106 protein-coding genes, 12 pseudogenes and 1 riboswitch (1 of these 119 cut by a window edge) are annotated in these 106,408 nt (G+C 60.1%); of the genes and pseudogenes, 55 read left to right on the forward strand and 63 right to left on the reverse strand.

The features are described from left to right. The 6 genes from EN845_RS06615 to EN845_RS06640 form a co-directional block, all read left to right on the forward strand. Positions 1-852: the 3' portion of an FMN-binding glutamate synthase family protein gene (locus EN845_RS06615; RefSeq protein WP_135880812.1), read on the forward strand. 477 nt of this gene lie to the left of the window's left edge; 852 of the gene's 1,329 nt are visible here — the last part of the coding sequence; its start codon lies beyond the left edge, outside the window; the stop codon is at positions 850-852. A 26-nt stretch (positions 853-878) separates the two neighbouring features. Continuing rightward, the gene (glnT, locus tag EN845_RS06620) at positions 879-2,222 is read left to right on the forward strand and encodes a type III glutamate--ammonia ligase (protein ID WP_135906906.1); all 1,344 of its coding nucleotides are present in this window, start codon (positions 879-881) and stop codon (positions 2,220-2,222) included. Between the two features lie 112 nt (positions 2,223-2,334). Further along, the gene (locus tag EN845_RS06625; RefSeq protein WP_135880810.1) at positions 2,335-3,588 is read left to right on the forward strand and encodes a sarcosine oxidase subunit beta family protein; all 1,254 of its coding nucleotides are present in this window, start codon (positions 2,335-2,337) and stop codon (positions 3,586-3,588) included. Positions 3,589-3,612: 24 nt separating this feature from the next. After that, a complete protein-coding gene (locus tag EN845_RS06630; RefSeq protein ID WP_135880809.1) occupies positions 3,613-3,936 on the forward strand; it encodes a sarcosine oxidase subunit delta in 324 nt (107 codons plus the stop codon). Continuing rightward, positions 3,933-6,986 (forward strand): sarcosine oxidase subunit alpha family protein, encoded by a 3,054-nt coding sequence (locus EN845_RS06635; protein ID WP_135906908.1) that lies wholly within the window; start codon positions 3,933-3,935, stop codon positions 6,984-6,986. The genes EN845_RS06630 and EN845_RS06635 overlap by 4 nt, the downstream gene beginning before the upstream one ends. Beyond that, entirely contained in the window at positions 6,979-7,611 is a 633-nt protein-coding gene (locus tag EN845_RS06640) for a sarcosine oxidase subunit gamma family protein (protein WP_245511649.1), read from the forward strand. Before EN845_RS06635 ends, EN845_RS06640 begins: the two co-directional genes overlap by 8 nt. Positions 7,612-7,919: 308 nt before the next feature. Here EN845_RS06640 and folK read toward each other — a convergent pair whose 3' ends face one another. From folK to EN845_RS06665, 6 genes are all read right to left on the reverse strand, one after another. Then, complete coding sequence (gene folK / locus EN845_RS06645) at positions 7,920-8,852, reverse strand: 2-amino-4-hydroxy-6-hydroxymethyldihydropteridine diphosphokinase (protein WP_167531268.1); 933 nt, start codon at positions 8,850-8,852, stop codon at positions 7,920-7,922. Next, complete coding sequence (locus tag EN845_RS35360) at positions 8,849-9,073, reverse strand: hypothetical protein (protein ID WP_167531269.1); 225 nt, start codon at positions 9,071-9,073, stop codon at positions 8,849-8,851. Before EN845_RS35360 ends, folK begins: the two co-directional genes overlap by 4 nt. Before the next feature lies 1 nt (position 9,074). Further along, on the reverse strand, positions 9,075-10,754 hold the full coding sequence (locus EN845_RS06650; RefSeq protein ID WP_135906914.1) for a formate--tetrahydrofolate ligase: 1,680 nt from the start codon (positions 10,752-10,754) through the stop codon (positions 9,075-9,077). A gap of 43 nt (positions 10,755-10,797) precedes the next feature. Then, positions 10,798-11,709 (reverse strand): bifunctional methylenetetrahydrofolate dehydrogenase/methenyltetrahydrofolate cyclohydrolase FolD, encoded by a 912-nt coding sequence (folD, locus tag EN845_RS06655; protein WP_135906917.1) that lies wholly within the window; start codon positions 11,707-11,709, stop codon positions 10,798-10,800. Between the two features lie 280 nt (positions 11,710-11,989). Continuing rightward, the gene (locus EN845_RS06660; RefSeq protein ID WP_135906919.1) at positions 11,990-13,699 is read right to left on the reverse strand and encodes an APC family permease; all 1,710 of its coding nucleotides are present in this window, start codon (positions 13,697-13,699) and stop codon (positions 11,990-11,992) included. A gap of 1,139 nt (positions 13,700-14,838) precedes the next feature. Beyond that, entirely contained in the window at positions 14,839-16,056 is a 1,218-nt protein-coding gene (locus tag EN845_RS06665; RefSeq protein WP_135906921.1) for an ROK family transcriptional regulator, read from the reverse strand. A 256-nt stretch (positions 16,057-16,312) separates the two neighbouring features. Between EN845_RS06665 and EN845_RS06670 the strand changes: the two genes are divergently transcribed. From EN845_RS06670 to xylA, 6 genes and pseudogenes are all read left to right on the forward strand, one after another. Further along, entirely contained in the window at positions 16,313-17,605 is a 1,293-nt protein-coding gene (locus tag EN845_RS06670) for a glycoside hydrolase family 30 beta sandwich domain-containing protein (protein ID WP_135880802.1), read from the forward strand. A gap of 46 nt (positions 17,606-17,651) precedes the next feature. Beyond that, on the forward strand, positions 17,652-18,920 hold the full coding sequence (locus EN845_RS06675; RefSeq protein ID WP_245511650.1) for an ABC transporter substrate-binding protein: 1,269 nt from the start codon (positions 17,652-17,654) through the stop codon (positions 18,918-18,920). A gap of 60 nt (positions 18,921-18,980) precedes the next feature. Continuing rightward, positions 18,981-19,901: a sugar ABC transporter permease gene (locus EN845_RS06680; RefSeq protein WP_135906923.1), complete on the forward strand. Its 921-nt coding sequence runs from the start codon at positions 18,981-18,983 to the stop codon at positions 19,899-19,901. Continuing rightward, positions 19,898-20,728: a carbohydrate ABC transporter permease gene (locus EN845_RS06685; protein WP_027030997.1), complete on the forward strand. Its 831-nt coding sequence runs from the start codon at positions 19,898-19,900 to the stop codon at positions 20,726-20,728. The genes EN845_RS06680 and EN845_RS06685 overlap by 4 nt, the downstream gene beginning before the upstream one ends. Positions 20,729-20,768: 40 nt before the next feature. Next, entirely contained in the window at positions 20,769-21,773 is a 1,005-nt protein-coding gene (locus EN845_RS06690; protein ID WP_135906924.1) for an ATP-binding cassette domain-containing protein, read from the forward strand. A 109-nt stretch (positions 21,774-21,882) separates the two neighbouring features. Continuing rightward, positions 21,883-23,204, forward strand: a pseudogene (xylA, locus tag EN845_RS06695) (xylose isomerase). 360 nt (positions 23,205-23,564) lie between these two features. Here the strand turns inward: xylA and EN845_RS06700 are convergent. The 20 genes and pseudogenes from EN845_RS06700 to EN845_RS06795 all read right to left on the reverse strand — a co-directional run bounded on the left by EN845_RS06700 (position 23,565) and on the right by EN845_RS06795 (position 43,420). Next, complete coding sequence (locus EN845_RS06700; protein ID WP_135906926.1) at positions 23,565-24,272, reverse strand: ABC transporter ATP-binding protein; 708 nt, start codon at positions 24,270-24,272, stop codon at positions 23,565-23,567. After that, positions 24,269-24,985 carry an ATP-binding cassette domain-containing protein gene (locus EN845_RS06705; protein ID WP_135906928.1) on the reverse strand — a complete coding sequence of 239 codons (717 nt, stop codon included), beginning with the start codon at positions 24,983-24,985 and terminating at the stop codon, positions 24,269-24,271. Before EN845_RS06705 ends, EN845_RS06700 begins: the two co-directional genes overlap by 4 nt. Next, entirely contained in the window at positions 24,982-25,965 is a 984-nt protein-coding gene (locus tag EN845_RS06710) for a branched-chain amino acid ABC transporter permease (RefSeq protein ID WP_135906930.1), read from the reverse strand. Before EN845_RS06710 ends, EN845_RS06705 begins: the two co-directional genes overlap by 4 nt. 52 nt (positions 25,966-26,017) lie before the next feature. Further along, positions 26,018-26,890: a branched-chain amino acid ABC transporter permease gene (locus EN845_RS06715; protein WP_135880797.1), complete on the reverse strand. Its 873-nt coding sequence runs from the start codon at positions 26,888-26,890 to the stop codon at positions 26,018-26,020. Positions 26,891-26,901: 11 nt separating this feature from the next. Continuing rightward, positions 26,902-28,155, reverse strand: a complete 1,254-nt coding sequence (locus tag EN845_RS06720; RefSeq protein WP_135906932.1) for an ABC transporter substrate-binding protein — start codon at positions 28,153-28,155, stop codon at positions 26,902-26,904. A gap of 56 nt (positions 28,156-28,211) precedes the next feature. Then, positions 28,212-29,807, reverse strand: a complete 1,596-nt coding sequence (locus EN845_RS06725) for a GMC family oxidoreductase N-terminal domain-containing protein (RefSeq protein ID WP_135906934.1) — start codon at positions 29,805-29,807, stop codon at positions 28,212-28,214. 46 nt (positions 29,808-29,853) lie between these two features. Further along, positions 29,854-31,260, reverse strand: coding sequence for an aldehyde dehydrogenase family protein (locus EN845_RS06730; protein WP_135906936.1), 1,407 nt, complete (start codon positions 31,258-31,260; stop codon positions 29,854-29,856). Positions 31,261-31,364: 104 nt separating this feature from the next. Then, a complete protein-coding gene (locus tag EN845_RS06735) occupies positions 31,365-32,294 on the reverse strand; it encodes a helix-turn-helix domain-containing protein (protein WP_135881135.1) in 930 nt (309 codons plus the stop codon). A gap of 442 nt (positions 32,295-32,736) precedes the next feature. Further along, positions 32,737-33,498: a hydroxymethylpyrimidine/phosphomethylpyrimidine kinase gene (locus tag EN845_RS06740; protein ID WP_135880793.1), complete on the reverse strand. Its 762-nt coding sequence runs from the start codon at positions 33,496-33,498 to the stop codon at positions 32,737-32,739. Further along, positions 33,489-34,094, reverse strand: coding sequence for a thiamine phosphate synthase (locus EN845_RS06745; protein WP_135906938.1), 606 nt, complete (start codon positions 34,092-34,094; stop codon positions 33,489-33,491). The genes EN845_RS06740 and EN845_RS06745 overlap by 10 nt, the downstream gene beginning before the upstream one ends. After that, the gene (locus tag EN845_RS06750; protein ID WP_135906940.1) at positions 34,091-34,864 is read right to left on the reverse strand and encodes a thiazole synthase; all 774 of its coding nucleotides are present in this window, start codon (positions 34,862-34,864) and stop codon (positions 34,091-34,093) included. Before EN845_RS06750 ends, EN845_RS06745 begins: the two co-directional genes overlap by 4 nt. A 1-nt stretch (position 34,865) precedes the next feature. Further along, positions 34,866-35,066 (reverse strand): sulfur carrier protein ThiS, encoded by a 201-nt coding sequence (gene thiS, locus EN845_RS06755; RefSeq protein ID WP_135880790.1) that lies wholly within the window; start codon positions 35,064-35,066, stop codon positions 34,866-34,868. Next, positions 35,035-36,036, reverse strand: coding sequence for a glycine oxidase ThiO (gene thiO, locus EN845_RS06760; protein ID WP_135906942.1), 1,002 nt, complete (start codon positions 36,034-36,036; stop codon positions 35,035-35,037). Before thiO ends, thiS begins: the two co-directional genes overlap by 32 nt. After that, positions 36,033-37,868, reverse strand: a complete 1,836-nt coding sequence (thiC, locus tag EN845_RS06765) for a phosphomethylpyrimidine synthase ThiC (RefSeq protein WP_135906944.1) — start codon at positions 37,866-37,868, stop codon at positions 36,033-36,035. Before thiC ends, thiO begins: the two co-directional genes overlap by 4 nt. 105 nt (positions 37,869-37,973) lie before the next feature. Continuing rightward, a riboswitch (TPP riboswitch) is annotated at positions 37,974-38,090 on the reverse strand. Between the two features lie 108 nt (positions 38,091-38,198). After that, positions 38,199-38,651 carry an aspartate 1-decarboxylase gene (panD, locus tag EN845_RS06770; RefSeq protein ID WP_135880787.1) on the reverse strand — a complete coding sequence of 151 codons (453 nt, stop codon included), beginning with the start codon at positions 38,649-38,651 and terminating at the stop codon, positions 38,199-38,201. Between the two features lie 115 nt (positions 38,652-38,766). Beyond that, positions 38,767-38,868, reverse strand: a pseudogene (locus EN845_RS36015) (biotin synthase); the annotation flags it as partial. 148 nt (positions 38,869-39,016) lie between these two features. Next, the gene (gene nadC / locus EN845_RS06780) at positions 39,017-39,883 is read right to left on the reverse strand and encodes a carboxylating nicotinate-nucleotide diphosphorylase (RefSeq protein ID WP_135906946.1); all 867 of its coding nucleotides are present in this window, start codon (positions 39,881-39,883) and stop codon (positions 39,017-39,019) included. After that, positions 39,883-41,424: an L-aspartate oxidase gene (locus EN845_RS06785; RefSeq protein WP_135906948.1), complete on the reverse strand. Its 1,542-nt coding sequence runs from the start codon at positions 41,422-41,424 to the stop codon at positions 39,883-39,885. The genes nadC and EN845_RS06785 overlap by 1 nt, the downstream gene beginning before the upstream one ends. Next, positions 41,421-42,395, reverse strand: a complete 975-nt coding sequence (nadA, locus tag EN845_RS06790) for a quinolinate synthase NadA (protein ID WP_135906950.1) — start codon at positions 42,393-42,395, stop codon at positions 41,421-41,423. The genes EN845_RS06785 and nadA overlap by 4 nt, the downstream gene beginning before the upstream one ends. Before the next feature lie 59 nt (positions 42,396-42,454). Then, positions 42,455-43,420, reverse strand: a complete 966-nt coding sequence (locus EN845_RS06795) for a hypothetical protein (RefSeq protein WP_135906952.1) — start codon at positions 43,418-43,420, stop codon at positions 42,455-42,457. Between the two features lie 207 nt (positions 43,421-43,627). On the opposite strand from EN845_RS06795, the gene EN845_RS06800 reads away from it, so the two are divergent. Continuing rightward, positions 43,628-44,353, forward strand: coding sequence for a toll/interleukin-1 receptor domain-containing protein (locus tag EN845_RS06800; protein WP_135880782.1), 726 nt, complete (start codon positions 43,628-43,630; stop codon positions 44,351-44,353). Beyond that, the gene (locus tag EN845_RS06805) at positions 44,350-45,210 is read left to right on the forward strand and encodes a zincin-like metallopeptidase domain-containing protein (RefSeq protein WP_135906954.1); all 861 of its coding nucleotides are present in this window, start codon (positions 44,350-44,352) and stop codon (positions 45,208-45,210) included. The genes EN845_RS06800 and EN845_RS06805 overlap by 4 nt, the downstream gene beginning before the upstream one ends. A 285-nt stretch (positions 45,211-45,495) precedes the next feature. On the opposite strand, the gene EN845_RS06810 is transcribed toward EN845_RS06805, so the two are convergent. The 7 genes and pseudogenes from EN845_RS06810 to EN845_RS06840 form a co-directional block, all read right to left on the reverse strand. Next, the gene (locus tag EN845_RS06810) at positions 45,496-45,726 is read right to left on the reverse strand and encodes a hypothetical protein (RefSeq protein ID WP_335930848.1); all 231 of its coding nucleotides are present in this window, start codon (positions 45,724-45,726) and stop codon (positions 45,496-45,498) included. A gap of 270 nt (positions 45,727-45,996) precedes the next feature. Next, the gene (locus EN845_RS06815) at positions 45,997-46,461 is read right to left on the reverse strand and encodes a hypothetical protein (protein ID WP_135906955.1); all 465 of its coding nucleotides are present in this window, start codon (positions 46,459-46,461) and stop codon (positions 45,997-45,999) included. 770 nt (positions 46,462-47,231) lie between these two features. After that, the gene (locus tag EN845_RS06820) at positions 47,232-48,404 is read right to left on the reverse strand and encodes a PHB depolymerase family esterase (protein WP_135906957.1); all 1,173 of its coding nucleotides are present in this window, start codon (positions 48,402-48,404) and stop codon (positions 47,232-47,234) included. 295 nt (positions 48,405-48,699) lie between these two features. Then, a complete protein-coding gene (locus EN845_RS06825; protein WP_135906959.1) occupies positions 48,700-49,590 on the reverse strand; it encodes an NAD(P)/FAD-dependent oxidoreductase in 891 nt (296 codons plus the stop codon). 62 nt (positions 49,591-49,652) lie between these two features. Beyond that, positions 49,653-50,314 (reverse strand): annotated as a pseudogene (locus EN845_RS06830) (SDR family NAD(P)-dependent oxidoreductase). 15 nt (positions 50,315-50,329) lie between these two features. Then, positions 50,330-51,505, reverse strand: coding sequence for a zinc-dependent alcohol dehydrogenase (locus EN845_RS06835; RefSeq protein ID WP_135880775.1), 1,176 nt, complete (start codon positions 51,503-51,505; stop codon positions 50,330-50,332). Between the two features lie 387 nt (positions 51,506-51,892). After that, positions 51,893-52,261: a hypothetical protein gene (locus tag EN845_RS06840; RefSeq protein ID WP_135880774.1), complete on the reverse strand. Its 369-nt coding sequence runs from the start codon at positions 52,259-52,261 to the stop codon at positions 51,893-51,895. A 445-nt stretch (positions 52,262-52,706) separates the two neighbouring features. Here EN845_RS06840 and EN845_RS06845 point away from each other — a divergent pair, with 445 nt between their 5' ends. The 5 genes from EN845_RS06845 (at position 52,707) to EN845_RS35365 (ending at position 55,922) form a co-directional block, all read left to right on the forward strand. Next, positions 52,707-52,925: a hypothetical protein gene (locus tag EN845_RS06845; protein WP_245511653.1), complete on the forward strand. Its 219-nt coding sequence runs from the start codon at positions 52,707-52,709 to the stop codon at positions 52,923-52,925. 670 nt (positions 52,926-53,595) lie between these two features. After that, the gene (locus EN845_RS06855; protein ID WP_135880771.1) at positions 53,596-53,778 is read left to right on the forward strand and encodes a hypothetical protein; all 183 of its coding nucleotides are present in this window, start codon (positions 53,596-53,598) and stop codon (positions 53,776-53,778) included. Then, positions 53,775-53,987 (forward strand): DUF768 domain-containing protein, encoded by a 213-nt coding sequence (locus EN845_RS06860; RefSeq protein WP_135879692.1) that lies wholly within the window; start codon positions 53,775-53,777, stop codon positions 53,985-53,987. The genes EN845_RS06855 and EN845_RS06860 overlap by 4 nt, the downstream gene beginning before the upstream one ends. A 1,198-nt stretch (positions 53,988-55,185) precedes the next feature. Continuing rightward, a complete protein-coding gene (locus EN845_RS06870) occupies positions 55,186-55,398 on the forward strand; it encodes a hypothetical protein (protein ID WP_135906960.1) in 213 nt (70 codons plus the stop codon). 206 nt (positions 55,399-55,604) lie between these two features. Further along, positions 55,605-55,922: a hypothetical protein gene (locus EN845_RS35365; protein WP_135906962.1), complete on the forward strand. Its 318-nt coding sequence runs from the start codon at positions 55,605-55,607 to the stop codon at positions 55,920-55,922. Between the two features lie 297 nt (positions 55,923-56,219). Here the strand turns inward: EN845_RS35365 and xth are convergent, their stop codons facing one another. Next, positions 56,220-56,996: an exodeoxyribonuclease III gene (gene xth / locus EN845_RS06880; RefSeq protein ID WP_135880769.1), complete on the reverse strand. Its 777-nt coding sequence runs from the start codon at positions 56,994-56,996 to the stop codon at positions 56,220-56,222. Positions 56,997-57,011: 15 nt separating this feature from the next. Beyond that, positions 57,012-57,192, reverse strand: a pseudogene (locus tag EN845_RS06885) (DUF3606 domain-containing protein). A 129-nt stretch (positions 57,193-57,321) separates the two neighbouring features. Here EN845_RS06885 and ligD point away from each other — a divergent pair. Then, a pseudogene (ligD, locus tag EN845_RS36745) lies at positions 57,322-59,250 on the forward strand (DNA ligase D). Between the two features lie 12 nt (positions 59,251-59,262). Here the strand turns inward: ligD and EN845_RS06895 are convergent. After that, positions 59,263-59,991, reverse strand: a pseudogene (locus tag EN845_RS06895) (IS5 family transposase). 140 nt (positions 59,992-60,131) lie between these two features. Here EN845_RS06895 and EN845_RS06900 point away from each other — a divergent pair. Further along, positions 60,132-60,449: a hypothetical protein gene (locus tag EN845_RS06900; protein WP_135880767.1), complete on the forward strand. Its 318-nt coding sequence runs from the start codon at positions 60,132-60,134 to the stop codon at positions 60,447-60,449. Between the two features lie 788 nt (positions 60,450-61,237). Here the strand turns inward: EN845_RS06900 and EN845_RS06905 are convergent. The 3 genes from EN845_RS06905 to EN845_RS06915 all read right to left on the reverse strand — a co-directional run bounded on the left by EN845_RS06905 (position 61,238) and on the right by EN845_RS06915 (position 64,904). Further along, positions 61,238-62,362, reverse strand: coding sequence for an FAD-binding oxidoreductase (locus EN845_RS06905; protein WP_135906964.1), 1,125 nt, complete (start codon positions 62,360-62,362; stop codon positions 61,238-61,240). A gap of 64 nt (positions 62,363-62,426) precedes the next feature. Next, positions 62,427-63,968 carry an amino acid ABC transporter permease/ATP-binding protein gene (locus EN845_RS36615; protein WP_135906966.1) on the reverse strand — a complete coding sequence of 514 codons (1,542 nt, stop codon included), beginning with the start codon at positions 63,966-63,968 and terminating at the stop codon, positions 62,427-62,429. A 93-nt stretch (positions 63,969-64,061) separates the two neighbouring features. After that, positions 64,062-64,904: an ABC transporter substrate-binding protein gene (locus EN845_RS06915; RefSeq protein WP_135906968.1), complete on the reverse strand. Its 843-nt coding sequence runs from the start codon at positions 64,902-64,904 to the stop codon at positions 64,062-64,064. Positions 64,905-65,122: 218 nt separating this feature from the next. Here EN845_RS06915 and EN845_RS06920 point away from each other — a divergent pair, with 218 nt between their 5' ends. Further along, positions 65,123-66,190 (forward strand): LacI family DNA-binding transcriptional regulator, encoded by a 1,068-nt coding sequence (locus tag EN845_RS06920; RefSeq protein WP_135907083.1) that lies wholly within the window; start codon positions 65,123-65,125, stop codon positions 66,188-66,190. Positions 66,191-66,257: 67 nt separating this feature from the next. Here EN845_RS06920 and EN845_RS06925 read toward each other — a convergent pair. Both EN845_RS06925 and EN845_RS36750 read right to left on the reverse strand, forming a co-directional pair. Continuing rightward, positions 66,258-66,499 (reverse strand): annotated as a pseudogene (locus EN845_RS06925) (TOBE domain-containing protein); the annotation flags it as partial. Positions 66,500-66,612: 113 nt separating this feature from the next. Further along, positions 66,613-67,055, reverse strand: a pseudogene (locus tag EN845_RS36750) (ATP-dependent DNA ligase); the annotation flags it as partial. Between the two features lie 89 nt (positions 67,056-67,144). Between EN845_RS36750 and EN845_RS06935 the strand changes: the two are divergent. Together EN845_RS06935 and EN845_RS06940 are read left to right on the forward strand one after the other, a co-directional pair. Next, positions 67,145-67,351 carry a DUF3606 domain-containing protein gene (locus EN845_RS06935; protein WP_135906970.1) on the forward strand — a complete coding sequence of 69 codons (207 nt, stop codon included), beginning with the start codon at positions 67,145-67,147 and terminating at the stop codon, positions 67,349-67,351. After that, positions 67,348-67,836, forward strand: a complete 489-nt coding sequence (locus EN845_RS06940) for a hypothetical protein (RefSeq protein ID WP_245511655.1) — start codon at positions 67,348-67,350, stop codon at positions 67,834-67,836. Before EN845_RS06935 ends, EN845_RS06940 begins: the two co-directional genes overlap by 4 nt. A 330-nt stretch (positions 67,837-68,166) precedes the next feature. Here the strand turns inward: EN845_RS06940 and EN845_RS06945 are convergent, their stop codons facing one another. Further along, positions 68,167-68,394 (reverse strand): hypothetical protein, encoded by a 228-nt coding sequence (locus EN845_RS06945; RefSeq protein ID WP_135880761.1) that lies wholly within the window; start codon positions 68,392-68,394, stop codon positions 68,167-68,169. A 402-nt stretch (positions 68,395-68,796) separates the two neighbouring features. Between EN845_RS06945 and EN845_RS06950 the strand changes: the two genes are divergently transcribed. Continuing rightward, positions 68,797-69,096, forward strand: coding sequence for a DUF1236 domain-containing protein (locus EN845_RS06950; RefSeq protein WP_135880760.1), 300 nt, complete (start codon positions 68,797-68,799; stop codon positions 69,094-69,096). 122 nt (positions 69,097-69,218) lie between these two features. Here the strand turns inward: EN845_RS06950 and EN845_RS36755 are convergent, their stop codons facing one another. Beyond that, a complete protein-coding gene (locus tag EN845_RS36755) occupies positions 69,219-69,872 on the reverse strand; it encodes a hypothetical protein (RefSeq protein WP_167531273.1) in 654 nt (217 codons plus the stop codon). A 264-nt stretch (positions 69,873-70,136) separates the two neighbouring features. Continuing rightward, the gene (locus EN845_RS35385; RefSeq protein WP_167531274.1) at positions 70,137-70,553 is read right to left on the reverse strand and encodes a hypothetical protein; all 417 of its coding nucleotides are present in this window, start codon (positions 70,551-70,553) and stop codon (positions 70,137-70,139) included. A gap of 876 nt (positions 70,554-71,429) precedes the next feature. Between EN845_RS35385 and EN845_RS06970 the strand changes: the two genes are divergently transcribed. From EN845_RS06970 to EN845_RS06990, 4 genes are all read left to right on the forward strand, one after another. Continuing rightward, complete coding sequence (locus tag EN845_RS06970; RefSeq protein WP_135880757.1) at positions 71,430-71,639, forward strand: hypothetical protein; 210 nt, start codon at positions 71,430-71,432, stop codon at positions 71,637-71,639. Between the two features lie 35 nt (positions 71,640-71,674). After that, a complete protein-coding gene (locus EN845_RS06975) occupies positions 71,675-71,896 on the forward strand; it encodes a DUF768 domain-containing protein (protein WP_135906974.1) in 222 nt (73 codons plus the stop codon). Between the two features lie 43 nt (positions 71,897-71,939). After that, positions 71,940-72,104, forward strand: coding sequence for a DUF768 domain-containing protein (locus EN845_RS06980; protein WP_167531275.1), 165 nt, complete (start codon positions 71,940-71,942; stop codon positions 72,102-72,104). 266 nt (positions 72,105-72,370) lie between these two features. Further along, positions 72,371-72,574, forward strand: a complete 204-nt coding sequence (locus EN845_RS06990) for a CsbD family protein (protein ID WP_091586081.1) — start codon at positions 72,371-72,373, stop codon at positions 72,572-72,574. A gap of 862 nt (positions 72,575-73,436) precedes the next feature. Here the strand turns inward: EN845_RS06990 and EN845_RS06995 are convergent. Beyond that, positions 73,437-73,790, reverse strand: coding sequence for an NAD(P)H-binding protein (locus tag EN845_RS06995; RefSeq protein ID WP_348630730.1), 354 nt, complete (start codon positions 73,788-73,790; stop codon positions 73,437-73,439). 160 nt (positions 73,791-73,950) lie between these two features. Further along, entirely contained in the window at positions 73,951-75,294 is a 1,344-nt protein-coding gene (locus EN845_RS07000) for a phospholipase D-like domain-containing protein (protein WP_245511656.1), read from the reverse strand. A 180-nt stretch (positions 75,295-75,474) separates the two neighbouring features. Between EN845_RS07000 and EN845_RS07005 the strand changes: the two genes are divergently transcribed. Further along, positions 75,475-75,984 carry a pyridoxamine 5'-phosphate oxidase family protein gene (locus tag EN845_RS07005; RefSeq protein WP_135906978.1) on the forward strand — a complete coding sequence of 170 codons (510 nt, stop codon included), beginning with the start codon at positions 75,475-75,477 and terminating at the stop codon, positions 75,982-75,984. A gap of 215 nt (positions 75,985-76,199) precedes the next feature. Here the strand turns inward: EN845_RS07005 and EN845_RS07010 are convergent, their stop codons facing one another. The 3 genes from EN845_RS07010 to EN845_RS07015 all read right to left on the reverse strand — a co-directional run bounded on the left by EN845_RS07010 (position 76,200) and on the right by EN845_RS07015 (position 77,494). Continuing rightward, on the reverse strand, positions 76,200-77,030 hold the full coding sequence (locus EN845_RS07010) for a Ku protein (RefSeq protein WP_135906980.1): 831 nt from the start codon (positions 77,028-77,030) through the stop codon (positions 76,200-76,202). A gap of 87 nt (positions 77,031-77,117) precedes the next feature. Next, positions 77,118-77,285 carry a hypothetical protein gene (locus EN845_RS35390; protein ID WP_167531276.1) on the reverse strand — a complete coding sequence of 56 codons (168 nt, stop codon included), beginning with the start codon at positions 77,283-77,285 and terminating at the stop codon, positions 77,118-77,120. A 14-nt stretch (positions 77,286-77,299) separates the two neighbouring features. Beyond that, the gene (locus EN845_RS07015; protein ID WP_135906982.1) at positions 77,300-77,494 is read right to left on the reverse strand and encodes a hypothetical protein; all 195 of its coding nucleotides are present in this window, start codon (positions 77,492-77,494) and stop codon (positions 77,300-77,302) included. A gap of 156 nt (positions 77,495-77,650) precedes the next feature. Between EN845_RS07015 and EN845_RS07020 the strand changes: the two genes are divergently transcribed. Together EN845_RS07020 and EN845_RS07025 are read left to right on the forward strand one after the other, a co-directional pair. Beyond that, positions 77,651-77,917 (forward strand): hypothetical protein, encoded by a 267-nt coding sequence (locus EN845_RS07020; RefSeq protein ID WP_135880750.1) that lies wholly within the window; start codon positions 77,651-77,653, stop codon positions 77,915-77,917. Then, positions 77,914-78,117, forward strand: a complete 204-nt coding sequence (locus EN845_RS07025) for a hypothetical protein (protein ID WP_135880749.1) — start codon at positions 77,914-77,916, stop codon at positions 78,115-78,117. Before EN845_RS07020 ends, EN845_RS07025 begins: the two co-directional genes overlap by 4 nt. A gap of 118 nt (positions 78,118-78,235) precedes the next feature. Here EN845_RS07025 and EN845_RS07030 read toward each other — a convergent pair whose 3' ends face one another. The 3 genes from EN845_RS07030 to EN845_RS07040 form a co-directional block, all read right to left on the reverse strand. Next, on the reverse strand, positions 78,236-78,391 hold the full coding sequence (locus EN845_RS07030; protein WP_135907085.1) for a DUF982 domain-containing protein: 156 nt from the start codon (positions 78,389-78,391) through the stop codon (positions 78,236-78,238). 75 nt (positions 78,392-78,466) lie between these two features. Beyond that, positions 78,467-79,153 carry a hypothetical protein gene (locus tag EN845_RS07035; RefSeq protein WP_135906984.1) on the reverse strand — a complete coding sequence of 229 codons (687 nt, stop codon included), beginning with the start codon at positions 79,151-79,153 and terminating at the stop codon, positions 78,467-78,469. A 90-nt stretch (positions 79,154-79,243) separates the two neighbouring features. Beyond that, the gene (locus EN845_RS07040; RefSeq protein ID WP_135906986.1) at positions 79,244-79,804 is read right to left on the reverse strand and encodes a M20/M25/M40 family metallo-hydrolase; all 561 of its coding nucleotides are present in this window, start codon (positions 79,802-79,804) and stop codon (positions 79,244-79,246) included. A 277-nt stretch (positions 79,805-80,081) separates the two neighbouring features. Here EN845_RS07040 and EN845_RS35395 point away from each other — a divergent pair. After that, positions 80,082-80,228: pseudogene (locus tag EN845_RS35395) on the forward strand (sorbosone dehydrogenase family protein); the annotation flags it as partial. A gap of 118 nt (positions 80,229-80,346) precedes the next feature. Continuing rightward, positions 80,347-80,979 carry a methyltransferase domain-containing protein gene (locus EN845_RS07050; protein WP_135880744.1) on the forward strand — a complete coding sequence of 211 codons (633 nt, stop codon included), beginning with the start codon at positions 80,347-80,349 and terminating at the stop codon, positions 80,977-80,979. On the opposite strand, the gene EN845_RS07055 is transcribed toward EN845_RS07050, so the two are convergent. Further along, positions 80,973-81,293, reverse strand: a complete 321-nt coding sequence (locus EN845_RS07055) for a YMGG-like glycine zipper-containing protein (protein WP_135881133.1) — start codon at positions 81,291-81,293, stop codon at positions 80,973-80,975. The two genes, EN845_RS07050 and EN845_RS07055, sit on opposite strands and share 7 nt — an antisense overlap. Before the next feature lie 317 nt (positions 81,294-81,610). On the opposite strand from EN845_RS07055, the gene EN845_RS07060 reads away from it, so the two are divergent. Both EN845_RS07060 and EN845_RS07065 read left to right on the forward strand, forming a co-directional pair. Next, positions 81,611-83,170 carry a recombinase family protein gene (locus tag EN845_RS07060; protein WP_135880743.1) on the forward strand — a complete coding sequence of 520 codons (1,560 nt, stop codon included), beginning with the start codon at positions 81,611-81,613 and terminating at the stop codon, positions 83,168-83,170. An 80-nt stretch (positions 83,171-83,250) separates the two neighbouring features. Next, on the forward strand, positions 83,251-84,126 hold the full coding sequence (locus tag EN845_RS07065) for a plasmid partitioning protein RepB C-terminal domain-containing protein (protein WP_245511659.1): 876 nt from the start codon (positions 83,251-83,253) through the stop codon (positions 84,124-84,126). Here EN845_RS07065 and EN845_RS07070 read toward each other — a convergent pair. Both EN845_RS07070 and EN845_RS07075 read right to left on the reverse strand, forming a co-directional pair. Then, complete coding sequence (locus EN845_RS07070) at positions 84,034-84,495, reverse strand: hypothetical protein (protein ID WP_135880742.1); 462 nt, start codon at positions 84,493-84,495, stop codon at positions 84,034-84,036. The two genes, EN845_RS07065 and EN845_RS07070, sit on opposite strands and share 93 nt — an antisense overlap. Then, entirely contained in the window at positions 84,496-84,705 is a 210-nt protein-coding gene (locus tag EN845_RS07075) for a hypothetical protein (RefSeq protein WP_135880741.1), read from the reverse strand. A gap of 145 nt (positions 84,706-84,850) precedes the next feature. On the opposite strand from EN845_RS07075, the gene EN845_RS07080 reads away from it, so the two are divergent. Continuing rightward, a complete protein-coding gene (locus EN845_RS07080) occupies positions 84,851-85,543 on the forward strand; it encodes an SOS response-associated peptidase (RefSeq protein WP_135906990.1) in 693 nt (230 codons plus the stop codon). 188 nt (positions 85,544-85,731) lie between these two features. Here the strand turns inward: EN845_RS07080 and EN845_RS07085 are convergent, their stop codons facing one another. After that, positions 85,732-85,956 carry a DUF768 domain-containing protein gene (locus EN845_RS07085; protein ID WP_135880739.1) on the reverse strand — a complete coding sequence of 75 codons (225 nt, stop codon included), beginning with the start codon at positions 85,954-85,956 and terminating at the stop codon, positions 85,732-85,734. 98 nt (positions 85,957-86,054) lie between these two features. Here EN845_RS07085 and EN845_RS07090 point away from each other — a divergent pair, with 98 nt between their 5' ends. Then, on the forward strand, positions 86,055-86,360 hold the full coding sequence (locus tag EN845_RS07090) for a hypothetical protein (protein WP_135906992.1): 306 nt from the start codon (positions 86,055-86,057) through the stop codon (positions 86,358-86,360). Positions 86,361-86,855: 495 nt separating this feature from the next. Here EN845_RS07090 and EN845_RS07095 read toward each other — a convergent pair whose 3' ends face one another. Further along, positions 86,856-87,716 carry an ATP-dependent DNA ligase gene (locus tag EN845_RS07095; protein ID WP_135880737.1) on the reverse strand — a complete coding sequence of 287 codons (861 nt, stop codon included), beginning with the start codon at positions 87,714-87,716 and terminating at the stop codon, positions 86,856-86,858. A 150-nt stretch (positions 87,717-87,866) separates the two neighbouring features. Here EN845_RS07095 and EN845_RS36035 point away from each other — a divergent pair, with 150 nt between their 5' ends. Next, positions 87,867-88,283, forward strand: coding sequence for a hypothetical protein (locus tag EN845_RS36035; RefSeq protein ID WP_245511660.1), 417 nt, complete (start codon positions 87,867-87,869; stop codon positions 88,281-88,283). A 525-nt stretch (positions 88,284-88,808) separates the two neighbouring features. Here the strand turns inward: EN845_RS36035 and EN845_RS07110 are convergent. Further along, positions 88,809-89,009 (reverse strand): annotated as a pseudogene (locus EN845_RS07110) (ATP-dependent DNA ligase); the annotation flags it as partial. Positions 89,010-89,436: 427 nt separating this feature from the next. Here EN845_RS07110 and EN845_RS07115 point away from each other — a divergent pair. The 4 genes from EN845_RS07115 (at position 89,437) to EN845_RS07130 (ending at position 92,121) form a co-directional block, all read left to right on the forward strand. Next, entirely contained in the window at positions 89,437-90,186 is a 750-nt protein-coding gene (locus EN845_RS07115) for an outer membrane beta-barrel protein (RefSeq protein WP_245511661.1), read from the forward strand. Between the two features lie 122 nt (positions 90,187-90,308). Continuing rightward, positions 90,309-90,596: a hypothetical protein gene (locus EN845_RS36760; RefSeq protein WP_167531277.1), complete on the forward strand. Its 288-nt coding sequence runs from the start codon at positions 90,309-90,311 to the stop codon at positions 90,594-90,596. A gap of 672 nt (positions 90,597-91,268) precedes the next feature. Further along, on the forward strand, positions 91,269-91,484 hold the full coding sequence (locus EN845_RS07125; RefSeq protein ID WP_135906996.1) for a CsbD family protein: 216 nt from the start codon (positions 91,269-91,271) through the stop codon (positions 91,482-91,484). A gap of 268 nt (positions 91,485-91,752) precedes the next feature. Next, positions 91,753-92,121, forward strand: a complete 369-nt coding sequence (locus EN845_RS07130; protein ID WP_135906998.1) for a hypothetical protein — start codon at positions 91,753-91,755, stop codon at positions 92,119-92,121. A gap of 16 nt (positions 92,122-92,137) precedes the next feature. Here the strand turns inward: EN845_RS07130 and EN845_RS07135 are convergent, their stop codons facing one another. Beyond that, positions 92,138-92,596, reverse strand: coding sequence for a TRCF domain-containing protein (locus EN845_RS07135; protein WP_167531278.1), 459 nt, complete (start codon positions 92,594-92,596; stop codon positions 92,138-92,140). On the opposite strand from EN845_RS07135, the gene EN845_RS36045 reads away from it, so the two are divergent. After that, the gene (locus tag EN845_RS36045) at positions 92,597-92,914 is read left to right on the forward strand and encodes a hypothetical protein (RefSeq protein WP_245511662.1); all 318 of its coding nucleotides are present in this window, start codon (positions 92,597-92,599) and stop codon (positions 92,912-92,914) included. Positions 92,915-93,323: 409 nt separating this feature from the next. Here the strand turns inward: EN845_RS36045 and EN845_RS07145 are convergent, their stop codons facing one another. Further along, complete coding sequence (locus EN845_RS07145; protein ID WP_135907002.1) at positions 93,324-93,650, reverse strand: hypothetical protein; 327 nt, start codon at positions 93,648-93,650, stop codon at positions 93,324-93,326. A 219-nt stretch (positions 93,651-93,869) separates the two neighbouring features. Between EN845_RS07145 and EN845_RS07150 the strand changes: the two genes are divergently transcribed. The 3 genes from EN845_RS07150 (at position 93,870) to EN845_RS07160 (ending at position 95,195) form a co-directional block, all read left to right on the forward strand. Next, positions 93,870-94,220, forward strand: coding sequence for a hypothetical protein (locus EN845_RS07150; protein ID WP_135907004.1), 351 nt, complete (start codon positions 93,870-93,872; stop codon positions 94,218-94,220). Positions 94,221-94,539: 319 nt separating this feature from the next. Next, positions 94,540-94,749: a cold-shock protein gene (locus EN845_RS07155; RefSeq protein ID WP_027145347.1), complete on the forward strand. Its 210-nt coding sequence runs from the start codon at positions 94,540-94,542 to the stop codon at positions 94,747-94,749. A gap of 170 nt (positions 94,750-94,919) precedes the next feature. Next, on the forward strand, positions 94,920-95,195 hold the full coding sequence (locus EN845_RS07160; RefSeq protein WP_135907006.1) for a hypothetical protein: 276 nt from the start codon (positions 94,920-94,922) through the stop codon (positions 95,193-95,195). Between the two features lie 144 nt (positions 95,196-95,339). Here EN845_RS07160 and EN845_RS07165 read toward each other — a convergent pair. Further along, positions 95,340-96,069, reverse strand: a pseudogene (locus EN845_RS07165) (IS5 family transposase). A gap of 589 nt (positions 96,070-96,658) precedes the next feature. Here EN845_RS07165 and EN845_RS36620 point away from each other — a divergent pair. From EN845_RS36620 to EN845_RS07205, 8 genes are all read left to right on the forward strand, one after another. After that, positions 96,659-97,276, forward strand: coding sequence for a cold shock domain-containing protein (locus tag EN845_RS36620; RefSeq protein WP_135907008.1), 618 nt, complete (start codon positions 96,659-96,661; stop codon positions 97,274-97,276). A gap of 120 nt (positions 97,277-97,396) precedes the next feature. Next, positions 97,397-97,642, forward strand: a complete 246-nt coding sequence (locus tag EN845_RS07175) for a hypothetical protein (protein ID WP_135880728.1) — start codon at positions 97,397-97,399, stop codon at positions 97,640-97,642. Between the two features lie 580 nt (positions 97,643-98,222). Further along, positions 98,223-98,525 carry a hypothetical protein gene (locus tag EN845_RS07180; RefSeq protein WP_135880727.1) on the forward strand — a complete coding sequence of 101 codons (303 nt, stop codon included), beginning with the start codon at positions 98,223-98,225 and terminating at the stop codon, positions 98,523-98,525. Between the two features lie 142 nt (positions 98,526-98,667). Next, the gene (locus EN845_RS07185) at positions 98,668-100,593 is read left to right on the forward strand and encodes a PAS domain-containing sensor histidine kinase (RefSeq protein WP_135907010.1); all 1,926 of its coding nucleotides are present in this window, start codon (positions 98,668-98,670) and stop codon (positions 100,591-100,593) included. Between the two features lie 85 nt (positions 100,594-100,678). Then, a complete protein-coding gene (locus EN845_RS07190; RefSeq protein WP_135881131.1) occupies positions 100,679-101,677 on the forward strand; it encodes a sensor histidine kinase in 999 nt (332 codons plus the stop codon). Between the two features lie 267 nt (positions 101,678-101,944). Then, positions 101,945-103,522: an HD domain-containing phosphohydrolase gene (locus EN845_RS07195; protein WP_135907012.1), complete on the forward strand. Its 1,578-nt coding sequence runs from the start codon at positions 101,945-101,947 to the stop codon at positions 103,520-103,522. 90 nt (positions 103,523-103,612) lie between these two features. Then, positions 103,613-103,885 (forward strand): hypothetical protein, encoded by a 273-nt coding sequence (locus EN845_RS07200; protein WP_135907014.1) that lies wholly within the window; start codon positions 103,613-103,615, stop codon positions 103,883-103,885. Between the two features lie 71 nt (positions 103,886-103,956). Then, positions 103,957-105,090, forward strand: a complete 1,134-nt coding sequence (locus EN845_RS07205) for a substrate-binding protein (RefSeq protein ID WP_135907016.1) — start codon at positions 103,957-103,959, stop codon at positions 105,088-105,090. Positions 105,091-105,499: 409 nt separating this feature from the next. Here EN845_RS07205 and EN845_RS07210 read toward each other — a convergent pair whose 3' ends face one another. Both EN845_RS07210 and EN845_RS07215 read right to left on the reverse strand, forming a co-directional pair. Then, positions 105,500-105,700, reverse strand: coding sequence for a plasmid partitioning protein RepB C-terminal domain-containing protein (locus EN845_RS07210; protein WP_135907018.1), 201 nt, complete (start codon positions 105,698-105,700; stop codon positions 105,500-105,502). Between the two features lie 341 nt (positions 105,701-106,041). After that, positions 106,042-106,408: pseudogene (locus EN845_RS07215) on the reverse strand (hypothetical protein); the annotation flags it as partial.

The raw sequence follows: 106,408 nt of genomic DNA on the forward strand, positions 1-106,408 counted from the left end.
GAGATCGTTGTAGGCCAGGGCGCTAAGCCCGGCGGCGGCGGCATGCTGCTTGGCCAGAAGATCTCTGACCGTGTTGCCGAAATGCGCACGTTGCCCAAGGGGATCGACCAGCGTTCGGCTTGCCGGCATCCTGACTGGACAGGACCTGACGATCTTGAGATCAAGATTCTCGAGATCCGTGAGATCACCGATTGGGAAAAGCCTATCTACGTCAAGGTCGGTGGCGCACGTCCTTATTATGACACCGCGCTTGCGGTGAAGGCGGGTGCCGACGTGGTCGTGCTTGATGGAATGCAGGGCGGCACCGCCGCAACCCAGGAAGTGTTTATTGAAAACGTGGGCCAGCCTATACTTGCCTGCATTCGGCCCGCCGTCCAGGCGTTGCAAGATCTCGGCATGCACCGAAAGGTGCAACTCATCGTCTCTGGAGGCATCCGCAACGGCGCCGATGTCGCCAAGGCGTTGGCGCTGGGGGCCGATGCCGTGTCGATCGGAACGGCGGCGCTTATTGCTCTAGGCGACAACGATCCGCGTTGGGAGTCCGAGTACCAGAAACTTGGAACCACTGCTGGCGCATATGACGACTGGCACGAAGGCAAGGATCCGGCCGGTATCACCACGCAGGACCCCGAGCTGATGAAGCGGGTCGATCCGATCGCGGCGGGGCGACGGTTGGCCAACTACCTGAAGGTGATGACGCTGGAAGCGCAGACGATCGCGCGTGCGTGCGGGAAGAATCATCTGCACAATCTGGAGCCGGAGGACCTTTGTGCCCTGACGCTTGAGTCAGCAGCCATGGCCGGCGTGCCTTTGGCTGGCACGAACTGGGTACCGGGCAAAAACACCTTCTGATTCAGCAAAGCTGGGAGAGACAAGCTATGGGAACGGCTTTCGAGAGCAAACTGGAGCCTAAGGCGGCAACCGATCTGGGTGAATTCGCCAAGGCGCGGAGCATCAAGTATTTCATGATCTCCTATACCGACCTTTTTGGTGGGCAGCGCGCCAAGCTGGTTCCCGCTCAAGCAATCGCCGACATGCAGAAGGATGGTGCCGGTTTTGCCGGCTTCGCCACCTGGCTCGACCTGACGCCGGCACATCCCGACATGCTGGCGGTTCCGGATGCCTCCTCCGTCATCCAACTGCCGTGGAAGCGGGATGTAGCCTGGGTCGCCTCAGACTGCGTGATGGAAGGCAAAGGCGTCGAACAGGCGCCACGCAACACACTCAAGCGTCTGGTGGCGGACGCGGCCGAATTGGGCATGCGCGTCAAGACCGGTGTCGAGCCGGAGTTCTTCCTGACGACGCCGGGGGGAGAAAAAATCTCCGACGAGTACGATACCGCGGCGAAGTCCTGCTACGACCAGCAGGCCGTCATGCGTCGCTACGATGTCATCGCCGAGATCTGTGACGCCATGCTGGAGCTTGGCTGGAACCCCTATCAGAATGACCATGAGGACGCGAACGGCCAGTTCGAGATGAACTGGCAGTATGACGACGTGCTGCCGACCGCGGACAAGCACTCGTTCTTCAAGTTCATGGTCAAGTCGATCGCAGAAAAGAACGGCTTGCGCGCCACCTTCATGCCGAAGCCATTCCAGGGTCTGACCGGAAATGGCTGCCACGCCCACATCTCGGTATGGGACCTTGCCGGCAAAACCAATGCGTTCGCAGACAAGAGCATGGAGCTGGGCCTTTCCCAACAGGGCCGGCATTTCCTCGGCGGGATCATGAAGCATGCCTCGGCACTTGCCGCGATCACCAATCCCACGGTCAATTCCTACAAGCGCATCAATGCCCCACGCACGATCTCCGGCGCGACATGGGCTCCCAACACGGTGACCTGGACCGGCAACAACCGAACCCACATGGTGCGCGTGCCTGGCCCTGGCCGCTTCGAACTCCGCCTGCCCGATGGCGCCGCCAACCCTTATCTCATGCAGGCCGTCATTCTCGCTGCTGGTCTTTCCGGAATTCGCACGAAAGCCGATCCGGGCGAACGCTCCGACATCGACATGTACAAGGACGGCCACAGCGTAACCAACGGTCCGAAGCTACCGCTAAACCTGCTCGACGCGCTGCGCCAATACGACAAGGACATCGAACTCAAGGCCGCGATGGGCGAGGAGTTTTCGACGGCGTTTCTCAAGCTGAAGCATCAGGAATGGAACTCCTATGCCTCCCATTTCACGCAATGGGAACGCGATCACACACTGGACGTCTAAATCCAAAGAGTCCGCGTGGAAAACGGCTCCGTTGCCGCCTCCGCTACCTCCCAGGGCCCGGCGGAGCCGTTTTCGAACATTTTGGAAGTGCAACTTTCGCAGAATTGACCCGATGAAATACTCCATCTTCTCCCTGGCGCGTGCGGCATTGTCCGGGCACAAAAACTGGTCCCGTACCTGGCGTGACCCGGCGCCTAAAAGTCGTTATGACGTCGTGATCATCGGCGGCGGCGGCCACGGGCTGGCCACTGCCTATTTCCTGGCCCACAAATACGGCATCAGGAATGTCGCCGTACTGGAAAAGGGCTGGATCGGCTCCGGCAATGCCGGCCGCAACACCACCATCATCCGCTCCAACTACATGCTGCCCGGCAATACCGGCTTCTACGAGCTGTCGATGAAGCTGTGGGAGCGGATGGAACAGGACCTCAACTACAACACGATGGTCAGCCAGCGCGGCATCATCAACCTCTACCATTCCGACGCCCAGCGCGACGCCTTCGCGCGGCGCGGCAACGTCATGCGCATCAACGGCATCGACGCCGATCTGCTCGACGCCACGCAGATCCGCAAGATGCTGCCGTTCCTCAACTACGACAATGCACGCTTCCCGATCCAGGGCGGACTGCTGCAACGCCGCGCGGGCACGGCGCGCCACGACGCCGTCGTGTGGGGCTATGCCCACGCGGCTGACAAGCTTGGCGTCGATGTCATCCAGAACTGCGAAGTGACCGGCTTCATCCGCGACCAGAACGGCGCGATCACCGGTGTCGAGACGTCGCGTGGCAGGATCGGCGCCGGCAAGGTCGGCATGGCGGTCGCTGGCAGCTCCTCGAAGGTGGCGGCGATGGCCGGCCTGCGCCTGCCGATCGAAAGCCACGTGCTGCAGGCCTTCGTGTCGGAAGCGATCAAGCCACTCATTCCCGGCGTCATCACCTTTGGCGCCGGCCATTTCTACGTCAGCCAGTCCGACAAGGGCGGCCTGGTCTTCGGCGGTGATCTCGACGGCTACAATTCCTATGCCCAGCGCGGCAACATGCCGGTCATGGAGGATGTCTGCGAAGGCGGCATGGCGCTGATGCCGATGATCGGCCGGGTGCGCATGCTGCGCCAGTGGGGCGGCATCATGGACATGTCCATGGACGGCACGCCGATCATCGATCGCTCGCCGGTCGACGGCCTCTACATCAATGCCGGCTGGTGCTACGGCGGTTTCAAGGCGACACCTGCCTCAGGCCTGACCTTCGCGCATCTGCTCGCCCGCGACGAACCGCATGAGGAAGCCAAACGCTTCCGCCTCGACCGCTTCCAGCGCGGCTTTATGATCGACGAAAAGGGGCAGGGGCCCCAGCCTAACCTTCACTGAAGACCAGAACAGGACTATCGGGAAATGCGCATAGCATGTCCATTTTGTGGAACGCGCGAAGTTGGCGAGTTCACCTATCTCGGTGACGCCAAGCCGAAGCGCCCAGCCATGGTGGCACTCGACGTTGCCGGCGGTGCCGTCGGCGAGGCGGAGGCGTTCTACGATTACGTCTATCTGCGCGACAACGTCTCCGGAGAGATGAACGAATACTGGTACCACGGCGGTGGTTGCCGCTCCTGGCTCCGCGTTACCCGCAACACCGCCACGCATGAAATCACATCGGTCGAGGCGGCGCCCGGCGCAGGCGCCAGCTCTTCGCCGGCTCCAACCGCAGGCGTTAGATCATGACCGGCTCGCTGACGCTCACCTCCGCGCAAGGCAAGCCCGCGGCAGGTGCCAAGGTTCCCACGGCGGCTTCCGGCAGCGCCCAATCCAACCGCCTCGTCACCGGCGGCCTGATCGACCGCGCCGCACCGCTGAACTTCGCCTTCGACGGCAAGACGATGACTGGCTTTGCTGGTGACACGCTTGCCTCCGCGCTCGTCGCCAACGGCGTCAGGCTGGTTGGCCGCTCGTTCAAATACCATCGCCCGCGCGGCATCCTGACGGCGGGGTCGGAAGAGCCGAACGCGCTGGTCGAATTGCGCAGCGGCGCCCGTCGCGAAGCCAACACCAAGGCGACCACCACCGAGCTTTATGACGGCCTCGACGCGCTGAGCCAGAACCGCTGGCCATCTCTGCGCCACGACGTGATGGCGGTCAACCAGCTCCTGTCGCCGATCTTCGTCGCTGGCTTCTACTACAAGACCTTCATGTGGCCGGCGAAGTTCTGGGAGATGATCTATGAGCCCGCCATCCGTCGCGCCGCCGGCCTTGGCCGATCGAGCGGCCTGGCTGATCCGGATCACTACGACAAGGCCTGGGCGCATTGTGACGTGCTGGTGGCGGGCAGTGGCCCGGCCGGCATCTCCGCCGCACTCGCCGCCGGCCGCGCCGGCGCCCGCGTCATTCTCGCCGAGGAAGACAGCCGCGTCGGCGGCAGGCTCTTGTCCGATCACGCTGAGATCGACGGGCTGTTTTCGCGCGAATGGCTGACCAATGCGCTTGCCGAGCTCTCGTCCTTGCCCAACGTTCGCATCATGACCCGCACGGCGGTGTTCGGCGTCTACGACGGTGGAACCTATGGCGCCCTCGAACGCGTCAACGACCATGTGGCGACGCCCGCCAAGCATCGGGTCCGCCAGCGGCTCTGGCGCATCGTCGCCAAGCGTTGCGTGGTGGCGGCCGGCGCCATCGAGCGCCCGATCGTGTTTTCGGGTAATGATCGCCCAGGGGTGATGATGGCTTCGGCGGTCCGCACCTATATCGACCGTTTCGCCGCGACGCCGGGCAAGCGCATCGCGCTGTTCACCAACAATAATGACGGCTGGCAAACCGTCGAAGCAGCGCTGCGTGCCGGCATCGAGATATCCGGCGTCATCGATTCACGCCCGCACATTCCCGACCAGTTCCGGGCGGTTGCCGAGGCTTCCGGCTTCCGCGTCTTCAACGGCGTCGTCAGTGACGCCAGCGGCGGCGTGTCGGGAATAAGCAGGATCAGCATCGCCCAAGCCAGTGGCGGGACAGCGGAGATCGCCGCCGACACGCTGGCCATGTCCGGTGGCTGGAACCCGTCGGTCGGCCTGTCCTCGCATCAGCGCGGCCGACCCACCTGGCGCGACGACATTGCCGCCTTCGTGCCGGGCGATTGTCCGCCTGGAATGACTGTTTCTGGTGCGGCCAACGGTGACTTTTCGCTCAGCGCCTGCTTGCGTGGCGGTCATGCCTCGGGCATCGAGGCCGCCGCCGAATGCGGCCACAAGCAAAAGGCCGGCGCCGCGTCCGCGGCCGTCGCGGAGGTATTCTCGATCGCGCCGCTGTGGCATGTCGAGGGCAAGCACAAGGCATTCGTCGACTTCCAGCATGACGTCACGGCGTCGGACATTGCGCTCGCCCAGCGCGAAGGCTTTGAATCGGTCGAGCATCTGAAGCGGTACACGACGCTTGGCATGGCGACGGACCAGGGCCGCAACTCCAACGTCACCGGTCTTGCCATCATGGCCGAAGTCAGCGGGCGCACGATCCCGCAGACCGGCACCACCATCTACCGGCCGCCGCAGGTTCCGGTTGCCATCGGTGCCCTTGCCGGCCACCATCGCGATGAAAAATTCCATTCGACTCGGTTGACGCCCTCGCACCGCTGGGCCGCCGAGCGCGGCGCCGTATTCGTCGACACCGGCCTGTGGAAGCGCGCGCAATGGTATCCGCTGCCCGGCGAAAAGGACTGGCTGACGTCGGTTGACCGCGAAGTGCTGACGGTGCGCAACGGCGTTGGTTTCTGCGATGTCTCCACGCTCGGCAAGATCGACGTAATGGGTCCCGACGCCGGCGCCTTCCTCGACCGCGTCTACATCAACATCTTCTCCTCGCTCGGCGTCGGCAAGGCGCGCTATGGCCTGATGCTGCGCGACGACGGCATCGTCATGGACGACGGCACCACGTCGCGGCTGGCCGAGGATCATTTCTTCCTGACCACCACCACGGCCAAGGCAGGTCCGGTGATGCAATATCTCGAATATTGCCGTCAGGTGCTGTGGCCTGAACTCGACGTGCAACTGACATCGTGCACCGACCAGTGGGCGCAATTCTCGATCGCCGGGCCGAAAACCCGCGATCTGCTGCGCGAGATCGTCGACCCGGCCGAAGACCTGTCCAATGAAGGCTTCCCCTTCATGGGCGTGCGCGAGGTGAAGCTGCGCGGCGGCGTCACGGCCCGGCTGTTCCGCATTTCCTTCTCGGGTGAAATGGCCTTCGAGATTTCCGTGCCGGCGCGCTATGGCGACGCCCTGGTGCGCAACCTGATGATTGCCGGCAAGCCGTTCGGCGTCATCTCGTATGGCACCGAGGCGCTCGGCGTCATGCGCATCGAGAAGGGCCACGTCGCAGGTCCCGAACTCAACGGCACGACGACGGCGGGTGATCTCGGCCTCGGCAAGATGGCGTCGAAGAAGAAGGATTTCGTCGGCCGCGTTCTCGCCGCTCGCGAAGGCCTCGTCGATCCGAACCGCCAGGTTGTGGTCGGCCTGAAGCCGGTCGACAAGGCACGACGGCTGCGTTCGGGCGCGCACATCATCCCCAAGGGCGCGATACCGGGACCCGACACCGACCAGGGCTACGCAACCTCGGTCTGCCACTCGCCGATGCTTGGCCAGTGGATCGGCCTTGGCCTGGTCGAGCGCGGCCGCGAGCGCTTTGGCGAAATCGTCCGTGTGCATGACCCATTGCGCGGCGAGGACTACGACGTCGAGATCTGCAATCCGGTCTTCTACGATCCCGAGGGAGGACGCCAGCGTGGCTGATTTTACCTGGACCGCCAGTTCGCCGCTGCAGCATGCAGCCGCTCCTGGTCGCCGAGGCGCGGCCGTGCTTCAACCTGGCATCGTCTTGTCGGAGGTGCGCGACTTCAGCCTGGTCCTGGTCTTCGCCCGGCGCGGGCAGGGGCCGGCCACCGCCAAGGCCGCCAAGGCACGGTTTGATGTAGAAGCGCCGTCAACGCCCCAGGCCGTCGCGGGCGAGTCCGCCACGCTGATCTGGTCAGGGGCCGACCAGTTCTATGCCCTGTTTGCCAACGCGGAGGGGCAATCGCCGGTCGACGCGCTACGCGAAAGTTTTGCAGGCAAGGCGTCGCTTTCCGATCAGTCAGACGGCCGGGCGCTGATCCGGATATCCGGCCCAAGCGCGCGCAAGATGCTGGCCAAGCTGTCATCGCTCGATCTGGACGATACGGTCTTCCCCGTCGGTGCGGCTGCCGCGACCTCGATCGACCACACCGGCGTCAATTTGTGGCGCGGCGCCAACGCCGCCGATGGATCGCCAATCTTCAACGTCCTGGTTTTCACCAGCTTTGCCGATAGCATCTGGCATAGCATCTTGGACGCATCGGCCGAATATGGCACTGAGATCGTCGCTTCTCATGGGCTCTAGCGGAAACTTCATTTTTGGCGGTCGACTGCCTGCAGTCAACCCAAATCAAGCGCGTCGCCTGGTGGAGACATCAATGCAGCACTGCCGCTTTAAGTGTCATCCTCGACCGTACTGACGTGAATCTCGGTCGGCACGAGGGGCAGAGCCTTTGTAGGACGGCGCATCGATAACCTGTCTCCCCCGAGCGAAGCTCGCTTGACTAGGCTGTATCGCTCAACGGATCGCCTCTATAGTTGTGGCGCTCCCATGCACTCGGACCACAATCATGAACCATCAAAGCTCGGGATCAAACATCCGGCTGAAATCGATCAAGAGGGGTCATCCAGTCTAACGACGTCGCCGGCAATGCGCTGGAGCTGCGCCACAGCGTTCCCGACAAGTCGTCCCATTACTTTTTGCTCCGATGCGATCTCGGCCAAGGGTACCAGCACAAATGCACGATTGAACATTTCCGGATGAGGCAGGGCATAGCCTGGGAGGCGAATTTCCGCGTCACCAACGAACAGAACGTCGATATCAATGAGACGAGGCCCCCACGGTCTCTCTGGTGTACGCCCAATCTGGCTTTCGATCGCTTTGCAACGTTGCAGCAGATGGCGTGGAGACAGACTGGTCAAGCCGATTGCACAGCCGTTGACAAACCAATCCTGGTCCGTCGCGCCCCAGGCAGCCGTCTTGTAGAAATGTGAGACGGCATCGATTTCCACGCCTTCTTCGAGGCTGAGCAATGACAATGCGGCGCGAAGGTTCGCCTGTTTGTTGCCTATGTTGCTGCCAAGGGCAAAGGCTACCCGCGACTTGCGCGCGCGGCGTACTTCGATTCCGACATGATCCAAGGCGTGGGCAATCGGGGCAGAAGGCTTGCGGATCCGGACCAGCACCTCAGACACCGATGGAAATCCGACAAGAACTCTCTCGGCGATACGGTCACCGAGCGTTTCGATCAACCTAAAGGGGCCGGAAGCCGACACCTCGACCGCGAGGTTGCATAGCGTGGCGTAGCAGACGGCCTTCGAATAGTCGTCGTCACGCACGCATTGTTCAAGATCCGACACGCAATCGATATCGATGAAAAATTTCTGCCCCAGACGCGTCTCTTCGCTCAGCACTCCATGATACCCGTGTACGCAGAGGTTGGACACAAAAACCCGGTCGGTCACCGCCGCGATGCTGGGCCTCGGCGAATCCTCAAGCAGACCGGCTGAGTGACGGGTGGTGGGAGATGCGAACGGGACGTTCAATTGACCGCCCGTTCCAGTTCCCGCGATTTCGGGAAGCTTCCTGAGGCCTTGAAATTTTCGTCGGAAACTTTTCCAACTCCCGTCGGCGGCATGCCTGCGACATCCTCGTTGTGCGGATAAAACGGCATTGCTGCCAGCGGGTCTTGGCTGGCAGCAAGTCCGGTGGAGTGCGGCGAACACATGACGGTTTGCACAGCAATCGTCGCCGCTAACCCGTGCATCTCAGAACAGGCCTTCGATCTGGCCGGCCTCGTTGAGGAATATCTTTTCCGAAGATGGCGCCTTAGGCAGGCCGGGCATGGTCATGACCTCGCCGCAGATGATGACGACGAAGCCGGCGCCCGCCGAAAGCCTGACCTCACGCACCGGCACGGTGTGGCCGGTCGGCGCGCCGCGCAGGTTCGGGTCGGTCGAGAAGGAATACTGGGTCTTGGCCATGCAGACCGGCAGATTGCCGTAGCCGGCGTCTTCCCAGGCCTTGAGCTGGTCGCGCACCGACTTGTCGGCGATCGCTTCCGAGCCGCGATAGATGCGCTGGACGATGGTGTTGATCTTCTCGAACAGCGGCATGGCATCGGGATAGAGCGGCGCGAACTGCGAGGCGCCGGATTCGGCCAATGCCACCACCTTCTTGGCGAGTTCCTCGATGCCGGCCGAGCCCTTGGCCCAGTGCTTGCACAGGATCGCCTCTTCTCCCATCGAGGCGACGTAGTCCTTCATCGCCTGGATTTCGGCGTCGGTGTCGGAATAGAAGTGGTTGATGGCAACCACCGCCGGCACGCCGAACTGGCGGATGTTCTCGATGTGGCGGCCGAGGTTGGCGCAGCCCTTCTTCACCGCCTCGACGTTTTCCTTGCCGAGGTCTTCCTTCTTGACGCCGCCATTCATCTTCATGGCGCGCACGGTGGCGACGATGACGGCGGCTGCCGGCTTGAGGCCCGCCTTGCGGCACTTGATGTCGAAGAATTTTTCAGCGCCGAGATCAGCGCCAAAGCCGGCTTCGGTGACGACATAGTCGGCGAGCTTCAGCGCCGTGGTGGTGGCGACGACAGAGTTGCAGCCATGGGCGATGTTGGCGAACGGGCCGCCATGGACGAAGGCCGGGTTGTTCTCCAGCGTCTGCACGAGGTTGGGCTGCATGGCGTCCTTGAGCAGAACGGCCATGGCGCCGTCGGCCTTGAGGTCGCGGGCGTAGACCGGCGTCTTGTCACGGCGGTAGGCGACAATGATGTCGCCGAGGCGCTTTTCCAGATCCTTCAGGTCGTTCGACAGGCACAGGATAGCCATGACTTCCGAGGCGACAGTGATGTCGAAGCCGGCCTCGCGCGGAAAACCGTTGGCGACGCCGCCGAGCGAGCAGATGATTTCGCGCAGCGCCCGGTCGTTCATGTCCATGACGCGGCGCCAGACAACGCGGCGGGTGTCGATGCCGAGCTCATTGCCCCAGTAGATGTGGTTGTCGATCAGCGCCGAAAGCAGATTGTGCGCCGTGGTGATGGCGTGGAAGTCGCCGGTGAAGTGGAGGTTCATGTCCTCCATCGGCACGACCTGCGCGTAGCCGCCGCCGGCAGCGCCGCCCTTGACGCCGAAATTCGGGCCGAGCGAAGCTTCGCGAATGCAGACGATCGCCTTCTTGCCGATGCGGTTCAGGCCATCGCCGAGGCCGACCGTGGTGGTGGTCTTGCCTTCGCCGGCCGGCGTCGGGTTGATGGCGGTGACTAGGATCAGCTTGCCGTCCTTGTTACCCTTCACCGACTTGATGAATTCGGCCGAGATTTTCGCCTTGTCGTGGCCATAGGGCAAAAGGTGCTCGGTCGGGATGCCGATCTTCTGGCCGATCTCCTGGATCTGCTTTTTCTTGGCACCGCGCGCGATCTCGATGTCGGATGATACTTCGGCCATGGGTTCTGCCTTAATGAGGGTTCGGATTGAGCGGACGATGCGCCTATTGAGCGCGCGATGTAGCGGAAAGTGATAGCGGCGCCTGCCCGGCTGCGCGGCGGGCAGCGGTCAAGGTATTGGCCATGAGCATGGCGATCGTCATCGGCCCGACACCGCCTGGAACCGGGGTAATGTTGCCCGCCACAAGTTCGGCTTCTGCGTAGGCCACATCGCCAACCAGCCGGGGCTTTCCCTCGCCATTAAAGACACGGTTGATCCCGACGTCGACGACGGTTGCCCCCGGCATGATCCAGTCACCTCTGATCATTTCCGCTCGGCCAACTGCAGCGATCAATATGTCAGCGGTCCGGCAAAGCGCGGGCAAATCCTTGGTTCGGCTGTGGGCAACAGCTACGGTGGCATTCGCGTTGAGCAACAGGCTCGCCATTGGCTTGCCGACGATGTTGGAACGACCCACCACCACAGCATTGAGACCAGAAAGGTCACGGCCGCGTGCACGTTCTATCAGCAGCATGGATCCAGCTGGCGTGCACGGCACGAAAGCTGTGTCGAGCTCACCGGTGCCGAGTTTGCCGACATTGATGAAATGGAAGCCGTCGACATCCTTGTCTGGTGCGATCGTTTGAATGATCCGCCCTGTGTCTATGTGAGACGGCAGAGGCAGTTGCACCAGAATGCCGTGGACCGAAGCGGTCGCATTGAGCTTTTCGATGAGCTCGACAAGCTCTGCCTCGTTGATATCGGCTGGCAATGTGTGTTGCACCGAGTGGAAGCCGCACTCCTTGGCCTTCTTGCCCTTTGAGGAGACGTAGACCTGGCTCGCCGGGTCCTCGCCCACGATAACGACAGCAATACCTGGCGTGACGCCGCTGGAGGCTATCAAGTCAGCGGTCGCAGCCTTAACTTGATTGACCACGTCGGCCGAAGCGAGCTTACCGTCCATCACTTTCGCCATCGGTCGGATGACTCCTCATCGTTCGTGCAAGGCAGGAAATCCCTTTGCGTCCAGGGCGCCAGATTCCGCATTGCGGGGGTGACTCGAAATCCGAGCTTTGGCCTAAAGGTCGCTGATTTCTCGGGCGGAGTCGTATCAGCGGAGCAACGCAAATGTCAACTAAGATGCAATAAATATTCATCACAAGAATATTTGACTGGCGCCGGCTTGCGGGTTTCGGACTGCCGAAACTTTTAGGAGGGGCCAGCTCGCGCCGGTCCCTCCTCGTCGGTTGGCTGGCTCAGAGAACGAAGAACCAGTTGGCAAGCAGCACCACCATTATGCCGGCTAGAAGGGTCAGGTATGGCAGGATGCCAGCTTTCCTGACGCTCAGGTCGCTCGGCGTCATGCCAAGGTCGTCAAGCATGTGCTCGGGGAATTTCCCGCCGTCCTGGACATAGTGACGGAAGCAGAAGACCGGGAGGATCAAAGCTGCGGTGATCAAACCGGCCCATAGAGCCATTGGATTCCAGACCTTTGCGCCGGCACCCATAAAGGCCGCATTGCAATAGGCAAAAAGCGCACCGAGCGTAATCAGCCAAGTCGGTGCCCGCCACGGCCGCTTGATGGCGCCATTGTCTATGCGATGTATCCAGCCGGAGTTCAGGTTGAGGAAGTTGAAGATGATGTAGCCGCAGTTCGACACAGCCAGGATAAAGAAGAAGCTTGTCGCGTCAGCGGAGGCGATGGCCAGTACGATCAGATTGAATATCAGGTCGGTCCACATGGCGCGCGTGGGGGCACCATGCTCGTTGACATGGCTAAGATAGCGCGGCAGCCACCCATCGACGGAACCTTGATAAAGCGTGCGTGAGGACCCAGCCATTGCCGTCATGATGGCGAGCAGCAACGCCAAGATCATCAGCATGACGAGCAAGGTCTTTACCAAGCCGCCACCGCCGACCATGCCCGCGAGAGCATCGGCGACGCCTGAGCCGTCCACGATCGGCGTAGCCAGCATGCCATTCAATCCGAGCACGCCTTGAAAGGTGAACGGGACCAGCACGAAGAGCAGCATGCACAACAGCCCGGAATAGAAAATGGCCTTGAATGTATCAGTAGCCGGGTTCTTGAACTCAGACGTGTAGCAGACGGCAGTTTCGAATGCATAAGTGGACCATGCCGCGATGAACATACCTCCAAGAACAAGCGTCCAACCGCCAATGTTCCATGCGCCGGGGGCGGGTGCATAGGGGGCGGCGAGCGGAACGAAGGGAGCATAGTTGGCCCAATTGATCTGACCTGTGATGATAGGCACGACGCCAACGATCAGCAGTGGAACGATGACCAGCAGTCCTACGACTTTTTGAACCGCCGCTGTTCCAAGAATGCCTCGGTGTTGGATGGCGAAGGTGATGAGCATCAGCACTGCGCCGATGAAGAACGTGGCGTTGAGAGAGAAACCGACCGGTCCCAGATTATGACTGTAGAGCGTCCATGTACGAATGGCGGGCGTTGCGGCAGCGGTCACTGCTGCGAGGGCATCTGTAGCACTCGCGCCAACGTTCGCGGCAAGATATTGGGCGACTTCTGGCGAGGCAGCTGTGAAAATGGGCACGGGCGTCAGGGCATTGAGAATGTAAGCCGCAGCAATTGAGCAACCAAGCGACAGCACCGGTGACCAAGCGAACCAGTTACACCATACGGACAACGGTGCCACGAATTTGGAATAGCGAAGCCAGGCCGTTGCCCCGTAGACCGAGGCGCCGCCTGACTTATTGGGAAAAAGGCCCGCGATTTCGGCATAGGTAAAAGACTGAATAAAGCCCATCGTCATGGATGCGATCCAGATCGCTAAGGCGACGTTGCCGGCCGTCCCCGCAATGCCGCCGATCGAAAACAGGACCAATGGTGGCACGCCGCTGGCCACCCAGAATGCGCCACGCCAGTCGATGGTTCTGTGCAGTTGCCCCGCCGGCTCTGCAGGGCTTGTGTCGACGAGTGAACTCATTTGCTAGCTCCCATTGTTGTAGATCTCATCCTGGCACAGGCCCTACCACGTTGCGTGTCGGTTCACTTAATCAACCCAGAGTTGCTGGAATGACCGCAAAGCACACATCATGTGGATCAGAGCATGCCTCCTCTAGGGATTGTTCGTTCTGATCGCTGTTAATTCAGGCAGGATCCGCCGGTCGCGGCGCAGCAAAGTCCCCAGATCCCCCTCACCAGATGATTGCTGGTAAGAAAAAAATTTCACTGTGAGGAGAATACTTGGTCTTTCCGGCCTGTCAAGAAGGTTTCGGTTGGCATGTAATCGAGGCCTGACACCAAAACATGCGCGTGGCGGTTTGTGTCCCGCCTCCGTGTCAAACGAGAGGTCAAGTCGATTGCTCCGCGTGTTTCTCGGTTCGAGGTCGCAACATTTGGATGGTGCCTCTGGGGAGTGTTCTCAACTGGTCGTCGGCGAATTGGGTGCTCCTTGGGCGGGTTTCAGGGTGCTCGTTTCTAAGCACACGGCCTTGCCGACAACAGCCATCCTGCACCTGCCCGACTCCGAGCAGGTGCGTGACTGTGTGTGGTTGAGATCGATCGGTTTGCTGATCAACTCCAGATGCAGAAACCACGCAAGGATGGCTGCGCAATCGGAATTTAGAACGCCACACAGGCCTTGGATGAGGAACAAAGGTCGGGGCCCACTGCCCGGCGATCTCATATACTTCGGCGTGTGGGCTCATCCTAGTCGGATGAGTCTGAGGAGAAAGCGTCCGGCAGCAGAGCGGACGCCCCTGAGCGGCCGGAATGTTGCAGAGCAAATCTTCGCAGCACGGGACGGCGGCGGCATGGAATGGCGTGCAGATCGGCGGACTGCTCTGAGTTCATTGCGGCCACATCGAACTGCCCCTGAGGGGGTCAAACTTGCATAACATGCTGGCCTGAACTTGGTCTGGTCTCCAGAGTTCACTTCGGAACCAGTAATGGCCCGGCAATCCGGTGACTCTCGCTGCCAACTTAAAATCAGACGTTCTGCACCAAGGACTCGCTGCATCCTCTTCAATGGCCGACAATGGATTTCGACAAAGGCCGGAAGACGACCGGGCAGGTCGCTACGGGCGGGTGCGATCACCCGCGACGGCAGCCTCACAGATATTGCTAGCCGCGTCTTTCGGTGAAGGGTTCGTTTCCGGTTGGGCGCGCACCACTCTCGCGCTCAAACCCCGCAGTGCCTTCGAAGTCGAAGAACTTCTGAATCGCGAGTGCCGAAGCGCCTCGGGACCAGACGTTGTTGTCCCAGTCAATTTCGATCGGCGGCGGGGTCGCGAACGAGGATTCGCGGACAGCGGCAATGAGGGGCTCGATAAGCGCCGGGCCAAAACGAACCGCTTCTCCGCCGACGATGACGACTTCCGGGTCGATGAGATCGATCAGGCCGCTGAGCCGGTGACCGATCTCGCGGCCGACTTCGCTGAGATAGTCCAGAGCGAGCCGTTCGCCTGCTTCGATGGCCTGCTGTAGGTCGGCAGGGAGCTTGCGGGAGCGCTTGCTGATTTCAATCCAGGCGCTGTCCATGGCTGGCTCGGAGAGACGCCGATCCCAATTCAAGCGGTCCTGCGTCGCAATCGAGTCATCGCCGTCCTTGACGGGGAACCCGATCTCGCCAGCCGCGGATCGCGCCCCACGATGGATCTGGCCATTGAAAATCAGCGCCGCCCCGACGCCCGTGCCTATGATCAACACCAGCACCGAACTGCGTCGCCGTCCGTGTCCGAAGAGCTGCTGGGCTATGGCGAACGCATTGACGTCGTTGTCGACCCAGACGGGTACGCTGATCTGCGACGCGATCATTTCCGCGATCGGCACGTCCCACCATCCCAGGCGCTGCGAAACCAGACAGACGCCACGGTTGACGTCGACCAATCCTGGCATCGCCATGCCGATGCCGACAAGTTTCTGCCGGCCTTCGCGCCGATCACCCATAAGCGTGGCCACGCCCTCCTTGACGGCATGGGCGACGGCCACGGGGCCGTGGTCGGGGAGCGGCAGTTCGCAGGCGCCAAGCGTACGGGTGGAAAGGTCCGTGAGTGTGCCCTCCAGCCGGCCCTCCGTCAGCTTGAACCCGATGGACCAATGTCTGGCATAGTCGATGCTGAGTGGTATCGGCCGGCGGCCGCCGCTGCTTTGGGTGCTCTTGCCTTCCAAGACGATGCCTTCGTCGATCAGTGCGGCCGTGACACCGGTAACCGCGGCTGGGCTCAGACCTGTCATCGCAGCTATCTCGACCCGGCTTAGATCACCTTCCCGACGCAGGCAGTTGAGTATCAGGCGCCGGTTCATCGCCCGCGTCGTATTTTGATCCGCCTTGAGTTTCATGACTTACTTCATTCTGTGAATTAAGTATTGCATTAGCGCGCATGATGCCCTATGAAGGCTGAAGAGATCAAGCCGCGTAACGATGCGGCAGATCGCTCCCGGGGAGGGGTTCCGGACCGAGCTAACACGACTGTTGCCGCCCATGGGCAGCAACAGCAGGTGATTTTTGCAATGCACGCCTCTTTCCCGCGAGGGCATGGAGCATCGTCTCCAGTTTGCCCTCGACGGCGGAGCTGTGCGCGGAGAACAGGCGGCTATGGCACCACAACTCAGATCGTCTTCGCCAAGCGCCCAATGGGCTACGATCCGCGTCGACGCGCATCAGGCGTCGGACAGTCCATCCGTCTGGGCGGATGGCGTGGTTACGCCCGACTTCAAGGGTTTCGGCGGCTGCTTCAACGAGCTTGGGTGGAAGGCCCTTTCGCATCTCGACGAAAACGAGCGCGGCGAGGTGCTCGGTGCCCTGTTCTCGGACGATGGCTGCGCCTTCAACTATTGCCGGCTCCCGATCGGGGCCAACGATTACGCGGAGAGTTGGTACAGCCACAACGAGACCGAGGGGGACTTCGCCATGGAGACCTTCTCGATAGCCCGCGACCGGCAATATCTGATCCCTTACATCAGGGCCGCGCGCGCGGTGCGTGGCGACGATTTCCATCTCTTCGCCTCGCCGTGGAGCCCGCCGACCTGGATGAAGTTCCCGCGGGCGCATAACCACGGAACGTTGATCTGGGAGCCGCGCTATCGCCACGCCTATGCGAATTACTTCGTCCGTTTCGTCAAGGCATACGAGGACGAGGGGATCGCGATCAATGCGGTGCACGTCCAGAACGAGCCGAACTCGGATCAGAAATTTCCTTCCTGCATTTGGACAGGCGCGAAAATGCGCGACTTCATCCGCGACGATCTGGGAGCTGCCTTCAGGTCTGCCGGCCTTGATGCCGAGATATGGGCGGGCACGATCGAGCGCGGCGACTTCAATGACTGGGCGGGCACCATTCTGTCGGATCCGGCTGCGGCCTCTTTCGTGAAGGGGATGGGATTCCAATGGGCCGGCAAGCACGGCGTGCAGCGAACGCGCCAGGCCTTTCCAGATCTGCCGATTATTCAGACCGAAAACGAATGCGGTGACGGCGCCAACAGTTGGGATCAAGCCCACTACGTCTTCGACTTGATCCAGCATTACCTGAGCAATGGAGCCGAGGCTTACCTTTACTGGAACATGGTGCTGGAGCCCGGAGGCGTCAGCACCTGGGGCTGGCGCCAGAACGCCATGGTGACCGTCGATCCCACCACGCGCAGCGCCATTTTCAATCCCGAGTTCTACGTCATGAAGCACTTCGCCGGCTTCGTGCGACCGGGCGCGGCCGTATTGAAGACCGGTGGCCCGATGGCCGCAAACACCCTGGCTTTCCGCAACCTCGATGGCGGCGAAGTCTTCGTCGTGCAGAACGCGCAGGATATCGAGAGGACGATCACGGTCCGGGGCAGCCGTGAATCGGCAACTTTGAACCTCGCCCCCTTTTCCATAAGTACGCTCACTCTTTGAAACCAAGCGGCGGGCGCCAAGCCCGTTCTCTAGGGAGGAAACCGAAATGAAAAAATTGTCAGGCTTGCCCATGCTGGGGGCAGCATCGCTTCTGGCCACATTCTTTGCATCTGCGGCGTTCGCGGATGTGACGGTCCACGTTCTTCGGCCAGAGGTACCGAATACCGAAAAGGCCTATCACCAAAAGATGGCCACGGACTTCGAGAAGTCGCATCCAGGTGTCGATATCGCTTTCGAATACATCGCCAACGAGGCCTACAAGCAGAAGCTTACGACGCTGCTGCAGTCGGATCAGAAACCGGACCTCATTTTCAGTTGGGCGGGGGGCGTGCTCACGCAACAGGCCAAAGCCGGCGTTCTCCAGGACATCTCCGCATCCGTCACCAGCCAGTGGTCGGCGTCGATCGCTAGCGCCGGATTGTCGGCGTTCACCGTCAACGGAAAAGTCTATGGCATGCCGGTCAACGCGAGCGATGTGGTGTTTTGGACCAATCTCGATCTCGCAAAGAAGGCTGGTGTCGACCCTGAAAGCATCAAGACCTGGGATGATTTTCTGGCAGCGGTCAAGAAGGCAAAGGAGGCTGGTGTCACGCCGATCATGGTTGGCGGCAAGGACAAATGGCCACTGCACTTCTACTACGGCTATCTGTGGGTGCGTGAGGCGGGCAAGGACGGAATGGCCGCGGCCATGGGCGGCGAAGGCGACGGTTTCTCTGCCGCGCCCTTCGTGAAGGCTGGCGAGGACTTCAAGAAACTCGTCGATCTGCAGCCCTTCGAGGCTGGTTTCATGGATACCACGTTCGAGCAGGCGACGGGCCAGTTCGGGGACGGCAAGGCCTTGTTTCATCTCATGGGCGATTGGGAGTACGGGACCGAGAAGCAGAATTCGGTCAGCGGCAAGGGCATTCCGGACGACAAGCTCGGAACCATACGCTTCCCTGCGGTTGCAGGTGGGGCCGGCGAGGCCACCGACACGTTCGGGGGCATCAACGGTTACGCGGTCATTGCCGGAGCACCACCGGAAGCGGTCGAATTCCTGAAATACATGACCGACACCGAAAATCAGAAGCTGGCGGGCGCCCAGGGTCTCTTCATACCGATCGCCAAGGGCGTGGAAGAGAGCATTGCGAATCCCTTCTTCCGCAAGATGTCCGAGGCGCTCGCTGTCTCGAAGTTCCATCAGATCTTTCTCGATCAGGCGCTCGGATCCGATGTCGGGGCCACGGTCACGGACGTGGCCGCGGATCTGGCCCAAGGCGTCGTCACGCCAGAGGCGGCGGCAAAGACCGTGCAGGACGCCTGGTCCATGCGCTGATGGCTTTGACCGGGCGCGAACCACGCGCCCGGTCTTTCAATCCATCCAGGGAGGATGAAAATGACCGAGCTTGCTGCGCCCGGACTAGCTCCGAGCATGCGTAGTGGAAGGCGCTTCACCAGCCAAACCAGCGCCCTCCTTCTGATGTTGCCGCCCGCGCTGGTGCTTTTCACATTGTTTGTGGCGTTACCTCTGTTCGACGCCGCGTACTACAGCCTGTTCAAGTGGGACGGCTACGGCACACCGACAGATTTCATCGGTCTGGACAATTTCAAGCAGGCCCTGGGCCATGCCGTCTTCTGGCAAGCAGTACGCAATACGCTGATCGTGCTTGCGGTTTCCGTTTTCATTCAGCTGCCCATCGCGTTGGGCCTCGCCTTGCTGATCTACGAGAAGACCCCTGCCAATACGTTGTTTCGCCTCATCTTCTTTCTGCCTTTCATCCTGGCCGAGGTGGCTTCGGGCCTGATCTGGAGTTTCGTATTCGACGGCAACACCGGGGTGGCCGCCGCTCTCTTCCACGCGCTGGGAATGGAGCCCGTCTTCATTCTCGCGGATCGCCACTGGGCATTCGCGGCCATTACGCTGGTCGTCGTCTGGAAATACTTCGGGTTTCACATGATGATCTATATCGCCGCCCTGCAGGGCGTGCCCAGGGAAATGCTGGAGGCGGCGCGGCTGGAAGGCGCTGGGCGTTGGGCCATCGTGCGCCATGTCCAGGTGCCGATGATCGCCTCGGCCATCGGCGTGTCGGTGTTTTTCTCCATCGTCGGCTCCTTGCAACTCTTCGACGTTGTGATCCCGCTCACCAATGGTGGCCCGTCCAACTCCACGCATACGATTGTCACCTATCTCTACACTTTCGGCCTCACCCGAACGCGTATCGGCTTCGGAAGTGCAGTCGGCGTCATGCTGTTCGTCACCGCTGTCGCTTTCGCCGTTCTCTACCAACGCCAGATTAGCAAGGGGAGCCGGTCATGAATGCGTTCAGATTTCTTCCAGCGCTTGGAAAGGCCGCCGTCCTGCTGGTCTTTACCGGTTTCGTGCTGGGGCCGTTAACGGTCGCCGTCTTTGGCGGCTTCAAGACCAATGGCGAACTCCGCGTCAATCCCTTTGGCATCCCGCAGCAATGGGACTTCGAGTTCTACGCGGCCATGCTGGGCGATCCGGCGTTCTGGCGCTACATGGGAAACTCGCTGATCATCTCGCTGTTGACCGTGTTTTTGACCCTGATCGTCTCAGCGGCGGCGGCTTATGTCTTCGCCCAGATCCGCTTTCTTGGGTCGAGAATGATGCAAGCCTATCTGCTGGCGGGTCTTGTCTTTCCGTTCGCCACCGCGATCCTGCCGCTATTCATCAAGGTGCGTGACCTCGGGCTGCTCGACAGCTACTGGGCCGTTATCCTGCCCCAGACAGCTTTTGGCCTTTCGCTTTCGATCATGCTGTTCAAGACGTTCTTCGAACAGTTGCCGAAGGATCTCTTCGAGGCGGCACATGTCGAAGGCTGCGGCTATGTCCGGTTCTTCTGGCAATTCACGCTGCCCCTCTCGACGCCGATTCTGGCGACCGTCGGGGTGTTCGTGTTCGTTCAGAGCTGGAACAATTTCCTGCTGCCGCTCGTCGTCATCAACTCGCGGGAACTGTTCACCTGGCCACTCGGAATGATGCAGTTTCGAGGCGAATATCTCTCGGAGTGGAACCGCACCCTGGCTTTCATATCCCTGACCATTCTGCCTGCGGTCGCCTTCTTCATCGCGGCCCAGAAATACATCGTTGCCGGACTGACGGGAGGGGCGGTCAAAGGCTGACCGTTTCTGTCGGACACCAAAGAAACCTAGGGAGGAATTCATGGCCGCCGTCGAACTTTCGAGCATCAACAAGACCTTTGGTTCTGTCGAGACCATACCCAACCTGACGCTCTCCATTCCCCATGGCTCTTTCACCGTGCTGGTCGGTCCGTCCGGTTGTGGCAAGTCCACACTGCTCCGGATGGTCGCCGGCCTGGAACAACCGACGAAGGGATCGATTGCCATCGGCAATCGTGACGTCACCCACGAGGAACCGTCGAAACGCGGCATCTCGATGGTCTTCCAGTCCTATGCGTTGTTTCCACACATGACCGTGGAACAGAACATCGACTTCGGTCTGCGGCTCGCCAAGGTTCCGCAGGCGGAACGTGAAGCGCGCGTCGCAGCCGCTGCCGAGGTGCTGCACCTCAAGCCTCTGCTGCAACGCAAGCCGGCGGCACTCTCCGGCGGCCAGCGCCAGCGCGTCGCCATCGGGCGCTCGATCGTCCGAAACCCGGAGGTTTTCCTGTTCGATGAACCGCTTTCCAATCTCGACGCGGCACTGCGTACCCAAATGCGTGTTGAACTCGCGGATCTGCACAAGCGGCTTAACGCGACGATGATCTATGTCACCCACGACCAGGTCGAGGCGATGACACTGGCAGACCAGATCGTCGTGATGAATGCCGGGCGTATCGAGCAGGTCGGGTCGCCGATGGAACTCTACGACGCGCCAAACACCTTGTTTGTCGCTACGTTCATCGGATCTCCGCGCATGAACCTGATATCGGGAGAGAGTGCAAAAGCCGAAGGCGCCGCCACGATCGGCGTACGCCCCGAACATATCGCAATAGACGACGCCAATGGCATCTGGACGGGCAGGTTGCGTTTCGCCGAGCATCTCGGCAACGAGACGATCGCCTATGTGGAGTCGGATGAGGGCGAAATTATCATACGCCTCGCAGGGCATCATGGCCTCACGGACGGGACGCTACGCATGACACCTGACCGGCTGCACCTGCATCGCTTCGATGAGAACGGCCGGCGAATTTCGGCTGTAAACTGACTTTGTCCCGCAATGTAGAAACTGCAGCTGGCCCCGAGGACGGTCCGCTCTTTCCAAAGGCTTCCGGCGCTACCGTGCGATATCTCGCGCCATTTAAAGGAGTTTTCCAATGACCACCGATTTCTTCGGGGGAATCGAGTCCATTCGCTATGAGGGGCCGGATTCGACCAATCCGCTGGCCTACCGCTTCTATAACCCCGATGAGGTCGTGGCCGGCAAGCGGTTGGAAGACCATCTGCGCTTCGCTGTCGCCTACTGGCATTCCTTCGCCTGGCCGGGCGGTGATCCGTTCGGTGGCCAGACCTTCGACCGTCCCTGGTTCCCCAAGGCCGGCGGCATCGACACGATGGAACTGGCCTCAAGGCCGATGTCGCCTTCGAAATGTTCTCGCTGCTCGGCGCGCCCTATTTCTGCTTCCACGACGCCGACGTGCGGCCCGAGGGCAAGGACTTTTCGGAAAGCGCTGCCCGCCTCGACGAGATCGCGGATTATTTCGCCACCAAGATGAAGCAGACCGGCGTCAAGCTGCTCTGGGGCACGGCCAACCTGTTCTCCAATCGCCGCTTCATGTCGGGCGCCGCCACCAACCCCGATCCGGATGTGTTCGCCTATGCGGCGGCGACGGTGAAGAGTTGCATCGACGTCACCAAGCGGCTGAAGGGCGAGAACTATGTGCTGTGGGGCGGGCGCGAGGGCTATGAGACGCTGCTCAACACCGACCTTGGCCGCGAGCAGGAACAGGCCGGCCGCTTCCTCAGCCTCGTCGTCGACTACAAGCACAAAATCGGCTTCAAGGGCACCATCCTGATCGAGCCGAAGCCGCAGGAGCCGACAAAGCATCAGTATGACTACGATGTCGCCACGGTGTACGGTTTCCTCAAGCGCTTCGGCCTGGAAAAGGAAGTAAAACTCAACATCGAACAGGGCCATGCCATCCTGGCCGGCCATTCCTTCGAGCACGAACTGGCGCTGGCCAATGCGCTCGGCGTGTTCGGCTCGATCGACATGAACCGCAACGACTACCAGTCGGGCTGGGACACCGACCAGTTCCCCAACAACGTTCCGGAGATGGCGCTGGCCTATTACCAGGTCCTGCAGGCCGGTGGCTTCAAGACCGGCGGCACCAATTTCGACGCCAAGCTGCGCCGCCAGTCGCTCGATCCGCAGGACCTGCTGATCGGCCATATCGGCGGCATGGACTCTTGCGCACGTGGCTTGAAGGCTGCGGCTCGCATGGTCGAGGACAAGGCGTTGTCGGCGCCGCTGGCCGAGCGCTACGCCGGCTGGAACAGCACCGAGGCCAAGGCGATGCTTTCCGGCAAGCGCACGCTGGAAGACATCGCCGAACGCGTGGTGAAGAAGAAGATCGAGCCGCAGCCGCGCTCCGGACGCCAGGAATTGCTGGAAAACATCGTCAACCGCTACGTCTGACGGCGGAAAGCTGACAGATCACGCTCCATTTCGCGCCTGGATCGGCGCGGCTATTTGGCGAAGACGGCGGCCGCGTCAGGGGAGCGTCCAGCGCATGGCATTGTGGTAATCAGGCCGTTGCGGGACGCGCCAGAGCGCGCGTCGGCGCCACCACTGTCGGCACCTCGATGCTGCGACGCCACTTTGAAAAACGATCGCGGCCAGCGGAGGCGGAATGCAATGCAGCGGCCCTGTCATCGCCGGGCCGGGTTTCGTCGTCTCGGCTTAGTCTGAATGGTCAGCTGCGCTCTGGAAAGCGAATGTTGGCCAGCCCTGCGGCACTTCGTGGAGCACAACGCATCAATACCAAGACGTTGCTCTTCAACCGAGATAGGCCCGATGAAGGATATCCGGTTGCTGTTGAAGATTCGCGGGGGTACCGCTGAAGCTGAAACGGCCACGCGACATCACGTGGGCCGCCTGAGCATTTTTCAGCGCGAGCGCGGTAAACTGCTCGATCAGGAGTATGCCGGTACCGTGCTGGGCCAGTCTGCTCAGCACATCCATCAGCCGCTTGACGATCAGCGGTGCAAGGCCGAGCGACATCTCGTCGGCGAGAATGAATTTTGGTTGCGCGACCAGACCCTGGCCGAGCGACAGCATCTGTTGCTGTCCACCAGAGAGCGTACCCGCGCGCTGTTGCTTTCGCTCGGCCAGTTCAGGGAAGATCGTGTAGACTTCCTCGACGGCTTCGGCGGCACCCCGTGCAGACAGCTGAAAACCGGCGGCTTTCAAATTGTCGTCGACGTTGAGGCCGTTGAGCACCCGGTGCCCCTCCGGCACGGCGGCGACGCCAGCCGCGCGGATGGCTTCGGGCGATTTGCCGGTGAGCGGTTTGCCGTCGATTTCGACTGTGCCTGCCGCGATCGGGATCGCACCGGCGAGCGCCAAGACGAGTGAGCTCTTGCCGGCGCCGTTCGGCCCGAGAAGGGCAGTAATCTGGCCGCTTACCAGCGTGAAGGACAGGTCCTTGACGACACGCTTGCCGCCCCGATCAATCGCCAGATCACGAACTGTCAGGGTGCTCATGCAGCGTCTTCCATGCCGAGATAGACGGCGCGGACTTTCTCATCGGTCAGCACGCTGGCGGTGTCGCCAACGGCGATCAACGAACCAAAATCGAGCACCATGGTTTCCCGACAAACCGCCTGGATCAGATCGACATCGTGATCAATCAGCAGGGTTATGGATCTGGTTACGTCGTGAATACTGGAGATGACTTGCCGCAATTTCTCGACCTCGCCCTGGGAAAAGCCTGCTCCCGGTTCATCCAGAAGGATCACCCGTGGGCGTCCCACGACGCAGCGCGCGATTTCGATCATCCGACGCTCAAAAGCATTCAACCCTCCAGCCGAGGCTCGGCGTAGCGCCGTGAGCCCGACAAAATCGAGCGCGGCAGCTGTCGCACGGAGCCGTTCAGCCGCCGACAGTCCGAGTTGGTCGATCATGACGTGGACGTTGTCCTCCACCGTCAGTTCGTCCACCACCTGTTCCTTCTGAAAGGAACGGCGCAGGCCCCAGCGAGCCCGCCGATGTGGTTTCATCGGCAGTATGTCGGTGTCCATCATGTGGATTGAGCCGCTTTGGGGCAGAACGAAGCCGGACAATACGTTGAGAAGGGTCGTTTTGCCGGCCCCGTTTGGCCCGATGATACCGCAGACCGGCTGTGTGAGTTCGACGGTGACCGCATTGAGCGCGGTAACTCCCCCGAAGGCAACGGATAGATTCTCGATCGAGATCATGCGGAGGGCTCCGTCTTGCGCAACCGCTTCAAACCATCCGACAGCTGTCCGGCCAGCCCCCTGGGAGCCGTGGAAAGCGCGTGAATAAGGGCAAATCCGAAGATGATGTAGGCCGCGTTGCCGTCCACGCCGAGGTTGTTGAGGAAGGCCGGGAGGAGCCGATAGAGCAGTGCCGCGATCACGGCGCCATACCAGTGCCAGGCGCCGCCGACGACCGTCAGCGCGAAGATCATCACCGATTCCGCGGGCGGGAAAGAGCGTGCATCAAGCAGTTGGAGATTGCCCGCGAGCAAGGCACCCGCAATGCCGGCGAGAAACCCGGAAAGGGCAAAGCCCCATACTTTATAGAGCGTCACATTGACACCCGCGGCCATGGCGGCGGCCTCGCTTTTGCGAATAAGCGCCCAACCACGGCCGGCGCGGCTGCGTTCATGGATGTCGATCAACAGGAAGCCGACGGCCACCACGATCAGACAATAGCTGAAGAAGGCCGCGTCCGATTGTGCGATCGCCGGCCGTGGCAGATAACCGATCGCCTTGACTTCGAAACCGGCAAAGCCGCCACCCCCATTGGGGAACTGAATGACATTGATGAGGATACCGAAGCCACCCGCCGCCATCAACGTGATGAGCGCCAGATAAAGGCCGCGCATTCGCAGCGCCGGATAGGCGAGGATCATGCCGATCAGTCCGGCAAAGAGGCCGCCGGCAAGAAGGTTCAGTTCGAATGGCAGTTTGAAGCCATGGCCGAAACGGAGCGCCACCCAGCCGCCGCACCCCATGAGCGAGACCTGGGCCAGAGACACAAGGCCGAGACGCCGATAGAGGACCGCGATGCTGGCGGAGGTCAGTGTGTAGATCGCCACGGCGGTCAAGACTTTGAGCCATAAGGCGCTTGCGACAAACGGCACCACGATGGCCGCGCCGACGAAAAAAAGCTGCGGTGCATAGCGGCCGAACGAAAAGCCGGCTGGGCTCATGCCAGAAGGCGCCAGAATTCCGGAAAGAGGCTTTTGCTCTGCTTGCATGCTCTCAGTCCTGTCCGGCAAAGGTCAGCCTACGGCCGCGCTGGAGCCACATCATGGCAAGGATAGCCACGATAAAGGGCGTTGCGACGCGGAACGGCGCGAACGGCTTGTAGAGTGTGACCACGCTTTCAAGGACGCCGATGGCAAGGCCGCCGGCAAAAGTCGCGGGTATGGATGTGAGGCGACCGAGGATGGTGGTCGCGATGATGGGAATGACGAGGAAGGTCAGCACTGCGGGGTCAAGTCGCACGAGGGATGCAAACATCAAGCCAGTGAAACCAGCGAGCACGCCTGAAATGGCCCAGGCGATCGTCTCCACCCTGATTACCGGCGTACCCAGGATCGATGCGACCTCACGGTTGTCGGCGAGCGCACGCATCATCAAACCAATGCGGGTGCGTATCAGGAAGACACCCATTCCGATGGTAATGCTGAAAGCTGCAAGCAGTGACAAAATCCGGATTCCGGTGATTCTCAGACCTAGGATCGACATGGAGGCCCCGTCGAGGGTGAGTGTCAGCTTGCGCGGTGTAACCACCCACAGGAGGTTCATGGCGCCGAGCAAAGCGAGGGCAAACCCGAGCGTAGCGACCGCCTTGACGATGGGTTCGCGATGCGCGAGGCCCGGCGCGATCAGCCGGCCATAGGAGACGGACAGGGCGAGGGCGATCCCGATGCAGGCTACCCAAGCAACGGGCTCGGGCCATTGCCATTCAAGCAGTTGCCAGGCGACCATGGCGCCCACGGCGCCGATGGCGCCGTAGGCAAAATTGAGCACGCCGGTGGCGCGGTTGAGCAGCACCAGCCCAACCCCGCCGAGTGCATAGAGTGCGCCGACGGCAAGGCCGGATACGAGGAACAGGCCAAGGACGTTCATGTCTTCGCCGATCAGTTTGCTATGCCGAGGGCTTTTTCCGCGGAGCGGATAGGATCGAGATACGCGCTGTCGACGTCAGTGCAGCCGCCGACGACCTTGAAGCCGTTGCCCGAAATCTGAACCATCATGTTCGCATGGTTGGGCATGTGCCGGTCGGCTTTGCCAACGTAGTAGGGGCCGCAGAGCAGGTCCGAGGTCTCGTTCTTGATTCCCCGGATCGCCTCTGAGACCGATTTGCGATCAATGGTCGCCGGATCGAGCTTCAGGAGGGCATCGGTGAAGAAGCGGGCGGAGAGATAGCCCGACTGGCTGAAGGTGTCGCGCGGATCCTCCGGGCGAGCATACTTGTCCATGATCGCGCGCCAGTTGCTGGCGTCTGGACCGGTGCCATCGATCGGCGTGAGCTCGATATTGACGTTCATGACACCATTCCAATAGGCGCCGAGCATGGCGGGAACCGCGGCATCATAGAGGGGTGTCGAGGATATCCACTTGAAGTTATCGCGCAGGTTCTGTTCCTCGACGGCCTTGAGGTAGGCTGCGGCCATTCCTCGCGGCAGGTTCACGAGAACGGTGTCGGCGCCGCTCGCTACGGTTTCCAGAACGGAGGCATTCATATCTGCCGCGCCCGGATCGAGCAAAAGACTGGAGCCGGAGAGTCCTTTGGACTGCATGTACTTCTCGGTCCAGCCACAGGAATAGGGACCGACCGAGGGGATGGTGAGCCCGATGCAAACGACGTTCTTTGAACCGAGATTGGCGACGGCCCATTGGGCTGCTCCGACGCTCGAGGGCAGGGGTCCCTCATTGGTCGAAACAATGTTCTTCGATTCGAAGCATTCGGCGACGGCGCAAGCTGCCGCCATCGCCATGACATCCTCCTCTGCGTAGAGCTTGGCGTTGACGCCCATCTCAACAAAAGAGCCGTTGGCAACCAGCGCGACGACGCCCTTGTCCTTTACCAGCTTGGTCGCAACCTGGCTCGCGACTTCCGGGTTCCACTGGTCGTCTTCAACCAGATATTCGATCGGGCGGCCGTGGATACCGCCATTGGCATTGAGACAGTTGAAATAGGCGCGCGCGGCGTCGGCTGAAGACGAGAAGTCGTCAGGGCCAGTTTGACCGACCAGGGCACCAACCCTGATCGGCTCGCCGGTCGCCTTCTGACCGTTGTTCAATCCACATTGCGCTGCAGCCATGGCTGAGCCACTCGCCAGGATAAGCGCGGCCGTCGATGCCGACAGAAGTATCGTTGTGCGTTTCATGCTTTCTCCTCCCAAAGAACTGTTGAAATCAGTAGGTCGTCCGAAATCCCGTCACTTCATGCGACGAGGTCCCTACCCAGCATGAAGCGGGCGGCGCGCTCGCCGATCATGATGACCGGTGCATTGGTGTTGCCCGAGACAAGGGTTGGCATGATGGAGGCGTCCGCCACGCGTAGCCCTTCTACGCCGCGGACCGCGAGATCCTCGCCAACAACGGCCATGCGGTCGTCCGGCCTGCCCATCCGGGCCGTGCCCGAAGGATGAAAAACCGTCTTCGAAATCGAGCGGATATAGTCCCGCAGGGCTTCGGGATCTCGCTCGAGTCCGGGCGTGGGCAGGACACGCCGCTTCACGATGCGGGCGAGCGATGGGGCTTCAATGATCCGGATCGCCCATTCCACCCCGCGTACGAGCGTGTCGAGATCGGCAGGACTGGAGAAGGAATTCGCGTTGAACAGGGCACTATCCCTAGGATTGGCCGAACGCAGCTTGACCGTGCCCCGTGATTGCGGCCTCAGGAAACAAGGACCGATGGCAATCCCGTGACCTGGTTCCACGGCCCGGTCGGCAAAGCCGATGAAGGTTGGCAGGACATGAAACTGGATATCCGGCTGGCCGGTCCCGGCCGTATCGACGAAGCCGCCCGACTCCACAACATTGGATGTGAGGAGGCCGGTCTTGGTGAGAAGATATTGCAGCATGTGGCCCGCCGCCTTCAGCCCCTTGTCCTGGGTGAAGAGCGAGATCGGATCCTTGACCTCCGCCTGAACCGTGGCCTCGAGGTGATCCTGATAATTTTCCCCGACCCCCGGCAGATCCACGATCACGTCGATCCCATGGCTCTTCAGATGTTCGGCCTCGCCGATGCCCGAGAGTTGCAGGATCTTGGGTGTGGCAAGCGCGCCTGCCGTTAGAACAATCTCGCGCCGAGCCTTATAGGTGACGCCATTCTCGGTCAGCACACCGACCGCTTTCCTGCCTACAAACAGAACTTTGTGGACGCGGGTTTCGGTTAGTATGGTCAGGTTCGCGCGCTTCTCGGCATCGCGCAGGAAGGCTTGCGCAGCGCTCCAGCGCCGGCCGTTGTGCGTTGTCGTCTGGTAGAAGCCGACGCCTTGCTGCACCTTGCCGTTGAAGTCTTCGTTATACGGAAGGCCGGCCTCCTGTGCTGCCCGGATGAAGGCCCAGGACAGGGGATGACCAAAGCGGCGATCGGAGACCTTGAGATAGCCGGTTGCTCCATGGAATTCGCCCGAAAGGCGCTGATTGGCCTCAACGTCGCGAAACACAGGAAGAACCTTGTCATAGGACCAGTTGCGGCATCCCATTTGCGCCCAGGTGTCGTAATCCTGCTGCTGGCCACGAATATAGATCATGGCGTTCAAGGAACTGCCGCCGCCGATCACATTGCCCTGTGGCACGACGTTGGGCTTGCCGTTCAACCCCTTGTCCGGCTCGGACACGTAGAAGTGCACATCCTTGCCCTTCTCGATCACCTTGAAGAACGTCGCCGGGATATGGATGAATTTGTCGGTGTCGCGCGCGCCGCTTTCAATGAGCAGGACCTTGTTCTGCGGATTCTCCGACAGCCGGGCTGCAACGACGCAGCCGGACGAGCCGCCACCGACGATGATATAGTCGAATTCGTTCATGGGTTGCTCCGATGCGGGCGGGCAGACGCTCGCGACAGCGTTGGTGTCAGCAAAAGATCGTTTGAATGGTGGTGAATTCCTTCAGCCCGTCGACGCCGAATTCAACGCCGATCCCGGACTGCTTTACCCCACCAAAGGGCGCATTCGGCTGGATTGCTCCATGCTTGTTGATCCACACGGTGCCGCATTCCAGTTGGCCGGCCACCTGTTTCGCCTTTGCCGTATCCCGGCCCCAGACGGAGCCGCCGAGGCCCGCCGGATTGTCGTTGGCCTTCGCGATCACGTCGGCGAGGTCGGTGTAGCGGATGATTGGCAGGGCGGGGCCAAATTGCTCGCGATCGACGAGCTCGCAGCCATGGTCGACATCGGCAACGATTGTGATCGGATAGAAGTAACCGGTTCCACCGTTGCTCTGGCCGCCGATCAGAACGCGGCCGCCTTTGGCGCGTGCATCCTCGACATAGGAAGCTACGATGTCGAGTTGCATCCGATTCTGCACGGGACCAAGGATCGATTGTTCCGACAGGCCGTCGCCAACCGGAATGTGGGCTGCATAGGCGACGAGGCTTTCGCACACGGCGTCATAAAGGCTGTCATGGACATACAGGCGCTTCAGGCAGGCGCAGGTTTGGCCGTTGTTGATGAAGGCGCCCCAGAACAGCCCTTCGGCGATTTCCTTGGGGTCGGCGTCGGGGAGCACGATGCCGGCGTCGTTGCCGCCTAATTCCAATGTGAGCCGCTTGAGCGTATCGACGGCATTGGCCATGACCTTCTTGCCAGTGGAGGTGGAGCCGGTGAAGGTCAGTTTGGCGATGCCTGGATGGGCGGACATGGCGGCGCCAATCTCGTTCTCGCCAGTGACGACGTTGACGACGCCCGCCGGCAGAACCTCGTTCATCAGCTCAACAAGGCGAATGGTCGACAATGGTGTCTGGGGTGATGGCTTGATGACAACGGTGTTGCCGGCGCGGATTGCGGGAATGATGTGCCAGCAGGCAATCATCACCGGCCAGTTCCATGGTGTGATCGAGCCGACAACGCCGATGGGCTTGCGATGCAACTCCACGCGACCTTCAGGCGTATCCTGCAGGACTTCGACAGGAAGCTCGATTTCCGCGGTGTGGCGGGTCCACGCGACAGCACCACCGATCTCGAAGCGAGAGCCGAGACCATTGAGTGGCTTTCCCTGTTCGAGCGTCAACAGGCGCGCAAGCTCTTCTGAATTTTCTTCTATCTTGGCGGCAATGGCGCGGCAGGCGTCGGCCAGCTCCAGACTCGATTTCAACTGCCACTTTTCGAACGCAGCCGCTGCCGCAGTAACAGCTGCGTCGAGGTCCCCCACCGTGGCCAGGGGCATTGCGCCGACAACTTCCCCGGTCGAAGGATTAAGGATATCGGCGTGGCGTGCGGTTTCCACCGGCTTGCCGCCGATGAACAGCGTGTAGCGCTTCATATCCGAGCTCCTCCCAAAGCAATTTGTGAGGAGCATTCATATTGAAGCCGCCGTTTCTGTCTTGGATTCGAACGCGGCGCGAATAGGACAAAAGCGCAGCGCTATCACTGCTGGAGAATATCCTTTGGCGAACAGGCGAAGGCCTTTCGGAAGCAGCGGTTGAAATATGAGATATCGTTGAAACCAGCGGAATAGGCGACCTCGGCGATCGTGGTCGCCTTCGTGGTGTTCTTCATCTGCGCCAGTTGTTCGTGAGCAAGATGCAGGCGGCGCATTCGTATCAGCGATGTCGCCGTCGTGCCAAGTGCATTGAAGTCCTCCTGCAGCGTGCGCAGCGAAATACCAACCTTGTCGGCAAGCCATTGCGGCGTCAGATGCTCGTCAGTGAGATATCTGTCGATGAGTATCTGCACGACTTCCAACCTGCCGCCGGAACTGTCCGAGAGCAGCGGCTCATCCATCTCACTATCGGTCGCGAAAGCCTGGCGTGTCGTGCTGAAGAGGAGGTCGCGCAGATGCGGTGCTCGCTTGTCGCTTGCGTCTGTTTTCAGAAGCTTGGCAACGACCGCTCGCAGCATCGCCGACATCGGGTCTTCCGCTTCTACCCTGCGTGAAACTTCGACCCGTGCTGATTTGTCGGCGAAGATCAACTGGCGGGGGAGATGCACCGAGAGGTGGTTGGAAAAACGGCCGCCGAAATGGAAGATCGATGGGCTGGAGCTGTCGACGAGAATGCAGTCGCCCGGGGTAATGATAGATTGCCTTCCGTTCTGTTCGATACCGCAACTCCCTTCGAGTTGCAGCAACAGGAAGAGATTTTCGCTATAGTCGATCCTGATATCGGCGACGTCGCGGCGGATCACGTCGAGATCGTTCGCCACCTGAGCAAGGTCGAGCCCGCCTGCATCCAGTATGGTGGCATTGCCGGTTACGAGGGTGTGCTCGGCCCGTTGCGTGTTGAAATTTCCGCAGATCGATTTCAGTTCCGCAGTCCACTCCTCAAGGGAATGTATAGGCCATTGCGTGGCGGTCATCCCACCGAATTCCGCTAGGTGCTGCAGCTGCTGCATGGCGTCTTCTCCCAAAGACCGTCGAGCCACCCTGCCCATTGCCGACCAAGATAGTTCCCATGTTAAGCGATTCCTTATACTCGCATTTGTCAACTCGTTTTTTGCGTGGCGAGGGTTGGAAGTATGCCGGCTTTGGAAGTGGTCCGCCAGGCGCTGTTGTAAAATATGTCATCCCGCACAGGGTCGACCGTTGCGCTAGCACAGGGCCGACTCGGTCGCCGGGCGGTTGGGATCATGGCTGTCGCGTCAGATAAATCGTGTACGGATCATCATAGCCGACACGCTAGTGAATGCCATTGGGACCAGGGATTGCCCCCAACCGACCTCCTTACTGATACGCACAGCGCCGATGTGTCGAAAGATGGCGCCGCTCATGCGGGCAGATCGACTTGGCATAAAGCCACTGTCATTCGGCTGTTTGCCTCTGGAGCTTCTCGAAAACAAACCGCTTGCCTTTGCGCACGCTGTCTTCGAGTGGGCTCGCCTTCGCCAGATGCGCCGCGATCGCGCTGGCCAGCACGCAACCCGTCCCGCGCATCGATACGGCAAGGCGTGGCAAGTCGAAGTGGATTGGTTCTTGATCGGAGCGCAATAAAATATCGGTTGATCTAGGTCCCGATGCGTGGCCGCCCTTGATCAGCAGGGCCTGAGGTCCGGCGGCCAGCAGTCTTTGTCCTTGTTGAAGCGCGCTTCCCTCATCCATCGCCAATTCCGAGCTGACAAGGAGCGCCAACTCGATGAGATTGGGGGTGACGAGACGGCAAAGCGGCATCAGATTGCGCTTCATGGCGGTGATGGCGCCTGCTTCCAGGAGCGCCCGGCCTGAGGTCGAGGCCAGCACCGGGTCAAGTACTGCCGGCACCTGCGGATTCTCGCGCAGCACGCCGGCAACGGCAACGACGATCTCAGCCGCCGCGAGCATGCCGATCTTGATGGCGGCCACCTCGTTGGCCTGCAGCGCGGCGCGCATCTGCTCGGCCACTAGGCGAGATGGCGAATGATGGATTTCCATGACAGCTTCGTGCGTCTGCACTGTCAGCGCGGTGACAGCAAGGCAGGTGCGCACGCCAATGGAAGAGATCGTCTCGATATCACGTGCAATTCCAGCCCCGCCGCTGGAGTCCGATCCGCCAACGACAAGCACATGCGGTTCTCGCCTCAGCGCCATCGATCTGTCTTTTCCATCCACTCTCTGGTGCGTGCTTCGGGATCGGCATTCAATGTAATGTCAGTCACCACTGCCGCGCTGTCGGCGCCAGCCGCGAAGACACCATCGAGCCGGTCCGGGTTAAGGCCGCCGATGGCCACCAGTGGAACAGGCGCGACCCGACGCTTCCATTCGCTGACCCGTTCGAGCCCTTGCGGCGCCCATTTCATCTTCTTCAGGATGGTCGGGTAGATGGGGCCAAGCGCGATGTAGTCGGGTTCGGCTTTTATCGCCGTTTCCAGTTCGATATGATCATGGGTGCTCAATCCGAGCCTCACGCCGGCTGCCCGTATCCGCGTCAGGTCGGCGGCTTGCAAATCCTCTTGACCGAGATGAACGAAGTCGCAGCCTTCCTCGATCGCCAGCCGCCAGTAATCATTGATGATCAGCTGGCACCGGTATCGAGCGCACAAAGCCTTCGCTGAGCGGATCTCCGCGCGTAATCCGGCCTCATCCATGGTCTTTATGCGAAGCTGAACCAGATTGACGCCGAGCGGCACCAGCCGCTCGATCCAGGCAGCGCTGTCGACGATCAGGTAGAAGGGATCGAGCTTCATGAAAAAACGGCCCTGCCGATCGTCGGCGTCGATGGCACGGCGACGTCGCGCGGTTCGAGCATTCCTGAGCTGAAAGCCTCACGACCGGCCTCGACCGCCTTGCCGAAAGCACGCGCCATGCCGACGGGATCGGCCGCCCTGGCGACCGCCGTATTCAGCAGCACGGCGTCAAAGCCGAGTTCCATGACGGTGGCAGCGTGCGACGGCCGTCCCAGCCCCGCATCCACGATCAGGGGGACGCCTGGGAAATGTCCGCGAATCGAGCGCAGCGCCGTCATGTTGACCGGTCCCAAGGCGGAACCGATCGGTGCGCACCACGGCATCAGGACCTTGCAGCCCGCTTCCAGCAGCCGCTCGGCGACGACGAGATCGTCGGTGGTATAGGGGAATACCGCAAAGCCGTCCTCGCACAGGATACGGGCGGCTTCGACCAGGCCGAACACGTCCGGCTGCAGCGTGTCGTGGTTGCCGATCACTTCGAGTTTGATCCAGGTCGTGCCGAAGACCTCGCGCGCCATGTTCGCGGTGGTGACCGCTTCCTTGACGGAGTGGCAGCCGGCCGTGTTGGGCAGGATTCTCGTGCCGAGCGAGCGGATCAGCGACCAGAATTTTTCGCCGGCCCTGCCGCCCGCCATCTCACGCCGCAAAGAGACGGTCACCACCGACGTGCCCGACGCCCTGACTGCATCGGCAAGGACGGCCGGCGAAGGATATTGAGCCGTGCCGAGCAGCAGGCGGGATTGAAGCGTCGTCCCCAGAAGGTCGAACATGCTAGCCTCCCTGCATGGGCGAGAGGATTTCAATCCGGTCGCCTTCGTTCAAGCAGAACGCCGTCCGGCTGGCTTTGTGCACCAGGTCGCTGTTGACGGCGGTGGCGAGCCAGTCGCCCTCATAGTCGAGCGCGGCAAGCAATTCGGCTAGCGTGGTGGCGGTGGCAACCTCACGCGCTTCGCCGTTGACGGTCAGTTTCATGAGCAAGCTCCTTGGTTCTGTCCTGGCTGAAAACCAGGTCGGCGGCCTGGCGCGCCATGGCGGGGGCGAGGAGAAAACCGTGTCGATAAAGCCCGTTGATCGCGATGATCCCGCCGTTCGTTTCGACCCGCGGCAGATTGTCGGCAAAGGCCGGACGAACGCCGACACCGGTTTCGACGATCTCGGCCTCGCCAAAGGCCGGGTGGAGGGCATAGGCGGCACTCAGCAGCTCCATCATCGAACGTGCCGTCACCGGACCGGCGGACTGGCTTTCAACCATTGTCGCGCCGATCATGAAACGGTGGTCGGCGCGCGGCACCGCATAGAGTGGAAAGCGCGGATGCAGCAGCCTGACCGGGCGAGACAGCGAGATATCAGGCGCGCGCAGGATCAGCATTTCGCCGCGAACGCCGCGCAGCCTGTCATCGGCTGCTGCCATTCCCGTGCAGTCGATCCAACGATCGAAACCGGAAATCCGCCTGATATCGACATCGAACTGGAATTCGACACCCATGGCCGACAACCTGTCATGGAGTGCCGCCATCGCCCGGCGCGGGTCGAGATGGGCTTCGTCGGGGAACAGCAGCCCGCGGCGAAAGCGGCCGGCAAGGTCGGGCTCCAGGAACGCGATTTCATCTCCGTCGACACGCCGATGCCCCCACGTGCGACTGGCGAACCGGTCAAGCTCACCGGCATCTCGCGGCATGGCCACGACCAGTGTTCCGGCCCGTGTCACCTGATCCGGCAGTGCCGCATCCCACCAGTCGGCGGCGACGCGTCCGAGATCCAGCACCGGCTGCTCGGCGCTTTCACGCTCGCACCATGGCGCCAGCATGCCGCCGGCGAACCACGAGGCATTGCCGCCAAGGGTCTGCCGGATCTCAGCGACTGTGACCGTCGCGCCGCGGGCGGCGAGTTCGAAGGCGGCGGTGAGGCCGGCGACGCCGGCCCCTTTGACCAACACCCTCATGATGGCTCCGGCGCCTCTGGCATGAGCGCTACGCCGGTCTCGTCAGCCGGCATGTAGAGATCGCCGCCCTCGCGGTATTTCGCCGCCATCGCCGCCATGCCTTCCTTCTGGGCTTCGGCGCGGATGTCGTGGGAGATACGCATGGAGCAGAATTTCGGCCCGCACATCGAGCAGAAATGCGCCAGCTTGTGCGCCTCCTTGGGCAAGGTCTGGTCGTGGAAGGACCGCGCGGTTTCGGGGTCGAGCGACAGGTTGAACTGGTCTTCCCAGCGGAACTCGAAGCGCGCGCGGGAAAGGGCATCATCCCTGACTTTCGCTGCCGGATGGCCCTTCGCCAGATCGGCGGCATGGGCGGCGATTTTGTAGGTGATCACGCCAATCTTGACGTCGTTGCGATCGGGAAGGCCGAGATGCTCCTTGGGCGTGACATAGCAGAGCATGGCGGTGCCGAACCAGCCGATCATGGCAGCACCAATGCCTGAGGTGATATGGTCATAGCCCGGCGCAATGTCGGTCGTCAGTGGTCCAAGCGTATAGAAGGGCGCCTCGCCGCAGACAGCGAGCTGCTTGTCCATATTCTCCTTGATCTTGTGCATCGGCACATGGCCGGGACCTTCGATCATCACCTGGCAATCCTTGGCCCAGGCGATCTGCGTCAATTCGCCGAGCGTTTCCAGCTCGGCGAATTGCGCCGCATCATTGGCATCGGCGATCGAGCCCGGACGAAGGCCGTCGCCGAGCGAGAAGGATACGTCATAGGCGCGGCAGATGTCGCAGATCTCCTCGAAATGCTCATAGAGGAAGCTTTCCCGGTGATGGTGCAGGCACCATTTGGCCATGATCGAGCCACCGCGCGAGACGATGCCCGTGACCCGGTCGACGGTCAGCGGGATGTAATGCAGCCGCACACCGGCATGGATGGTGAAATAGTCGACGCCTTGTTCGGCCTGCTCGATCAGCGTGTCGCGGTACACCTCCCAGGTCAGGTCCTCGGCGATGCCGCCGACCTTCTCGAGCGCCTGGTAAAGCGGCACCGTGCCGATCGGCACCGGTGAATTGCGCAGGATCCAGTCGCGAATGTTGTGGATGTTGCGGCCGGTCGACAGGTCCATCACCGTATCGGCGCCCCAGCGGATCGCCCAGACCATTTTTTCGACCTCTTCGGCCATCGAGGAAGTGACAGCGGAATTGCCGATATTGGCGTTGATCTTGACGAGGAAATTGCGCCCGATGATCATCGGTTCGCTCTCTGGGTGGTTGATGTTGGCTGGAATGATCGCCCGCCCGTGCGCCACCTCGTCGCGTACGAATTCCGGCGTGACGAAATCGGGAATAGCCGCGCCGAAGCTTTCACCGTCGCGTTGCAGCTTGCCGCGGGCGATTTCCCGGCCGAGGTTTTCGCGGATGGCGACGAACTCCATCTCGGGCGTGATGATGCCGGCGCGCGCATAGGCAAGCTGTGTCACCGCCTTGCCGGCCCTGGCCCTTAGCGGCCGGTTGCGAATGGGAAATTCCGGCGTCAGGCGCTCACCCGTGACGAAGCCATTGTCTTCCGGCCGCACATGGCGGCCGTCATAGGCTTCGACATCGCCCCGCGCCGTGATCCATTCGTGGCGAGGCCGGGCGAGGCCCTTTTCGATGCTGGTTTCGACAGTCTGGTCGGTATAGGGGCCGGACGGATCGTAGACGGTGATGGGCGGCTCGCCCGCTGTCGGATGGACGGAGATTTCGCGCATCGGCACTTTGATGTGCGGATGGAGGACGCCGGGCTTGTGGATTTTCCGTGAGGCAGGCAGCGGTCCCGTTGAGACGGCTGGGGTTAGGGCATTCATCTTGAGGCTCCTTTGCTCATGCATTGGAGACCCAGTTCTGTGCCGGAAGGATGAAAAGACGCTTTGGTCGACCTGCTTGAAAACAGGTCTTCGGGCGTAAACTCCCGCAAAGCGCTTGCACCGTCCCTACGCCAGTATGAACTGGATCAGGTTCAACGGGTCACTGCGCCGCGATAGCCAGCAGTATCTCAGCCCCTTGCCGGGACTCCCCTGGTGAATGTTTTCGAATTGACCGAGCCGACACTGCTTTGTCAAGCGCATTTCCACCTGCGGCGGTGATCGGCGACTAATGAAACCCCGCGCAAAGCACGGGCAAATCTCGAGAGGAAGTCACGCGCCGGAGACCAGCGCAGGAATGGCCAAAGGCTCATTCGCCTCGTCAAGGATCGAGAAACTGTAACGCCCATGTGCGTCAAGATCGACGGAGTAGCTCAGGCGATCGAGTATGTGATTGTCCTGGTCGAAGGTGATGATCCGCGGCTTCAACGAGGTGATATTCGCTTCGTCCAGGTATATGGAGTTGCAAACAATGATCTGGTCGTCTGGCTGGCAGGTGCGGGCAGCCGCACCATTGAGGATGCAGCATCGTGAGCCGCGCTCGCCGAAAATGACATAGGTCGAAATCCGCGCACCGGAATTCTTGTTCCAAATCTCCACAAATTCCATCGGCAGGATCCCGGCTGCTTCGCAGTGGTCAGGGTCCAGCGTTATCGATCCATGGTAGTTGAGGTTCGCTTCGGTGACGTAGATGCCGTGCAGCTTGCCAGCGACTAGTTTTCGCAATGGTCCTGTTTCCTATCATCATGGATGAATCGTCCCGCCATCCTCTGGGTGGCCGGGTTACCCCGCTAGATTCCGACGACGAGGGCGCCGCCGCTGAGACCAGCGCCCGCCGCCGCCTGTTGGGATCGAAATTCCGGCGGTGAACGGTTTGCGCTTGAAACAGCAGGTCGTTGAAAGGCGCGTCATGCAGCGCCCGAGCAGCTTCCACGGTCCACATCCGGTGGCCGTCGAAGGATTGAGCTTCACGCATGGTTTTTCCGAAATCGCTGCGTGCATTTCCATCCTGTTCCCCTTGCATTGGGCGACCTAGGCACCTTTGAACTTGGCGGGCTGGGTCGAAAAAGCGTCCGGTCGACCGCCGATTGTCAGGCCCGACGGACAAATTTCGCGGAGTCGAGCCCGATATCGAGGATTGGCGCGCTGTGGGTCAACCAGCCGATGGAGATCAGGTCGACACCGGTCGCGGAGACGGCTGGAGCCGTCGCCGGCGTTATCCTGCCCGACGCCTCGGTAATCGCCTGGCCGGCAACCATCGCCACTGCTTGGCGCAATTCGTCGACAGACATGTTGTCGAGCAGGACGGCGTCTGGGGCGAGGGCCATAGCCTCTTCTAACTGGGCTAGCGTATCGACCTCGACTTCGATCTTGACTAGGTGGCCGACGCTGCATCGCGCGCGCTCGATTGCCATGCGAATTCCGCCAGCGATGGCGATGTGGTTGTCCTTAATCAGGATGGCGTCGTCGAGACCGAAACGATGATTGGAGCCGCCACCGGCGCGCACGGCATATTTTTCGACCGCTCGCAATCCAGGCGTCGTCTTGCGCGTGCAGACGATTCTTGCGCCGTGGCCGCGGACCGCCGCGACGATCAATGCCGTCGCGGTGGCGATACCGCTCAGATGGCACAGAAAATTGAGCGCCGTCCGTTCCGCGGTGAGTATGGCCCGGGCCGGACCGCTGACCGATGCGATGGTCTCACCTTGCGCGATGTTGCTGCCGTCCGCTCGCTCCACTGTCATCTCGACATCCTGGTCGATCAACCTGAAAGCGAGCATCGCCAGGTCGAGACCGGCTATAGTTCCGGCCTCGCGCGCAGTCAGCACCGTTGTCGCATGATGGTCCTTCGGTACGATGGCATCAGTGGTCAAATCACCGGCCTTGCCAAGGTCCTCGAGCAGAGCTGCCCGCACCAGAGGCTCGAGCATGATCGTTGGAAGGGGGGATAGGTTCATCAAGCGACGCTTTCGAGCATTGGAGAGTTGCCGAGTTCCCGCGCCGCAAACATGGCCGCGTCGAGCCTGATTTCGGAGCGGCGGGCGACGGCCGCTTGATGGGGAAAGTCGTTCCGGTAGTGAGCGCCACGGCTTTCGCGGCGCAGCAAGGCGGCAACCGCGATCATCAGCCCTACGGCGGCGGGATCGGACGCTGTGTCGTGCCGATGCAACAGCAGCAACAAGGCGCGCGCAGCCTCTTTCAAACCTTCGCCATCCCGCGTGACGCCAAGGGCATGTGACAGGAGAGGGCGCACAGGCCTCGGATCCGGCGCGGGCAGGTTAGCTGCCATCGCTGGCTTCCCACCGCCGTCCGGTGCACCAGCGACGCTTTCGGCAACCCAGCGCGCGCAAACGACGGCCTCGGTCAGCGAGTTGCTGGCGAGCCGGTTGGCGCCGTGCAGCCCGGTCGACGCGACTTCGCCGCATGCCCAAAGTCCAGGAACCGATGTTCGCCCGGCCAGATCCACGGCGACACCACCCATGTGGTAATGCTGGGCCGGCCGGATGGGAATGAGGTCTCGCGCCGGATCGATGCCGGCCTTGCCGCAGGCTGATGCGATTGTCAGAAATTGCTGCGCGAACATCGTGCCTGGCTTCTCGCGGACGTCGAGGAAGACGCGATGGCCGTCGGCAAGATGTCGCCAGACGGCGCGCGCGACGATGTCGCGCGGTGCGAGTTCCGCCCCGAGCAGGCCATCGAGGAAGCGCCGCCCTGTTTCGTCGACGATTGTTGCACCTTCTCCGCGAACCGCCTCGCTGATGAGCGGCATCGGACGGCCGGGCCCGTCAAGCGCGGTCGGGTGGAACTGAATGAACTCCAGATCGGCAAGGACGGCACCCGCGCGCGCCGCAAGCGCCAGACCCTGTCCGCAGCTGCCCAGTGGGTTGGTTGAGTCGCGGAACAGGCCGCCGATGCCGCCCGTGGCGAGAACGGCCCGTCCCGTGGCAAAGAACACCGGACCTGTCGGACCGCTCGCCACAACACCGGCGATTCTGCCGTCCTCGACGGCCAGCCGGCGTGCTTCGACTCCTTCCACGACAAGAACCGAAGGCGTGGAGCGCACGGCCGCGATCAGGGCGCGCATCACCTCCCTTCCGCTGCCGTCACCTCCGGCATGAACGATGCGCCGCCTGCTATGCGCGGCTTCCAGCCCGAGACGCAGAACTCCTGCAGATGTGCGATCGAAGCGAGCCCCAAGGCGCGTCAGATCCTCGATCGCCGCGGGCGCGGCGTACACGATGCGCCTTGCTGTATCCGCATCGCAAAGGCCGTCCCCTGCGGCGAGCGTGTCGGCAAGATGGAGCGCCGGTTCATCATCGCCGCCCAGGCTGGCGGCCAGCCCGCCCTGCGCCCACGCACTCGACGCCTCCGCGCCAAGCGGCGATCTCGACAGGAGCAGCACCGGCTCAGGCGCCATGTGCAGCGCGGTCATCAGCCCGGCTATGCCGCCGCCGATGATGACCGGCCGGCGGGCGAGATCGCGAACGTCCATGCTCATACCGCCAGCATCCGCTCGACGGCCAGCCGCGCACGCCCTGCAATCTCCGATTCGATGGTTACGACATGGCGGTTCTGTTCGAGCGCAGTACGGATGTTGGCGAGCGTTATCCGCTTCATGTGCGGGCAGAGGTTGCAAGGCCGGATGAACTCGACTTCGGGATGCTCCACCGCAACGTTGTCGCTCATCGAACATTCGGTCATCAGCACGACCCGCGCTGGCTTTTGTCTTCCGACATAGTCGGACATGGCGGCCGTCGAGCCGGAAAAATCGGCTACGGCCACCACTTCGGGCGGACATTCGGGATGCGCGAGCACCGTCACGCCCGGATGGCTTTCGCGCAATTCCCTGATGTCGGCCGGCGTGAAGCGCTCATGCACCTCGCAATGTCCCGACCAGGCGATGATCTCCACGTCGGTCTGGGCGGCTATATTCCGGGCGAGATATTCGTCCGGCAACATGATCACCCGAGGAACACCCAGGGACTCGACGACGGCCTTCGCGTTGCCCGAGGTGCAGCAGATGTCGGACTCGGCCTTCACCTCGGCCGACGTGTTGACATAGGTGACGACAGGCACGCCGGGACAGCGTAGCCGTAGCAGGCGGATGTCCTCGGCGGTGATGGAGCCCGCCAGCGAACAGCCTGCCCGTAGGTCGGGAATGAGCACCGTCTTTTGCGGGTTGAGCAGCTTCGCCGTTTCGGCCATAAAATGCACGCCAGCCAGCACAATGACATCCGCTTCGACCGCCATCGCCTTGCGGGCAAGCGCCAGGCTGTCGCCGACGATGTCGGCAACGCAGTGGAAGATCTCAGGCGTCTGGTAGTTGTGCGCCAGGATAACGGCATTGCGCCGCCGTTTCAGATCGAGGATGGCTTCGATACCATCGGCGAATGCCGGCCACTCGATTGACGGAATGACTTGCCGCACGCGGTCGTACAGCGCGGCCGTGCGCGCGGAAGTGACAGGCATAGCCAATTATTCTCCAAATGAGTATAACTGACATATACTTATCTTGAGTATAAGAAATGTCAACCGCGTGAGAGTGGCAATTTCGTCCCTGCGACGGTTCGCTCCACCAAGACCGTTTGGCGAAAGCGGAAGCGCTTCGCTGGGCGCCCCCCGGTGTCGGACATCGTCTCGCCTGTCTCCTCGACCAGATCCTGCTCTTCGATCAGACGCCGAAAGTTCGGCTTGTGAACGAGCCTGCCAGCCAGAGCCTCCACGGTTCGCTGCAGCTGCAGCAATGTGAACGTTGCTGGCATCAACTCGAAGACGACGGGGCGGTACTTGATCTTGGTCCGCAGTCTGGACATTCCCGTTGCCAGAATACGCCGGTGATCTGCGATCATCGGAAGGCCAGGGATGGACGGCGGATTGCCGTTGTCCCGTCCGCGTGTGGCCTCGGCCACCAGCGCGGCTTCGTAGAGCAGCTCGTATCTCTGCAGGACGAGTTCCTCATTCCAGTCGCGATCATCCAGACCGAAAGCATATGCCACGCGCTGCCGGCGGTCGCGGTGTATGCTTGGGTCTTCCGCGTCGTCGGACCACGCCGAAAGACGCGGCAGGACGATGTCAGGCAGGATAGAAGGCACGCCGGCGCGGTGATCTTCCCATGGAAAATAGTCGTACCATCCGTGCCAGCCATGTGTTTGCGAATGTTCTGCCTGCTCTTCCCGCGTCAGGCCAAGATAGCTGATCGAGATCTGCACGCGCTCGTCGTCGGTCCGGTCGCGGTCGGCGAAGGTGTAGAGTTGTTCAATATAGCCCAGTTGATGACCGGTCTGCCGCTCCACCCACGCTCGCAGACCCGACTGCAAGGAGCGATGGCCGAGCTCAAAAAGCCCGGATGGCAAAGCCTGAGCCTGCTCGATGGTGAGGACGCGTGGCTTACCGTCGGTCACCGCGATGACAACGGCGATCAGGTCCGCGCTGACGGCATGGCTCTGACTGTTCCTTTGAGCCTGCTTTGTCACCTGGGTTGTGTTGTCTTGCATATGGGCTGTGATGGAATTCCGATGTGAAGGCACTCAAATGGGCAAGTCGAGCGAAAAGTGAACTGCCGCACGCCGCCCGTCAATGTTCGTCAATAACGGGGTGTAGAACCTCGATCCACCCCGTTCGTATAGACTTTTCCAGTCCGCAGACTACCCATCCGAGACATTCAACGCCTCGAATTTGCCGGCACCAGCCAGGAATTGGAAATGACCGATTTCTTTATCAGCTATACCGGCTCGGACAAAGAATGGGCCGAATGGATAGCCTTCATCCTCGAAGAGGCGGGTTTCACTACTATCCTCCAGGCTTGGGATTTCCGCCCGGGCAGCAACTTCGTCCTCGAGATGCAGGAAGCTTCCAGCGCCGCAGAACGAACGATCATGGTGCTCTCGCCCGACTACCTGAAGTCCGGCATGGCGGCGGCCGAATGGGCCAGTGCATTCGCGCGGGATCCTCAAGGACTTAACCGGCGCGTTGTGCCTGTCATGGTCCACAACTGCAAACCAGAAGGATTGCTGACGGCCATTGTCCAGATCCGCATAGTCGGTATGGACGAGGTAGTGGCGAGACAGGCGATCCTGAATGGCGTCGACATGAAGCGGGCAAAGCCCTCAAACCGCCCTAGCTTTCCTGGTGCTCCATTGGCCCCGGAGCACAAGGATTTCCCAGGCGTGGAGTCTGCGCCTGCGAGGTCAGTCCGGGACTTGCTGCCCAGGCTGCACGCAACGGCGACCGATGCGGACCGTCGCAGGTTTGCCAAAGGCGCCTTCGCCGCCATCCGCAAAACTTTCGAGGACAATCTCAAACAAGTCGCTGAGGAGAATGACCGCGTCGACTTCACCTCACCGATGCCACGGCTACGGATTTTAGGGCCGAGCTGTATCTCGATGGCGCCAGCAAGGGCCAATGCCGAGTCTGGCTCGGCGGGATGATAGGGGAGAACAATATCTGCTTCGCCGAAGGAAGGATGACGGGTGATGCTTGCAACGAGATCCTGGCCTCGGCTTCGGAGGGCGAACTCGTCGCGTCGCTTTCCCTGCCGAAGAATGCCAGCACGCATCGCACCTACAGCGGGATCAACGTGCTTATCCTCTGGGGTGCCGTCGTCGAACGCGGGTTCCCATCGCAGAGTTGGCTAACCTATCGACAGTCTGCCGCGCTCGGCGGGAACGTCCGCAGAGGCGAGCGTGGGACAACGGTCGTTTATGCCGATCGTTTTGTCCCGGATCATGAGAGGAAGCGGGCTCGCGAGACAGGCGAGGATGCCCAGGCGATCCCTTTCCTCAAGCGCTTCACCGTTTTCAATATCGAGCAATGTGAAGGACTGCCTGATGAAGTCGCGGTTTCGGCTCCGCTGCCGGTGGCTAGCTTGATCGAACCGCGGGTCGAGGCTCTGATCAAGGCCACCGGTATCGACTTCCGTATTGGTGGCGACAGGGCGTTCTATATGCCTGCCCGCGATTATATACAGGTGCCTCCGCCCCAAGCTTATTTCGAGCCGATCAACTGGCACCGCACAGCCTTGCATGAGCTCGGTCATGCCACCGGTCACAGTTCACGCTTGGCCCGTGACTGCTCCGGCCCTTCCGGCTCCAGAAAATATGCGTTCGAGGAACTCGTGGCAGAGATCAACGCTGCCTTCTGCTGCGCAGCCTTGGGGATCGTGCCCACGGTACCTCGGGAACACGCTATGTCAGGTACATATTATACCAGCATACCAAATAGGCAAGTGCTTTGCTGCCCGCTCGGGTTGCTGGCTGAGCAAGCGTGGGCCCACCAATTCCGTTGAATTGGCATGTCGTCTGGTCCGATAGTTCCGGATCCCGAGGGTCAGGCGGGACTTCCAAGCCCCCCATGCGAAACGTCCGCTATCGCCATCCCGAAGTCGCGAACTGTCATTCGGCTTTCGGCGCCGTTCATGCCATTGCTGATGATCAGGGAACTGCGGAATGGGCAGGCTTGTTGACGTCAAAACACAGAACGCCCTCTCAACGTTCGCCATTCGTGTTTCGAAGGTCGCATAAAAGGGCAGTCTGGAACGTATCCGAGGCCGACGAGCCCAAGACAATAAGCTTCAAAGGACCGTTATCTTCGAGTAGCGGACCACAATTTTATCCTGCCGGAAGCGGCGCTCTAGATCGCTGCGTCGACGCTGCCATTCCAAAGCGTCCACCTTCGGCGTCATCACCTCGAAGACGACGATATCGTCCCGGTCTGTTTCTCCGCCGTCCTTCCAAAGACCCTCCGCAGGCGCCTGGAGATAGGCGGTCACCCCATCGAAGCGGGCGGCCAATTCTTCTTTCACGCGGTCGAAATCCGTTCGGGGGAAGGGTTCACCCTGGTTGTCTGAGCGGGGCAACAGTATTTGGACAAGATACATAGCAAGCACGCTACGCTGCGGATCTCAGCGGACCACTTCCGAGGAACATGCTCGGCAGCTAGCTCCATGAGGCAAAAGGAAACGAGCGACGCTCGCCCGTTTTTTCACGGTTGGCGATCTCAGGTCCAAAATACCGTCGGTCACGTGCTTGGACCTTTTCCGACCGCTGCCTCTTTCAGTTTCCTGAGGCGTCTCTTACTCACTTGCGTGAGTTAGGATGCGGAATACTGGCCAATGCGCCATGGCGTCGCGCAATTTGCTGAAAGCCTTGCCTTCCTTGTCGATGGCAGATCGGACTTGAACTGCGGCCCATCCGGCTTTCATCCTCCCGCCGACATGGCAATGGCAAACTATAGCGTGCAACTGCCAATCCGCTAGGTCGAAGAAGCGCTTCGCTTCGCCATACGTATCGTTCTTCAATCCTTGCGCGCACAACATTGGATCGGCGAAAGCGATGCTGATCGCGGAGCCGAGGGACTGGGCTTTCTCGCGCACACCCAAGGTCATGTATTCCGTCCCGGGGAAGGCGGCGAGACACCGCTCGGGATTTCGTTCGAGCAGCATGGCCCAATGTTCCAAACGCTCACGCCGCGTCATGGCCGGGAAGGATTCTTCGACTTCCGCGACCCCATGCAGTTCTTCAAGTGTCTGATGTTTCATGGACGTCTCCTGTTGGCGAGGCGCTTGCCTGCAAATTGCACAGGCCGGAATGGGCCTCAGTCGTCCCTATACCGGCGAACCCGCAATCCGTCGGGAAGTTCCATCGCCGAGAAAATTTGACCGTGCGCCTGCCTTGATTTCCACCGTCTCGCTGGCCTTGGAAGTGACCTTGCGCGGCCATCTCGCCTAGGCCGCCTTTTTGGGGACGGCCAAGAGACTGGGTCATTGGCTACGCCAGCGCCGCCGGCCACCGCGTCGTTGCAAGCGCCACATGAGAGGCTCCCGCAGCCTTCTCGGTCTGCTTAGGTTTCTACTGCCTGGGGTAGATGAGCGCTTGGCTCCCCAAATGGTGCACAAGCCCTTCCTCGCCATCGATGATTACGCAGAGTTATCCGGGGGCACCGTACGCCTACCGGACAGCAACGACCGGCCGACTGATGGGCAATGCCGCTATTCGACGGTCGCGACCATTCTTCTCATGGGACAAAAGCGGCGCAGGGGTTGTTCACCGAGTGGCCGAGGAAGTCGTGCAGGGAGGTTGACTACTGCTTTGTGGAATGCGTAGGTGACGGGCTCGCAACCCCGCGTCCAGGGTGCGCTTTCCACCGATAGAGGCAAAAAAATGGGCGACAAATATCCGAACGTCGAAAGGCTGGCCGGTGTTGTCGGCGCGGGCGAGAAGGATCCGATTACAAAGCTACCGCGTTCCTTAGTTCAGAGCCTCTACTGCGCTTAGCCGTGCTTACGGAACCTTAAGGGTTTGCGCTCTCCTACCGCATCAGGCCCGCGGCACGCAGAGCGTCCTCGATGACCTTCCTCACCGCTCGACCCTTCGATAACCCCACATCTATGCGATCTGGTTCTGCAAGCCTGGCCTTAGCCGGCTCCACGGCCGCTGGCCGAAGATCAAATGCTGATGGCTTTCTCTCGACCCTCGGCTCAGCAGGCCTCGGCGCGGACCTAGCCCTCGCTGACCCTCTCGCGTCAACGGCATCGCCGAGAGCCCAGAACCGCGCCAACTCCTCGGTTGATGAAATTCCTACATCGAGCATGTAAGGCCCGGCCGTGCCAACGCCGTTGCCGATGGGGGTACCGTGGCCCATACCTGCAATCATATTGATCTCGATCTTCGCCTCGCCTGCTTCGTCAGCCCAGACCCGCCGGCTTCGTGCGCGCTCGCTTGTCGAATGCGTGGGCGCCGTGTCGAGTTTGTGCACGTCGCGCCACTGGGCCGCGATGGATTCCGCGTTGGTAGAGGCCACAATATGATCGCCGGAGCCGTGCCAGATCGAAATCTTGGGCCACTGCCCATTGTGCTTGGAAGCTTTTCGCAAGAGCCGCTGCAACTCCTGATCAGAAGGGATGCCGTGGCCACGCATCCGATCGAACGCTGCCGGAATGGTTGTCGCGCAGCTGAAGGGCATCCCGGCAATGATGCCGCCGCCGGCGAACACCTCAGGATAAGTAGCGAGCATCGCGGCGGCCATTGCGCCGCCGGCTGAAAGACCGGTGACGAATATTTGCTTTCGGTCCAGGCCGTGGGCAACGACCACTGTCTCGATCATCTGCCGGATCGAGAAGACCTCGCCACGATCGCGCGTAATGTCTGCCGGCAGGAACCAGTTGAAGCAGAGGTTCGGATTGTTGGCGCGTTGCTGCTCGGGGTAGAGAAGCGCGAAACCGGCCTCGTCAGCGAGTTGCGACCACCCCGACTGATGGTCGTAGCTGGCTGCATTCTGGGTGCAACCGTGCAGCACAACGACCAGCGGCGCCCCATCCGGGAGGTCAGCGGGCATATAATATTGTGCCTGCAAGACACCAGGATTGGAGCCGAAATTTACTAGGGGGGAGAGGCGATCGGCGGATGTGAAAGAGGTGGGATGTGTGCCTTGTAGCCCGCGCAGTGCTGCAAGGCGCGCGATCTTATCGGAGACTTTTCGCAATTGAGCCGTCCTTGTTTTTGACGCCCGGGATTGGACGGCGTGTGTGCAACGCACTCGCAGCAATATCGTTGCTGCACTGCACAATAACAATGGAGACAGACTTGAATGGGACAATGGCCGGCCCTACGGACCGGCCGATCTGCAAATCAGTGTCGAGAGGTTTATGTGCGCTGCCGTTCACCGAGTCGTGAAGAGCATGCTCAACAAGCGCCCAGCGAACCAAAAGTTCCGAAACGTTCAACATGAGGGCCGACCCCCGAACCGACCATTTCCGCCCGCAACGCGCCCAGTTTTCCTAGTCGGTGGTCGCAAGATAGCGGTGCATGGCGACGGCGGCGATCGCCGCGTGCCCAAAGGCCACCGCGATCTGGTTGATTTCGTCGACGACGTCGCCTGCTGCATAGAGGCCCGCTATGCCGGTGCGCTGGTGTGAGTCCACGACCAGATTGCCGGCCTCGTCGAATGCCGCGCCGAGATCGATGGCGAGCTTTGAGCGCATGGTGCAACCCATGGCGGGATAGATCGTGTCGAAGGAAAGCGTCCTCCCGTCTAGAAGACTTACACGAACCTTTTGGTCCTCTGCGCGTATCGAATCCGGGAGGCATTCTTGCACCGTGACGTCAGCCCCGTGGAGCAGTTCACACGCGGCGGGGTTAAGGTCAGATATCGGATCAGTCACGAGCAAAGTGACGTCTCTGGAATAAGTCCGCAGGAAGACGGCCTCCTTTGCAGCCCGGTCTGCAGGGCCGATTACGGCGACGCGTTTATCGACAACCTCGTAGGCGTCGCAAATCGGGCATAGCCGCAGCGCGCCACTTGCGATCATGTTGGCCACATCCGGAATGGGAGGAAGCGTATCGACTATGCCGGTGGCGATGAGCACCGCGCGCGCCCGAATAGGAAAGGATGCCGCGGCGACGAAATCATCTCCTTCGCGCAGCAGCGCCGTCACTGTATCGTTGATGAGGTCAACGTTACACATCAGCGCCTGCTGCCGCAGGCGTTCAAGCAGGTCGACGCCGACGATGCCGTCGGGATAACCAGGACAATTGTAACTGACGGGAATCCATTTCGCGCGGCTTTCCCCGGCGTCGACGACGATGACCCGACGGCGAAACCGCCCGAGGTATGTCGCCGCCGCCAACCCGGCCGGGCCGCCGCCGACTATGAGACAGTCGCACCTCATGTTGTAGTTCGAATCCTCGTTGTCTCGGGGACACGCAAGAGTCGGCGGATTGGGCTCACGCACTAGTCGTCAGCCGAACCGGGCTCGGCCATCTTCCGATGCTGCTCGGCAAGCAGGCGCGCTGGCGTACCGTTGGCGACTGCGGACTGGATTTTGTTTCAGGCCGCTGACAGTGTCGCCATCGCCCCGCATCATCGCGTCCCAACCTGCTTTCGACATCGGCGGGATCGACTTTCTCCTGCTGACCGACGTTGGTATCGAGCATATCGGCCCTTTCGAAGAAGCGAGAGCCCGGCATGAAACCGGCAACCGAGCCGGTGAGAAGTATTTTGCCCCGGTTTGGTTCGCGCATGTCACATCCGACCTTTTGCGTTAGGTAGATCGCGACGATGTTGATGTCGACAACGCGCTTGGCCTCGTCAATATCCTGGTCGAGAAAGGCGTGGCCGAGGCCACATCCGGCGTTTGCGATCAGGATTTCGACCGGACGCCCTAGGTCGCGCGGGGCATCATAGCGTTGGTCGACACCCTCGGTGGTGGAAGCCTGAACGGCTTGAACCTTGGCTCCCTGGGCCTTGAGCGTCCTGGCGGCCTCGTGGATATCGCGTTCGTCGGCAGCGATGGTAAGATCATATCCCTGTTCAATCGCGAGTTTCGCAAGTTCGAGGCCAATGCCGCTAAAGGCGCCGGTGACGATGGCGAGGGGTCGTGAGGGATCAGACATGTGCTACCTCCGTCGTCAGGGCTTGAGAACGACTTTGATGCAGCCGTCCTTCTTGTCGTTGAACATCTTGTAGAGGTCAGGGCCCTCCTCGAGGCTCGCCGTGTGGGTGATCACGAAGGATGGGTCGATGTCGCCGTTCTCGATATGAACAAGAAGTTTCGACAAATAGCCCTGTACCGGCGTCTGGGCCATGCGCATCGTCAGACCCCGGTTGATGGCGGATCCAAATGGGATCTTGTCGAGAAATCCGCCGTAGACGCCGACAATGGAGACCGTGCCAAAGTTGCGCGTGCAGTGGATTGCCTGACGCAGGACATGCGGCCGGTCCGTGCCCATGAAGGTCGCGACCTTCACCCGGTCGACCATCGCGTAGAAGCTGGAATTGGCCAGCGGCTCGGTACCGACCGCATCGATACTGGCGTCTGCTCCGCGCCCTTTGGTCAACTCCTGGATGCGGTCGTAGACATCTTCATCCAGGAAATCGACTGTGATGGCGCCGGCGGCGCGCGCCAGTTCCAATCGCTCCGGAACCGTATCAATGGCGATAACGCGCTCTGCCCCAAGCAGAAACGCGCTCCTGATCGCCATCTGTCCCACCGGGCCGCAGCCCCAAATGGCGATCGTGTCACCCTGTTGGATGTCGCAGAAGTCCGCCGCCATGTAGCCAGTTGGAAAAATGTCGGAGAGGAATAGCACCTGTTCGTCGCTCAGGCCTGCCGGCACCTTGATCGGCCCGACATCGGCGTAGGGTACGCGAAGATACTCCGCCTGGCCGCCAGGGAAACCACCGAGGAGGTGCGAGTAGCCAAAAAGGCCAGCTGGCGAATGACCCCACAATGTCTGAGCCTTTTCCTTGCTTTTCTGCGGATTGGACCGCTCGCAGCCGGAGAAGGCGCCGCGCTTGCAGAAGAAGCACTCGCCACAGGCGATGACGAACGGCACCACGACGCGGTCGCCAACCTTTAGGTTGGAGACGCTGGATCCGACTTCGACAACCTCGCCCATGTTCTCGTGGCCGAGCACATCGCCGCTGTGCATGTCGGGAATAACGCCATTGTAGAGGTGGAGATCGGAGCCGCAGATGGCGCAGGAGGTGACCTTGATAATCGCGTCCGTAGGCGCTTCGATCGTGGGGTCGGGCACGCTCTCGCAACGAATGTCATGTTTGCCGTGCCAGGTGAGTGCGCGCATCGTAACCTCTCGCTGAATTCAAAGCCTAAGCTCTGGCGCGCCTCGTTGTTCCGAAATCCTAGTACAGAAGTGACATTCGCCGCTGCGAGAATTGCATCGGTCGCCCATTGCCGGGGGCGTCCGTCGTCCACTTCTTGGGGCAAAGGTGTGCGGGTTCGCGGTAAATGCCGGCTTTGATCAGGCAGAAGAGGGCAGGCGGATAAGCGCGACCGGAAGCGCGCGCTTGTGTGCGTTGCCCGAAGCATGTGAAGTATCCGACTGTAGTCGGCGTCGTCGACCTCTCGGCCTTCCAGGCGCTGATCCGGGCGCGCCGGCCAGCGCGAATTGGGCAATCATGCGCTGACGCGCTTTGATGTTGCCGAGCACGAAATCCTAACGGCCGGCATCCTAAGATGAGCGCCGGCGAACCTTATAGACGCCAACATCGCGTCGGTAGCCGGCCGGATGTCGATGCGGAGGACCTCGTCCGCCTGTATCGTGTCCGCTGTGTGTGGCTCTCGTCAGCCTGGGTTCCATAAGGAAGCCGAACGGCCAGAAACTCTGCCTCGTTTCCGGCCAGCCGTGATCATCGACGGCGCGTTGCGCCAGGAACGCAGCCAACGAATCAACTCCGCCGCTGATCCCGAGCACATAAGTGCCGAGACCCGATGCCCGCAGATAGGAAGCGAGGAAGTCGATGCGCTGCCGGCCTTCCTGTGCGAAATCGAAACGGGACGATACTCCTAGCGTCTCGATGATGCACTGCTGCTTTCTCATGCGCGCTCACTCCTGCTCAAAGCATTCCATCGATTCCCGCCGCCACGAGATCGGCAGGGGTGACCGTCTCCACTTGCATCCCAAAGCGGCTCTCGTAGATGGCCAGCATGGCGTCGTGCAGTCCGCTCCGGAGCAGATCGCGTCTGCAACAATGACGCGGTTGCCCGAAATCGCAAAAGCTTCATGGGACGCTTCGTGACAAGCCGCCAGCAGACAGGCGCTCGACCGCGCCAACAAATTGCGCGATCTCGTCGAACAGGATTGGTTGACGCCCGAACGATAGATTCCACGCAGGCAAGTGAACGGGGATGCAATCAGCCGCTGACCCGCACCGACGCTTCCTCGATCGCCGGCTTGAGCTCGTGAGCTTCATATAGCTTCTGGAGGGTGAGTTCGTCCTCGAACTCACCCTCCAGGCCGTCGGAACCGTAGGACCGAGGTCCGAGTGCCGACCCTTGTCGACCAGCTGCCCGACGGCGAGAACTGGCTGCACGAGGTGAAGTTCGACGGCTATCGCTCGCAGCTCGTCATCGACGAGGATGGCACTCGTATTACACGTGCAACGGTCTCGATTGGACCTCAAAATATCGCACCCTGGTCGAGGATTTTCGCACAGGGCGGCTCACGAAATTCTCGCTTTCAGGAAACTTTTTCATGGTTGTGAGATTGAACGCCTATGGCGCTCTATTCTTCGACTTTTTGGATAATGGCGTAGCTCAGCCCGACGAGGTGGGGACAGACTTATCCAGTTTCGATGCCGTCAAGCGTGAGGCCGCCAGGTGATAAAGGAAGTGTTGCCGGATGGCCCCCATCGGGAGCTGCCATTCAAGGTCCGGGACGAGAGGGGCCGCCAGCTTCTGCAAGTGGCTATGACTTTTCATATTCAGATTGATTCTTAGGCCGTGACACACAAATGTTGTGTCCGGGATCTCCCAGATAGCGTAGGATCCTTAAGTCGCCCGCAACTGCACGGCAAACGGTCGCTTGGAAGCCAACTCCGGTGCTTTCGCCCAATCTTGGGAGGAAGCATGGCTTCAGAAATACCCCCCGATTCCGTCGAAATAACCGAGAACCTCGGCGAGTGGTTCGTTCGCGTTGTGCGGAATGGCAACGCGACAATCAAGTCGTTCGAGATCGAATCGTATGCGCGGGCCTTCGCAGAGGGCCAACGGATCGGCCTCGGCCTGCATAAACTCTCAGTGGAGGGTGAGGGTCCGCGAAGACGCCTGGACCGAAGGCCACGGCAATAACGTTTGACATTGGACGGCTGAATTTCGTGTTGAACCTTTTCAGACTCATTTCTTTCTTGGCTTGTCCTTCCAAAGGAGGCTGTCATGACGCAACGCAAGGTCGATCGCGAAAGGATCGAAAGAGCCGACCGGGAAAGCAAGCTTGTGCTGGATGCGGAGCGGAAGGCAAGGGCCGATAAGACCGCTCGATTGAGAGAGCAGCGGCTTAAAGCCGCGCAATTGTCCTCGCAGGAACCAAAGCCGGCGACGAAGCTTAAGCGTCAATGAGCGCGCGCGGCAGCAACTTCCTGGACCAGTGGATCGCCAACACTGTTCCCGAAACTGCCCATGCGGAGGTGGACGAGCTCGCCCACAAGCTCATTGCCAACGCCAAGGCGATCGGAATTAAGCGGGCCGAAATAGACGAAGAGGTCGACAGTCTCTACCGCACGATCCTCGACGCGATCATACATTTCGAACCGGGGCTCCCTGAGTGAATCAGCAGGTTGCGCCAACCTTCGTAATTTACCCACCACCCATCAAGGGCCTGCCTTTTTTGGCAGTCCAGATGATGCCGGACGGATCGATAACGGCGCGGCAGTTTCCCTCGCTGGAGGAAGCGGTTGCGTTCAACAACGAGCAGTCTGAGGCTTGGCTGCGAAGGCAATCGTCGCCTTGACTCGTTCCCATTTTGGTCTTCCCTGACGGCAACGATTGAGCATGACGTAATCTGTGTGGACGCGTTTTCGTAAAGACGACAATCCCCGACATGGTTCGTCGGTTCGAATTCGCCCATCCGGGCGATGTCGAACGACTGAGCAACAGCTTCCCGCTGTGAAACAGCGCGCCGAGCCTGACCTATCCGATCATCATGCGTGAGGAGTTGTCGACCAGCATGGGCGGCCTTGTCTCGGCGCGCTGGGGCCTGGTTCCCGGTTGGGCTCGGGAAGGCGGTGGTCGACCGCCGCCCGTCAACGCGCGGTGCAGCGATCGTCAGGGGGCTCGCGCATGGGGGCTGCGGAGCGCTATTGACCTCGCTTCGCTGTTGGCGATACGCGGACGACACGAGGCCGCCCAAGCACTCCTTCGGCCAATTTTCGCCCGATTCTGGGAGAGGGTTTGGAGACAGCTGACCTGCAGCTAGCCACACGTTTGCTGGTTACGCCGAATTAGCGTGGCTTTGACAGCGTCGCGGGGAGGCAGCATCGCGATCCCGGCTGCTGCTCCCGATGTGACCGTTCGCGATTTGAACCTAAGGAGATAGCCATCCCTGGACCGCTTGATACCGTGAAAATAGCCTTGCAGGCTAAAAGCCCGCTCACTGTATGGGTCGGCTACCCGCCTGTTTGTGCATATTGTTCTCTTCTGTTTTAGATGATTTCCCCGGCATTGTTCCAACCCGAGTCACGTAGAGCGTTCCCGCCGCTATTTCGTGATGATCCAGTCGGCTGAAGGGTAGGTTGCTGAGAACCTTGAAGCGCTCACGGGTTACGGCCGCTGTGGCGCTGGAGCTCGACCACTCGATCGGAACCCTGTGCGCCCGATCGGCTGTCCATTGCACAGGACCTCAGTGTCGACCCGGTCCCGAAAGAAAACAGACAGGAGGCAACCCGGACGCGTGTCTTGCCGTTAGGTGTCAGTTGCTGAATTTCAGCCGGCGGCAAACGCCCGCGACTCTTTCCGGGAGCACAGTCCATGCCTCCACTGGTGCTTTTTGTGATCAAAAACCTTGCTGCAGGCGCGATCATCGGATTGACGGTGGCGGGCTGCCTCGTGGCCTTTGGCGCTATCGGCAGCCATATACCGGCAGGCAGCGGCGCTTATCTGGCTGTTGGGATGATCGCCTATTCGATGGCCTCTTGCTTCGGAATGGGATTTCTGGCCACAGCCCTGATGTTTCTGGAATAAGGGCGATCCTGCCCTAATCAAAGCCGAAGCGGACATACCGTCCTCTTGAAGAGTTTCGGCATCGACAGGGGTGGAAAGTCCAAAGAAATCCGCGGGCCGCAGGCGAAACGGGGTTTGCCGCTTTCGCTTGTAACCGGAGTGGCATTGACGTCCTAGAGGCGCAGAAGGACAGCACAATCGTCTATGAATCGTCGGCAGTTGGCCAATTGCTACGCACGACGGTTCGCACCGGACGGATCCATGCGACGGTCGTCACGATCGTCGATTCGAGTTTCGAGCTGGATGAGGAAGGCGTGAAAGTGGTGCCCGGACTTGCGGTGCCGGTGGAGATAGACCGGGATTGCATAGCATTTGCTCACGGGACGCGCTGGCTGACGCTATCCGCTAGATCCGGGAAGATACCGCCCTTTGGCCTGTCAGTAACGACGTCTGCGTATGGCGTGGTCGTCTTTGTTGGTTGCGACGGTGAGGCAGTCGATCCAGAGATCCTTCATGCTTGCTACGTCGATATCTTATTGGCGTAGTCGCGCGCAAGCGCATCGACCGCTTTGGAATTGGCTCGATCGCAAAAGTTCTCCGGCACTGCCAAAGCGTGATCATAGTCGGGCAGATCGAAAAACATCGGGTGACGCACGCAATCAGCGCCGCGATCTAGTTCGGCGGCTGGTTTCGACTACCTGAGGCAGTGCAAGGCGTAGTAATGCTGCAAGACCCGCCGCCCTTCCGACGAATGCTACAAATTTCTGACAAAGAGTGGCGAAGTTAGCAGCCCGCAGCAACGAACGCCGTCTGAATCGCTGGCGGGATCGCCTCGACTCGGGCTACTCAAGCTCTATCCACGCCGGCGCATGATCGCTCGGCTTCTCCCAGGCCCGGGTCTCTACATCCACCCCGGCATCGCCAAGCCGAGGCGACAGCGAGGGACTGACCAGAAGATGGTCCATTCGCAGGCCCGAACTCCTGTCGTAGCCGCCGCCATAGGTGTGATTCCAATAAGTATAGACACCCCTTTGCGGATGGATGCGCCGGACCGCATCGACCCAGCCATCCTCAAGCATCCCGGCATAGGCTTGCCGACTCTCGGGAAAGTACACTGCATCGCCAAGCCATCGTCGCGGCACCACTGCATCAATCGGGGTTGGGACGACATTGTAGTCGCCACACATCACGGTCGGTGCGCCCTCTTTGAGGAGACCCCGGCCGTAGCTGATCAGGCGGTCGAACCAACGCAGCTTGTAATCAAACTTGGGACCAGGGGCGGGATTTCCGTTTGGCAAGTACAGGCAGCCGACAACGAGCCCACTAACCTCCGCCTCGATATAGCGGCTATGGCTGTCGTCAGGGTCGCCGGGAAGCCCGCGCCGGCGCTCAACGGGGTCTGCTCCGCGAGCCAGGATAGCAACACCATTATAGGATTTCTGGCCGTGCCAGATCGCGCCGTATCCCGTCTCGCGGATCGCCTCAACCGGAAACTTCTCGTCGGATGTTTTCAGTTCTTGAAGACAGACGACGTCATAACGCGTGGCCCTGAGCCACGCGAGGAGGACCGGCAGCCGACCGTTAACACCGTTTACATTGAAGGTGGCGATACGGATCATCGCTTGCGCACCCAGCTATTTCTTGAGCTTGTCCTCAACCTTCTTGCGGCTGTTACCAACCGATTTCACGGCCGACTTCACCTCGGGCTTGCTTGCTCCGGTCTTGCCCGCCTCATACTTGACTTTCATGATCCTGCCCACCAGCGACCTTCGCGCGATCCTGGCTGCGGCCGCGAGTTGTTTGAGTAGTTGCCATTTTCTTGCTCCAAGGTTGCGTTCCAGTTCTGAACAACGCAGCCGGACTCTTCCGGTTCAATTCAACGACGCGCGTGTGGAACAAAATCCCAGGGCGAGGATTGAATCGCACCATGTATTCGAGTTCGGCATGTCGGCCGTAGAGGCCGCCCTCGGCAAAAAGCGTACACGGCGCAGAGACTCAGACTCTACCCCGCGATACCCACTCCCCACGTTTCGGCCATTTCAGCTCTGCACGCTGACCGACGACATTCCGGTGGGCGCCGATTGGCTCTTCGAGATGAAGTTCGACGGCTATCGAGCCCAGGTCGCTGTCTCCGGATCGGAAGTCGTCGTCTACACCCGCAACGGTCACGACTGGACCCGCCAGTTCAAGGTGGTCCTCCCACCGCTGCGGAAACTCACCAAAGGCTCGGCGCTGATCGACGGTGAAATCGTCGCAATCGACAGCCAGGGCCGCACGAATTTCTCCATGCTCAAAACTGGCATTGCTGCCGGCATGCCGCTCAAGTTCTACGCCTTCGACCTGCTGGAACTTAACGGCGGCGATATCTCGAACCAACCGCTCCTCGAGCGCAAGGAGCGGCTTGCGGAGCTTTTGGGCGAACCCGACCCGGATGATGCTCTGCAGTTTTCCAGCCATATTGCCGATCATGGAGAGAAAATCCTCGAGACCATGTGCGCCGGGGGCCACGAGGGAGTGATCGCCAAGCGCGCGGACAGCCGCTATGTCGGCGACCGAACTGCCACCTGGCTCAAGATCAAGTGCACGAAACGACAGGAATTCGTGGTCGGCGGCTACCGCCCGAGCGACACTGGCCGCGGCATGGCATCGCTGATCCTGGGCACATACGAGAATGGCAAGCTGGTGTACCGGGGACGTGTTGGCACCGGCTTCACCGAGGCGATGCGCAACAAGATCCTTGCCCAGCTTGAACGACGGCGAATGGAAAAACCGGCTTTTTCCTCTGTGCCGCTCGACATCGCGCGTCGCGCCCGCTGGGTGAAGCCCGAACTCGTTGCCGAGGTAACCTATTCAGAGGTGACGCCAGATGGCAGTCTGCGGCATCCCAGTTTCGAGGGGATGCGTGAAGACAAGCGAGCCGATCAGGTCGTCATGGAAGTGGCGAAGACGTCTGGTTCCGCCGACCTCGATCCGGCAATCGGCAAGGAGATCGCCGCTGCGGTCGGAGTCAAACTCACGCATCCGGACAAGCTCATGTACCCCGGAACCAAGGCGACAAAGGCGACGCTCGTCGCGTACTACGCAGCGGTTGCCGAGAGGATGCTACCGCACATCCAGGATCGGCCCCTTTCGCTGGTGCGCGACACCGACGGCGACCTGCAGCAGAGCTTCTTTCAGAAGCACTAGTTGCCTGGCATGCCGAAGGCCATCCATGACGGGCAGCTGGAGAAGATGTCCGGCAAGGAAAGCCGCATCCTCTGGGTCGACGACCTGGCCGGGCTGATCGCCGGCGTACAGATGAACGTGCTCGAATTCCATGTCTGGGGCAGCCTGCGGCAGCAGCCGAGCCTGCCACATCGCATGATCTTCGACATAGATCCGGACGAGGGCCTGAACTTCCGTGACGTCAAGCAGGCAGCGCTTGATATCCGAAGCATTCTGGAAGCGCTCGGCCTGCAGTCGTGGCCGTTGCTATCCGGCGGCAAGGGCGTTCACGTCGTCGTTCCGATTATTCCCGAAGCAAACTGGGAGAAGGTCAAAAGCTTCTGCCAGGACTTCGCTGAACTGCTGGCTCGCACCGACCCTTCGCGTTTCGTGGCCAACATGAGCAAGGCGAAGCGCAAGGGCCGCATGTTTCTTGACTACCTACGCAACGGACAAGGCGCAACGGCAATCTGCCCCTGGTCGACCCGTGCGCGGCCCGGTGCCTCCTGCGCCGTGCCGGTCACCTGGGACGAGTTGCCGACTTTCAAAAGCGCTACCACGTTCGACGTCCTTGCCGCTGCCGCGCGGGCTCAAGAGCCCGACGCCTGGCAGGGTTACTTCGATGTTGAGCAAACGCTGACTGACCGCATTCGCAAAGCAATTCGATAACGATGCTGCTTCCTAGGACGTAGACTCATTACCGCGTAGCCAGATGCGAATTGAGACGAGTTTGAGTGCGGCTAGGTAGTTCTCGGCCAGCTTGTCGTATCGAGTTGCGATGCAGCGGAACTGCTTGGCTTTGTTGAAGAAGCGCTCGACGAGGTTACGCGCCTTGTAGAGGAACGGGCTGAAGCAGATCGGGTCTTGGCGATTGGCCTTTGGCGGGATATTTGGCCCAAGCATTTTGTTCGGTGATGGCAGCGCGCAAAGCGTCGGCATCATAGCCTTTGTCGGCGAGCAGCATGGCCCCTTCAGGCAAATTCTTGATCAAGTCCGCTGCGGATGCGATGTCGCTCTTCTGGCCTGCCGTCAGTAACAGCTTGATCGGCCTGCCTTGCGCGTCAACAAGAGCATGGATTTTAGTTGTAAGCCCGCCTCGGGAACGACCGAGACAATGATCTCGGCCCCCTTTTTTGCCGTCGCACCCTGCTGGTGGACGCGAACAATAGAAGTGTCGATCTTCCGAACTTCGCCGTCATAGGTCTTGGTGACGGCCCTCATCAGGCGGTCCCAGACCCCAGCTTTGCGCCAGCGGTTGAACCGATTGTAGATTGTCGCAGGCGGCCCATAGCGGGCGGGAAGATCGGCCCAGCGAGCGCCTGAGCGCAACACCCAGAAAATACCGTTCATCACACGGCGGTCGTCCACGCGCGGGACGCCCCGCAACTTGTTGGGCAGATGTGGCTGGATCGCTTACCACTCGAACTCAGTCAGGTCATATCGGCTCATGCCGAGCGTGAATCAGATTTCACCGCAACATGAAAGCCGCCAGTCGATAGACGACCCATTCGGACATTCAACAACGAAGGCAGAAAGACTAAATTTCGCCCATGAGCGAGAACTCTTACACCTACTTTCGTGGACGCTGGCCGGATGACATTGTGCCGGAAGGTGAACCGCTCTGGCTACTGTATGAGGTAGATGAGGCGGCTGACAATGTTTTGCGGTCTGTGGAGATCTTTCCCAACGGGCAGGTCACTCGCAACAGTGTTGGACTTGAGCAGCGCAACGGAGACCACTGTCCGTCGCTGATTGATGTCAGCTGGCGCGAAGGCATGGCTGAGGCAAAGCTCGAGAAGATCAGTGCAGATATGTTTGAAGAGCTATATCAAATTGGAGCAGATACACCCTTTTGGTTTGTCCGTTAGCCACCCATCCCGGCCATCTCGTATTTATGAGTTTACGGCCTAGATAGTCAGGGAGATTTGCCGACCTGGCCCGGATCAGGTGTCGCCCAAATTCGGTTAGCGTCACTCCGAGCAAACGGATTCCGGACAGGGAACACCCGATCGGGGGGAGTGCCGCCAGCGGGGGATTGCTGATGCACGCGATCGTGCGGCTGCGCGGGTTTGCTGCAAGTCGGCGTTTTTCACCGTCAGAGCCACCCGTACGGCTCCTCGATGCTTGGCACTCCATCGCGCAAGCCTCCAAACGCTTTACTACCTGAATCGGATCGGGCTTTTCAGCTGAGGGCCGTGGCTAGTGGCCGGGAGGTCCAGGTGATCAGTGATGACATGGCGGCACTGCCGGGAGTCTATCTTGGGTGGGACAGCTAGGAAAAGCTCCTCAATCTTAGGATGGGCGGTGGCGTTGCGAAACGCTCAACCAAGTCAGTCAGGGCGGGCGGCCATGAATCTTCCCACCTTTCTCACCGAATTACTGGCTGGCCAGCGCTGGCGTATACGGTGCCACCGCGATTCCGCGATATCGCTACCGCCCGGCGTCGGTGAGTATTCAACCCTCTACTTGCTGATGGCCGATGACGGTCGCCAGGACGGAGATCACAATATTCGGCAGCGCGATCCCGATGCCCAAGAAGGTGAGAATTTGAAGCCAAACCCAGCGCGACGAGGGACGAAGTCACCATTGTCTGCAACGGTCGACCGCAACCGCCGGCTATTGTTCGGCTTGGCGCAATTGCCCTTGGATTTGGTACTCAAGAAAATCGAGTTGGCCGAAAGTTTGCAAGGAGCGGATGTTCTTTTCCGGTGGCGATCTCGCCGGCAAGCAGTTCGCCGGCAATCAGCCCAAGCGTCGCGCCGCTGTGGCTGAAGGCGACGTAATATCCCTGGATGTCCTTCAGCTGGCCGAAGACCGGCTCGCCGTCGCCGGGGATCGGCTTGGGGCCGACGCCGTAGCTTTCCAGTTCCAGTTTCGGATGACCCTCAAGAACCTTCGAGGCTTCATCGAGAAGGCCCTGTACGGTCGAATCCTTCACACCATAGGTGCCGTCGGAATCGACGGCCACCTCTTCTTCCGACCAGGCGGAATCGAGCGCGAGAGCTCCGTCCGGCGTCGGGCGGATGGCGACGCGCGGTGTGTTGAGCACGGCCCGGAGGGGCAAATCGACCGATTTGGTCCTGACCAGCAGAGCGATCGGCGATCCGTCGTCGATATGCTCCCCGGTGACCGCGACCATTCGCGGCACGTCGCCGCCGGTCGCCAGCAGGACCGCATCGGCAGCGAAGCTGGCGCCGTTTGTCGTGGTCACGCCGGTGGCGCGGCCGTCAATGACGGTGACCGCGGCGCTTCCGGCGTCGGTGACCAGTTGCCCGCCACGCTGCAGGAATTCCGCGATCAATATCTCGATCAGCGACGGCAGGTCGACCCACCCCTCGCCAGGGTTGAAGATCGCACCTTGAGGCGTGACAGCGCTTGCGGCGATGCCGGGGGTAGCTGAAGCGATGGCACCCGCGGACAGATGTTGCGCGTCATAGCCGAGGCCCTTTTCATGGGCGAAGATATCCGCGATCTCGTTGGAGGCGTCATCGGCATCCCATGTCAGGCCGCCGTCAAAGCGCAGCCAGGCAACATCCGGATATCTTGCCGAGAGCGTGCGGTAGCGGTCGATACCGATCATGCGCAGGCGATGATACTCCGCTGATCGCCTGCGCGCGGAATTCAACCAGGCGAGCGAGCGGCCGGAAGCTCCATTGGCGAGCGGTCCATCATTGACCAGAACGGTTTCGATCCCGAGCCTCGCAAGATGAACCGCCGAGGAGACACCGAAAATGCCGCCCCCGACAACAACGACCTTTGAGACCGAACGTGAGGTAGCCATGGGATATTCTTTCGATTGGTGGAGGTTGGTGGGGCGACCGTTTCAGGGGGCCGCGATCGTGGGATCAAAGCACTTCGGCTAGGAAGTGCTTCAGGCGTGCGCTTTTCGGTGTATCGAAGATCGCAGCGGGCGTGCCGGCCTCGATGACGCGGCCCTCATCCATGAAGACGACCTGATCGGCCACCTTGCGAGCAAAGCCCATTTCATGGGTGACGACAACCATCGTCATGCCGCGCCGGCCGAGATCCGCCATCAGATTTAGGACGCCCTTCACCAGTTCGGGATCGAGAGCGCTCGTAACCTCGTCGAACAGGATGACCTCCGGGTCCATTGCCAGCGCGCGGGCGATTGCCACCCGCTGCTGCTGACCACCGGATAGGCTGCCGGGACGATGGTTCTTGCGGGCAGCCAGCCCGACATCGGCAAGGCGCGCCTCGGCGATGCGCTCGGCCTCCGGCACCGGGAGGCCTTTTACCTTCGTCAGCGACAGCATGACGTTTTCCAGGGCCGTGTGGTCGGGAAACAGATTGAACTGCTGGAACACCATGCCGACACGCCGGCGCAGCTTTTCAGTCTTCATCGCCAGGATGCTCGCGCCATCGAGCAACACGTCGCCGCCCTTGGGCTCGACCAGGCGGTTGAGGCAGCGCAGCAAGGTCGACTTGCCCGAACCTGATGGACCAATGACGCATGTGACCGTGCCAGGCTTGACCGTCAGGCTGACGCCTTTGAGAACATTGAGATCGCCGTAGGCCATGTCGAGATCGGTGACGGCGAGACTGCCGCCCTTGAACCGGGGCAGCGCCGAGCGGTCTTCAGGGCTGGTCTCCGAAGGCGGGCCGCCGATGGCGCTTTCCAGTTCGCTGACTTCGGCAAGGCCGCTGGTGACGAGGCCAGGCCTTTGCTTGCCGACCCGCAGCGAGTTGTCGATGTAGTTGACCACATGGGTCAACGGCACGGTGATGACGAGATAGAAGACACCAGCCAGAAGCAATGGCGAGAGGTTTCCGGTGACCACCGCCTGGTCCTGCCCGACCCGGAAGATCTCACGCTCCGACGCGAGCAGGCCGAGGAAGTAGACAAGGCTCGAATCCTTGACGTTGCCGATGAACTGGTTGACCAGGGCCGGCAAGACGCGGCGGATGCCTTGCGGTATCACGATCAGGCGCATGCCCTGGCCGTAGCTCATGCTGAGCGCCCTGCAGGCCTCCATCTGCCCACGCTCGACGCTCTGGATGCCGGAGCGGAAGATTTCGCCGATATAGGCGCCGGCGATCAGGCTGAGGGCGAGGATGCCGAGCGGAAAGGGCGACGGCCCGAAGATCTCACGGCCGACGCGGGCAAAGCCCTGGCCGATGAGCAGAATCGTGACAATCGCCGGAAGGCCACGGAAAATATCGGTGTAGACGCGAGCCGGAATGCGCAACCAGCGCGATTGCGAGATGCCCATGACCGCAAGGATCATGCCCAGGATCATGCCGAGCACCGTGGATGCGGCGGCGAGGATCAAGGTGTTCTTCAATCCGATGGTGATCATGCTTGGCAGCACGTCCGCCATGGCTTGCCAGTCGAGGAAACTGCGCCGTAAGTTTTCAAGCCAGTCCATTCGGTCCCCTTTCCGTTGCGCTGTTGGCACCGGCAGACATAGCGCGGCAGGTAAGGTCCGGCCGCCGGCACCCAGGCCGACGGCCGGGCGCGGCTACTTCTTGGGGAGATATTGGTCAGGCATCGGCGAACCGGGGAACCATTTTTCGTAGAGCGTCTTCCAGGTACCGTCCTGCATCGCAGCGTGAAGCGCGGTGTTCAATGCATCGCGGAACTTGTCGTTGCCCTTGCGTATCACGAAGCCGGCGGGAGCGTCAAAGGACGGAATGTTGATTGCGATCTTCAGCCCGGGATACCGCTCGCCATACTGCTTGGCGGCCTCGTAGTCGAGGAAATGAGCGTCCACCGTGCCATTATTGAGCGCCGAGACGGCCGAATTGTTGTCAGGAAATTTGACGAGATCGGTTCCGACAAAATTCTTCGCGGCGTAGATTTCCTGCAGCGTACCCTGGACGACGCCAAGACGCTTGCTCTTGAGCCCATCCGCCGACGTGATGGCCTTGTCGGCGGTCAGCACGGAGAGATAGCCTGCAAGATACCCGTCAGAAAAGTCGACCGTGTGCTTGCGCGCATCCGTCGTGCCGATCGCGGCGACAGCGACATCGAATCGCCCGTTGGCAACCGAGGGCATAAGCGCCGAGAATTCCTGGCCGGTGAAGATCACCTGGTCGGGTTTGAATCCAAGGCGACCAGCGACGTTGCGAAACAGTTCAAGGTCGAACCCTGTGAATGTGCCATCCGCCTGGGTGAAAGCGTATGGCTTGGCGTCTCCCATGGTGCCGACGCTGATGACCTTCGCATCAATGAGGCCAAAGGGATTGTCATCCGCCGCGGAAGCCCGCGAAACCAGACCCGCTCCGATGCATACAACCATAAGAGCCATTGCGCCGGCCCGGACCGGCGAGATCAACGGCTTGAGAATTCCAATCCTGCTCATGTCTTCTCTCCACTCTGAAAGTTGTTCTTCTGGTTTTGTCTGTTCCGGAAAATTTCACGCGGCACATCGTTCGTCGGCGCACCGCACGCTAGCTGTCACTCCGTGTCAGGAATCACCTTTCGTTAGAGACCGGTCTCTTATTGCGTGAGACCGGTCTCTTTGGTAAGGGTTACCGTCAGATTGACCTTCCGTCAATAACTCTTGTAAGTCCTCATTCGATGAAAACAACCGCGCCGAAACGGTCGATAACAGTCAGCGATGTCGCCCGCGCGGCAAACGTGTCGAAGGCGACAGCCGCGCGCGTGCTGGGTGGATACGGCGTGGTCAGCGAAGCGATCCGCGCTGAGGTTATGGCTGCGGCCAAGACACTGGATTACCGCCCTAACGAGCTGGCCCGTAGCATGACGACCGGCAGGTCCGGCATCATCGGAGTGGTGGTTGGCGATATTGAGAACCCCTTCTTCAGCCTGGCAGTGCGCGGTATCAGCGATGCGGCAAGGGCGGCTGGCTTCAATGTCATTCTGGCCAACTCCGGCGAGAAGATCGAAGTTGAAAAGGCAGCCGTGCGGCTTTTGATCGGCAAGCGCGTCGACGGGCTGATCGTCACACCGTCGGAATCGCGCGACATCTCGCACCTGCGCGACATCCATCGTTCTGGCCGGCCGCTCGCCCTGCTCGACAGGGCGCTGCCCGATCTGGATGTCGATACAGTCACGGTCGACGATCGCGGCATCGCCATGCGGGCGACCCGCGTTCTTCTGGATGCCGGACACCGCGACATCGCCTATGTGACCGCGGTCGCCTCCGAGGGGCGTGAGTACCGCGATCTCGGGCAAATCTACACCTCGTCGGTTCGCGAGCGTATCGACGGGTTCCTCGCCGTGTGCCGAGATGCCGGAATTGACCGGCCGGAACGTTTTGTTCGCCTTGGGGCGACTAGCCATGTCGAAACGCGCAGGGTTGCCGACGAAATGTTGTCAGGGCCGGATCGGCCGACGGCGATCCTTGCTTCCGACAGCGTCATAGCACTGGAGATATTCAGGGTGATCCGCCAGCGTGGCCTGCAGGTCCCCGAGGATATCTCCCTGATCACCTTCCATGATGCGGATTGGACGAGCGTGACAACCCCGCCAGTTACCGTCATCGATCAGCCCGTTTATGCGCTCGGCAACAGTGTCGCGGAACTGCTCATCCGGCGGTTAAAGGGCGAAATACGATCGCCCGAAAGGCTCATCCTGCCGACCACGATCATCGAACGCGGATCCGTTGGGCCGCCGTCGAGCTGAGGATCCTAGACGCCTAGCGCCAAGCGCAGGTACCGCAGCGGCGATCGGCCGATTGGTCCAGCCATGGCAGCGTCGAGCCGCGCCTGACCTCGACATTGCCCGGCAGCTTGGTCACCAGCGGAAGGTCGGCACGGCCGATGTCGATATAGACCAGCTGGACCTCGCCGAGCTGCTCGACATAGTCGACCGTCCTCTCGAACAGATAGTCCGTATCACTGGCGATCGCGAGATCTTCCGGCCGCACGCCGAAGCTGACCCCACTCCCTTTGCCGAAGCAGGCGTCGCGATCGGCACTGTCGCCTTGCGGCCATGGGCGTGCCGACCTGCCCGATGTGGCTCCGTGTCGCCTTTGTCACCAACCGGATACCCTCCAGCCCAGCCTGGTCGACCAGGTGAAAGATCGCTTTGGCATCGCCCGGCAACGGCTCGCTGAAATGGATACGGCGGCCAGGCTCGATCATACCGGCCAGGATTTCACGACGTTCCTCCAGCGCCATGTCGCGCAGATCATGACCATTGAGGTGCAACAGGTCGAACGCGACGAAATAGAGGTCGTGCTGCCGGCGGGTTATCGCTTTGCATCGTTCAGAACGATGATCTCGCCGTCGATAATGGCGCTTTCGGCGCCGAGCTGCGCGGCTTCCTCGACCAGGGTGCGATATTTTGAGGTCCAGTCGAGACCGTTGCGCGTGTAAACGCGGGTGCCATCCTCATCGATGACGAGCTGCGACCGATAGCCGTCGAACTTCACCTCGTGCAGCCAGTTCTCGCCGTCGGGCGGTTGATCGACAAGGGGCGGCATCAAAGGCGCGACGAATTTCAAACGCATACTAACGGACTCACAAACCGGCGATTCAATCGGCATTTGCTAAAATAGTTCCCAAATTGGCAGTGCCGGCCGAAACAAACTGGCGCACAGCACGTTGCGCTCGATCTCAGACGGGAGTGAAAACGATGACTGACGACAAGAACAAGCTTGGCTATCAGGATCGCGGCCGCGTGAGCGGAGATGAGGAATATGAGGTCGGCTACTTCGCCAGCAAATTCGGCCTGTCTTTCCCGCAGGTCCGTGAATTGATCAAAAGGCACGGCAACGATCGCGACACCCTTGAGCGGGAGGCGAAAGCTCTCAATGCACGATCAAATGGAGCAACGTCTTGAAGCTTGAAAACGAAGTCCGCCACAAATCTGAGGAGGTGGATGATAGGGTCTTAGCGGACGCTGTCACGGCGCTTCAGAGGCGAGTTACGGTTAGTCACGACTTCGACATCCCCTACATTGCTGGCTATAGCGAAGATGCGAAAACCGTCTACATCGATCGGCATCTACCGCGCACGATCGCATGGAAGGGCGTCGACATGCGACTTACGCCCTTCCTGGTCACGCACGAGATTGTAGAGAAGGCACTCCTCGACGAGTTGAGGTTGCACTACCTCCATGCCCATCAGATTGCGTTGCGCGCTGAGCAGGGAGCTGTCAGAGGCGCCGGCCTGACTTGGCGGGCCTACCAGTCGGTGATGAAAGCTCACGAGAAACAAATCGATGAAGAGGCGCTCAAGCGCGTTCCCGGCGATCTGGATCTCACACCATATAGGGATCTAGATGACTTCGCTGTTTTGGAGCACTTGCTCAAGGGCGCCTGTTAGAATTGCACCGGGATCGATGGCTCGGAGTATCTCCGGCTCTTCCAGGGTTGGCCCGGATAAATCGGCCATCTGTCCACCTGAATCGTTCGTCCGGCAGGCGCCTTATCCCCAACGCCCCTCGCCCAAAAAGGCGTCGGCCATCCTTCATCCTTCCCGCGCGAATGTGGGCTTCCAGTCCCGGTTGCGCGCCCGCTGCTGGCCTTCGCAGTCGGGAATGCCTGTGAAAAACACCTGTCGCCGATCGCGGCCGGCGGCTTTGCAATCCGGACACGAGGTCCTGACGTAATGAGCCATAGCCGGCCTAGGCGGTCGGGCAATGCTCGTACGCGTTCAAATTCCGTGGGTCATCACAAGGTAGACAACAGGGACGAACGCCAACCAGCCGCCCATTCCCAGAAGCACCCACATAGCCGTGCGCTCGGTTCGCCTGACAAGATCGGCAATGTTTTCCTCGTCAGTCAAAGACACGGCGTTCGGCAAACCAGGCTCAGGCGAAGGATTGTCATTCGCTGCGTCGTTAGCGTTCGCATGCACCTTCGATATCTGGGCCAATGTCATCGTTTCCATACTCCAAATAGAGGACCCGCCAGCCTGCCGGAGCGGCTCGCGGGTCCTATCAGCACAGGAAGGGACGTAGCTGTGCCGATCCATGAAATGTCACCCGAGGATTATGCCCATCACCAAAAAGGTGACGGCCGTCGCGAAAATCGGCGCTAGCAACCAGCGCGCTTGCCCAACGCTTCTATCCATCTGCTTTCTCCGAATTTGGAGAAGCAACTACCCTGGCTCGAGGCCGTTCCGCCGTGTCGAAGAGGCACGACCATTGCGCATCTGCGAAGGGACCTTGGTCATGCAGAAGATCAGACCGAAGTCCCGGCAGGGAACGTCTGGCCTGCCGACAGGTTTGGATTTTTGGCGCACAGGCGGTCGTGCCGTTCGCCAGGTCAGAGGAGAAAAAGTATGAGAATGCACCTAACCAGCGGCGCCGCGGCGCTCGTTCTGCTTGCCGGCGTCGGCGCGGTGGCAGCGCAGGATGTTGTCATCACACCCGAACAGGACACTGTAGTGCGCGAATACGTGAAGAAGCAACCGCTGGCTTCAGTCAAGATTCCGGGAGTGGAACTGAACGTCGGCACGGCTCTACCTGACACGGTCGAGCTCCACGAAGTTCCGAACGTCAAGTATCGTTATGTAGTGGTCGACAAACACACAGTTCTGGTCGACCCGGGCACCCGCAAGATCGTCAAAGTCTACGACTGAAAGTTCGAACGAACTCGCGCCCCGCCGCCAACCGTGGCGGGGCGTGTAAGGCGTGCATCGCACGTCACACCTCAACCGGACAAATGAAGATGAAGAACCCTGAGCTTGAGACGACCGAGGCTCTAGTGGCGCGCTTGGCAGATCTGCAGGCGAGAATGCGGGCAGCGCGTATAACTGAGGCCGAACTCAAAATCTTTCACAAGGTCGTGGCCATCATGGATGTCGGTCACGGTCAGATTGCTGGCGACGACCTGATTGCTGCATCTTTCCTCACCGAAGACGCTGGTCAATGAGCGGCCGCCCGAAAGTCGTGGAAAGAAGCATGCCGCCTTGGCTTCGCCCGGCAGCGGCTCGGTAAACTGAATCCGACCGCCGTCCCGATCATGCTGGCCAGGATCGCGCGACGGCCTTCCAGCGCCATGTCGCGCAATCATGCACATTGAGATGCAGCAGATCGAAGGCCACGAAATAGAGGTCGTGCTGCCGGGGGGAGGTGGCCTTGCGCAGCCCGCGAAGTCAGACAGACCAGCATTGTTCAAAACGATGATTTCGCCGTTGACTATGGCGCTCTCCGCCCAAGGTATGCGGCTTAAGCCTCTGGCTCGCGAACTTGGACGCTCCAGTCGAGACCGTTGGGTGTAAATGCGGGTGCCATTCTCGTCGATAATGAGTTGCCAGCGAAAGCCGTCGAACTTCACCTCGTGCAGCCAGTTTTCGCCCTCGGATGGCTGAGCGATATGCGTCGGCATCAAAGGCGCGACAAACCTCAAACGCATGACTGGACTCGCAAAAGCGCGATTCCATCAGCATGTGCTAAAATAGTTTCGGGTAGGCTTGATGTTAGACACATGCGCTGACTCGCAACTGTGATTCAATTAGCATATGCTAATATAAGTCCGGAACTCGTGACGGCTTGTTTCGATCGCCATGACAAAGCTATCAGACCTCGGCCCACCGATTCCAGGCAAGGTGCACAGCGCCGTCTTCATTCGCGAAGCAGATCATTTCTATAACTGTCCGACATGCGGTCAGCCGGTCGATCAGCGCGACTTGCGCCAGATCATGTGGCACGAGGAGCCCGGCCACGAACCTTTGGAACCGGAGCCATCTGCGACGATTCTTGAATTTCGCCCGCGCAAATAGGCTCGCTGGCCCCAGCTGCGCGCGCTGCCGCCTTGCGCACGGAATCGCTCATAGGCTTCGTCTGCCGCGCGTTGCCTCTCGATCCGGTTGACCTCGGGAAGCGGCGGGGGATCGGACGGCGGCTTGCGCATGCACCATCTGTCGCCGCGAAAATCCCAATGCTCGATCGCAACAAGTTCAGAGCCGGAAAGGAGCACGCTGACGTTCAACAGAGCAAAGTGCAGCTTCCGCGCATCCCACCAGACCGCTGCGGGCCCGTGTTCCCATGGCGTCCAGCCCTTGCCGGGCCGCTCGGTCAGTTCGTGGTCGCGCAAGGATGCCTCTTATTTTCGTTCGTTCGGATGCTTCGGATCTATTTCAGGAAGAGCATAACCGCCCGTAGCCGGCGGGATGCTCATATCATCCCAACCTTGTGTCCCACCGGTTAGGCTCGGCGCCGCCTCCTCTCGATGCCCCCGGCGCCGAGCCGCCTAGATCGAGCGTGAGAATTCCTTTTCCTTAAAACGGCCAAGCAACGCTATGACGACGCCAGCGGCCAGGGTGAAGGCCAGGACCGGCATCGGGCCTGCCCCTCCGTTGGCATCGCCCTCAAGGCCGCAGCGACTCGCCGGTCATTCATGTCGTCAGTCGCACCTGCAATCCCGACTGCAAACCTGGCACCCATTCGGCCTGCAGCCTGAACCGGACAGCCAATTTTTCAGCGAAGGCTGCCAAGCGTACTTCGAAGAGCAAACTGATGACACTACGCTGAACAGCCTTACGCGATCACGCCACATCCTCTGCTCCGACACATCGCCCATACTTACAACGCGGCGGAACCTGATCGGCTCGCCCGGCCGGCGCCTTGTCCCCAACGCCCCCGCCAAAAGGCGACAGCCATCCTTCATCCTTCCCGCTCGAACGTCGGCTTCCAGTCCTGGTTGCGCTCGCTGCTGGCGTTCATGAACTCCAGCCGGGCCATCCGCAAGCGCCTATAGAAGCGTGTCCAGGAGCACGCTGGACCGGCGCCGAAGGGCATGAAGCGGCCGGCGACGCAATGGGTAAAGCCTGGGCACATTGGCCGCGTAAAGCACCTGCGGGGCGAGGAAGACCTTCGTCACGCCCCGCTGCAGGATTTCCGAGAAGAGGAATAGCCTTGCCTTTAGCCGGCGCCCTGGTTTTATAGCGGCCTCGCTGTTGGAGTTGGGAGCATGCCAATTCGACACAAAGCTGCTGAGGCCGGCATTCTTCAGCCACCGGAACTGGCCCTGCTTGCTCGCGTTTTCCATCGCCTCAAGAGCGATGATCAATCACCCGGTACTCGTGACGCCCTCGCATCCCGTATCATTGCCAATTACATGGCCGGCATCAAAGATGAAGCCGAGCTGACATCGCTTTCGAAGCAGCCCCTGGGCCGGTAGGAGGAACCTAAGAGCCGTCCTGAAATTATGGCTTAATGAGAGCGCGTGGCATCGATTTCCTGGACCAATGGATCGCGAACAACGTCGCGGAGACGGCAAAAGCAGATGTCATCACCGTGGACGAACTTACCCATAAGCTAATTGCCGATGCGAAGGCGCTCGGCATTAAGCGTGGGGAGATCGACGAAGAGGTCGACAGCCTCTACCGCACCATCATCGAAGCCATCATGCATTTCGACCCCAGTCTTCCCGAGTGAGTTTGCGCGGCCGCTGGTTCCTTGACGACTGGGTCGTAAATCATTGCCGGACGAACCGGTTGGCAATCCGATCGCTGCTAGCGACGTGCCCGATCAAATGTTGAAAGCTGCTGAAAAGCTGGGGATCGCACCCAGCGAGGTGACTGAAGAAGTGGGGAGCGTCTTCGAAGTGATCTTCGAAGCGATGGCGGATCGCCGTGGCGGCTGACTCGTTCGCAGTCCGTTCCCATTTTGGTCATCCCTGACGGCAACAATTGAGCATGACCTAAAATGTGTGGACGCGTTTTCGTAAAGCCACAATCCCCGACATGGTGCGGCGCTTCGAATTTGCTCATCCTGGCGATATCGCGCTTATAGCAGGAATTGCGCCCCGACAGTGTCTTGCTGCGACCCCGGTCATTTTATGAATCCCTGGTCGCCGGGAACCTCGGAGGTTCGACGACGTTCCGCCTTTTTCGAACAATGGAGGTCGTCATGGACTGGAACCGCGTCGAAGGAAATTGGAAGCAGGTGAAGGGTAAGGTCAAGGAACAGTGGGGGAAACTCACTGATGATGACCTTGATCGCATCGCAGGTAAGCGCGACCAGCTCGAAGGCAAAATCCAGGAGCGCTACGGCATCGAAAAGGATCGCGCGCGACGCGATATCGATGACTGGTATGGCAGGCAAGGTTGGTAAAACCGAAAGCGAAAGATGGCCCGGCGGTGGGCGGCGCCGGACCTACCTGCGCTCCCACGTTGATAGTTCGTCCTGACTTCGCCCACCAGCCGAATGACAATTCAGCAGGCCAGCACATCGACCCCTTGCTTGGCCGGGGACTGCCTTCAGTCGACGCTCAGCTCCAGACTAATTCGCGCGTATAACGGTCTTCTCGCAGCAGCGCCCGCATACTCCTTTATCGCGGTCGAAGTCGGACGTGGTTCCAAGGGCCCCGGTGATCTGGCCGACTTGAGCTGGAGTTACATTCAATTCGTCCACGATGCAGCTGTCGCAGATAGCGATTGGCTTCTGAGCAGTAATCCACGAATTGACGCGCTGGGCAGTGTTCATTCACGAGCATCCACTGGGGCTTTTTCAGTTTTCCGATGCTATAAACAATTGGCGACTTCTAATGTTCCGTAGCCTCTTCTTTCCCGGCCACGACGCAGTCCGCGCCCCTCGCTTCTCCGCGGGAACCATCGCCGCCATGCAGAAAATCCGCTGGTGTGCCCATCGAGGGAATCACGAAGGAGAAGTCGGCCTTCGACCTGCCAGCGGAGAGTGGCCAGAGCTTTCAAGCTTTTAAAGGACCTGCCCACAGGGGCCACGAACAAACGCCGTAAGCGCGTAAAGTATCATGCCGATTCCGACGGGGAAGTCGTGCGTCTGAACCGTGTGTGCAAGGGTGCACCCGCCTAACGCCCGGGAAGGCGCGACCAGCATGCCGCATGACAGCGGCATTGGTCTTGTCCGATAGTATCTCGACGTTCTCGCTGCGCATCAGTGTCTTGCGGATCAGTTTGCAGCACCGTAAGAGCACGAGCCCGCCCACCCCGACCCTTTATGAGTTCACGGTCAGGGGCGATTTGCGCAACCACGTATCCGCGGTGAGTTGCTGAACGACGAAATCCGCGACATCGGCTCGCGCGATCGTCCCGCCATGTACCCCTGAAAGGTCGGTCACTGCCTTGATGCGGCCGCGCGCTGGCTTGTCGTTGAGCACCATCGGTCGAACGATGGTCCAGTCGAGCGTGCTGCCCCGGATGGCATCTTCCTGGCGATCCTTGTCTTCATAGACCTTCCGCAGCATCAGGGGCAGGAGCAGTCGGTCGAAGAAGAAACCGCCATGGCCGCGGCTGTCACCGGCGCCGAGGCCGGTGATGCATACCAACCGGCGGATGTTCTGCTGCTCCATGACCGACCAGCGCGCGCGTCGCCGTCGAGAGCAGGGTCACCTTGTGGAATGGGCCCATGGCAGGTGCCAATGAACTGACAACGGCATGCTTTGCCATTGATCAGCTGCCTCTCACCTGTTCGATCAGAGGCTTACATAGTGCGGCTTGTCTGCACAGACACTACAGCTGCGAGCGCAGTCTGCTCGACAACCAGTCCGTCACCTTTTCAGTCCACGGCCGCGCTTGCCACTCCTCAAGACTGATCTGCCTCGACCGCCCAAGGTCCTGGTTGAACAGATCGATCTGCGTCTGTGCGAAATCCTTGCCGTAAATGTTCAGATTGGCCTCGTCGTTGAGACGCAGCGACCGCTCGTCCAGGTTGGCCGAGCCGAAGCTGGCCCACACATCATCCACGATCAACAGCTTAGGGTGATACATTGTCGGCTGAAACTCGTGGATGCGCACCCCGGCTTTGAGCAACTCGCCCCAGAAATAGCGCGAGCCTTTTCGAACGATGGGGACATCCGTCAGCGAGTTGGGGACAATGACGTCGACCGCGACGCCTCTTTTCCTGGCGTCCAAGATTTGCTGGATCGCAATGTCGTCCGGAACGAAATAGGCCATTCCGATCCGCAGGTGATCCTTGGCGGCAGCCATGGCGGCCAACATCATCAACTCCATGTTTACAGAGCCATTCGGCTGGGAAGCCAGGATCAACTGCGCGCTGAGTGATCCTGCGGGTTCAGGTGGCGGGTAGAATTTTTCACCTTGCAAGGTCTCGCCTGCCGCCTCGAGCCAGTTCTCGGCGAACGCCGCCTGGAAGGCGGATACGGCGGGTCCTTCTACCTGATAGTGGGTGTCTCGCCACTCATTCGGGTTGCGTGCGTCTCCCAGCCAGTTGTCGGCGATCCCGACGCCTCCGGTAAATGCGATCTTCCCGTCAATTATGAGAAGCTTGCGGTGGGTTCGATTGTTCACCCGATCCATTGTGTACCAATGGACGGGTCGATAACGCTGAAACCGCACTCCGGCGCTCGTCATGACGTGGACTAGATCTTCGTCGAAGGGGAGGCTGCCGGCCCAGTCGACAAGTACGCGAACCTCGACGCCGTCTCGCGCCTTCGCAGCCAAAGCGATGGCGAAGTCGTAGCCGACCGTACCCGACCAATAGATGTAGGTTTCCATATCGATGCTGGAATGAGCAGCATGGATCGCTCGCAGCATCGCGGGAAAGATATCGTCGCCATTGACCAGGGTCTGTACGGCATTCGCATCGTACATCTGTCCGTTTGAATAGCTGCTCATGCTCCTTGCGAATGCGGGATCTTCAGCATTGAAAACGTGTGGGACGATCGTGCGCATCGCGCGTGGATCCGGCATCAGGTTAATCGCCACCAGCGTGACCAGGCCGGCCGTGATAGCAACGGCAAGATATTTGAGATTATCGAGCCAACGCCCAAGCCTTGGCCGGACGGCGACCGCCTTTCTGATAGCAGATCGCATTCCAAAGTTGCTCAGCCGCACGTCTCTTGCCATGTTCAAACGGTGAATTCGCCCAACAAGAACACTCGATTGGGATGAGGGTTCCCGGATGGAATGCACCGGGCTGGGTCCAGTCTGCACGGTGTCGCTTCGCGCGATTGACTGGAACGTGGAGACCCTCCCGGAGTTGTAGCAAAATCACCTTATCCCGAAGGACAACTCATGACCCACGATCGAGAGCAAGATAGCGACCTCACCCCGGCCCAGGCCACGGACCGGATCTGGGGACTCGCCACGGATATCGACATCTGCATGTTTGTGACCTGGGACGGGAAATACAATCGCGCCCGTCCTCTCTCGGCTCGCGTCAGGAGGGACGAGGATGCCGTCTATTTCCTCGTCAATGACGACGGCGCCAAGAACAAGCAGCTGGCGAAATATCCCAAGGTGACATTGGCCTGGAGCGACAGCAGCCACTACAAATACGTTACGATCTCGGGGTCGGCCGCAGTGACAAACGACAGAGGGAAAATCGCGGAGCTCTGGGAAAAGACCGACAAGGCCTGGTGGGAAAGCGCCAGCGATCCTGAAATCCGGCTTATCAAGGTGACCCCGGACGAAGGCGAATTGTGGGACAGCCCGGGGCTTGTCGTCGCTACTGCAAAGATGGTTTTCGCTGCAGTTACCGGGGCCAAACCTGATGTTGGTGACAATGCCAAGGTGCAACTCTGAAATTCCCGGTGAGGCTTGTTGCAGGGGCAGGCAAGAGTGAACCGGAGCACCTTGCCCAGCAAGGATCCGGGATATTCGGCTAGTCTATTTCGATAATCTTCCGATGCGCTTCCCGCAGCTTGGGCCGCAGCCTTGCAACATCCCGCACGAACATTCGCAGCCTGGCTTTGGACGCTGGAGTGCGAGGCTGAGGCGGGCAGGCTCGAGCGCCCTAGCTAGGCCGATCGCTTGCGCGATGCCGTGGCTTTGCCTTTCTCCGACTTGCCGTCCGCTTGCGCCAGGCTCTTGCGCAAAATCTCGGCCAGGTTGACGACATTTTCCTTCGGCTTGGGCGCCGGTTTTGGCGGCGGCTTGCCTTTGCGCTTGGCCTCGATCATCGCGATCAGCGCGTCCTCGTAGGTGTCTTCAAATTTCGACGGATCGAAACGGGTCACTTTCTTGTCGATCAGCAGGCTGGCGACCTCGATCAGGTCCGCATCATATTCTACCTTCTTGATATCGGCGAACACGCTTTCCGCAGATATCATCTCGCCGTGGCTGCGCAGCTCGGTCAAGAGCATGCCTTTGCCGAAGGGCTGGATCAGCACTTCGCGGCCACGCTGGTAAAGCACGACGCAGGAGCGGGCCGCGACCTTTCTCTCCTCCATGGCCTTGCGGATGATTTCAAAAGCTTCGGCCGCTGCGCCGTCGGCCGGAATGAGGTAATACGGCTTTTCAAGATATCGCGTGTCGACATCGTCGAGGTCGACAAACTCGCCGACTTCCAACGTGTGCTCCGAGGTAAGCTTCAGCTTTTTGAGTTCATCGGGCTCGACATGCACGTAGTCGTCCTTGTCGATCTCGAAACCCTTCACCTGGTCCTCGGCGTCGACTTCCTCCTCAGTCGCTTCATCGATGTAGGCGCTTTTTACCGGCAAGCCGTCCCTGCGATTGAGAATTTTGAAATGGTTCTTCGACGCCTCGCTGGTCGCGCCGACGATCTTCACGCCACATGTAACGGATCCGACTTTCAAGAAGCCCTTCCAAACGGCTCGTGGTGCGGTCATGCGGGTTCCTCGATGGCTGATAGCCAACAAACGGACGCCACCTGCAATTGTTCCTACGAACCCCGGCCATCTGGCGCCGGACGCGACTCAAGGCATCCCCGCCGCCAGTTGATGGGCTGGACAGATTGTTCCGGTCATGTTGGTGTCGACGATGCGACGGGCCTTTTTTCCAGTCCTGGTCGAGAAAACCGTGCCGAGGCCGCGCCCGGCATTTAGAAAAAGAAGATCGATACGATCGCCGATCCGGGCGATCAATTTTTCGGCGCCCTCTAGGGTTGCCAGATCGACTTCAAGCGCTTCACCGCCACGTCTTCGACGAAAGCGCCCTCGGCCGCTTGCCTGATCGCCGGCTCATCGGCCGCGATGATCAAGTTAAAACCGGCCCTCGCCCAAAGTTTGGCGAGTTTCTTGTCTATCTCCTTGAGGCCCCGGTAACCACCGCCAGTTTTGTTGCTGCCGGTCATATTTTGCGCTCCTGGTTGCGCCCCAACCACCGCGCGGCAGGATTGTCCCTTGGATCCGTGCGCCAGCGTCAGATGGTGCGGCGGCCCGGAAGCGAAGTTTTCTGTACAGGTGGAACAACACTCGTGTCCGGAAGTTCGGCAGCCAAGGAGAAGCAGATGCAGTATGCCCAAGACATCGCGCTGAAACGGGTTGGTATTCTGATCGAACACTATGTCGTGGCCAGAAGCACTTCCTGCGATTTTGTCTCGACGGAGTCGGCTTGCCAGGCTGTCCGTCCCTTCATGCGCAGTCCGGTCGATGACGCGGCACTCGATCTGGTGCTGGCCAGAAAAGCATCACGGCAAGGCCTATCGGTTCGATTTGACCGGATGGGTCACTGGTCTAACGTCTTGCCAGTGGCACGGAAGGGAGGCTTGGAATGAGAACCATTCTGTTGGTGACGATTGCGCTTGCTGCCTTGACGGGATGCAATGAGGATCCCGCCAAATCCAAGACGGATACGGTCAACAGCCAGCCTGTCGACAAGAACCCGAAGATCGACAGCAATCCGACGCCGCAGAGCAGCACCGGCGGCGACCAGCAGGGCACGCAGCCCACTCAACCGACATTGCCCAAACCCTGAGGGCTAGGTCTAAGCCCTGAGCTGTGAAGTAAAGTGCGGGACGAGGTCAAATCGGTTCGCAGCAGTATTCGGCGTCTCTGCCTCCGACGAGGAATGCCTGCCTGGCAAATCGCGCCGGCTATTCACCGCGCAGTACCGCGAGGCAGCCCCTGAGTGCCGCGAGACGAACTTCCGAGGCCGGCGCCGGCCAGTCACGCAACAGGAGTTGCGCTGAATCGGCCACCGTAATCACCACCCGGTCCCGGTCAATCCGGCCGGGCGCCCTCGCTTCCACCCAGCGCCGTCCAACTCTGCGTTCGCCAAATTCTTCCTCCGTTAGAGTGGACAAACGAAGTGCTCTGCGTCCGCGTCAGCCTTCGTTGAGCAAAGCCGTACAGACTTCGCCAAGGACGCGTGGCAGCACGTTGAACGAGTAGCCGATGTGCAGCCGTTCCAGCGGCGTGTGATAGTCCCGACCCCACGGACCGATGTTGATCGTCGGAATGTTGGCCAGGCCACGATGCAGGGGCCACCGCACACCGTCGCGCCACATAGGTGTGTTGCGGGCAACAACGTCGAGCGAAGACTCGACCGCCTCCCCAAAGAAGCTCATATCAGAGATGCCCGCGAAATAGTCCGCGCAGCCGATTGCACAGCCGTAGCGTCGGGTTGCGTTGGCGGCGATCTCTAAGGCAATTTCGCGCAACCTCTTTGCAGCCGGTGTTTGGTACAGATTTGTCGGCAAATAGGGGATCGAGCCAAAGCCGACGACGATCGCCGGCTCGGAAAGATGGCTCAATCGCCACGCTTCTTCCGTGACGAGCCGACACTGTTCAGGCAGCGAGAGCTCTCCGTCGGCAAGCGAAGCGCCGAGTTCGCCCAGCTTGGACTTGGCGTCCTCGTCGAGGCCGGCAGCAATAGCCTCAAAGCGGTGTAGCGCAACGCTATCGACCAGGTTGACCGCAGCGGAGCCATTGCCTGGGCCGAGGCGCAGCTTGAGATCTCCCAGGCAGGCCGAAACCGCATCGGCGCAAAGCCGCTCGAAACGGTCGAGCATCTCGTCTGGCGCCCAGCGATAGCTCAGCACGTTGAAGGTGACGGCGTTGTCACGTCATAGCCGGCCTTGCTGTCGTGGATGCTGAGCAGGCTAGCCGGCGTGCCAGTCCCCAACTGGGACTGGTCGGTCAGTTCCGGCGCCCATTCCACGCGCTTGGCGATGGCGGCGGCCAGCTGCGGCGTTCAAGCCGTTCAACGGAAAGCCGCTGTGGGCAGGGATGCCGATCACATAGGCGGTGGGCAGTAGTTTGCCGACGGTGCCCAGGGCGATGATGCGACCCTTGCTGCCGTCGCCATCGTCGGCGATCGCATCGAGATTGATCGCCGCGGCCAAGTCGAGATCGCGTTCGCGCGCGATGAATGGCAGCGCCTGCGCGGCTTTGCGCGCGCCGGCCGAATTGTTCTCCTCGTCGGGAACGGCGAGGAAAAAGATGTTCCCCGGCGGATTGGCGCTCTCGGCGAATTGCGTGCAGACGGCCAATCTCGCCGCGAGGCCGGCTTTCATGTCGAGCAGGCCGCGGCCGGCGAGAAATTCCCCCGAGGCAAAATCGGCGCGCGCGCGTTGGGCGGCCGCTGTGCCACCATCTGCGAGGCTTTTGCCGAGCGCCGGCGTGAGCAGATGGTCGGTTGGCGATATCCTCCAACGCGCCATAGTCGCGGGTGGTGACCGTATCGTAGTGTCCCGTCAGCACGACAGTGGCTCGGCCGCTGCCGCGCAGCAGCATCGCCACGCAGTGTCGGCCATCTCTGGGTTCGACCTCGATGGTCCATATTTCCGCTTGGCGAAAAGCGGTCTCCTGGCCCAGCTTGCCCGCCAGCCTAGTGTTTGCGAGCCCGTTCCTTCAAGAGCGCGACAGGGCTGGACCAAGCAGCGCGAGCAACTGTTTCCACGTCGCTCTCCGGTCGAAGCTACCGCGACGCAAGGCTGCGCGAGCTCGGCCGAAGATAGTGGACCGAGCAACCGGAAAACCCTGCTGCGTGACACCAACGGTGACGGCGTGCCAGAATATCAGGGCGTGTTCCTCGATTATCTCAACTCGCCGTTCGGCGTCGCTCTGATCGGCAACGATCTGTACAGATGACGGTTCAATAGGCTATTCGCGCCTATGGTCCTGGGTGCGATAGGCTGTCCTGTCATCTTTTGCCCACTTGCCTGGGCTAGGCTCATCTCGCGGCGGGCAGGAGGAGGTCGATGTGACGACGACAAGCCTTGCCGGCACCCTGAAAAACCGCAGCAAACAGGTGGCCAAACGCCTGCTCGGCTATGATTCGCGCAACTGGCTGCGCATCCGCCAGATTGAGGCGTTCACGCTTTTCCTAGAAGCCGGAAACCGCAAGGCCTCGGACGTGATCGAGATCTCGCCCGGCTGGAACCGATACTGGCGGACAATGTGCCCAAACTACCGGTCGGTCGATTTCCCCGCCTTCGACATCTGCCGGGACCGTACGGAAGAAGAATATTCCATCGTCATCGCCGATCAGGTGCTGGAACATGTCCGGCGGCCGGCGGCGGCCGTGCAAAACATCCACGCCATGACCAGGCCAGGCGGCTGGGCGATGGTGGCGACACCGTTCCTGTTTCGCGTGCACGCCAGGCCACACGACTACAACAGGTGGACGCCCGCCGGCCTGAAGCAGCTGATGGTCGAGGGCGGCTTTGCCGAAGCAAATGTCAAGGTCCATGGCTGGGGCAACAAGGCCTGCGCCAGGGCCCACATCGGTGGCCCTGTGCGCGCCTACGGTCTGTGGCGGGACCTCAGCAACGACGAGGAATACCCGCTGATGGTCTGGGCCTTCGCAAAGAAGGGGGCGGCAACGGCTCAGTAGTTGCCGTTGTAATAGCGGTCGTCGCAGGGTGCGGTGTAGATGCGGCCGTAGCGGTCCTGGTAGCGGCAGAGCTGTTCGCCGCGGGGCTGCTGCGGGGTGGTGGCGGAACCGACGACGGCGCCGAGCAGCGCACCGCCAGCCGCGCCGATGACAGTGCTCTTGGTGTTGCCGCCAATCGCCTGGCCGACCAGCGCGCCGCCGGCGCCGCCGAGGAGCGCACCCGTGGTGGCGCGCTGCTGGCCTTCGGTCTGCGACTGGCAGCCGGCAAGTGCTGCGGTAACCAGCACCGCGAGAATAGCCTTCTTGATGATCATCACTGGAACTCCACTCAAAGCCCCGGGGACTGACGGACAGGGGCGAATGAAGCCCGAGTGCGGTTGCATTGCGGCGGAACGGCGGCGCGGATTCTCACGAAGTGAGTCAGGGTTTCCCATGAGTTGAAAGCCATGGTTTCCAAAGCGGAAAAGAAACGGGCATACCCGCTGATCTCAACGGCCGATATAGTTGCGCACGGATATATATCTGGATGCGGCCGACGGCTCGCATTCGAAGCAAACTCGACATGTTTTCCTAACCAAATCGCAGGCGGTACAGGCCTCTATTATCAGGTCTGAGTACCATGGCCCGCGCGATGGACAAAGCAACCACCCACCCCGAGTTTGAAAGGCGAAGGGCTCGCGCTGCTCAATACCTGCGCATGTCGACGGATAGGCAAATCTACTCCATCGACAATCAGAAGGACGCGATCCGTAACTATGCAGATGTCATGGGTTATGAGATCGTTGCCACGTATGAAGATCCGGGCCGAAGCGGGCTCAACATCTGGGGACGCCCGGGCTTGAAGCGGCTGATCGAAGATATCGAAAGCCGGCGGGCCGATTTCGAAACTGTCGTGGTCTATGACGTCAGCCGATGGGGACGCTTTCAGAATACTGATGAAAGCGCCTCTTATGAATACCGATGCCAAAGAGCCGGAGTGCGGATCGAGTTCTGCGCGGAACTGTTCGTCAACGATGGGAGCGTCGGGTCCGACGTGCTGAAGGCTATTAAGCGTAGCATGGCAGCAGAATACAGCCGAATGCTGTCAGAGAGGGTCTTTGCTGGCCAAAGCCGCATAGTCAAACTCGGTTTCAGCGGCGGTGGCCCCGCGGGCTATGGGTTGAGGCGCCTTCTTGTCGACGGCTCTGGAAATCCGAAGGGAATCCTCCATCACGATGAGCGAAAAGGCCTGGCCAGCGACCGCGTCGTTCTCGTTCCCGGGCCTGAAAATGAGGTTTCAACCGTCCGATGGATATTCAACCAGTTTGTGAAAAGGAGAAAAACGGCAGTCGAAATTGCGGCTGCTCTAAACGCGCGCGGCCTGGTCACCGAGTTTGGCCGGCCTTGGACCGGAGAGTGCGTAGGCACGATACTGGCCAGCGAAAAATATATCGGCAACAGTGTTTGGAACCGGATATCCCACAGGCTTCTGCAAAACCGGGTAAGAAATCCGCCAGGCGCATTTGTGCGCGCCGACAACGTCATCAAGCCGCTCGTAACCCGGGCGGTGTTCGATCGTGCGCAAGCTATCAGGCGGGGGCGCACCTACCTCAGATCCGATGAGGAGTTGCTGGCCGATCTGACCAAGCTTTGGAAAGAGCGGGGACGGCTGTCGAGTCCGATAATTGATGCAGCTCCAGGCTGTCATTCAGCCAGCATTTACGCGCATCGCTTTGGAAGCATGAACGCCGCCTACCAGTTGATCGGATACGACGGGTCGGCGAACTATCGGAAACTCGACATCAGAAGGCGGCTCATTCAGATTCGGCAGCAAACAATCGAGAACTTGATCTCGGACATCGGCGGGGTCGGTGGCTCGGCGCTGTACGATCCCCAAACAAAGATTATGCGTGTCAATGATGAATTCTCCGTGGCGATTTGGACTGCGCAATATCGGATGAACGTCGCCGGGTTTCCACGCTGGCCGTTCTGGAAGCGGGGTCTCATCGGGCCAGAGGTGACGATTTTGATCAGGATGGAGACCGATAATCAGACCGTTCGTGACTTCCTAATCGCACCCGCTCATGAAGCGCATTCTGCCCTTCACATGCTCAAGGCCGACAATGGCGTGCGCCTTGATGCCTTCCTGTTCGCTTCGCTTGATCCTGTGGTTGAGATGGCGAGACGAGAACCAATGCCGGCAAATATATGAGAACTACGAAAGCCGGGCTTCGCGACTTCGTCACAAACAATCGGCATGCCATTCGGCTGACGGTAGATTCGCGGGCGCCGATGAACCCGCTGCGTGTCTCCGGTTTGTTGAAGACCTACAGGCGCCAAGTCGACAATATGCAGGAATTCATCAGGGAAGCCGACGCGGTGAAACACCAGATGGAAAGCGTCGTCGATGCCTTTCGTCATGTCCTGCGCATCGCTGCATTTCAAGGATTGCTTCAATCGAATGGCTTCGCAACGCTTCCTTCGATCTTGATGCAAAATTCGCCAGAGGCCGGGGTGAAAGCGGGTATCTGCGAAGACCGGCAGATTTCCTTGCCGCGCGTCGACGAGCCGCTTGTCGAAGGCATCTGCCTCGAAGCTCTCGACATGCTGAACGATTTCGGCGCCCCCTTGAAGATTTTCGGCTTGTTACGAGAGGTCGTGCCGGGCCGGCAGGTTGAGGTTGTCCGGTTGATGCTCGCGATGAACCGCGTGGAATTTCGAGTAGCGAGGCTCTTGATCGAGCTCACCCCACGATCACAACTCACCAATCCCTTGGCTCGCAGAAAAAGATACGAGGGTATTTCCCCGGCGCAAATGGCCGCCATGGAAGCCAACATTGCCGAGGTCAGCCATGACTATCTGAGCGCTGCCAGCACCCACGGCTCAGAAATGCTAAACCTGATCGCCGCTACGAGCTATTTCGACCGACTGCTGAACAACCCCAAGCTGGTTCGATATCTGGCGCGCAATTTCGCGGGGCAACTGGAGGTGTTTCAGAACTTGCTCGACTTCCGCGAGGCTCGATACAAAGAAACACCCGCCGCAAGCCGGGTCGCAAGCGATCGGTCATCACCCTTAGTTTCGCGGCATGCTGTGGACCTCGAGCCGGACCGGCCCGCCCCGGTCGCAGCTCGTGCAGAGAAGCGCTCGCTCAACAGTGCTGAATAGCGCGTCCCTCCCGTATCGGCGGATAAGTCCGGCCGCCTTTACCGGGGCATGGTGGGAGCAATTCTTGCACCAGGCTCGCAGAGTGTGCCATTCGCGCAGATCGCCGAGCGAGACGTCGAGTCCGGCGTGTATGCTGCCGTCGATGATCGTTTGAGGCGGAAGCTTTACTTCGCCCGGCGTGACCATTTTCTCCATGACGTGGCGGCTGTTGTAATGGATCAGCAGCATGCCGGGCCGGCGCCTGATGGCGGCATGCCAGGCAGCTTGGCTCACCATCGCATCCGGCGATCGACAGATGGTTTCGAGATGCGTCTTCTCCTCCCGATCCCAAACCTCGATCCGGAAATTGTCTTCGGCGGTGTCCACCATCTATGGGCGCGCCTTAAGCCAGCCGCGAGAAAACCCATTCGAGACCGCCGCGCGTGACAAAGCGAGTTCCCGCTCAAGTTTGGCGTTCCTGGCCAAGACGGTCAGCAAGGCGACCACAACGTCGCCACCGGCTGCAGCTATGGCCTGCTGGGCAGTAAACTCCAAATCGGACATAGCTTCGCCAATCGGCGCATTTTGGCGCTTTCCCATGGCCTTTTTCCTGCTCAGATACATCAGGAATAAGGAACATATTCCTGTCAGGTCAAGAGGTATTGACTCTCATGTTCTCATTTTGTTCACTGATGGCAAATTGGTGACAGGAGATGAGCTTTGAAGCTCGATAGAGGAAAGCGCCATGTGCGGTCGCTACACCCGGTATTTGCCGTGGTCCGAAATCCATCGGCTCTGCCGGCTGACGGCGCCGGCGGATGTCGGTCGCAACTACGAGCCGCGCTACAACATCGCGCCGACGCAGGATGTGCGTTTCGTCACCGCCGGCGAGAACGGCAACCACCGCCTGCGCGAAGGGCGATGGTGGCTCGTTCCGTTCTGGGCGAAGGAGATGCCCAAGGCGGCCATGTTCAACGCCAGGATTGAAGGCATTGACACGGCGCCGGCCTTTCGGGACGCCTTCAAGTCCAAGCGCTGCCTGATCCCCGCTGATGGCTTCTTCGAATGGACGATTTCGCCGGCAGACGGGAAGAAGGATCCTTGGCACATCTATCTGCCCGGCCACGCGCCTTTTTCGTTTGCCGGACTCTGGGCCCACAATTCAAATCTCGACGTCACCAGTTGCACCATCATCACCGAGCCGGCCGGCGAGCCGATGAAGAACCTGCACGACCGGCAACCGGTCATTCTCGACCAAGCCTATTATGACGCCTGGCTGGACCCGGCTACGCCGAAGGACTATTTGAAGGACATTCTGAGCCACGACATCGACGGTCAGTTGCAATTCGACCGTGTTGGGCGCGACGTCAACTCGGCCGCCGTCAACAAGCAGCCGAATGACCACCCTGCCCTGGTCGGGCCGATCAACCCACTATGAGCGACGAACCAATCAAACTTGCCGAAGGCATCACATCGGCACCGCGTGGGCGCGCGAAAGTGCTGGGGCATCTGTGTGAGCACGAGGGCTGCCTCATGCATGCAGGCTTCGGTTTTGCCCGGCTCCGCCAAGACCCACATGTTTCGAGCATCGCGCCGACGGCGAACGGTATCTATAGCTTCACCAAGTTACTCCGACGCGCCAGGATCGTGGAAGTGCACAATCCAGTCGACCAGCGTTCGATAGAGGCTTTCCACCTCGTCGTCGAGCTCCATCCGCTTGATGCCGATCGCCTTTGCATCGGCAATTAGCTGATCGGTGAGTTCGTCCACGGAGATGACATCTGGTTTTGCCGTCTCCGGCACGTTGTTCGCGATCCATTGGTACAGGAAATCGATGCCACGCGCGCTCATTAAGCCATAAGCTCGATCTGCGCTTTGGGTTCCCGTCCACGAACGCAGTATATTAGACATCGCTTGACGAAGCCGCACACTGCTCCAGAATCATGCACATGGGCAGAGGCTTTCACATTGGCGACGAGGTCGCCATAACCGCGACGATACGCCGGCGGGTCACCGAGGACCGCGTGAGCGTTTCCATCCCATCCTATGGACAGCCCCATTCCATCGTTGACAGCACGTTGAAGGTGCAGAAGGGGCAGCCGATCGAACTGATCGGCGACGTCACACATATCGACGAGGGAAAAGTGACGGTGAACCTGAGCATTCCCATCACCGTTGATGCCGCGACCGTTAGGCTGGTGACGCCTTACAAGCCGCCGACGCGGAAGGCGCCTCTGGTGGACGAGGCCACTTAGAAAGTTGTCTCTTCCGTCGAGAGGTGCTTTGGCCGGGCGGCCTTGCCTGCCTTGTCAGAGGACTTTAGCTGCCGGCAGGTTGCGTTTTATTGCAGAATAAGGCAGAGCCGTTACTGGGGCATTGGTGTGAGTGGGCGATCAGATGTTTTGGTGGGGCTTAGTGGTGGGCATTGCCGTAAGTGTAATTGTGGTGGTTATTATATTAACACGTGTTATGGATTTGGAGGACAGATCCACCCGGGAATAGGGTTTCTTTGTTGTCGGCGAACTGAAGGAACACGCGAGATACCGGCGCTTGGTACCAAGTAGTGCCTATCGGGACTGAGGGTTTTATGCGTGCCGATTTCCTCACGCCTTTCCACTACGGGGAGCCGGCTTGTCGTTCGACGCTCCGATTGTTGGCACTGATTTGCGTAGGATCGACACCTGACGGATAGGGTTTTGCTTTCTTAAGCGCGAGGGTCATATCCGTGCTCCAGCATGAGTCTCCAGGGGTCAATCTTCCTCGCGAAAATCCTGCAGCGAAGCGTGCCGCAAATCCTCCTCGCCGCGCAAGTGCTTCACGCGCCCGATGATCCCCGGCTTCACCCATTGCGTCGCCGGCCGCTTCATCCCCTTGGGCGCCGGCCCGGCGTGCTCTTGGACGCGCTCCCACAGGCGCTCGCGGATCGCGCGGCTGGAATTGATGAAGGCCGAACCGACATAGCGCCCGGTCGTCCGATCCGCCATCAAGGCAAAGGCCGGCTTTCCGGGCTCTCGCTCGACGCCTAACAGCTCGTATTCCTCGACCGTATAGCATTTCGCCTTGAGCCAGTTCGTTGACGGGCCGGAGCGATATTTGCTGTCGCGCCTTTTCGAGACCATGCCTTCCATGCCGGCCTGGTCGATCAGGTGGAAGATGGCGCTGGCCTCGCCCGCGAGCGCCTGGCTGAACTGGATGCGCTGCCCGTCAGGGATCATCTCGGCCAGGATCTCGCGCCGGTCTTCCAGCGGCATGTCGCGAATATGGTGGCCGTTGATGTGCAGAAGATCGAAGGCGACGAAATAGAGGTCATGTTGCCGGCTGGTGATCGCCTTGCGCAGTGCCCCGTAGTCAGAAAGCCCGGCGTCGTTCAACACGATGATTTCGCCGTCAATGATCGCACTTTCCACCTCGAGGTCGCCGGCCGCCTTGGCGAGGTCTCGGTATTTGCCCGTCCAGTCCAGCCCGCGGCGGGTGAAGACGCGAACGCCGGTTTCATCCTTGATGATCTGAGAGCGGTAGCCGTCGAACTTGACTTCGTGAATCCAAGCGTCGCCCTCGGGAGGTTTGTTAACCAAGGTCGGCATCAGCGGTTCAATGAACTTCAAACGCATACACGGCACTCGCGACCGGCGATTCAATTAGCTTTATCTAAATGGTTCCAAAACTCCAAACTCCATTCGTGTGCGCCAGTGCAACAAAGGGGGGACAATCAACGTTGCCACCCATCTGTGGAGCTAAAGGACCCGACGACGAAGTACGTGGTGGAAGAGATTTACGCCGACGCGGTGGTGTCAGCTGGCGTGGTCTTGGAGGACGATCCGATGAAGGCCGCCGAGGTCGTGGCCGGACAACAAGTATCGCCAAGAGCGATGCAGGATCATTGGTTCCGCGTGGTCAATGAAGAGCAGGCGGCCGTATACGAGTACAGCCTCGTCGGACCTGACCAGCGTCCAGACGTCACGGAATTGACGACGCCTTCGGACCTTGGTCCACCGATCGCCGGCACACTGCACGGAGGCGGCGTCATTCCTGAAGCGGACCATTTCTACAAATGCCCGAACTGCGGCCAGAAGGTCGATCAGCGCAATTTGCGCCAAGTCATGTGGCATGAAGTTCCTGGCCATGAGCCATTGGAGACAGTGCCCGCGACAATCCTCAGTTTCCCTCGATCAAAATAAGAAAGGCCCGCCTGCCGGTCAGGGCAAGCGGGCTTTGATAGAAAGTCAGGCAGAACTCATGGCGGCGGAGGCGGCGGCGGAACTGACAGACTTGGGGCGGCTGTCACAACCGACAGGCGCTCGCGCTTAATCAGCGCGGGCTTCTCATAGGCTCTCTTCATAGTGGCGCTCCTCGCTTTACCCTCGGCGAGAAACTGCATTACGTCGACAATTCTTGTCAACCGCCCCCGACCACAAGTTCGGCCGCCAGCCAAAAGCCGCTGCCCATGAAGAGCAGCACCACCATTGAAAACAGCAAAAGCCGCATAGGCGCCAGCCTCGTTGGACAATAGCATTGTAGCACAGGCTAAAACAAAATGCCCGCCACCTTCCGGCAACGGGCAGTCCTTCTGGAGTTGTGCTGGGATCAACTAGCCTGATCAACACCGGGCGGGGTTCCCCTTCAGCCCTGATCAGTGCGCCTTGGCAAACGCATTCATGACAGCGGGCACGCTGAAGCTACCCCAACACCGCTGGCTGAGCTGGGATGCGCTGGCCCTCGAGGATCATCTCGGAAAGAATCTCGCGACGCTCCTCCAGCGGCATGTCGCGAAGATAATGGCCGTTGATATGCAGGAGATCAAAGGCGACGAAATAAAGGTCATGTTGCCGGGTGGTGATGGCTTTGCGTAGCGCGCCGAAGTCCGACAGGCCGGCCTCGTTCAGCACGATGATTTCGCCGTCTATATCTTCCGCCCTGTCCGCTGTTGGTCGGCAGCAGCTACGTGAGGGGCGAAACCTGACGGCAGAGCAGTCACGTGCGAGCACTATTTCATAGACGCCTCCGGTCTCTTCCTCGATTTCGGCGCTGGTGATGCCGTTTGCCTTCGCTGGCTGCCGGTCGACGCCAAAACGTACATGCCCAAGGATAGTCGCCATCGCCCAACATAAGGTCGACATGGCCTGCCTGCGGATCCTCGGCAAGAGCGGCGACCACCAGGCTATACTTGGCATCACCTTGCCTTTCGCAAGTGCCGGAGTGATACCCAACCTCGAAATGCCGCTAGCCTAATGGTGGCAACTAATATGTGTTTGTGGCAAAAACATCACACACTTTTAGGACGGACCCGGCTATTACTATATGTGAGGGATTGTCTTGGGTTGGGAGAAAATCGTGAATAGATTCTTAGCAGTTGTCGCCTTTGCAGCCTTGTCGGCAAGCACAGCCTCAGCAGCCGACATGGTGGCGCCGATCGCTGGGTCGGCCTACGACTGGAGCGGTTTCTATGTCGGCGGCCACCTCGGCGTTGCCAATGGTGACATCACGGCGACGGACGTAACGGAGCCGAACGGTGGTTTTTTCACCGACGCGGTTCCGGCCGGCACGGAAGGCTTTGACTTCAACAAAGCCGGCGTCGCTGGAGGTATTCATGCAGGCGCGCAATGGCAGTGGGGGCAATTCGTGCTGGGAGGCGAGGCGACTTGGACTGCCACGGGCATCCGCAAAACCATCACCAGTCCCTATTTCCCGGACAGTGACACCGAGACCGCCAAAATCTCGAATTACGCAACGGTCGTTGGCCGCGTCGGCTATGCCTTCGATCGCGTGCTCATTTACGCGAAGGCGGGTTATGCTGGCGGCAAGGTGGATTTCCGAGCCCGAGACAACGACGCTCTCGTGACCTACGAGAAAAAAGAGTGGCAGAACGGCTATGCGCTTGGCGCCGGCATCGACTACGCCGTTACGAACAACCTCTCGCTCGGCGTGGACTACACCCACATTGACCTCGGTCATAAGACGAGCACGGGCAACAACGTGTTCGATAACGGCAGCCTCGGTGCTAATCCTGAGACCTATCGCACCGACGCAAAAGTTGATGCCGTGATGGCTAGGCTGACCTACAAGTTCGGGATGGGTCAGTAGTTTTTAGCCACAAAGCCAGCGAGAAGAAAGCCCGGCAGATTGCGGTGCGCCCGGCTCGAGCCTTTCAATATAGCGGAGCCGGGCACGCACGCGGCCTAGTCGTTGCCCTGATCGATGACGACATGTCGATGGTGATGGCGACGGTGACCCATCGTCACGATGACCGTATCCCGGCGGTGATGGCGGTGGCGCCACGCACGCTCGCCATTGTCATAGAATGCGACATGCCCATGATGGCGATGATGGAGCCGACCTCCCTCGTCATTATAGACAACGGCGCGATGGTGGTGACGGTGATGCGACGTGATCACCACATCAGCCTCGGCGGCCGTGGCGATAGCCGGGATGCCAAGAGAAAGCGCTACGGCGCTCAAGATCAAAGCCTTCATGTTTATAGTCCTGTCTGCTGATTACGGTGTCCCTTCAGCAGATGAATGTGATCATTCGCCTTTGTTCCGACCCGCAAAAGGTTGATGAAAAGCATTCCGCTTATGTTGTGGACAATGAATCGCCCGGACGCGGTGGTCCCCGGCCGGGATGGAACCGCTACGTTGGGGCAGGGTAGACGTTCGAACCTGACAGGCCAGTGACCCGACGGGCCACGCCATCAACTTCTGCAAGGAAGCTAGCTAGTTCGAAACGCCGTCGGCCAGACAAAATGAACCTCGACGCGACGGCCTCAGCGTCGAGTTTGATGTTGACCGGATCGACGCCATAGCTCTCCCACAACGCTCTGTATTGACGGATCAAGGTGACATCGTCAGCCGGGGCCCCCTTTGCCAACGAGGTAGTTAATCACCTGACAACGCGGACTAGGTCCTGCCGTTTCGCAGGTGACATGCTCATCGAGAAGTCTCTCGAAGAACGATGTGCGTACGGTGTCCGCATGCCGACGAAACCCACGCTGCGCATCACTCCAGGTTTATCGGGAGAGGCGACCGTGTGCGGCGAGGGCGAGCCCGAAAGGTCGAGGCGATGAAGCCATTGGCTCAATCATTCTCCCTGGCAAAGCCCTGGAACTTCTCGATGACTCTGACGTTGCGGGTGGCCACGGTTTACAGCCAACGAAGAGGAATATTTCTATGGGCAGCAAGAGCGACAAGGCCTCGGGTCTAGCTAACCAGGCGGTTGGAAAAGCCAAGGAAGGCGTTGGCAGAGCGTTAGGCAATGACAGGCTCAGGGACGGAGGCGAGGCGCAGGAAGCCAAGGGCAAAGTACAAAAGGCGGTCGGCGATGCAAAATCGGCTGTCAAGGACGCCACAAACAAGGTCGCGGCCAAGATCAACAAGAACCTCTGAGCTCCGGCTGCCGACCCGAGAGGCCGTCGGTGAGGAGCGGGCTGTTTGGACAAATGTCTTCCCCATCCAACCCCCGACGCGCGCATGATGCAAAAGCCGCTGATGCGCACCAGTCACCCTCGGCGACCCTGTTGGCGGCGATCCGTGAACGCAGATTTCGGCTTTATATCAGTGCGTTGTTTAGCTGTGCACAAGTGCTTTTGACTGTTGTGGTTGCCGACGAGTCCTGCAAGCTCGCCACATGATTTCCGCAGGCTTGGATGAGATCATGTTTGAGATGGTGGTCGGCACCATCCGCCACATGCCAGGCCCTTTCTCCGACAAGGTTAACCTCGTCGCCGAGCGCACTCAGGGCGTGGTCCTCTTCGAGCTTCGTGTCGATGGGGATCGACACCTCCAACGCATCGCCGCGCTAGCCTATCCGACCGGGGGCCTTGGACTGATGGCTCTCGACAAATTGGGGCAAGCGGTAATCTGCCATTTTGCGGGTCACGCTTTCGATGACTTCACCCAACCGTTGGTTCGCTGGTCCCTCCTCACCATGGCTGAGCAGGCTTCCGGCGACTGCCTCGGCGCGACACTTCTTCTGGTCGAAGCGCTCCGTTGCGAAGGACACTTTCTTTGCCAACCCTGCTGACAAAGATTCGGCTTGTTTAGGTCGTTGCCGCCCGGCAAAGATCGACAAGCTTTCTCGCGGCGCGCAAACGTCCCGGCCCCGGTGTCGTCGCGATTTTGAATATCACGCGGTCTTCGCGTGGGCTGCAATCTGGGTGCTTTTGCAGACGGGCTAGAAGCTTCGAGTCCAGCTTCGCGAGCTCGATGGCGATGGCTGCGGGGCCGGCGCCGATCCTGACGATGCCGGCGCCAGCGGCGGCTTGTTTCAACCGGGCCAACTCAATGAGCATGATCGTTTCTGGTGGCGGAGCGCCGAAACGGTCTTCCAATTCATCGGCGAAGGCATCGATCTCAGCTGCGCGCTCGAAGCGTTGCAGCCGGGAATAGAGGTTTAGTCTGACGGTGGCGTCGGGGACATAGTCCGATGGGAACGCGCCCGAAAATTCAAGGTTGATCGCGGGCTCCGATATCGATCTGTCGTCACCTCGCTCTTTCATATGTTCATCCAGACCGAGTTCATGAAATCGGGCGGCCGCTGTGAGCATGTTGTCTCGGACAACGGCTTCGATTGGACTGTGATGGGGTCCGCGATCGATGCACTTCCCGGTACGGATGAGGACGGGATCTACGATCCGCATCCGGCCCTGATCGGTGGCAAGCGCTACATCGTCTATTCAGGCATGCCACGGTTTACCAAGGTTCCGCAGCCCGACATCTATCTCGCGCGCAGCCAGTCGGATTCGTGGTTTGGGCCGTGGAAGCGGGTGGGCAAGATAACTCGACCATACCGATTTGTCTCACCACAATTCGCGTGAGCATCCTGACTATGAATGGGGCATCGAGGGTGCGCAGCTTGTCGAGCTCCCGGGCGGGCGCATTCTTCTCAACGCGACATGCTTTCTCCCCGAAGGGCCACGCGGCAGCCGCCAGCGGGTCTTTTTCGCCCTCGCCGAGCATGTCGAGGGCCCTTACCGCACGGTCGGGCCGGTTCTTGACCCTGGAGAACCAGGTGAAAATGGTCACTCGACCGTAGTCATCGAGGGCACTCGGCTGGTCCTTTTCTACCAGAGTCGCAGGGCCGCGACAGGTCATCGCTGGCGGTACGGCGTCGCTAAATGCGACCTGGCAAGGCAGGCATGGTCCAACGTGGCTTGACGTTGGCCATCCACGCTGCAGCTAGCTTGGACGCGCGCCCTGATCGTGAAAGCAAGCCGAAAACCTACCTCACGTCGCCCGCTCTCCGCTGGCGTCGCTGATCTTGTCCCTGACGGCCTTTTCGGTTTCCGAGGCTGCGGTTTTGACGACGTCAGAAACTGTGTTGATGATCGAAGCAGGATCGGCGCCGAAGCCCTTTTTGTCGGCCTCGTCCTTGACTGTTTGGTAGGCTTGAGCGGCAACATCCTTGGCGCCTTCGACGCCTTGATGGAGCAAGTCGTTCGCCTTGTCGCGGATAGCGTCGCTCGTTTCACCGAGCTGTTGATCCTCGAATTCGGTGCGTGGAAGCATTGCTCCTACCGCTGTCCCGAACGCCAGGCCCAGAGCCGCCAGCATCAGCGGTTCCCGGCGCATCAGGTCCACGGCTGCGGCCGTAGCCCTGAATGCCAAGCTCGACGAACCGCTACGCGCCTCGGTGGGGGCAGACAGCACGACAGCCAAGATCGACGACAAGGAACCCGAAGAAATCGAAGCCGAGCGAAAGCGGCGACAGAACGACCGCTGATATCGCTCGATGCAACGCTCAGCCCATCTTGGCGGACCGGGGGCGTAGGCATGACCACCACCGTCAACCTCGAACATCTTTCCGGCAGGCGCGTGCTGTCGCCACGCGGCAAAAGCGTAGGCCATATCGAGGAGATACGCGCCGAACAGGTAGGCGGCGATCTCGTCGTGACCGAATTTCACGTAGGCATCTATGCCGCGCTCGAGCGGCTTTCTGCTTTCGCTATCGGCTCCGCATTACTCGATCTTTTCAGCCTGCGCCGGCGCGATGGCTTCTATCGCATCCCCTGGGATATGCTCGATATCTCCGATCCGAAGCGGCCGCGTTTGCTGTGTCCGATGACCGAGCTCACTCATATGAAAGGGCGAAGCCAAACCTTGCCGGCTAAGGGAAAGCGATGAGGATGACACGCCTGGCTGAGGCGAAAGCAGCCGTACTGTTGCCATCGAAAGCAGGACTCATGTGACGGGAGCGAGAAAAGATCCGATCAAAACCGGCGCCGACGCCAAAAAAGTTGAAGTGACAATTTCCAAAACCAAAAGTTGACGTCGCCATTGCGGGAGGATATGAATTCAATTGTCGATATTGCTTGCTGAGCTTTGGTTATCGCGCGTTTGGCACCGCGCCCTGAACGAACCTTCCCTTCAAAATCGTCATCGTCACAAATCGGCAGCGCTCTCGCGTTGCCGACGTCCAATATTGCTATGAAAAGGGTTCATCATGACCACTGGCACAGTTAAATGGTTCAATTCCACCAAGGGTTTCGGCTTCATTCAGCCTGACAATGGCGGCGCCGACGCTTTCGTTCACATCTCTGCCGTCGAACGTGCAGGAATGCGCGAAATCGTCGAAGGCCAGAAGATCGGCTACGAAATGGAGCGCGACAACAAGTCGGGCAAGATGTCCGCCTGCAACCTGCAGGCCGTCTGATCGGGTTCAGCTTTCCTTTGACCACGGATGTACTGGCACTGTTGAAAGCATGAGACCAAGCGAGGTCAGGCAGAATTGCCTGACCTTTTTTATGTCCGGCCGACCGACCCACCAGCTCGCGCGTCTTCCGCCGCCTCTTGTCGATGGCCGTCAAGATCAAGGAGATCTGGATGTCCGAAAAAACGAGCGAACTTCAAACCATCAATACCGCCTGGCAGATCGCCATCCAGGAAATCCTGCGAATGGTCGTGAGGGATATCTACAGGATAGACGGCGAGGCTGCGTTCAAGTCACATATCAAGCGCATCGAAGAGGCTGCGGTCGACAGCATTTACACTGGCCTGATGCTCAGAGGAACCGACGAGTGGACGGAGCTTCTCGTTAAAGAGAAGGCCAGCAACTTCGTCACTTCGCTTCTGACATCCTTCACATTCAATCAGGTCTGAGCGCCAACGGCAGCCTTCGCGAGAACGCCTCGTTGGCCTTTGCGCGTTACGGCACCTTTTTAATTTAAGCTTCCATGTAGTTGTCGCGAAATCGCACGCTCATTCCGGCACATGCATCAGCCCGCCCGAATGTGCTCGCACACCCTAGGACGTAGGCTCATTACCGCGTAGCCAGATGCGGACGGAGACGAGTTTGAGGGCGGCAAGATAGTTTTCTGCCAGCTTGTCGTATCGAGTTGCGATGCGACGGAACTGCTTGGCCTTGTTGCAGAAGCGTTCGACGAGGTTGCGCGCCTTGTAGAGGAAGGGGCTGAAGCAGATCGGGTCCTTGCGATTGGCCTTGGCGGGATATTGGCCCATGCATTTCGCCTGGTGACGGCGTTGCGCAAGGCGTTGGCATCATAGCCCTTGTCGGCGAGCGGCATCGCAACCTCACGCAAATCCGTGATCATGTCTGCTGCGGAGGCGATGTCACTCATCTGACTTGCCGTGAGCATCAGTTTGATCGGCCTACCATTGGCTCAGCCCGCCTCGGGAGCGACCGAGACAAAGATCTCGCCCCCCTTTTTGCCGTCGCACCTTGCTGATGGACGCGAACAATGGAGGTGTCTATCATCTGCGCGTTGCCGTCATGGCCTTTGGTGACGGGGTCCATGAGGCGGTCCCACACACCTGCTTTACGCCATCGGACAAAGCGATTGTAGCAGGTGGTGCGGGGGCCGTATCGCTCTGGCAGATCGCGCCATTGCGCACCGGGTCGCAGCACCCAGAAGATGCCGTTCAACACGCGGCGATCGTCTACGCGCGGCAACACCTCGGGCAAGAGCGGCTCGATCACAAGCCATTCGGAATCGGTCAGGTCATAGCGGCTCATGCAGAGGCTGAATCACATTCCATTGCAATTTAAAAGCCGCCAATAGGCGAACGACCCCATTGCGGACAATGGCTGCAGCGATATAACTCCATGTATGCAAAGGTCCTTCAGCGTCGGAACACATGTTCGTTTAGTTGGAACGCCGCCAAATCTTGTTGATGCAGACGATCTTCAAACCGCAACTCTCTTCCGCTTATGCCTCGGAAAGACGTTCCCAGTCAGGGAAATGTTAGACGGCATGGCTGCTTTGGATGTCGGAGAGATATTAGGTGAACCGTCGTATATGCACACGATCTACGTAGAGCCTGAATTCCTTGAATTCGCTACGGGTTGACAAGCACCGTCCGAATTCCACCCCTCTTGGTCACTCCGCATTTATGAGTTCACAGGCTAGAGCAAGCATAATCCTTCACGCGGTTTCAGCGGGGCTCCAGATCGGGCTGATGCCTGACCGATTCCATCGAACGGATTTTCTCCCGCACCTTCGACGGGGGAGTTTTCCAGTGCGCCACGTCAGCAACTGGATTGATATTGCTCGCTGTTCACTGCCGGTGATAATGCAATCTTTTCCTCTAGGGTCAGTGCTGGAATGGGCAAATATCGGGAACACCGTCAGTCGCGGAGCCAAGGCTTCGAGAGCGATAATCATCATGAGAGTTCGGAACCGAGTTATTTCGACCGCAGGCCAGCACCACCCCAGACTTCGTCAGCGACGACCTTCTTACATGATGCTGAGGTACTCTGGTTAAACGCGGAGAAGGGTTTCGGCTTCTTGAGGCTCAGCGATGGTTCCGATGCCTTCATTCACTTCTCGAAGTTGCAGGCTGCGGGACATGACAGCCTTCCCGAGGGGGCACGCCTGAAGGTCCGAACCGAACCCGGCCAGAAAGGAGCCCAAGTTGTCGAAGTTGTCTCTGTAAGCCTGGGAGACGGTGCGTCCTCCCCAAAGGTTGTGAAGCGATCCGCCGAAGCCTCGGTTCCTATGCAGGAACACGACGGGCAGGAAGCCGCCGGCGTCGTGAAGCGATACGATCTGAACAAGGGGTTCGGATTCATTGCGTTGGATGGCGGGGAGAAGGACGTGTTTGTCCACGCGACTACTTTGACCCGCAGCGGCGTGGCAAACCTCGAAGTCGGCCAGAAGGTGATGATCACTTACAGTCGAGGCCATAAGGGGCTTGAGGCGCGAACAATTCGTCCGTGCTGATCGGACGCTGCATCCAGTACTTGCGTCGTGCATCCCATAACAAGACTGCAGCGGCGTAACACCGGGGAAGCGGTATAAGAGTTTTAAGATAGATTCGGTGTCGCCGACGGGGAGTGTCCGATGACAAATGTGGTGACGCTGCACGGCGACAAGCGGTGGAAAGCCGTGCTTGAATATCAGCACGAGAATGGACCCATCACCATCGAGCACTTCTTGGAAGAGATTACCGAACTGCACTTGATCATCGAGCACGGACCCGACTGGAATACGCTCATCCGCTGCACGGTCACGCTGAACCGGCCGGACGGTGGCGAAGAACAGAACAGTGTCGAAAAGGCCTGGCAGAACGAACGAGGATCAGGGTGAGAAATCTGGCCACAAGGATCGAACGATACGCCAACGAATCGGGTGTCGGCTAGACGCTTGTGTGATCGAGTCCTAGATCGACGGCATCGCAATGTGGGTGAGTAGTGGGGCGGGAGCGGGATGGTTTGCAGCGGTGATCCATGCGCTGAGGGTCAACGTTGAACCACTCGATCCTTGGCGTTAACGCTGGCTACATCACACGCAACAAGCTGCCTGCGCCAGCAAGCAGGAAGCCATCTCATGTCGGGTACTGGAGGCCGGTCGATCGCGTCAGAAAGAAGCGAAGCATGGTGCATTTACTTGGCCGCACTTGCCGGCAAGCGCCTGCTCTCTCACCTGATGAGCAGCAAGGACTAACTCATACATGTCGCGGCTTCGGGTCGTTAGATGGCTCATTGCAAGACCCACTATCCAACATAAACACGAAAGCCTGGGCGGCCGCACGCTTGTGATCGCCGAAGATTCTCGTCGGCGCGGGTGGGGTAGGACGCAGTTTGGGTTGACTGCTGTGTGTAGACGCCCATATGACGCAATCTGCGCTTGGCGTCCAAAGCGCAAAATTTACGCGGAAGGAACGAAAATGGGCGAAAAATATGCCAACGCGCGCGAGCACTTTTTCGCTGCAATCAGGACATTGGCTGCCTCCTCCGAGAGCGTGCAAACGCGTCTGATTGATGCCAATGTTAATATTCTCAATGTGACGATCGATGAATTCGACGGTGACCGCGAGCTCAAAATCAAGTTTGCCAAGATTCTTGATCTCATGGCTGTCGACCAAGACGATATGGAAATGGTTGCGGTCGAGACCGCGGCGCACATGACGGATTTTGAAGCCGTTAAAGTCGCCGATTTGATTTGCGATTTTTATACCGAGCTCACCTAGCTCCCCACACATCATTCGTCTTCGCCCCTTGGGGGGCCGAGGCTGGAACGACATTGGCTTGTCGCTGCGGACTTGTTGAGTGGAACTATATTTCACCCGGTCCGTTCGTACCCGATGTGCCTTCAGAGCGCCGGGGTGTGGGATGAGCCTGCTTAATGATCAGCATGCGGTAGAGCCTTCCGAGGCCCGATATCGTCTCCTCGTTGAGTCGATTAGCGACTATGCCATATACCTGATGGATCCAGATGGCACCGTTGTAAGCTGGAACGCGGGGGCGGAGCGTTTCAAAGGTTACCGGTCGGAGGAAATCGTCGGGCAGAACTTTGCAAGGTTCTATTCCGAGGAGGACCGCGACGCGGGCGTGCCCAAGCGCAACCTCCAACTGGCGGCCAGGGATGGGCACTTCGAGGAGGAGGGATGGCGATACCGCAAGGATGGTTCGCGGTTCTGGGCCAGTGTGGTCATCGATCGCATTGTTGATCCAGCGGGAACCGTGGTGGGATTTGCCAAGATCACACGCGACCTGACGAAGAAGCGAGCCCAGGAAGCGGTACTGCGGCGAAGTCAGGAGCAGTTTCGGTTGCTGGTCAAAGGGGTAAGGGACTACGCGCTGTTCATGCTCGACCCAGAGGGCAATGTCGTAAGCTGGAACGCGGGCGCCGAGCGCATCAAGGGGTATACCGAGGAAGAAATCGTCGGGCAGCATTTCTCGCTATTTTATACTCAGGAAGATCGCGCGAGTGGCGAGCCGCAGAAGAATCTCGAAACTGCCCGGGCGGCGGGCAACACAGAGGTGGAAGGCTGGCGCGTTCGCAAAGACGGGTCTTTGTTCTTTGCCCATGTCGTAATCGACGCTATTTACGATGATGGGGGCAACCTCATCGGCTTCGCCAAGGTCATTCGGGATATCACGGACCGTCGTGACACTCAGCGGCAGCTCGATCAGGCACGCGAGGCCCTGTTCCAGTCCCAGAAATTGGAGGCGATCGGCCAGTTGACCGGGGGCGTCGCACACGATTTCAACAATCTCCTGATGGCCGTTTTGGGCAGTCTCGAGATTGTCGCCCGACGCAGCAAGCCTGATCCCCAGGTTACGCCGTTTATTGATAACGCTATCCAGGCGGCTCGGCGGGGCGCTGCCCTCACGCAACGCATGCTGGCTTTTGCCCGCAAGCAGGAACTTGCGATGCAAGCCGTCGATCTCGTCGATACCGTGCGTGGCATGGCGGACATTCTGGATCGCACCCTTGGCCCATCCATTGTTGTAACGACACGGTTTCCGGTATCCCTGCCGCTGGTCCATACGGACCGGGCGCAACTTGAGTTCGCGCTGCTCAACCTAGCAGTCAATGCGCGCGACGCGATGCCAGACGGTGGCACGCTGGTCATAGCTGCCGAACGGCAGGAGACTTCTCCCCGTGACGACGCTCGGCGGGCCGGACGCTATGTGGTGCTTTCGGTAACCGATACCGGCGAAGGGATGAACGCCACCACGTTGTCTCATGCAGCTGAGCCCTTCTTTACGACCAAAGGTGTTGGCAAGGGGACAGGCCTTGGTCTCTCGATGGTGCATGGGCTCGCCGAGCAGTCAGGCGGACGGTTCGTGTTGTCCAGCGAGCCCGGCAACGGAACGCGAGCGGAGTTGTGGCTAGCGCTGGCGCCCGGTGAACTCAGTTCGCCCGAACCACCGGCCGCCGTGCCGGTGTTCACGGCAATGGATGGCAAGCGCGTTCTTGTCGTGGATGACGATGCTCTCGTGCTCCTGAACACCGTGACGATGGTCGAGGATCTCGGACATCAGGTCTTCGAGGCAACATCGGGCGAAGAAGCCCTGTCCATTCTTGATAAGGAAAGCATCGACCTCCTCATAACGGACTACTCGATGCCAAAAATGACCGGTGGCGCGTTGGCCGCGACGACGACGACGCGCTGGCCACACATCAAGGTCCTGATCGCCACCGGCTACGCGCAAATGCCAGACGACTACAAAGGCAAATTCGAACGTCTGGGGAAGCCGTTTAGCGAACAGGAACTGAAAGTGGCGATTGGGCGGACGCTGACGTTATAGCTGGCCTGTTGTCCTGCTCAAACAACGCACGTACAACGCTTCCTGGGCTACCGCTGCTTGCAAATTTTGCCCAATGAAAGTCGTCATGCCGTTCAGCGACAAAGACCATCCCCTCAACCAGGTTGATAACCTCAAGCGCGCCTTGCATGCTGCCGGGGTTGCTCTCTGGTCATGGAGCGTCGAAACCGATGCTTTTGCCATGGATGAGCAAGGATTCAGGTTGTGGGGGTTGCCACAGGCGGATCAGGTGACATTCGAGGATTTATCGTCCCGGATCCATCCTGCGGATCGGGACAGGGTGCGTGCCGCATTCACCGCAACGCGGGCGCTGGTAGGCGCCTACGAAATCGATTTCCGCATCATCCTTGGCGAGGAAATTCGTTGGATTTCTGCGCGTGGTCTTGGAAATGACGAGGGATTGCACAATGGGCAGATGTCGGGGGTATTCCTCGATGTAACCGGCCGCAAACAGGCGGAAGAGGGGCATGAACTCCTGGCGGGAGAGATGAGCCACCGGGTCAAGAACCTGCTGGCGATTGCCACTGGCTTGACCAACATCACATCTCGCTCCGCGACATCAGTCACGGAAATGGCGAGGGAACTCACACAACGGCTGACCGCCCTAGGAAGGGCGCACGACGTCGTTCGACCGCTAGCGGGTAACCAGGGCCGCGCCGCACTGATCGGTGATCTTATAGCCGTTCTGCTGGCTCCCTATGATGATCAAGGAGCTTTCAGCGGTCGTATCCGTGTAGCCGTTCCGCGAATGGGCGTAGGTGAACAGTCTGCCATGACCTTGGCCCTTGTGATCCACGAGCTCGCTACCAACTCCCTCAAATACGGCGCCCTCTCTGTGAGATCGGGGATGTTGGACGTCTCGGGAACGTCATCTGATAACGAGGTTTGTATTGTGTGGACCGAGCGCGGGGGTCCCTTCGTAGCGTCGTCCGGCAGGGAGGGGTACGGCAGCCAGTTGCTGAACCGCAGTGTGACTGGCCAGCTTGGAGGCTCGATCGTCACGGATTGGTCAAATGAAGGTATAATCGTGACTGTCAGGATGAACGCCGAAAAACTGTCCCAATGAATGGTAATCTTTTTCCCGGGGTTCGAGTCAGTAGAGCGCTACATCGCAAGACCCACTATTGAGGACGCGATCTTTTGCTGTCGTCGGCATGCGGCGTCACCAGCAGGTTGGAGCCATTGTTGGTGGCAATGATGGATGGGGCAGATAAATATATGAAGCCTAGAAACCGAACATTCTGTTTCTCGCAGGCTCCACATCAGGCTTGGAATTTTTCCCCTAGGTAAGGACGGCGCACGCGGCTAGCATAAGGCTCACTGGGGGTGGGCGATGACAGACGTCTCAATACGCCGGGCGGATTTCATGATGGTCCTGGCCTATGCTTCGGACCTCGCCACGGGCCATTCTCGCGACTTCGCACTGAAATCCTGCGTACTTGCAATGCGGATCGCCGAGCTTGCGGGTGTTTCCAATGAGGTTCGGCGCAATGCCTACCACCAGTCCATGCTGCGCTATGTCGGCTGCAATGCCGACACGGACCTTCTGTCGGCCACCTTCGGCGACGAAATTGCGCTCCGCCAGGACCTTGTCGGCCTCGACATGGGCAATCGTGCGGAATTGGGCAGGGTCTTCGTGCAGGCGTTCAAGCGGTTCTACTACGATCTCGAGCCTGACGCGCAGGCGAGGGCGATCGAGGCCGCGATGTCGCAAGCGCTCGTGGTGGCGCGCCCGGTGCTCACAGCGCATTGCGAGGTCGCGCAGCGGATAGGCGAGCGGCTCGGCCTGTCGGACGAGATCCGGCGCAATCTCGGGCAAATCTACGAACGTTGGGACGGCAAGGGCCTGCCGCGTGGGCTGAGCAGTGACGATGTCCTGCCCGCCGTACGCCTGATCACGCTGGCGCAGGATGCCATCGCGCTTTGCGATGCCGTCGGCATCGAAGGGATGGCCGAAACCATCGCCGGTCGTGCCGATGGCCCATACGAAGCGGGCCTGGCTCGACTCGTCTCGTCCAATGCGGCGATCCTAATGGATGGCATCAGCGCGACTGTCGACCGCGAGACCATTTTGGCGCTTGAGCCCAATCCGCCGGTGACGCTTGACGAGAAGGCTTGCGACGAGGCGTTCCTGGCCATAGCCGACATGATCGACATGCGCATGCCGTTTACGCAGGGCCATTCGAGGATGGTGTCGGAACTGGCCACGGGTGCGGGCAAACGGAGCGGGTTGCCCGATCCTGACGTTCGCGCGCTGCGCTGGTCGGGCTGCATCCATGACATCGGCGAACTCGTCGTGCCGGTGGCGACCTGGATGCGGAACGGTCCGCTGTCGGTGCGCGAGCGCGACGCGGCGCAGCTTCACGCCTATTATGGTGAGCGGGCGCTGGCCTCGTTCGGCCGCGAGGGCGATGCGATGGCCGCCCTCGTGCTCCGCCATCACGAACGCCTGGATGGCTCGGGCTATCACCGCAAGGTCGGCGGCTCAGACCTGTCCCCGGCGGCACGGATCCTGGCCGCAGCCGAAGCCTTCCAGACATCACGGGAGGAACGTCCACATCGCAAGGCCTTATCGAGCGAGGCAGCGGCAACGCAGTTGCGCGCCGCCGTGCGTGACGGTTGTATCTGCCCTGACGCCGCAGAGGCCGTGTTGTCTTTCGCGGGACAGCAGTCGCGGCGGGCTTTGCCGCGGGCGCTGGCCGGCATGACGGCGCGCGAAATCGAGGTGCTGCGCCTGATCGCCGCCGGGCTCACGGCGAAAGAGGCGGCACGCAAGCTTGATATCTCGCCCAAGACCGCGGACCACCATATCCAGAACGTCTATTCCAAGATCGGCGTGACCACCCGCGCCGCCGCGGCACTCTATGCGGTCGAGCACGGCCTTATCCGACCGGGCGAAACGCAGGCATAGGGAATCCACCCCATGTGGACCCGCTCACGGGCGCGCATCGTGATCCTGTCGACGGACCAATGGTGGCCGCGACCGACAGGAGGAAATCAGATGCTTCTCGCAACGACCAAAGTGGCAGATGTCGACCACTTCATCCGTATCTTTTCGACCAAGGGCGCCGACAAGCGTCGGCTGCACGGCTCGAGCGGCGCGACCGTCTTCCGCGACCCCAGCGAGCCCGATCGCGTCTGGGCGATCTTCGACTGGGACGCCGAGGGCTGGAAGAATTTCGTGTCCGATCCGGAGGTGCCAGCGATCCTGCAGGAAGCCGGCCATGTCGGCAAGCCGCAGGCGGCACTGCTCCTCGGCCATTACGAAGCCTGAGGTCCCGCCCTGAGCGCCGCCCGCCGCCCGGCGGCGGCGCGCCCGATGAACCCCAGATTTGGAAAAATCAAATGGATCCGAAACCCATCAAGATCGGCCTAATCGCCGAACTCACCGGCCCATTGTCTTTCATGGGCATCGCAAATGCGAACCTCACCACCATGCTCGTCGACGACATCAACGCCAAAGGCGGCTTGCTCGGCCGGCCGCTGGAGCTTGTCATCGAGGACGGCGAAACCACCGACACCGTCGCCAAGGCAAGGACCGCGAAACTGATAGATGTCGACAAAGTCGACCTGGTCGTCGGCGGGATCTACAGCTCGACCCGCCAGGCCATCAAGAGCGAGGCAGTCGTGCGGGGCAGGACGCTCTACATCTACACCGAGCAGTATGAGGGACAGGAAAACGATCCCCTGATCTTCTGCTCGGGTCCAGTGCCCGCGCAGCAGGTCGAGCCGCTGATCCCATGGTTCATGAAGACGACCGGGGCAAAGACATTCTATCTGCCATCGGCCGACTACATCTGGCCTCATTTGCTGAACAAGGCGGCGAGCCAGATTGTGCGCGCGAACGGCGGTGAGATCGTCGGTGAGGAATATTTCCCCCTCGATACAGTCGATTTCCGGCGGACGGTCGAGCAGATCATGGCGAGTGGCGCCGAGGTGGTATTCAACACCCTCGTTCCGCCGGGCCTGACGCCGTTCCTCGACGAATTGCACAAGGCCGGCTTCGGCAAGCGGGGCGGCAAGATCATCTGCACCTACTTCGACGAGAACTTCTTCAATCTTGTGCCGTCCGAGCAGATCGAAGGCCTCTACAGCTGCCTCGACTACTATCAGGAACTCGATGATCCGTTTGGCCGCGCCCTCTTGCATCGCTACCAAGACCGTTTCCCCGGCAGCGCGATGTTGACCGCAGGCAGCGGCTGCACCGGCCACTACCGAGCGATCAAGATGTGGGAAGCGGCGGTGACCGAAGCCGGCACGGTGGAGCGCGATGCGGTCATCCGGGCGCTCGATCACGCGCGAATCAGCGAGGGACCAGGTGGCCGGGCCGAGATGGTCCCCGGCCAGCACCATGTTCGCATGAACATGTACATTGCGCAGGCGCAGGGCGGTCGATTCCGGGTCGTCAAGAACCTGGGTCCGATCGACCCCAACGAACGCGCACTCAGCGACGAACTCCAGCTAAGCAAGGCAGTGTAACTGGTGGCGTCTAGCACCTATTCTTCCATATGGCGGGGGCGGCTAGATAATGCCCTCGCCATGAAACGGGTCGATGGTGGTTGTATCAGGCACCCGCACTAGAGCAACCGACATACCAAGACGCGCTGTCGTGGCGCGAGACTTGAAGTCGCTGACAGGCGACTATCAACGCTGGCTCTTGGCGCAAAGGGTCCACGATATGCCGGACGCGTCAGTCCGCTTTCCACTCTCGCCATCCCTAAAACGGACAGTCCGCAAAGCGGCCCATTGCCGCCCGTCTGAAATGCGCCCCATGTAAGTCTATGAGCTGAGCCTAGGCGCATCCCAAAAGCGGACATCCGAGCTAACGCCCGGGGGGTGCATGCTCCAGTTCCCAACACCGCCAAAGCCACCCGCAGCAGTTCGAAACTCAGCCCGCCGAGAGCCTGTGAAATTCCTCAAACTGACCCGGGAAATTCCGGGCCAGATTCCGCACCACCTTGGAATTATCCATCAGACGGTCAAAATAGCTGCTGGCCGCGACCAGCTCCAGGCTCGGTGAGCCACGTGGTTCGAGCGCGCGTAGAAATGCCAAACCGAGCCTAGCCAACTCGGGTTCCATCTCCGCCATTCGGCCGTGCGATCTCTATTGCGTGACCGGAACGACCAGCTGCAGCAAAGCGAAAAGCTTTCCGCGCCCGTGCAATCCTGCAGCAGATAGATGGCTTCCGGGCAAAGCTCGCCGGCGCGGAGCTGGGAGGCGCTCACTACAGAGGCAGGTTGAGGCGACCGCTGTGCGGGCCGTGAGCCTTGGATTTTCTGTGCCAATGCACTTGGCACCGCTGGCGGTACGGCGTCGCTAAATGCGACCTGGCAAGGCAGGCATGGACCAACGTGGCTTGAGGTTGGCCATCCACGCTGCAGCTAGCTTGGACGCGCGCCCTGATCGTGAAAGCAAGCCGAAAACCTACCTCACGTCGCCCGCTCTCCGCTGGCGTCGCTGATCTTGTCCCTGACGGCCTTTTCGGTTTCCGAGGCTGCGGTTTTGACGACGTCAGAAACTGTGTTGATGATCGAAGCAGGATCGGCGCCGAAGCCCTTTTTGTCGGCCTCGTCCTTGACTGTTTGGTAGGCTTGAGCGGCAACATCCTTGGCGCCTTCGACGCCTTGATGGAGCAAGTCGTTCGCCTTGTCGCGGATAGCGTCGCTCGTTTCACCGAGCTGTTGATCCTCGAATTCGGTGCGTGGAAGCATTGCTCCTACCGCTGTCCCGAACGCCAGGCCCAGAGCCGCCAGCATCAGCGGTTCCCGGCGCATCAGGTCCACGGCTGCGGCCGTT

The sequence above is a fragment of the Mesorhizobium sp. M8A.F.Ca.ET.202.01.1.1 genome (assembly GCF_004791595.1).
GTDB lineage: Bacteria > Pseudomonadota > Alphaproteobacteria > Rhizobiales > Rhizobiaceae > Mesorhizobium.

What these genes read in the sequence shown, in the direction of transcription:
- glnT (WP_135906906.1), top strand. Translation starts at nt 879, where the DNA reads ATGGGAACGGCTTTCGAGAGCAAACTGGAGCCTAAGGCGGCAACCGAT.
- EN845_RS06625 (WP_135880810.1), top strand. Translation starts at nt 2,335, where the DNA reads ATGAAATACTCCATCTTCTCCCTGGCGCGTGCGGCATTGTCCGGGCAC.
- EN845_RS06630 (WP_135880809.1), top strand. Translation starts at nt 3,613, where the DNA reads ATGCGCATAGCATGTCCATTTTGTGGAACGCGCGAAGTTGGCGAGTTC.
- EN845_RS06635 (WP_135906908.1), top strand. Translation starts at nt 3,933, where the DNA reads ATGACCGGCTCGCTGACGCTCACCTCCGCGCAAGGCAAGCCCGCGGCA.
- EN845_RS35360 (WP_167531269.1), bottom strand. Translation starts at nt 9,073, where the DNA reads ATGCACGGGTTAGCGGCGACGATTGCTGTGCAAACCGTCATGTGTTCG.
- EN845_RS06650 (WP_135906914.1), bottom strand. Translation starts at nt 10,754, where the DNA reads ATGGCCGAAGTATCATCCGACATCGAGATCGCGCGCGGTGCCAAGAAA.
- folD (WP_135906917.1), bottom strand. Translation starts at nt 11,709, where the DNA reads ATGGCGAAAGTGATGGACGGTAAGCTCGCTTCGGCCGACGTGGTCAAT.
- EN845_RS06660 (WP_135906919.1), bottom strand. Translation starts at nt 13,699, where the DNA reads ATGAGTTCACTCGTCGACACAAGCCCTGCAGAGCCGGCGGGGCAACTG.
- EN845_RS06665 (WP_135906921.1), bottom strand. Translation starts at nt 16,056, where the DNA reads ATGAAACTCAAGGCGGATCAAAATACGACGCGGGCGATGAACCGGCGC.
- EN845_RS06670 (WP_135880802.1), top strand. Translation starts at nt 16,313, where the DNA reads ATGGCACCACAACTCAGATCGTCTTCGCCAAGCGCCCAATGGGCTACG.
- EN845_RS06675 (WP_245511650.1), top strand. Translation starts at nt 17,652, where the DNA reads ATGAAAAAATTGTCAGGCTTGCCCATGCTGGGGGCAGCATCGCTTCTG.
- EN845_RS06680 (WP_135906923.1), top strand. Translation starts at nt 18,981, where the DNA reads ATGACCGAGCTTGCTGCGCCCGGACTAGCTCCGAGCATGCGTAGTGGA.
- EN845_RS06685 (WP_027030997.1), top strand. Translation starts at nt 19,898, where the DNA reads ATGAATGCGTTCAGATTTCTTCCAGCGCTTGGAAAGGCCGCCGTCCTG.
- EN845_RS06690 (WP_135906924.1), top strand. Translation starts at nt 20,769, where the DNA reads ATGGCCGCCGTCGAACTTTCGAGCATCAACAAGACCTTTGGTTCTGTC.
- EN845_RS06700 (WP_135906926.1), bottom strand. Translation starts at nt 24,272, where the DNA reads ATGAGCACCCTGACAGTTCGTGATCTGGCGATTGATCGGGGCGGCAAG.
- EN845_RS06705 (WP_135906928.1), bottom strand. Translation starts at nt 24,985, where the DNA reads ATGATCTCGATCGAGAATCTATCCGTTGCCTTCGGGGGAGTTACCGCG.
- EN845_RS06710 (WP_135906930.1), bottom strand. Translation starts at nt 25,965, where the DNA reads ATGAGCCCAGCCGGCTTTTCGTTCGGCCGCTATGCACCGCAGCTTTTT.
- EN845_RS06715 (WP_135880797.1), bottom strand. Translation starts at nt 26,890, where the DNA reads ATGAACGTCCTTGGCCTGTTCCTCGTATCCGGCCTTGCCGTCGGCGCA.
- EN845_RS06720 (WP_135906932.1), bottom strand. Translation starts at nt 28,155, where the DNA reads ATGAAACGCACAACGATACTTCTGTCGGCATCGACGGCCGCGCTTATC.
- EN845_RS06725 (WP_135906934.1), bottom strand. Translation starts at nt 29,807, where the DNA reads ATGAACGAATTCGACTATATCATCGTCGGTGGCGGCTCGTCCGGCTGC.
- EN845_RS06730 (WP_135906936.1), bottom strand. Translation starts at nt 31,260, where the DNA reads ATGAAGCGCTACACGCTGTTCATCGGCGGCAAGCCGGTGGAAACCGCA.
- EN845_RS06735 (WP_135881135.1), bottom strand. Translation starts at nt 32,294, where the DNA reads ATGACCGCCACGCAATGGCCTATACATTCCCTTGAGGAGTGGACTGCG.
- EN845_RS06740 (WP_135880793.1), bottom strand. Translation starts at nt 33,498, where the DNA reads ATGGCGCTGAGGCGAGAACCGCATGTGCTTGTCGTTGGCGGATCGGAC.
- EN845_RS06745 (WP_135906938.1), bottom strand. Translation starts at nt 34,094, where the DNA reads ATGAAGCTCGATCCCTTCTACCTGATCGTCGACAGCGCTGCCTGGATC.
- EN845_RS06750 (WP_135906940.1), bottom strand. Translation starts at nt 34,864, where the DNA reads ATGTTCGACCTTCTGGGGACGACGCTTCAATCCCGCCTGCTGCTCGGC.
- thiS (WP_135880790.1), bottom strand. Translation starts at nt 35,066, where the DNA reads ATGAAACTGACCGTCAACGGCGAAGCGCGTGAGGTTGCCACCGCCACC.
- thiO (WP_135906942.1), bottom strand. Translation starts at nt 36,036, where the DNA reads ATGAGGGTGTTGGTCAAAGGGGCCGGCGTCGCCGGCCTCACCGCCGCC.
- thiC (WP_135906944.1), bottom strand. Translation starts at nt 37,868, where the DNA reads ATGAATGCCCTAACCCCAGCCGTCTCAACGGGACCGCTGCCTGCCTCA.
- nadC (WP_135906946.1), bottom strand. Translation starts at nt 39,883, where the DNA reads ATGAACCTATCCCCCCTTCCAACGATCATGCTCGAGCCTCTGGTGCGG.
- EN845_RS06785 (WP_135906948.1), bottom strand. Translation starts at nt 41,424, where the DNA reads ATGAGCATGGACGTTCGCGATCTCGCCCGCCGGCCGGTCATCATCGGC.
- nadA (WP_135906950.1), bottom strand. Translation starts at nt 42,395, where the DNA reads ATGCCTGTCACTTCCGCGCGCACGGCCGCGCTGTACGACCGCGTGCGG.
- EN845_RS06795 (WP_135906952.1), bottom strand. Translation starts at nt 43,420, where the DNA reads ATGCAAGACAACACAACCCAGGTGACAAAGCAGGCTCAAAGGAACAGT.
- EN845_RS06800 (WP_135880782.1), top strand. Translation starts at nt 43,628, where the DNA reads ATGACCGATTTCTTTATCAGCTATACCGGCTCGGACAAAGAATGGGCC.
- EN845_RS06805 (WP_135906954.1), top strand. Translation starts at nt 44,350, where the DNA reads ATGATAGGGGAGAACAATATCTGCTTCGCCGAAGGAAGGATGACGGGT.
- EN845_RS06815 (WP_135906955.1), bottom strand. Translation starts at nt 46,461, where the DNA reads ATGAAACATCAGACACTTGAAGAACTGCATGGGGTCGCGGAAGTCGAA.
- EN845_RS06825 (WP_135906959.1), bottom strand. Translation starts at nt 49,590, where the DNA reads ATGAGGTGCGACTGTCTCATAGTCGGCGGCGGCCCGGCCGGGTTGGCG.
- EN845_RS06835 (WP_135880775.1), bottom strand. Translation starts at nt 51,505, where the DNA reads ATGCGCGCACTCACCTGGCACGGCAAACATGACATTCGTTGCGAGAGC.
- EN845_RS06840 (WP_135880774.1), bottom strand. Translation starts at nt 52,261, where the DNA reads ATGAGAAAGCAGCAGTGCATCATCGAGACGCTAGGAGTATCGTCCCGT.
- EN845_RS06855 (WP_135880771.1), top strand. Translation starts at nt 53,596, where the DNA reads ATGACGCAACGCAAGGTCGATCGCGAAAGGATCGAAAGAGCCGACCGG.
- EN845_RS06860 (WP_135879692.1), top strand. Translation starts at nt 53,775, where the DNA reads ATGAGCGCGCGCGGCAGCAACTTCCTGGACCAGTGGATCGCCAACACT.
- EN845_RS06870 (WP_135906960.1), top strand. Translation starts at nt 55,186, where the DNA reads ATGCCTCCACTGGTGCTTTTTGTGATCAAAAACCTTGCTGCAGGCGCG.
- xth (WP_135880769.1), bottom strand. Translation starts at nt 56,996, where the DNA reads ATGATCCGTATCGCCACCTTCAATGTAAACGGTGTTAACGGTCGGCTG.
- EN845_RS06900 (WP_135880767.1), top strand. Translation starts at nt 60,132, where the DNA reads ATGAGCGAGAACTCTTACACCTACTTTCGTGGACGCTGGCCGGATGAC.
- EN845_RS06905 (WP_135906964.1), bottom strand. Translation starts at nt 62,362, where the DNA reads ATGGCTACCTCACGTTCGGTCTCAAAGGTCGTTGTTGTCGGGGGCGGC.
- EN845_RS36615 (WP_135906966.1), bottom strand. Translation starts at nt 63,968, where the DNA reads ATGGACTGGCTTGAAAACTTACGGCGCAGTTTCCTCGACTGGCAAGCC.
- EN845_RS06915 (WP_135906968.1), bottom strand. Translation starts at nt 64,904, where the DNA reads ATGAGCAGGATTGGAATTCTCAAGCCGTTGATCTCGCCGGTCCGGGCC.
- EN845_RS06920 (WP_135907083.1), top strand. Translation starts at nt 65,123, where the DNA reads ATGAAAACAACCGCGCCGAAACGGTCGATAACAGTCAGCGATGTCGCC.
- EN845_RS06935 (WP_135906970.1), top strand. Translation starts at nt 67,145, where the DNA reads ATGACTGACGACAAGAACAAGCTTGGCTATCAGGATCGCGGCCGCGTG.
- EN845_RS06945 (WP_135880761.1), bottom strand. Translation starts at nt 68,394, where the DNA reads ATGACATTGGCCCAGATATCGAAGGTGCATGCGAACGCTAACGACGCA.
- EN845_RS06950 (WP_135880760.1), top strand. Translation starts at nt 68,797, where the DNA reads ATGAGAATGCACCTAACCAGCGGCGCCGCGGCGCTCGTTCTGCTTGCC.
- EN845_RS36755 (WP_167531273.1), bottom strand. Translation starts at nt 69,872, where the DNA reads ATGCGTTTGAGGTTTGTCGCGCCTTTGATGCCGACGCATATCGCTCAG.
- EN845_RS06970 (WP_135880757.1), top strand. Translation starts at nt 71,430, where the DNA reads ATGCCAATTCGACACAAAGCTGCTGAGGCCGGCATTCTTCAGCCACCG.
- EN845_RS06975 (WP_135906974.1), top strand. Translation starts at nt 71,675, where the DNA reads ATGAGAGCGCGTGGCATCGATTTCCTGGACCAATGGATCGCGAACAAC.
- EN845_RS06990 (WP_091586081.1), top strand. Translation starts at nt 72,371, where the DNA reads ATGGACTGGAACCGCGTCGAAGGAAATTGGAAGCAGGTGAAGGGTAAG.
- EN845_RS06995 (WP_348630730.1), bottom strand. Translation starts at nt 73,790, where the DNA reads ATGGAGCAGCAGAACATCCGCCGGTTGGTATGCATCACCGGCCTCGGC.
- EN845_RS07005 (WP_135906978.1), top strand. Translation starts at nt 75,475, where the DNA reads ATGACCCACGATCGAGAGCAAGATAGCGACCTCACCCCGGCCCAGGCC.
- EN845_RS07010 (WP_135906980.1), bottom strand. Translation starts at nt 77,030, where the DNA reads ATGACCGCACCACGAGCCGTTTGGAAGGGCTTCTTGAAAGTCGGATCC.
- EN845_RS07015 (WP_135906982.1), bottom strand. Translation starts at nt 77,494, where the DNA reads ATGACCGGCAGCAACAAAACTGGCGGTGGTTACCGGGGCCTCAAGGAG.
- EN845_RS07020 (WP_135880750.1), top strand. Translation starts at nt 77,651, where the DNA reads ATGCAGTATGCCCAAGACATCGCGCTGAAACGGGTTGGTATTCTGATC.
- EN845_RS07025 (WP_135880749.1), top strand. Translation starts at nt 77,914, where the DNA reads ATGAGAACCATTCTGTTGGTGACGATTGCGCTTGCTGCCTTGACGGGA.
- EN845_RS07035 (WP_135906984.1), bottom strand. Translation starts at nt 79,153, where the DNA reads ATGCTCGACCGTTTCGAGCGGCTTTGCGCCGATGCGGTTTCGGCCTGC.
- EN845_RS07040 (WP_135906986.1), bottom strand. Translation starts at nt 79,804, where the DNA reads ATGGCGCGTTGGAGGATATCGCCAACCGACCATCTGCTCACGCCGGCG.
- EN845_RS07055 (WP_135881133.1), bottom strand. Translation starts at nt 81,293, where the DNA reads ATGATCATCAAGAAGGCTATTCTCGCGGTGCTGGTTACCGCAGCACTT.
- EN845_RS07060 (WP_135880743.1), top strand. Translation starts at nt 81,611, where the DNA reads ATGGACAAAGCAACCACCCACCCCGAGTTTGAAAGGCGAAGGGCTCGC.
- EN845_RS07065 (WP_245511659.1), top strand. Translation starts at nt 83,251, where the DNA reads ATGAACCCGCTGCGTGTCTCCGGTTTGTTGAAGACCTACAGGCGCCAA.
- EN845_RS07070 (WP_135880742.1), bottom strand. Translation starts at nt 84,495, where the DNA reads ATGGTGGACACCGCCGAAGACAATTTCCGGATCGAGGTTTGGGATCGG.
- EN845_RS07075 (WP_135880741.1), bottom strand. Translation starts at nt 84,705, where the DNA reads ATGGGAAAGCGCCAAAATGCGCCGATTGGCGAAGCTATGTCCGATTTG.
- EN845_RS07080 (WP_135906990.1), top strand. Translation starts at nt 84,851, where the DNA reads ATGTGCGGTCGCTACACCCGGTATTTGCCGTGGTCCGAAATCCATCGG.
- EN845_RS07085 (WP_135880739.1), bottom strand. Translation starts at nt 85,956, where the DNA reads ATGAGCGCGCGTGGCATCGATTTCCTGTACCAATGGATCGCGAACAAC.
- EN845_RS07090 (WP_135906992.1), top strand. Translation starts at nt 86,055, where the DNA reads ATGGGCAGAGGCTTTCACATTGGCGACGAGGTCGCCATAACCGCGACG.
- EN845_RS07095 (WP_135880737.1), bottom strand. Translation starts at nt 87,716, where the DNA reads ATGCGTTTGAAGTTCATTGAACCGCTGATGCCGACCTTGGTTAACAAA.
- EN845_RS36760 (WP_167531277.1), top strand. Translation starts at nt 90,309, where the DNA reads ATGTCGATGGTGATGGCGACGGTGACCCATCGTCACGATGACCGTATC.
- EN845_RS07125 (WP_135906996.1), top strand. Translation starts at nt 91,269, where the DNA reads ATGGGCAGCAAGAGCGACAAGGCCTCGGGTCTAGCTAACCAGGCGGTT.
- EN845_RS07130 (WP_135906998.1), top strand. Translation starts at nt 91,753, where the DNA reads ATGTTTGAGATGGTGGTCGGCACCATCCGCCACATGCCAGGCCCTTTC.
- EN845_RS07135 (WP_167531278.1), bottom strand. Translation starts at nt 92,596, where the DNA reads ATGAAAGAGCGAGGTGACGACAGATCGATATCGGAGCCCGCGATCAAC.
- EN845_RS36045 (WP_245511662.1), top strand. Translation starts at nt 92,597, where the DNA reads ATGTTCATCCAGACCGAGTTCATGAAATCGGGCGGCCGCTGTGAGCAT.
- EN845_RS07145 (WP_135907002.1), bottom strand. Translation starts at nt 93,650, where the DNA reads ATGCTGGCGGCTCTGGGCCTGGCGTTCGGGACAGCGGTAGGAGCAATG.
- EN845_RS07150 (WP_135907004.1), top strand. Translation starts at nt 93,870, where the DNA reads ATGACCACCACCGTCAACCTCGAACATCTTTCCGGCAGGCGCGTGCTG.
- EN845_RS07155 (WP_027145347.1), top strand. Translation starts at nt 94,540, where the DNA reads ATGACCACTGGCACAGTTAAATGGTTCAATTCCACCAAGGGTTTCGGC.
- EN845_RS07160 (WP_135907006.1), top strand. Translation starts at nt 94,920, where the DNA reads ATGTCCGAAAAAACGAGCGAACTTCAAACCATCAATACCGCCTGGCAG.
- EN845_RS36620 (WP_135907008.1), top strand. Translation starts at nt 96,659, where the DNA reads ATGGGCAAATATCGGGAACACCGTCAGTCGCGGAGCCAAGGCTTCGAG.
- EN845_RS07175 (WP_135880728.1), top strand. Translation starts at nt 97,397, where the DNA reads ATGACAAATGTGGTGACGCTGCACGGCGACAAGCGGTGGAAAGCCGTG.
- EN845_RS07180 (WP_135880727.1), top strand. Translation starts at nt 98,223, where the DNA reads ATGGGCGAAAAATATGCCAACGCGCGCGAGCACTTTTTCGCTGCAATC.
- EN845_RS07185 (WP_135907010.1), top strand. Translation starts at nt 98,668, where the DNA reads ATGAGCCTGCTTAATGATCAGCATGCGGTAGAGCCTTCCGAGGCCCGA.
- EN845_RS07190 (WP_135881131.1), top strand. Translation starts at nt 100,679, where the DNA reads ATGCCGTTCAGCGACAAAGACCATCCCCTCAACCAGGTTGATAACCTC.
- EN845_RS07195 (WP_135907012.1), top strand. Translation starts at nt 101,945, where the DNA reads ATGACAGACGTCTCAATACGCCGGGCGGATTTCATGATGGTCCTGGCC.
- EN845_RS07200 (WP_135907014.1), top strand. Translation starts at nt 103,613, where the DNA reads ATGCTTCTCGCAACGACCAAAGTGGCAGATGTCGACCACTTCATCCGT.
- EN845_RS07205 (WP_135907016.1), top strand. Translation starts at nt 103,957, where the DNA reads ATGGATCCGAAACCCATCAAGATCGGCCTAATCGCCGAACTCACCGGC.
- EN845_RS07210 (WP_135907018.1), bottom strand. Translation starts at nt 105,700, where the DNA reads ATGGCGGAGATGGAACCCGAGTTGGCTAGGCTCGGTTTGGCATTTCTA.